Raw genomic sequence first — 115343 nt, forward strand, 5'->3', positions numbered from 1 at the left:
TACTCAACGAGTCAGCTGAAATTCGCCACTGTGCCTTCCAGGCCAGGGTGCAGATTGGCGGCCTGCAAATCGCCTTGCGTCCTGAAGACCAATCCTGGGCACCTGAGCTTCTTGGGCAGCCACACAGTGTTTCATCCGACGAAGTCGCCGTTGTGTGGTGGCGTGCTCCTGTGACTAGATGGATCGCAGGCGGTCTGGCGCTGGCTGCGCTGGTCGTCGCGGTTGGCTTCTGGTCGGTGCCGGGAGTGGCGCCTGAAACCGATATTCGCAGACTGATCGCCGGTGCCAGCGCCGAGGCCAAGGTGTTGAGCGGTCGTGACAAGGCGATTTATGTGTTCGTCGCTTCCGAACGCGATGCCGGATGGAGCCGACAAGTGCTGATGCGCCACAACTCGCTGAGCGGCAAAGTCCTGGTCGTGGATCAGGAACGCAGCCGGCTGGAGCGTTTGCTGGTCGACCATGATCCGCAACTGGCCTGGCATTCCCTGGATCTCAAGGATCCTTCAGTACCGCGCCTTTTGCTCAGCACTCAACGCAATCTGCTGACACCCGACAGACAAGCAAAATTGCTCGAAGCGCTGCTCGCGGCTGCGCCCTATGCCCATGACATTGCGGTGCAAATGCAGGACGACAAGCTGCTGGCGGATCTGGCGCAGGAAGGTTTGCAGCGCCTTTCCCTGACCTTCAGCCGCGTTGAACACGAGGACAGTGTCACGTTTGCCGTTGCAGGCAATCTGCAGGATTCCGAACTGGCCGCTGCTCGCCGCTACATCGACAGCTTTTACCGGCAGTGGGGTGATCGCTACGTCAGCTTCACCGTCGAGCTCAAGGACGATGTGCTTAACGACAAGTCGTTTCAAACCGGCCCGCAGGGCTACATCAAGATGACCTCTTCGTCTTGGCACTTTCCCCCAAATAATAGGTAGGTGACTGATGTCTGGTATTGGTATTCCCATCGACTTCGCTGATGACTTTCTCGGGCGTCAAGCAGCTGGGTTCGAAACCGGGGCGCAAAATCTCAAGATAGCCTTGGACAAGGCCCTTGAGGAACTCAAATTGGATGCATCTGACCCGACAAAGCTGGCTGCTTATCAGACGGCCTTTTCGTCCTACACCGTATTCCGTAACGCCCAGACCAACACGATCAAGGGCTTCAAGGACATCGACATGGCGATCATCCAGGCTGCTCGCTGAGCCTTTCTTTTTGGCCGGCCATCGATACGTTCGATGGCCTTTTTTGAGTGCGTCGAATGCCTGTACAAAATATTCTCCAGTCCTTCATTGAACAGACTTCTTTCATTGAGCTGCGTGGCTCGCAAGACGGTCCGGTTGTTTCACTTGAGTCGCGCTTGATCGAAGCGTTTGCCAATTCCGCGGTCAACAGTGAGCAGGACGTTTCAGCGATCAATCAGCTGATGCAACGTCCGGATATCACCAGTCCTGAAGTCTTGACCCGTTTGCAGGAGCAAGTGGGGCAATACAACGTGGACATCAACTTGCTCAACGTGCTGGTGCGCAAAGCGGTGGGCACGGCCGAAACCCTGCTGCGTGCGTCATGAAGGCAGGCGCGTTGCTGATATTTTTGTGCGTGGCGTTGATGGGTTGCCGACAACCGAATCTGCTCGAAGGGCTGGACCAGCAACAGGCCAATGAAGTGCTTTCGGTTCTGCAACGCAACAACATCGCGGCGGTGAAAGTCGACGCCGGCAAAACCGGCTATTCGGTAAAAATCGCTCAAGTCGATTTTTCTGCGGCGGTCGATTTGCTCAACCTCTATTCGTTGCCCTCCAGGCCACGTCTGCAAGTGGCCGAGATGTTTCCCGCCGACTCGCTGGTGGCCTCGCCCCGCGCTGAAAAAGCCCGGCTCTATTCGGCACTGGAGCAGCGGATCGAACAGTCGCTGGGTGTGCTCGAAGGTGTGGTTTCAGCGCGGGTTCATGTCAGCTACGACCTGGATGCCGGCGAAGGCGGGCGCAAGTCACCGCCCATTCACCTCTCGGCGGTGGCGATCCATGAGCGCGACATCGAACCGCAATTGCTGATCACCGACATCAAGCGCTTTCTCAAGAACAGTTTTGCAGCGGTCGAGTACGAGAACATTTCGGTGGTGCTGTCGAAGCGTTCGCCGACACAGCATGTCGCGCCATCCGTGGTCGCAACACAGGGGGCTTCGCAGTGGATGTGGTTGTTGGTCGCGGTGAGCGGAGTGCTGTTGGCCGGTGGCGCAGCCTGGGCCTATCGCCAGTCGAGTGCAGGGCAACGCGATGTCGCCCGCTGAATGTTTACAGGGGATTCTGGAAAACCCTCTGAGTTATCTGCACCCGCAGCGCTTGTCCGTACCGGCGGAATTCGATGGGCACGAGGCACGAAGGCTGCTTGAGCAAATGCTGCTTGAGGGACTTGAGCTGCAAGGTCCGTGGCCTGCGATACCGTTGACAGGCGTGGCGAGTCAATGGGTTCGCCATTGGCGACAACTGCCCTATATCGCAAGACTGATGGGCGCTTATCGCTTGATGCCTGATCTGGCACAGGGCGCAACGCTGTTACGCCTGCCACTACCGTTACGGCAATTCGCCGGTTATCGCGTGGGTGGGAGAAGCGGCCCGCCGATCGAGTGTTCACCTGTTTTCGTGGAGCAGGTCGAAGCCGCCGGCCTCAATGCGCTCTGGAGTTGGCACCAGCAAGTGCCGTCTGTGTTGCTCGAGCGCCTGACCTTGCAATTCTCCGAACCGGTTGTTCGCCAGCACAGGCAGTGGCCGGTCACAGAGCCCGATACAGCTCTTTTCTTTTTGGCGGTGCAGCATGCTCGACTCTATCCGAACCCTGACTGAACTCCCCGAGTCGAGCGATGCACATCTGCCTCGCGAGGACATTGCCGCCGCGCGTCGACGTCACACGTTGCAGCGACAGGCTCAGCGTTGGGCTCGTGATTGCATCGACCAGGCCCGGTGTGACGCCGAAGCGGTTCGTGCCCAGGCCTTTCAGCAAGGCTACGCCGAAGGCATCTTGCGCGCGACCGAACATCTGGCGAACGGCATGTTGGAGTCGCAGGCGCTGGGGCTGCAGTTGCGCAGGGACCTTGTGCAGGCCGCTCACGGTTTGCTGGCCGAGGCCTTGAGTCGTCCCGAATGGCTGGACGAAATGCTTGAGCGTTGGTTGGCGGCGCAATCGGGTGATTCGGGTGCGGTGCTGCAAGTGCTGCTCCCGCTGCATTGTCGGTCGCGGGGCAATGACCTGCGCGAGCGATTGCGCAACCTGTGGTCCGGCGAGCTGGTCCTCGACTATCACGCGCAAGAGCGCTATGTGGTCCGGCTCGCGGATCAACTGCTCGAATTCGACATTGAAACCAATCGGCAACGACTGGAGCCACGACTGCTTGCGTGCGTCGCGAATATGCCGAAGTCGGTTCGCACTCTGAACCAGTCTGCAGTGCAGGCGCTGACGGATCTGTGTTCGACCTTCGGCGTACGCGTTGCCGGTCCCATTCAAACTACCCCGATCAAGGACCGTGATGAAGATTGAACCGGTGACAGGTACTCACCCTTTTGAATCGGGAGAGAGCGCGGTGGTCGAGACGCTGGAGTCGCGCCTGCTGGCCGCCAGCGAGCAAGCGCCTGACATCAAGCGTCCGGACCCGGAGTTCGAGCACTTGTATCAATTACTGTTGGCCATGGAGGGGCAAGGAGAAAAGGCAATTTATGATTTTCTCCGGTCGCTGCGCGCTGCGGATGGAACCTCTCCCGCTTATCCAACGGCCCAGGCGCTGATGGCCGTGTCCCTTAAGGTGCTAGTTCGCCTGAAAGAAGAGAAGCTGGAAGACTCGCAGCTCTTCAAGGAAATGCGCGGTGTCAACGGCCTGGCCTTCAGCGTGGATATCTTCGTCAAGAGCTTCATGCGTGATGTGTTTCAGCCGATGGAGGATGAGGCGTGGGAGAAGAGTGAGTGGTGAGCGGAATCAGTGCACTTTCCGTTAGCCACTCAACAGCAGGTGCATCGATGCCGCGTGACGCCTCGGTATCGCTTGATCCTTCAGTGCTGGACTTATCGTCGAAGTTTCAAGTAGCCAAGCTTGGAACGCCACAGCGTATCGCTGCGGGTATGAAGCAAATGGATCGTGAAGTGACGATTCGTATCGAGGAAAGTTATCGGGAACTTGGTGAGATAGACCAAGACGTGGTGGGGCGGGTCAACGCATTCATTGATCAAGGGCGATTACCTCAGGAACCTGTCGATTTAAAGTTGTTTGATCGAGTCCGGGAGTTAGATGCCGCAGATCCCGCCAAAACCCGTGAAAGCCGCATGCAAACCATGCTCCAGGCAGGCAAGGAGTGGCTTGAAGCCGCCAAAGGGCCTGGGCTCAATCTGCTCAATGTCGCCGGGCGTACGGGGTTGATTGTCGCCATGACTACCGTGTTGCGGCAGGTGGTCAGCTACCACGTCGAACAAGCATTGCGCGAAGGCGATTCAACTGAAACATCCCGAGCATGGGCGGTGGTCGCGACGACCATGATCGGGCCGGCATTGACCTTGATGGGGGCGATTCGAAGTGAGCGCGACGGGGCTGCCAGTCCAGCGTCGCGCCTGGGGCGAGTGTGCATGGCCAGCATTACGATGGGAGCAATCATTGCAGCGCATCTCACTGGCGCCGCCAGTACCTTGCTCCCGACGGCGATGGGCGGCTCTATCTATACGCTGGCCAGAGGACTGGCCAATGCTGTCATTCCTTTGCAAGACAATGCGGAGCCCACGAACGTCAAGGCTGCCGGCGCTACGACTGCGGCCTATGGTGCGGCCCAGTTTTTACTGGCGGAGCTGGGTCAACTCGCACCGCTGAGCGGCCCGGCCAGGGCTGCGACGGGACTCGGTTACAGCCTGGGCGCAGATGCGATCCAGGGTGCGGTGAATGGATTTGCCATGGCCCTGGACGACGTCATCTCGATTCTTTGCAAAAGTTGGCACGTGTTGTCGCCGTCACCGGGGCTGGATTCCGTTTTTTCCGACCCTGAATCTTTGCAACAAAGGGTGTTGCAGGTACGTGCCGGTGTACTGCGACCGACCCGAACCCAATTGGCGGATGCACTTTTCAATATTGGGGCACTACGTCTCTCGGCGGGTCACGCCATCGCATTGGTGGTGGGGGCGGTAGCGGCTTTGCTGAATGATTCCGAGGTCGACGCCGGGTATGAGGGGCACATCCTGAACGGCTGTCTCGCGCTGATGGCAATGATTATTTACTTGCCGCTGGTGTTCGGCATTACCAAACGCACTGACAACCTCTACGTGCTACAGGAGACTGCCGGGCCTTGAGCCACGGCAAAGAGATCGCCTGCCAACATCAACCCCGGCTATAATCGCCGCCTCATTTCGCCGCCAATCGAGTCAAATCCGCCCATGTACACCCTGGCCCGTCAGCTGTTGTTCAAACTTTCCCCGGAAACCTCCCACGATCTGTCCCTGGACCTGATCGGCGCGGGCGGACGTCTGGGGCTCAACGGCTTGCTGTGCAAGGCGCCGGCAAAAGTGCCGGTGAATGTCATGGGCCTGGACTTTCCGAACCCGGTAGGCCTGGCGGCTGGTCTGGACAAGAATGGCGCGGCCATCGACGGCTTTGCGCAGCTGGGTTTCGGTTTTGTCGAAATCGGCACCATCACTCCGCGTCCGCAGCCGGGCAATCCGAAGCCGCGCCTGTTCCGTCTGCCGGAAGCCGAGGCGATCATCAATCGCATGGGCTTCAACAACCTTGGCGTTGATCACTTGCTCGCTCGCGTCGCAGCGGCCAAGTACAAGGGCGTGCTGGGCATCAACATCGGCAAGAATTTCGATACGCCAGTCGAGCGTGCGGTCGACGATTACCTGATCTGCCTGGACAAGGTCTACGCCCATGCCAGCTACATCACGGTCAACGTCAGCTCGCCGAACACGCCGGGCCTGCGCAGCCTGCAATTCGGTGATTCGCTCAAGCAACTGCTGGCCGATCTGGCCACGCGCCGTGCGGAACTGGCGCTGCGTCACGGCAAACACGTGCCGCTGGCGATCAAGATCGCTCCGGACATGACCGACGAAGAAACCGCGCAGGTTGCGCAAGCGTTGATCGAAACCGGCATGGACGCGGTCATCGCCACCAACACCACCCTGAGCCGCGTGGGCGTCGAAGGCATGGAGCATGGTGACGAGGCGGGCGGTCTGTCCGGCGCACCGGTTCGCGACAAGAGCACCAACACCGTCAAAGTGCTGGCGGCGGAGTTGGGCGGTCGCTTGCCGATCATCGCGGCGGGTGGCATCACTGAAGGCAGGCATGCGGCAGAGAAGATCACTGCCGGTGCGAGCCTGGTGCAGATCTATTCCGGCTTCATCTACAAAGGCCCGGCACTGATTCGTGAATCGGTAGACGCCATCGCCGCCCTGCGCTGATCCTTTGTAGGAGCACGGCTTGCCGGCGATGGCGATCTCAGGAACGCCATCGCCGGCAAGCCGTGCTCCTACAGGAGGATTGTGTTTTGCCGAAATGCAGACATAAAAAAGGGCTCCTTTAAAGGAGCCCCTGGGCCGGAGCCCGCCGTCCGGATGGGACGTGCGTGGTTAATTCAGTACAAAATCAGATTGTCGTGTCGGAGTGTTGTGCCCTGTGTTTAGCCGACGGCGTGAAGTTCGTTGAGTCTGTGGATTCCCGCAGTGCCGGTCATACCGTCCCAGTTGTCGCCGCGTCCTTCTCGCCAGCCGTTAATCCAGGCTTGACGTACCGACGGTAGAGTAAATGGGCAAAGCTCACGGGATTTGCCACCAACGCCATATTGATATCCGCGCAAAAATGCTCTTTCCAACGGATCACGCTTAAGTCTTCTCATAGGGTGTTGCCCTCACTTGTTGACTGTATTTATCGCGTCGACCTCAATCGAGGTCAGGCAGAAAAACTCTGCCGTTGGGGGCTCGTTGCCGGCGTGACGAGCCAAGGTGTTGGCGTCATTGCGGCGCCAACCTGTATTGAGTTCTAACCAATGCGTCACATCGAGGGAATGATCGTTTTGTCATAAAGAAGTAACTGTTCATATGCTAAGGCCATAAGTAACTGGATGTTCGCTGCGTATTTTTTAGACAAACCCCGGTATGATCGGCCCCGCGTTGGATGATCGGGTTAATCCTTTGCTGAGAATGGCTCCCGTTGCCGGGAAGCACTATTCGACGAAGGGTCGACTTATGTCATTTTGTTGCATCAACTTTTTTATCTGTCCTTGCATCTAAGCTCATTTAACCCGGGCAGCAAGGGTGGAACGGCACACCTTCGTGCCACGCGGGCGCTCTTCGAGAAAAGCGCCTGATTGAAAACCGGGCCGGCAATGCGTTGCCGGTCCACTCAGCCAAAGGCTCTGAAATCCTCATGTCCGATCGTTTCGAACTCTTCCTCACTTGCCCAAAAGGCCTTGAAGGCCTGCTCATCGAGGAAGCCGTCGGGCTTGGCCTTGAGGAAGCACGTGAGCACACTTCTGCCGTGCGCGGCATGGCCACCATGGAAACTGCTTATCGCCTGTGCCTGTGGTCGCGTCTGGCCAACCGGGTGCTGCTGGTGCTCAAGCGTTTCCCGATGAAAGACGCCGAAGACCTCTATCACGGCGTACTCGACATCGAGTGGCAAGACCACATGCTCAACGACGGCACCCTGGCCGTCGAATTCAGCGGTCACGGCTCCGGCATCGACAACACTCACTTCGGTGCCTTGAAGGTCAAGGACGCCATCGTCGACAAACTGCGCACCCCGCAGGGCGACCGTCCGTCGATCGACAAGCTCAACCCGGACCTGCGCATTCACCTGCGACTTGACCGTGGCGAAGCGATCCTCTCCCTCGACCTGTCCGGCCACAGCCTGCACCAGCGCGGTTATCGCCTGCAGCAAGGTGCGGCGCCGCTGAAGGAAAACCTCGCGGCCGCCATCCTGATCCGCTCCGGCTGGCCGCGCATTGCAGCCGAAGGCGGCGCGCTGGCTGACCCGATGTGCGGTGTCGGTACGTTCCTCGTCGAAGCAGCAATGATCGCCGCCGATATGGCGCCAAACCTGCGTCGCGAGCAGTGGGGCTTCACCGCCTGGCTTGGTCACGTACCGGCGCTGTGGAAAAAGCTTCACGAAGAAGCCTCCGAGCGCGCCGCTGCCGGTCTGGCCAAGCCGCCGCTGTGGATTCGCGGTTACGAAGCCGACCCACGCCTGATTCAACCGGGCCGCAACAACGTCGAGCGTGCCGGCCTGAGCGAGTGGATCAAGATCTACCAGGGCGAAGTCGCGACGTTCGAGCCACGTCCGGACCAGAACCAGAAGGGCCTGGTGATCTGCAACCCTCCGTACGGCGAGCGTCTGGGTGACGAGGCGAGCCTGCTCTATCTCTACCAGAACCTCGGCGAGCGTCTGCGTCAGGCCTGCCTGAACTGGGAAGCGGCGGTGTTCACCGGCGCGCCGGACCTGGGCAAGCGCATGGGCATCCGCAGCCACAAGCAGTATTCGTTCTGGAACGGTGCGTTGCCGTGCAAGCTGTTGCTGATCAAGGTGCTGCCGGATCAATTCGTCACTGGCGAACGTCGCACCCCGGAACAGCGTCAGGCCGAGCGCGAGCAAGCAGCTTACGATGAGGCGCCGAGCGAACCGCAAGAACGCCAGTACAACAAGAACGGCAACCCGATCAAACCGGCTCCAGCACCGGCCCCGGTGATCGAGCAGCCGCGCCTGAGCGAGGGCGGGCAGATGTTTGCCAACCGCCTGCAAAAGAACCTCAAGGCCATGGGCAAGTGGGTCAAGCGTGAAGGCATCGATTGCTACCGCGTCTACGATGCCGACATGCCGGAATACTCCATGGCCATCGACCTGTATCACGATTGGGTCCACGTCCAGGAATACGCCGCGCCGAAATCCATCGATCCGGAAAAAGCCTCGGCGCGCATGTTCGATGCCCTGGCGGCAATCCCGCAGGCGTTGAACATCGACAAGAGCCGCGTGGTGGTCAAGCGCCGCGAGCGTCAGAGCGGCACCAAGCAGTACGAGCGTCAGGCTGCGCAGGGCAAGTTCGTTGAGGTCAATGAAGGCGGGATCAAGCTGTTGGTGAACCTCACCGACTACCTCGACACCGGTCTGTTCCTCGACCACCGCCCAATGCGCATGCGGATTCAGAAAGAGGCGGCCGGCAAGCGCTTCCTCAACCTGTTCTGCTACACCGCCACCGCCAGTGTTCATGCAGCCAAGGGCGGCGCGCGCAGCACCACCAGTGTCGACTTGTCGAAAACCTATCTGGACTGGGCGCGGCGCAACCTGTCGCTTAACGGTTTCTCCGACAAGAACCGTCTGGAGCAGGGCGACGTGATGGCCTGGCTCGAGGCCAGCCGCGACGAGTACGAACTGATCTTCATCGACCCGCCGACCTTCTCCAACTCCAAGCGCATGGAAGGGGTTTTCGACGTGCAGCGTGATCAGGTGCAATTGATCGACCTGGCCATGGCACGCCTGGCACCGGGTGGCGTTTTGTACTTCTCCAACAACTTCCGCAAGTTCGATCTGGAGCCAAATCTCAGCGAGCGTTATGCGGTCGAAGAGATCAGCGCACAGACCATCGATCCGGATTTTGCCCGTAATCCCAAGATCCACCGCGCCTGGAAAATCACGGCTCGTTGACACCTGATGTGATTGGATCCACAGAGCCTTGATTTTTAAGGCGCTGTGGATCTGCTCAGCGCTGGTCAAATTAGTGGCTAATAGCTATAACTCAACTCAGGGCCAAAGGGCTTTCCCGCACCTGGCGTTTTGAGTTGGGTTTTATGTCGTTGCACGCCGTGCGCCCAAAGATCCTGGGTTTTATCAGTGAAGATGTCTCGGCCTGGCTGGTCGCGCTCCTGGTTTTGCTCGTCGGCGGCATTCTCACGGGATTGTTGGCGTGGTCGACGCTCAATCTGTTTCACCATCAATTGCGGCAACGTTTTCAACTGCTGGCCAGTGAGCGTTACAGCCGTATCGAAGAACGTTTCGAAGATCAGGAGCAGCGCCTCGATGGCCTGCGCAGGTTCTTTGCCAATTCCGATTCGGTCTCCCGAGAGGAATTCAATGGTTATACCCAACCTCTGTTGCACCGCACCCAGGCGTATTCGTTTGCCGAACGGGTAAGTCGAGACGAACGCGCAGCTTTCGAGCGCGGTGTCCGGGATGAGGGCCTGAGTGACTTTACCCTGCGCGAACTCAACGCTGACGGCCAGCTGCAATTGGCCGCAGAACGGGATGAGTACGTGGTGGTGCTGTACAGCCAGACGCAAAGCAAACTCGGCTCTCCGCTGGGCTACGATTTGCTGGCGCAACCGTTGCGGCGCGCGACCCTGGAGCGGGCCGATCAGCATGGGCGCATGGCGGTCTCGCAACCGATGCACCTGGTCAGTATTGAACCGGCGTATGCGCGGGGCGTGCTGCTAGTCGCGCCGGTCATGCTGCGCAATCAACCGGACACGTCGGCGAGCAAGCCGTTCGGCTACGTCATGGCGGTCATCAGCATGCGACAGTTGTTGGCCGACGGATTGCCGGAGGCGGGCCGGGATTATCTCTCGGTGCGTATCCTCGACCTGTCCATCGATGATCAGCACGAAGTCCTGTTTGAATCACCGAACCCGCCTGCCGTCAGCGAATTGTCCGCGACCCGGCTGTTGCGCCTGGCGGACCACGAGTATCAAGTCGACATCCAGCCCAGTGAAGCTTTCCTGCAGGCCAACCATTCCTCGGTGACCACATTGGTCGTACTCGGTGGTTTGCTCAGTGTGCTGCTCAGTGCCTTGCTCTACGTGCTGGTCAGTCAGCGGCAGCGCGCGCTGAAAATGGTGGAGCAACGCACCGAAGAACTGCGCGCCCGCGAACTGGAACTACGCGGCACCCACGGCCAATTACGCGGCGTGCTGAATGCCGCGACCCAAGTGGCGATCATCGCCACGGATCTGCGAGGGGTGATCAGTACCTTCAATGCCGGCGCCGAGCAGATGCTCGGATATACCAACGCCGAGGTAGTGGGGCACATGACCCTGGAGAATCTGCACCTGCCCCGGGAGCTCGCGGCACGCTCGACGGAGTTGAGCGCACGTTTCGGCAAACCGGTCCCGACCTGTCACGCGATGTTGGTCGAAGGTAGCGTGGGTGGCGGTCATGAGGCGCGGGAGTGGACGCTGGTGCGAGGCGATGGCAGCCATTTGAGCGTGAACATGCTGGCCACACCGGTACTCGACGAGCAAGGCCTGTGGGTCGGGCACCTGGCGGTGTGCATCGACATCACCGAGCGCAAACGCGTGCATGAAGCTCTGGCCGCGCGGGACCTGTTGCTGAAGAAGCTCAGCGCCCATGTCCCCGGTGGCATCTATCAATTCAAGATGGAATTCGACGGTCGCTTCAGCGTCATCTATGCCAGCGACGGCATTCGCGAAATCTACGAACTCGAACCCGACGTGTTGTTGCTTAATGCCGAAGCGATCTTCACGCGGATTCATCCCCAGGACACCACGCGCGTACGCGCTTCGATCCGTGATTCGGCGGATACCCTCGGCCATTGGCGCGAAGAGTACCGCGTGCAATTGCCGCAACGTGGCCTGCGCTGGGTCCGTGGCGAGGCGACGCCGGAAGAACTGCCAGGCGGTGGTGTGCTGTGGCATGGCTACATTTCGGACATCACCGACATGAAGCGGGTGGAAGAAGAACTGCGTGCGCTGTCGATCACCGATTCGCTGACCGGCATCCATAACCGCCGCTATTTCCAGGAGCGCCTGACCACCGAGATGGCTCGGGTAGAACGCGGTGGCGGCGAGCTATCGGTGATCATGCTCGACATCGACCACTTCAAGCGCATCAATGATCAGCACGGCCATGCTGTCGGCGATCGGGTGTTGCAGGTGGTGTGCGAGCGCATCGGCCATCGGTTGCGACGCACGGATGTTTTTTGCCGTTTGGGCGGTGAGGAATTCATGGTGCTGTGCCCGGACATCGACGGCGAACAGGCTTATGTGCTGGCGCTGGAGTTGTGGCAAGGCTTGCGTAGCTCACCGATCGATGAGGTCGGTGTCGTCACTGCGAGTTTCGGGATTGCCAGTTGGCGGGTCGGCGAGGGCGCGGATGCGCTGCTGCTGAGGGCGGACTCGGGGGTGTATGCGGCGAAGCAGGAGGGCAGGGATCGAGTGCAGGGCGAGACGAATTAATCAGATTGTTCGCAAACCCTGTAGGAGCCGAGCTTGCTCGCGATAGCGGAAGGTCAGTCACATCCATGTTGAATGTGCTGCCGCCATCGTCGGATCGCCGCCCGGAGCAAGCTCAGCTCCTACAAGGGATCTCTGCAGTCCTCTGGGGCCGGGTTACAGGACCGAAGCGGTCTGCGGCAATTTCGGCTGGCGATACAGGTCCAGCAGCACCTGATCCAGAACCGACGAGGCGCCGAACGGGGCCTTGTCGTTGAGGATCGCAACCACCGCCCAGGTGTTGCCGTTGACGTCGCGGCTGAAACCGGCGATGGCGCGCACGGTGTTCAGGGTGCCGGTCTTGACGTGGGCTTCACCGCGCATCGCGGTGGTCTTCAGGCGTTTGCGCATGGTGCCGTCGGTGCCGGCAATCGGCATCGAGCTGATGTACTCGGCCGCGTAAGGGCTGTGCCACGCGGCTTGCAGCATAGAGGCCATTTCCCGGGCGCTGACGCGTTCGGCGCGGGACAGGCCGGAGCCGTTCTCCATCACCAGGTGTGGCGCGGTGATGCCTTTCTTCGCCAGCCACTGGCGCACTACGCGCTGGGCAGCCTTGGCGTCATCGCCATCGGCGTCGGTGCGGAATTTTTGCCCTAGGCTCAGGAACAGCTGCTGGGCCATGGTGTTGTTACTGTACTTGTTGATGTCGCGGATGATTTCCGCGAGGTCCGGCGAGAACGCCCGTGCCAGCACCTTGGCGTCTTTCGGCGTTGGCGCCAGCACATCCTTGCCCTGAATGCTGCCACCCAGCTCTTTCCAGATTGCGCGCACGGCGCCAGCGGTGTAGGTCGCGTGGTCGAGCAGCGAAAGGTAAGTCTGCGAGCTGCAGCCTTCACCCAGCTGACCGCCGACCGTGACAGTCACGCTGCCATCAGCCTGGGGCACCGGGTTGTAGCGCACGCCACCGGTGCATTGCTTGGAGTTGAGGGCCTTGACCTGATTGTCGATGCGGATGCTGGCGATCGGCGGCTCAACCGAGACCAGCACCTTGCCCGAATCGTTACGTGCAACGAATCGCAGGGCCTTGAGGTTGACCAGCAGCGCATCGGGCTTGACCAGGAACGGCTTGTTCTCGTCGTTGCCGTCGTCGTTGAACTCGGGCAGTTGCGGTTGCACGAAGAAGTTCTTGTCCAGCACCAGGTCGCCGGTGACCTGGGTTACGCCGTTGGCGCGCAGATCGCGCATCAGCAGCCAGAGTTTTTCCATGTTCAGCTTCGGATCACCGCCACCCTTGAGGTAGAGGTTGCCGTTGAGGATGCCGCCGCTGAGGGTGCCATCGGTGTAGAACTCGGTTTTCCACTGGTGATTCGGGCCGAGCATTTCCAGCGCCGCATAAGTGGTGACCAGCTTCATGGTCGACGCCGGGTTGACCGACACGTCGGCGTTGAAAATGGTCGGGGTGCCGGGGCCGGTGAGCGGAATCATCACCAGCGACAGGGCGTTGTCCTGAAGCTTGCTGGCCTTGAGGGCTTTTTCAACGTTGGGCGACAGAGCGGTGTTGATCGGTTCAGCGGAAACGGGGAGGGCCAGCGGCAAAAGAAGGCTGGCGAGCAGCAATGGACGCAACGATTTGATCATGTGAAATAAAACCCTACAGCCGAGGGGGAAAAGACGAGGGCATGAACATGAAAGCCCTCCGCGGTCATGAAAGTGTCGGCATTATGCCCCAAGGTGTCGTGGCTTGTGCCGTGCCTTGGCCTTCTAATCCGCTATTTTTTTACCGGCGGTAGGCTGCGGCCGTTCAGAGACGGGCAATTGGCGGCTTAAACTGCTAAAGTGCCGGCCGTTATTACTTAAGAGGATTGTTCCAATGGCGACTAACCGTTCCCAGCGTCTGCGCAAAAAACTGTGCGTCGATGAATTTCAAGAGCTGGGTTTCGAGCTGAACCTGGATTTCAAAGAAGATTTGGCTGATGAAGCCATTGATGCTTTCCTCGATGCGTTCCTCAAAGAAGCCATGGAAGCCAATGGTCTCGGTTATGTTGGCGGTGACGACTTCGGTCTGGTATGCCTGCAGAAGCGTGGCTCGGTTTCCGAAGAGCAGCGTGCAGCTGTAGAAGCTTGGCTCAAAGGCCGCAGCGAGCTGACCGAAGCCACTGTCAGCCCATTGATCGACGTCTGGTACCCGGAAAAGCCGATCAATCCGGTAGCTTGATGTTCTGAAAAACGGCGACCCTTGAGTCGCCGTTTTTTTTGATTAAAGGATCGCAGCCTCGTTGCACTCGACAGCTCCTACAAGGGAATGCGATTTCCTGTAGGAGCTGTCGAGTGCAACGAGGCTGCGATCTTTCAGCTTTTACGCCAGTTCAAAATCAACAGCGTCACCACCCCCGCCACAATCCCCCAGAACGCCGATCCGATGGAAAACAGCGTCAGCCCTGATGCCGTGACCATGAAGGTGATCAGCGCCGCTTCACGTTCCTTCACTTCACTCATGGCGATGCTCAGACCATTGATGATCGAGCCGAACAGCGCCAGTGCGGCAATCGACAGCACCAGTTCCTTGGGCAATGCGGCAAACAGCGCCGCCAACGTAGCGCCGAACACCCCGGCGATCCCGTAGAAAATCCCGCACCACACCGCCGCCGTGTAGCGTTTGCTGCGATCTTCATGGGCATGCGGCCCGGTGCAGATCGCCGCGCTGATGGCGGCCAGGTTGATCCCGTGGGAGCCAAACGGTGCCAGCAGCAACGAGGCGATGCCGGTGGTGGTGATCAGCGGCGAGGCCGGCACGCTGTAGCCATCGGCGCGCAATACGGCGATGCCTGGCATGTTTTGCGAAGTCATCGCCACCACGAACAGCGGGATGCCGATGCTGATCGTCGCTGCCAGGGAAAAATGCGGCGTGGTCCAGACCGGCGTCGCGACTTCCAGATGGAAACCGCTGAAGTCCAGCAACCCCATGAGCCCCGACAGCGCCGTGCCGATCAACAACGCGCCCAATACCGCATAGCGCGGAGACAGGCGCTTGATTACCAGGTAAGTGAAGAACATGCCCAGCACCAGCGCGGTGCGGTGCTGGGCGGCGACGAAGATTTCGCTGCCGATCTTGAACAGAATCCCCGCCAGCAATGCCGCCGCCAAGGACGCCGGGATCTTTTTCACCAGTCGCTCGAAACTGCCGGTCAGCCCGCAAATAGTCACCAGCACCGCGCAGGTAATATAGGCGCCGATGGCTTCGCCGTAACTGACGCCGCCCAGGCTGGTGATCAGCAGCGCCGCGCCCGGAGTCGACCAGGCAATGGTGATCGGCGTGCGATAGCGCAGCGACAGGCCGATCGAGCACACCGCCATGCCGATGGAAATCGCCCAGATCCACGAGGAAATCTGCCCGCTGGTCAGGCCCGCCGCTTGTCCGGCCTGAAACATCAGGACCAGGGAACTGGTGTAGCCGGTCATCATGGCTATGAAGCCGGCGACAATGGCCGAAGGTGAAGTGTCGGCCCATGGGCGCAGGCGGGTTTGCGTGGCGTCGTTCATGACAGCGCTGTTCCTTGATACGTATGAAAATGTCCGCCGCAACACTGAAACTGTAGGAGCCGGCTTGCTCGCGATGGCGGAGAATCAGTCGACATGAATGTTGAATGTCAAACCGCTATCGCGAGCAAGCTCGGCTCCTACAAGAGGTCGTGCCAATCCCACGGATACTGCGTTAAAGCCTAAACTCAAAAGTAACCGAACGTTGCTATACAGCAGAAGCGACAAACAGCCATACAGTCGTGTTGCCACTAACCATTGTGTACAATCGCAGTGTTTTTTACGCGATACTTGCCAGCGACCCACTGTGCCGTATTACAGTCACGGTCAATTCGCCGCAGTTCTCCCGACTCGAGTGCCCATGAACGAACAGTTGCAGCCCCTAAAGAAACAACCGCGAGCAGGCAAAGCCGGCCGTAGCGGTACCCAGGACGATATTGTCTACGCGCATATCTTCGAGGCCATCCTCGAACAGCGTCTGGCGCCCGGCACCAAGTTGAGCGAAGAAGCGCTGGGGGAAATTTTTGGGGTCAGCCGCACCATCATTCGCCGCGCGTTGTCGCGCCTGGCCCATGAAGGCGTGGTGTTGCTGCGTCCGAATCGCGGCGCCGTGGTCGCCAGCCCGAGCGTGGAAGAAGCCCGTCAGGTGTTCATGGCCCGCCGTCTGGTGGAGCGCGCGATCACCGAACTGGCCGTGCTACACGCGACCGCCGAGCAGATCGCCGAATTGCGCCAGATGGTCAACGACGAACGCGACAGCTTCTCCCGTGGCGATCGCGGCGCCGGCATCCGTCTGTCGGGCGAATTCCACCTGAAACTGGCCGAAGCGGCGAAAAACGCGCCGCTGATCAGCTTCCAGCGCAGCCTCGTATCCCAGACGTCGCTGATCATCGCCCAGTACGAAAGCGGCAACCGTTCCCACTGCTCCTACGACGAGCACACCCAGTTGATCGACGCCATCGAAAAGCGTGACGGTGAACTGGCGGTGAACCTGATGATGCATCACATGGATCACATCGACAGCAAACTCAACCTCGACGAAGAAAGTGCGTCGGATGATCTGCATGCGGTGTTCTCGCATCTGTTGCAGACCAAGAAGCCAGGGCGCTCGCCGGCCAAGCTCTGACCTGACACCGAGTCGCTCCAATCGCTGGCAGGCCAGCTCCCACAGTGATTTGTGGCAAACGCAAAACCCTGTGGGAGCTGGCTTGCCAGCGATGGCGGACTGGCAGGCAATAAAAATCCCCCGGACTGAAAAGTGCGGGGGATTTTTTATGCCCGGAAAAACCTCAGCGCTGATGCACCAGATTCCCCGCCGCATACGTCTGCTGCACAGTCCGGTCATCCCCCAGCGTCATCAACACAAACAACGACTCGGCGATGTTATTGGCCTGCTTCAAGCGATAGCTCAGCAGCGGTGTGGCGTTGTAGTCCAGCACCAGGAAGTCGGCGTCGGTGCCCGGTTGCAGGTTTCCGATCTTGTCTTCAAGACGCAGCGCCCGCGCGCCGCCGAGGGTGGCCAGGTACAGCGACTTGAACGGGCTCAAGCGCGCACCTTGCAGTTGCATCACCTTGTAGGCTTCGTTGAGCGTTTGCAGCAGCGAGAAACTGGTGCCGCCACCGACGTCGGTGCCGATGCCGACGTTGAGTTTGTGCTTCTCGGCCATCGGCAGGTTGAACAGGCCGCTGCCGAGGAAGAAGTTCGAAGTCGGGCAGAACGAGATGGCCGAACCGGTTTCCGCCAGGCGCGCGCACTCGTCATCGCACAAATGCACGCCGTGGGCGAACACCGAGCGCTCGCCGAGCAACTGGTAGTGATCGTAGACGTCCAGGTAGCCCTTGCGCTCCGGGAACAGCTCCTTGACCCACTCGATTTCCTTGAGGTTTTCGCTGATGTGGGTCTGCATGTACAGATCCGGGTATTCGGTCAGCAACTGGCCGGCCAAGGTCAGCTGTTCCGGGGTGCTGGTCGGGGCGAAACGCGGGGTCACGGCGTAGTGCAGGCGACCCTTGCCGTGCCAACGTTCGATCAGCGCCTTGCTTTCGACGTAGCTGGATTCGGCGGTGTCGGTCAGGTAGTCAGGAGCGTTGCGGTCCATCATCACCTTGCCGGCGATCATCCGCAGGTCGAGCTGCTCGGCGGCTTCGAAGAACGAGTTCACCGATTGCGGGTGCACGCTGCCGAACACCAGCGCGGTGGTGGTGCCGTTGCGCAGCAATTCCTTGATGAAAATGTCCGCCACTTCGTCGGCATGGGCATTGTCGGCGAACTGACTTTCGCACGGGAAGGTGTAGGTGTTGAGCCAGTCCAGCAGTTGCTCGCCGTAGGCACCAACCATGCCGGTTTGTGGCAAGTGTATGTGCGTGTCGATGAAACCTGGGGTGATCAGCGCGTCCTGATAATGGGTGATTTCAATGTCTGCGGGCAGGGTCGGCAGCAATTCGCTGGCGTGGCCAAGGGCGCTGATTTTACCGTTATCGACCACCAGCAAACCGTCTTCGAAATACTCGTACGAGGCTTCGATGCCCACTTCGGCAGGGTCGGCGATGCTGTGCAGGATGGCGGCGCGGTAGGCTTTGCGAGTCAGAGGCATGAGAATTCTCAGTTAGAGGCTTGGCTGCGGCGTGAGGCAGGCAGCAGTTTGGCAATCGATCCGGCGCTGGAAGTTTGCTGGCCGAAATTCGCGTTATAGGTGGCGATGATTTCGCCGGCGATGGAGATGGCGATTTCCACAGGCAACTTGCCTTTGACTTCGCCGATGCCCATCGGGCAGCGCATGCGTTGCACGACGCTGCTGTCGAAACCACGATCGCGCAGGCGATGTTCGAACTTCACCCGTTTGGTCTTCGAGCCGATCAGGCCGAAGTAGGCGAAGTCGTTGCGCTTTAGGATCGCGGCGGTGAGTTCGAGGTCGAGTTGGTGGTTGTGGGTCATGACGATGCAATAGCTGCCGACCGGCAGATCGTCGATTTCATCCACCGGTTCTTCGCTGACGATCTTGCGTACGCCGTGGGGGATCTGCTCGGGGAACTCTTCTTCCCGCGAGTCGATCCAGCGCACCCGGCAGGGCAGGCCAGCGAGCAATGGCACCAGCGCGCGGCCGACGTGACCGGCGCCGAACACGGCGATCTGCGCCTGCACCTGGCCCATCGGTTCGAACAGCAAAACGGTCGCACCGCCACAGCATTGGCCGAGGCTGGCGCCGAGGCTGAAGCGCTCCAGATGCGTGTCCTGCTTGCCGCTGGCGAGCATGTCGCGGGCAATCTGCATGGCCTTGTATTCCAGGTGTCCGCCACCGATGGTGTCGAAAGTCTGGTTCGCGCTGATGACCATCTTCGAACCGGCATTGCGCGGCGTCGAGCCGAGCTCTTCGATGATAGTCACCAACACGCAGGGCTCACCCTGGTTCTGCAGGTCGGCGAGGGCGTCGATCCAGTTGTACATAAACACCTCAACATCTCTGTTGTCTGTTCCGGCCCCATCGCTAGCAGGCTAGCTCCCACATTTGGAATGCATTCCCCTGTGGGAGCTAGCCTGCTAGCGATTGGCCGCGCCTCGGTATCAGAGCGAAGCCAACTCAACTTCGGTTTCGACAGCCTTCGCCACCTTCAACTGGCGCATCTGCTCACAACCCCACAACACCCGCTCCGGCGTCGCCGGTGCGTCGATTTTCGGTTGATGCTTGTAGTCACCGAGACTGGCCACGGCGTCCTTGATCGCACACCACGCGGCGATGCCGAGCATGAACGGCGGTTCGCCCACGGCCTTGGAATGGAACACTGTGTCTTCCGGGTTCTTGCGGTTTTCCACCAGCTTCACCCGCAGGTCCAGCGGCATGTCGGCCACGGCCGGGATCTTGTAGCTGGCCGGGCCGTTGGTCATCAGCTTGCCTTTGTTGTTCCACACCAGTTCTTCCATGGTCAGCCAGCCCATGCCCTGGATGAAACCGCCCTCGACCTGGCCAATGTCGATGGCCGGGTTCAGCGAGGCGCCGACGTCGTGGAGGATGTCGGTGCGCAGCATCTTGTATTCGCCGGTCAGGGTGTCGACCAGCACTTCGCAGCACGCCGCGCCAAAGGCGAAGTAGTAGAACGGACGGCCACGGGCCTGGCTGCGGTCGTAGTAGATTTTCGGGGTCTTGTAGAAGCCGGTGCTCGACAGCGACACCTGAGCGAAATACGCCTGCTGGATCAGCGCTTCGAAGGTCAGGATGTGATCGCGAACCCGTACGTGGCCGTTGTGGAATTCGACGTCTTCTTCGGTGACTTTGTACTGGCGCGCAGCAAATTCGATCAGGCGTTTCTTGATGATTTCCGCCGCGTTCTGCGCCGCCTTGCCGTTCAAGTCGGCGCCACTGGAGGCAGCGGTTGGCGAAGTGTTCGGCACCTTGTCGGTGTTGGTCGCGGTGATCTGCACGCGGTCCATTTCCACCTGGAACACTTCGGCCACGACCTGCGCGACTTTGGTGTTCAGGCCCTGGCCCATTTCGGTGCCACCGTGGTTGAGGTGGATGCTGCCGTCGGTGTAGACGTGCACCAGTGCGCCGGCCTGATTGAGGAAGCTTGCGGTGAAGGAAATGCCGAATTTCACCGGGGTCAGCGCCAGGCCTTTTTTCAGGATCGGGCTGTTGGCGTTGTAGCGACGAATCGCTTCGCGGCGCTCGGCGTACTGGCTGCTTTCCTCCAGTTCGGCGGTCATCTCTTCGAGCATGTTGTGCTCGACGGTCTGGTAGTAGTGGGTGACGTTGCGCTCGGTCTTGCCGTAGTAGTTGGCCTTGCGCACCGCGAGCGGGTCGAGGGCCAGATGGCGCGAGATGGCGTCCATCACTTCTTCGATGGCGACCATGCCTTGCGGGCCACCGAAACCACGGTAGGCGGTGTTCGACGCGGTGTTGGTCTTGCAGCGGTGACCGTTGATAGTCGCGTCGCCCAGGTAATACGAGTTGTCCGAGTGGAACATCGCGCGGTCGACAATCGAGGCCGACAGGTCCGGCGAGCAACCGCAGTTGCCGGCCAGTTCCAGCGCGATGCCGTGCAGGCGCCCGGTGCTGTCAAAGCCCACGTCGTACTCGACGTAGAACGGGTGACGCTTGCCGGTCATCAGCATGTCTTCGACGCGCGGCAGGCGCATCTTGGTCGGCTGGCCGGTGAGGTGCGCGATCACCGCGCACAAACAGGCCGGGCTCGCTGCCTGGGTTTCCTTGCCACCGAAACCACCGCCCATGCGGCGCATGTCGACGACGATCTTGTTCATCGACACGTCCAGCACTTCGGCCACAAGCTTCTGTACTTCGGTGGGGTTCTGCGTGGAGCAGTAAACGATCATGCCGCCGTCTTCGGTCGGCATCACCGAAGAGATCTGGGTTTCGAGGTAGAAGTGCTCCTGGCCGCCGATGTGCAGCGTGCCCTGGATGCGATGTTCGGCAGTCGCCAGCGCCGTGGCCGAATCGCCACGTTGATGGGTGTGACTGTCGAGCACGAAGTGGCGCTTGCGCAGGGCTTCGACCACGTCCAGCACCGGCTCCAGATCTTCGTATTCGATGATCGCGGCCATGGCTGCCTTGCGTGCGGTTTCCAGGTCTTTCGCCGCGACGGCGATCACTGGTTGACCGACGAATTCTACGGTGTCGATGGCCAGCAGCGGATCGCCCGGCAGCAACGGACCGATGTCTTTCAGGCCCGGCACGTCTTCGTGAGTAATGGCGATACGCACGCCTTCAAAGGCGTAGCAGGGCGAGGTGTCGATGCTGATGATTTTCGCGTGGGCGCGGTCCGACAGGCGCGCATAAACGTGCAGCTGGTTCGGAAACTCCAGGCGGTCGTCGATGTACTGCGCTTCGCCGGACACATGCTTGGCGGCGCTGTCGTGCTTGACGCTGCGGCCGACACCGGTGGTCAGGTCCTTGGCGAACAGTTCAGCCAGTTCGGCCTGGGTCTTCTCTACGGCGTGATGATTAGACATAAGCGGTCACCCGAGTCTCGATGTGCGGTGTTTGCAGTTCGATGAAGTATTTGCGCAGCAGGTTTTGCGCGCTGAGCAGGCGATATTCCTTGCTGGCTCGGAAGTCCGAGAGCGGCGTGAAATCTTCAGCCAAAGCGGCGCAGGCGCGTTCAATCGTGGCGTGGTTGAACGGCGCACCGATCAGCGCGGTTTCGCAGCTGTTGGCGCGTTTCGGAATGGCGGCCATGCCACCGAAGGCCACGCGGGCATCGGCGATCACACCGTTTTCCAAGCGAATGTTGAAGGCTGCGCAGACGGCGGAGATGTCATCGTCCAGGCGCTTGGAAACCTTGTAGGCGCGGAACAGTTGTTCGGCACTGGCGCGGGGCACAATGATCTTCTCGATGAACTCGCTTTCCTGGCGCGCGGTTACACGGTAATCGATGAAGTAGTCTTCCAGCGCCATGGTGCGGCGGGTTTCGCCCTTGCACAGGACGATTTGCGCGCCGAGGGCGATCAGCAGCGGAGGCGAGTCACCGATTGGCGAGGCGTTGCCGATGTTGCCGCCCAGGGTGCCCTGGTTGCGGATCTGCAAGGAGGCGAAGCGGTGCAGCAATTCACCGAAGTCCGGGTACTCGGCGTTCAAGGCCTCGTAGCAATCGGAAAGGGACGTGGCGGCGCCGATTTCCAAGCGATCGTCAAAGCGCTCGATGCGCTTCATCTCGGCGACGTTGCCGACATAGATCATCACCGGCAGGGTGCGGTGGAATTGAGTGACTTCCAGCGCCAGGTCGGTACCGCCGGCCAGCAGGCGGGCTTGTGGATAAGCGTCGTAGAGATCGGCCAGATCGGCCACGGTCAGCGGCACCAGGCAGCGCTTGTCGCCGCTGTTCAATTCCCCGATGTCGGTAGGCGCGATGGCTTTCAGGCGCGCAATGGTTTCGGCTTCACGGGCGTCGAACTGATCCGGTTTTTTACCGCAGCATGACTGCTCGGCGGCTTCCAGAATCGGGCGGTAGCCGGTGCAGCGGCAGAGGTTGCCGGCCAGCGCTTCGTGAGCCTTGGCATGATCCGGTGCATCGCTGTTCTTTTGCAGGGCAAACAGCGACATCACGAAACCGGGAGTGCAGAAGCCGCACTGCGAACCGTGGCATTCGACCATGGCTTTCTGCACGCTGTGCAGTTCGCCTTTGTGCTTGAGGTCTTCAACGCTGATGAGCTGTTTGCCGTGCAGCGACGAAACGAACGTCAGGCACGAGTTGAGGCTGCGATAGCGAATGTGTTCGCGACCGTCATCATCGGTCTGCAATTCGCCAACCACCACGGTGCACGCGCCGCAGTCACCGCTGGCGCAGCCTTCTTTGGTGCCGGGTTTGCCCACATGGTCGCGCAGATAATTGAGCACGGTCAGGTTCGGGTCCAGGGCGTGCTCGCTACGGAGTTCCTGGTTTAGTAAAAACTGGATCACGGAAGGCCTCGCAGACTCATTATTGTTGTTAACCGATGTGACCGAATTTAGCAGGTCTGACTTTTCGGTCAATGATTTTCTGACTTAAAGGTCAGGAAAATGCATTTTGTCGACTAACAACCTGTTTCTTCATTATTGACCCTCGCGGGCTTGCCTGCTTTTTGCTTGAATCGTGCCAAAACCCCCGGTAGGGCTCTGCGCCATGACGTATCAATTGCGCTACACTGCGCCGCTTGTGCAGATCGAAGAGTTTGAAGGACAACCATGACGTTCAAGGCGCCGGACAGCCTCGCCGAGCAAATCGCTCACCACCTCGCCGAACGCATCATTCGCGGCGAAATGAAGCCCGGGGAGCGCATCCAGGAACAGAAGGTCACGCAGGCGCTCGACGTCAGCCGCGGTTCGGTCCGCGAGGCTTTGCTGATCCTTGAGCGTCGCCACCTGATCGCGATCCTGCCGCGACGTGGCGCCCATGTGACGGAACTCACCCCGCACAAGGTGCAGAGCCTGTGCACGCTGATGAGCGAGATGTACATCCTGCTCGCCAACGCCGTGGCCACTGGTTGGAAAGTCCAGGTCGACCTGGCGCCGTTCGTGCAGATCCAGCAGCGCCTGACCGCCAGCTACGAGCGCCAGGACATCCATACCTTCGTCGACGACAGTTTCAATGTGATGCGCGCCACGTATGGGTTCGCCAACAATCCGTACTTGCAGGAAACCGTCGAGAATCTGCAGCCGGCCATGAGCCGTGCGTATTTCCTTGCCCTGGATCAACGCAAGGCCTCGATGAGCGAGTACCTGGAACTGTTCGAACGCCTGCTCGCCGCCGTAATTGCCCGTGACTTTCCACAGATTCGCGAAGTGCTGACCGCCTATGGCCAGCGCAGCTGCGATCTGGTGATCTCCGCCCTGACGGACGCCTGATCTTGCGGCTCAAGTGCATCAAGCTGGCGGGGTTCAAGTCCTTCGTCGATCCGACCACGGTGAACTTCCCCAGTAACATGGCGGCGGTGGTCGGGCCCAATGGTTGCGGCAAGTCGAACATCATCGACGCCGTGCGCTGGGTGATGGGCGAGAGCTCGGCCAAGAACCTGCGCGGCGAGTCGATGACCGACGTCATCTTCAACGGTTCGACCAGCCGCAAACCGGTGAGCCAGGCGAGCATCGAACTGGTCTTCGATAACTCCGACGGCACCTTGCTAGGTGAATTCGCCGCTTATGCGGAAATCTCCATTCGCCGCAAAGTCACCCGCGACAGCCAGACCACTTATTACCTCAACGGCACCAAATGCCGTCGCCGCGACATCACCGATATCTTCCTCGGCACCGGCCTCGGCCCGCGCAGCTACTCGATCATCGAGCAGGGGATGATCTCCAAGCTGATCGAGTCCAAGCCGGAAGACCTGCGTAACTTCATCGAAGAAGCGGCGGGCATCTCCAAGTACAAGGAGCGTCGGCGCGAGACCGAAAACCGCATCCGCCGCACCCACGAAAACCTGGAACGCCTGACTGACCTGCGCGAAGAGCTTGAGCGTCAACTCGAACGCTTGCACCGCCAGGCCGAGGCCGCCAAGAAGTATCAGGAATACAAGGGCGAAGAGCGTCAGCTCAAGGCCCAGTTGTCGGCGCTACGTTGGCAGGACCTGAACGATCAGGTCGGTCAACGCGAAGCGATCATCGGCACCCAGGAAATCAGTTTCGAAGCCTTGGTGGCCGAGCAGCGCAACGCCGATGCCAGCATCGAACGCCTGCGTGACGGGCACCATGACCTGTCCGAGCGCTTCAATCTGGTGCAGGGGCGCTTCTATTCGGTCGGCGGCGACATCGCCCGGGTCGAGCAGAGCATCCAGCACGGCCAGCAGCGCTTGCGTCAGTTGCAGGACGATTTGAAAGAAGCCGAGCGTGCGCGCCTGGAAACCGAATCGCACCTGGGCCACGACCGCACGTTGCTGCTGACTCTCGGCGAAGAGCTGGACATGCTCACGCCGGAGCAGGAAGTCACCAGCGCTGCCGCCGAAGAAGCCGCCGCCGCGCTGGAAGAATCCGAAACCACCATGCACGGCTGGCAGGAGCAGTGGGACACGTTCAACCTGACCGCCGCCGAACCGCGCCGTCAGGCTGAAGTGCAGCAGTCGCGCATCCAGCAGCTGGAAACCAGCATGGAGCGTCTGGCCGATCGTCAAAAGCGTCTCGGCGAAGAACGGACTTTGCTTTCGGCGGACCCGGAAGACGCGGCGATCATGGAGCTCAGCGAGCAGCTCGCTGAGTCCGAGGCGACCCTCGAAGACTTGCAGACCAGTGAAGAAGCTCAGGTCGAAAAGCTTGAGCAACTGCGCCAGCAATTGCAGCAGACGCTGACGGCGCAGCAGCAGGCCCAAGGCGATTTGCAGCGACTCAATGGGCGTCTGGCCTCGCTGGAAGCCCTGCAGCAAGCCGCGCTCGATCCCGGCACCGGCACCGCCGAATGGTTACGCGAACAAAACCTGGCGAATCGCCCGCGTCTGGCCGAAGGCCTGAAGGTAGAGGCCGGTTGGGAGCTGGCGGTGGAAACCGTGCTCGGCGCCGATCTGCAAGCGGTGCTGGTGGATGACTTCAACGAATACGATCTGGCCGGATTTGCCCAAGGCGATTTGCGTTTGCTCAGCCCTGCTGGCGATGGCGTGCGAGTGCCCGGCAGCCTGCTCGACAAGGTCGAGGCGCAGATCGATTTGTCGCCTTGGCTGGGTCAGGTCAAGCCGGTGGAAAGCCTCGAACAGGCGCTGGCCCTGCGCGGTCAACTGGCTGTCGGTCAGAGCCTGATCAGCCGCGACGGTTACTGGGTCGGCCGGCATTTCCTGCGAGTGCGACGGGCCAGTGAAGCGGAAAGCGGCGTGCTGGCCCGGGGGCAGGAAATCCAGCAGTTGAGCCTTGAACGCGAAGAGCGTGAAGCCGCCGTCGAAACCCTGGAAAGCCAATTGCAAAACCTGCGCGCGCAACAGCGTCAGCAGGAAAACGGTCGCGAGCATTTGCGTCGTTTGCTGCAAGACGAAGCCCGTCAGCAAGGTGAATTGAAAGCCCAGTTGTCGGCCGGTAAAGCCAAGGCCGAACAGTTGACCCTGCGCCGCACTCGTCTCGACGAAGAGCTCACCGAGCTGGACGAACAGCGCACTCTGGAACACGAAAACATCGGCGAAGCGCGCCTGCAATTGCAGGAAGCCCTCGACAGCATGGCGCTGGACACCGAGCAGCGTGAGTTGCTGCTGGCCCAGCGCGACAGCCTGCGCGAGCGCCTGGATCGGGTGCGTCAGGAAGCGCGGCAGCACAAGGATCACGCCCATCAACTGGCGGTACGTTTGGGCTCGCTCAAAGCGCAGCACGATTCGACGCGTCAGGCGCTGGAACGTCTGGAAATGCAGTCCGAACGCCTGACCGAAAAACGCGAGCAGCTGAGCCTCAACCTGGAAGAGGGCGAGGCGCCGCTGGAAGAACTGCGCTTGAAGCTTGAAGAGTTGCTCGACAAACGCATGACTGTCGACGAAGAACTCAAGACCGCGCAGATCGCCCTGGAAGACGCCGACCGTGAACTGCGCGATGCCGAGAAACGCCGCAACCAGGCTGAGCAGCAATCGCAACTGATCCGCGGTCAGCTCGAACAGCAGCGCATGGAATGGCAAGCGTTGACCGTGCGCCGCAAGGCCTTGCAGGATCAACTGCTGGAAGACGGCTACGATCTGCACGGCGTGCTCGCCACGCTGACCGCCGAGGCCAGCGAAAAAGCCGCCGAGGAAGAACTTGAACGCATTGCCGCACGGATTGCGCGCCTCGGCGCGATCAACCTCGCGGCCATCGACGAATACCAGCAACAATCCGAGCGTAAACGTTATCTGGATGCGCAAAACGACGATCTGGTGGAAGCGCTGGATACGCTGGAAAACGTGATTCGCAAGATCGACAAGGAAACCCGTAACCGTTTCAAAGATACCTTTGATCAGATCAATGGCGGTTTACAGGCGCTTTTCCCAAAAGTTTTCGGTGGAGGCCGCGCCTATTTGGAACTGACGGGCGAAGATCTACTCGATACAGGGGTGACGATCATGGCGCAGCCGCCAGGAAAGAAGAACAGCACCATCCATTTGCTCTCCGGTGGCGAAAAAGCCCTGACCGCATTGGCACTGGTTTTTGCGATCTTCAAGTTGAACCCGGCGCCGTTCTGCATGCTCGATGAAGTTGACGCGCCATTGGATGACGCTAACGTTGGACGCTACGCACGACTGGTCAAAGAGATGTCGCAGACGGTGCAGTTCATCTACATCACCCACAACAAGATCGCCATGGAAATGGCCGATCAACTGATGGGGGTGACGATGCACGAACCCGGCTGTTCGCGTCTGGTGGCGGTGGATGTCGAAGAGGCGATGGCGATGGTGGATGCCTGATTCGGCACTTGTAGGGGAGGTATTTGTAGTCCGTAGGACTTTTTTACTTGCTTCGACTTGCTGGCCAATCGACATATTCGCGTAAGCCGGGGCGGTAGACGGTGTAAAGTTGCCTTTGGTCGTGCTAGTTTAATGTCAATTTTTCGTATACGTGGGCAAAACGCCTGTCAGAACATAGAGTTGGCGCCACGTTTTAAAGCGGTTTACAGGTTGTAAACCCCTTATTTTTCAGCATTTTTTATAGAGGCACGGGATTACATGGAAATCGGTCTGCGCGAGTGGCTGATCGTCATCGGCATTATTGTCATTGCCGGTATTCTTTTTGATGGCTGGCGCCGGATGCGCGGCGGCAAGGGAAAACTGAAATTCCGTCTTGATCGAAGTCTGTCCAACCTGCCGGATGAGGACACCAGCGCCGAGCTGTTGGGCCCGCCTCGCGTGCTGGATACGCATAAAGAGCCGCAACTGGACGAGCATGATCTGCCGTCGGTGAGCATGCCGGCACGCGAGCCTCGTGAGTCGGGCAAGCGTGGCAAGCGTGGCCATGGCGAACCTTCCCAGGGTGACATGAACCTCAGTCTGGATCTGGACGGCGGCCCGAGCTTCAGCAGCCGCGACGGCGATTTCGACGACGATGCCAAGCCTTCGCCAGCGGTCAACGACAAGGATCAGCCACAGGCCGAAGAAGTGCTGGTGATCAGTGTGATCTGCCGCGACGCGGCCGGCTTCAAAGGCCCGGCGTTGTTGCAGAACATTCTGGAGAGCGGTCTGCGCTTTGGTGAGATGGACATTTTCCACCGTCACGAAAGCATGGCGGGCAATGGTGAAGTCCTGTTCTCCATGGCCAACGCGGTCAAGCCTGGCGTATTCGACCTGGACGACATCGACCACTTCAGCACCCCTGCGGTGAGCTTCTTCCTCGGTCTGCCAGGCCCGCGTCATCCGAAGCAAGCCTTCGACGTGATGGTTGCCGCAGCGCGCAAGCTGTCGCAAGAGCTGAACGGCGAACTGAAGGACGACCAGCGCAGCGTGCTGACCGCCCAGACGATCGAGCATTACCGTCAGCGCATCGTCGAGTTCGAGCGTCGTGCACTGACCCAGAAGCGCTAAGATCGCTTTTGTGGCGAGGGAGCTTGCTCCCGCTGGGCCGCGAAGCGGCCCCAAGGCCATTCACCTCGTTGTGCCAAGTACAACGAGGTTGCAGGATTTACGACGGCTACGCCGCCGAGCGGGAGCAAGCTCCCTCGCCACAATGTCCATAGCCTTGATCTACTGTGAATTAGAAAATTGAGCAGCCTCGGCTGCTCTTTTGCTTTATGAGAGAACACCCATGACTGCCGCCAAAAACCGCATTCTAGAGCTGCGCGCCGAGCTGGATCAGCACAACTATCGCTATCACGTGCTGGACGAGCCGAGCATTCCGGACGCCGAGTACGATCGGTTGTTCCACGAGCTCAAAGCGCTTGAAGCCGCCAATCCGGAACTGATCACCAGCGATTCCCCGACCCAGCGAGTGGGCAGCGCGGCGTTGTCGGCGTTCACCCAGGTACGTCACGAAGTGCCGATGCTCAGCCTCGGCAATGCCTTCGAAGAAACCGACATGCGCGAGTTCGATCGTCGGGTGACCGAGGGCCTGGATCTGCCGGTCGGCGATCTGTTCGGTGGTGGCGCGGCGGTGGAGTACAGCTGCGAACCCAAACTCGATGGCCTGGCGGTCAGCTTGCTGTATCAGGATGGCGTGCTGGTGCGCGGTGCCACGCGCGGCGATGGCACCACCGGCGAAGACATCAGCGTCAACGTGCGCACCGTGCGCAACATCCCGCTCAAGTTGCAGGGCACGGGTTGGCCGGCGACGCTGGAAGTGCGCGGTGAAGTGTTCATGTCCAAGGCCGGTTTCGAACGGCTCAACGCCACGCAGCTGGAAGTCGGCGGCAAGACTTTCGCCAATCCGCGCAACGCAGCGGCGGGCAGCTTGCGGCAACTGGACTCGAAGATCACCGCCAACCGGCCGCTGGAGTTTTGCTGCTACGGCATCGGCCAGATTTCGGCGGACATTGCCGATACGCACATCGGCAACTTGCAACAGCTCAAGGCCTGGGGCATGCCGATCAGTCATGAGTTGAAACTGGCCAAGGGTATCGATGAGTGCCTGGATTACTACCGCGACATCGGCGAACGCCGCAATGCGCTCCCGTACGAAATCGACGGCGTGGTGTTCAAGGTCAACAGCATCGCGTCTCAGCGCGAGCTGGGTTTCCGTGCCCGCGAGCCGCGCTGGGCGATCGCCCATAAATTTCCGGCCATGGAAGAGCTCACCGAGTTGCTCGACGTGGAATTCCAGGTCGGACGCACCGGAGCGGTCACGCCTGTCGCGCGGCTGAAGCCGGTGAAGGTTGCCGGTGTCACCGTGGCCAATGCGACGCTGCACAACATGGATGAAGTCGCACGTTTGGGCCTGATGATCGGCGACACGGTGATCATTCGTCGTGCCGGCGACGTGATTCCGCAGGTGGTGCAAGTGGTTCTGGAGCGCCGTCCGGAAGATGCGCGTCCCGTGCAGATCCCGGAAAAGTGCCCGGTTTGCGGCTCCCACGTCGAGCGCACGCAACTGGTCAAGCGCAGCAAGGGCCGCGAGACGGTCAGCGAAGGCGCGGTTTACCGCTGCGTCGGACGTCTTGCCTGCGGTGCGCAACTTAAGCAGGCGATCATTCACTTCGTGTCGCGCCGTGCGATGGACATCGAAGGTTTGGGCGACAAGAGTGTCGAGCAGTTGGTGGATGAAGGTTTGGTAAGTTCGCCGGCCGATCTCTACGCACTCAAGTTCGACGACATCGTCGATCTGGAAGGTTTTGCCGAGGTGTCGAGCAATAAGCTGCTCAGTGCCATTGAAGACAGCAAGAAGCCTGGGCTGGCGCGATTCATCTACGCCCTGGGGATTCCCGATGTCGGCGAAGAGACGGCCAAGGTGCTGGCGCGGTCGCTGGGTTCGCTGGAGCGGGTGCAGCAGGCATTGCCGCAAGTGCTGACGTACTTGCCGGATGTCGGCCTGGAAGTGGCTCACGAGATTCACAGCTTCTTTGAAGATGCGCATAACCAGCAAGTGATCGCCGATCTGCTCAAGCATGGTTTGCAGATTCAGGATCAGGGCGACTTGGGCGCCGAGTTTGCCGCCAGCACGACGTTGGGCGGTTTCCTCGACAAGCTGCACATCCCTTCGGTCGGGCCGGGCGGGGCGCAGAAACTGGCTGAGAAGTTCGGTTCGCTGCAAGGGGTCATCAGCGCTGACTGGCTGGACATGCGTCAGGCGCTGCCAGAGAAACAGGCCAATTCGGTTCGTGAGTTTTTTGCGGTCGAGGAAAATCGCGTGCTCGCCGAAGCTGCGGAAAAGCAGCTCGCCGATTTCGGCATGCACTGGCAAAGCGAGAAGAAAGTCGTTGAAGGTTTGCCGCTGGCTGGACAGACCTGGGTACTCACCGGTTCGCTGGAGCTGATGAGTCGCGATGTGGCCAAGGAAAAACTGGAAAGCCTCGGTGCCAAGGTGGCAGGTTCCGTGTCGGCCAAGACCCATTGTGTGGTGGCAGGGCCGGGGGCGGGGTCGAAGTTGGCCAAGGCCAATGAGTTGGGGTTGAAGGTGTTGGATGAAGAGGCGTTTGTCGGGTTTCTGCGTAAACACGACATTTCGGTGTGAAGCCTTTCGCGAGCAAGCCCGCTCCCACATTCGATCGATTTTTTACAGGAAGAGCTCGGTTAAATGTGTGCGGGCTTGCTCGCGAAGACGATTTCAACAGTTCCGCAGAAAACGGGAACGATCACCACCCGTGAATGATCTAGTCTTGGCAAGCCCCAGGGAGAGATCGCCATGTACCGTTTCTTCGAACAGCTCAGCTCGCGCATTGCCGCGCCCTTCATGGGCGAAAGTTCGCGCAACAGCAAGGTCTGGCCCTGTCGTTGCGGGCAGTCGCTGTTCTTTCGCAACAGCCAGTGCCTGGCCTGTTCGGCGGCGTTGGGCTATCAGCCGGAGCAGAGCCGTCTGACCTCGCTGCAACCGGGAGAGCAGGCAGGCACCTGGTGGCTTGATGTCGACCCAGAGGCTGGCCTGTTTCGCCGCTGCGCCAACCTCGATTCCCCGGCGGCCTGTAACTGGTTGCTGCCCGCCAATGAACACGACGTCTTGTGCATCGCCTGTAGCCTCAATCGCACCATCCCCGATTTATCGATAGCGGAAAATCATGAGCGCTGGCGCAAGGTGGAAACCGCCAAGCGGCGCCTGGTTGCACAACTGGTCAGCCTGGGTTTACAGGTGATCCCCAAAACCGTCGATGAAGACGCTGGCCTGGCCTTCGATTTCATCGGTGTCGACCTCGAAGGCAAGCCACCCACCACCGGCCACGCCAACGGCTTGATCACCCTCGATATCAAGGAAGCCGACGACGCCCACCGCGAACAGGTGCGCGTGCAGATGCACGAACCCTATCGCACTCTGCTCGGGCATTTTCGTCACGAAGTCGGGCACTATTACTGGGATCGCTTGATCGCCAACAGTGATTGGCTGGACGCGTTTCGCGGTCTGTTCGGCGACGAGCGCGCCAGTTACGCCGAGGCACTTGATCGGCATTATCAACAAGGCGCACCGCTTGATTGGCAGCAACAGTACGTCAGCGCCTACGCCACCATGCATCCGTGGGAAGACTGGGCCGAAACCTGGGCGCACTACCTGCACATGATGGACGCGGTGGACACCGCGCTCGGGTTTGGCATGAGTGCCCGGGAAATGGATTTCGACTACCAGCCGTTTCCACTGGAAACCCTCTACGATTCACAGCATCCCGGTGGTGCGGCGTTTCTGTCGTTCGTCAACGCCTGGATCGAATTGGCCGGCATGCTCAATGAGTTGTCACGCAGCATGGGGCAGCCGGATTTTTATCCCTTCGTATTGCCGCCGGCGGTGATCGCCAAGCTGCACTTTATTCATCTGGTCATCCAGCGCGAGGGCGGCAGGGCGGATGAGGTGCTTCAGGCGCAATAGCAAGTGCTTGAACGCCTTCATATTTTTAATCGGTCTGAACGGTTGTAACTTCGTCTCAGACAGGTACAATGGCGCGGCTCACCGTCAGGTGAGCGTCGTTTTGGTGACCCCATCGGTCCCCCCGCAACGATTACCCGTGAACCTGGTCAGAGCCGGAAGGCAGCAGCCACAGCGGGAACATTGTGTGCCGGGGTGTGGCTGGTGGGGTTGCCTCCATAACGCACCGCGAGTCTTCTCTCGCGTTATCTGAATCCAATGTTTTTTCTTGTGCTGCCATGGATCTTGTCCATAGCGGTTTTTTGTCGTGTCCGATTTGTGTGGCGGATAAAAAGCAGCCTGCCGCTAACCATTTGAATCAATTGTTTATTGATGCATTTTTGCATCAGCTCGCGACATGATCGGTCACCTTGCCTTGCAAATTGTCAGGCATCTCGTAGAATCGCCGCCGGAAACGGGCATTTGATCACCTGTTTCCAGACGTTCGATCAATACAATAGAGCCAGCATGGCGTCCGCTCACAGGGTTACGTGAGTCGTTGGGCAGCCGTGATATCCCGCGAATTGTCAGCGGTATATTGCTGCTTCACCGCCGCCAATGTTAGCGACAGCGAGTCTGACTCATGGATGAGAAGTACCGCAGGGCCGTGGATGCCGCCGCCATTTTTTCCGAGACCGATCTGACCGGCCGGATTACCCACGTCAACGACCAATTCTGTGCAGTTTCCGGCTACAGCCGTGAGGAGCTGCTCGGGCAAAATCATCGATTGCTCAATTCCGGCATGCACTCCGCCGAGTTTTTCGCCGGGATGTGGCGCAGCATCGCCCTGGGCAATGTCTGGAAGGGCGAAATCTGCAATCGCGCCAAAGATGGCAGCCTGTATTGGGTCGAAAGCACCATGGTGCCGATCCTCGATGAAGTCACCGGGCGAGTGGAGCGTTACTTGTCCATTCGCTTCGATATCAGCGAAAAGCGTCAACTGCTGCACTCCCTGCAATGGCGAGTGGGGCATGACGTGCTGACCGGGCTGCCCAATCGTGCGTTTCTCTCGGACTTGCTCGATCAGGCGCTGGAGTTCTCGCGTCTTGAGAACATCCCGCTGGCGGTGTGCATGCTCGACCTCGACGGTTTCAAGGCCGTCAACGATGGTTATGGGCATGCCAGCGGTGATCTTTTGCTGGTCGAAGTTGCCAAACGATTGCGCGGCATCGTGCGCGGCGAGGATGTGGTGGCGCGGCTGGCCGGTGACGAGTTCGTGCTGGTGCTGCGATATGTTCGCGACCTGCCGGAATTGCGCGCGGCGCTGAATCGGGTGTTGGGGGCAATCTCGGCGCCGTACTCGCTCAATGGCAAGGACATCCATGTGTTCGCCAGTATCGGCGTCACGTTGTTTCCCCATGACAACGAAGATGCCGAAACCCTGTTGCGCCACGCCGATCAGGCGATGTACGTGGCCAAGCAGAGCGGCCGCAAGCGCTTTCATCTGTTCGATGTCTCCCGGGATCGAGAGGTCAAAGCCACGCACCAGACCGTCGAGCAGGTGCGTCGGGCCTTGGCATGTGGCGAATTGCGTCTGCATTTCCAGCCCAAGGTCGACATGCGTCGTGGTGAAGTTGTCGGTTTCGAGGCGTTGCTGCGGTGGGAACATCCGCAAAACGGCATCGTCCCGGCGCGGGAGTTTTTGCCGCTGGTCGAAGAAACCGACCTGATCATCGATATCGGTGAATGGGTGATGGATCAGGTGCTTGCGCAGCTCGACCAGTGGCGGCAAGCCGGGCATGACTGGCCGGTGAGCGTCAACATCGCGGCCCGGCATTTTCAGCGGGCAGACTTTGTCGACCGGCTCAAAAACGTGTTGGCGCGGCATGCCCAAGTCGCACCGCAGCGGCTGGACCTGGAAATCGTCGAGTCGGTCGCCATCGAGAATATCCAGCACGTCAGTGACTGCTTGCAGGCCTGCCAAGCGCTGGGCGTACAGTTTTCCTTGGGGGATTTCGGCACGGGTTACTCGTCCCTGAGCTACCTCAAGCGTCTGCGCACGCAAACCATCAAGATCGATAAAACCTTTGTACGCGACATTCTGCATGACAGCGACGACCTGGCCCTGACCACCGCGATCATTGGCCTGGCCCGGGCGTTTGGTCGTCAGGTGATTGCCGAGGGACTGGAAAGCGTGGAACACGGAGAGTTGTTGCTGCGTCTGGGCTGCGACGTGGCCCAAGGGTATTTCATCGCTCGACCGATGCCGTCCACGGATGTACCGGGTTGGGTGGCAGCGTTTGTCACTCCGCCGCAATGGCAGGCGCCGGATTTGCTGAAGACCGCGGGTTAAGGTTTGCCGCCGATGTACAACCGAATGATGTCATCGATTTCCCCGGACATTTTCATGCGCACCAACGTCCGCAATATCCGTTGCACCGGCACTTTTGGGTCGTTGCGCACATAGCAACCGACGCTTTGCTCCTGCAGCACCGCAACGCTCAGCAATTGGTGTTCCGGCATCAGGCGCTGGTTGAACCAGTCCAGTGACCATTGGTTGCTGACCGCATAGCGATTGCGCCCGGCGTGAAGTTTTTCCAGCACCTGTTCCTGATTGCGAGCGTCGTCGCGCAGCAGTTGATTGGCGTCGAACAACGGTTCCAGGGTCGGGTAGCTGTAGCCGAGTACAGTGCCGATGGACTGTCGGGGCAGGCTTGCCGGAACCACTGAGGTTTGGGGCGCGGGGCGGCTGACAAGCAAGTCGGGCTGGGTCCAGAGCGGGATACTCCAGATGTAATCGCCGGACTGATTCGGTAGCCATGATTGCGCGGCATAACAGCGAACATCGACCTCGCCGTGTTCCATGGCGCTTTGCACCCGGCCCCGTGGCAACACGTGAAACTGCGCAGGTACGCCGACCTGCGTCGCGAGGCTGAGCATCACGTCATACAGAATGCCCTGGGTTGGCCGGCCGCGTTCAAACTGCACCATCGGCATCGCCCAACTGTCGGGCACCACGAAGCGCAACGGCGCTTCAGCAGCGGCGCCGTTCAGGCTGATCAACAGCAGTGCCCCCAAGGCCAGCCGCATAAACGCTCCGCTTCTTTGAAACAAAAAGCCCCCGAAATGCAGCTTAGCCAGATTAGACGAGCGCACCGGATGCAATTTTGGCCTTGCTCCGCTAGCATTAGCCGCTTCTGCTTCTACCGTTGCGATGGTTTTCGATGAGTTATCAGGTTCTTGCACGTAAATGGCGTCCGCGCTCGTTCCGCGAAATGGTCGGCCAGACCCATGTGCTCAAGGCTCTGATCAATGCCTTGGACAGCCAGCGGCTGCACCACGCCTACCTGTTCACCGGTACGCGCGGGGTCGGCAAGACCACCATCGCGCGAATTATCGCCAAATGCCTGAACTGTGAAACGGGTATCACTTCTTCGCCCTGTGGCGAGTGCTCGGTGTGCCGTGAGATCGATGAGGGCCGTTTCGTCGACCTGATCGAGATCGACGCCGCGAGCCGCACTAAAGTCGAAGACACCCGCGAGCTGCTCGACAACGTGCAATACGCCCCGAGCCGTGGGCGCTTCAAGGTCTACCTGATCGACGAAGTGCACATGCTCTCCAGCCATTCCTTCAATGCGCTGCTGAAAACCCTTGAAGAGCCGCCACCCTACGTCAAGTTCATCCTTGCCACCACTGATCCGCAGAAACTTCCTGCAACGATTCTCTCGCGGTGCTTGCAGTTCTCCCTGAAGAACATGACGCCGGAGCGTGTGGTCGAGCATTTGACCCACGTGCTGGGCGTCGAGAACGTGCCGTTCGAAGACGATGCGCTGTGGTTGCTGGGCCGCGCCGCCGATGGCTCGATGCGTGATGCCATGAGCCTGACCGATCAGGCGATTGCCTTCGGTGAAGGCAAGGTCATGGCTGCCGATGTGCGGGCGATGCTCGGCACCCTCGATCACGGGCAGGTCTATGACGTTCTGCATGCATTGATCGAAGGCGACGCCAAGGCGTTGCTCGAAGCTGTCCGTCATCTGGCCGAGCAAGGCCCGGACTGGAGCGGCGTGCTCTCGGAAATTCTCAACGTGCTGCACCGTGTCGCCATCGCCCAGGCTTTGCCGGAAGGTGTCGACAACGGTCACGGCGACCGTGACCGGGTGCTGGCATTGGCCCAGGCGTTGCCGGCCGAAGACGTGCAGTTCTACTACCAGATGGGCCTGATCGGCCGCCGCGACTTGCCGCTGGCGCCGGACCCCCGTGGCGGGTTCGAAATGGTGCTGCTGCGGATGCTCGCGTTCCGGCCCGCCGATACGGCGGATGCCCCGAGGCAACCGCTAAAGCCAGTGGGGATCAGCCAGGCCACGGTTGATTCCGCCAAATCAGTGGCTGCCACGCCGGTCGTTGCGCCGGTGGTCGCTGCGGCGGTTGCACCGATGCCTGTTGCGCCTGTTGTGGCTCCCGAGCCTGTGTCCGCGCCTGAACCGGTAGCACCGGTGGTTGTGCCCGAGCCGGTGGTCGAAGCGGCCGTGGTCGAAGAAGTGGTCGACCTGCCGTGGAACGATCCGGTCGAGCCTGCGCCTGTTCAGCAGCCTGCGGTGGAGCCGGTGCTGGAAACCACCAGCGAACAACCCGAGTTGCCGCCGATGCCGTTGCCTACGCCGGACAGCGTGGTGCCGGACGCACCGGAGTGGGCCGCCGCGCCGATCCCGGAACCGTCCGTGGCCGAAGTCGATGCCGCCACACCGGGTATGGACCTGGACGACGAGCCGCCGCTGGACGAAGACTACATCGAGCCGGACATGGATTCGGCCTACAGCTACCTCGATGAACTGGCCAGCGAACACACAGCCGAGCCGGCGCCTGAGCCGGAACCCGAGCCTGCCGCTGCGCCGGCCACCGGTCTGGCCCTGCAATGGCTGGAGCTGTTCCCGAAGCTGCCGATCTCCGGCATGACCGGTAGCATCGCCGCCAACTGCACATTGATTGCCGTGGATGGCGACAATTGGCTGTTGCACCTGGACCCGGCCCACAGCGCCTTGTTCAACGCGACTCAGCAGCGTCGTCTCAACGATGCGTTGAACCAGTATCACGGACGGACCCTGACCCTGACCATGGAGCTGATCAAGCCCGAGCAGGAAACCCCGGCCCAGGCGGCGTCCCGCCGGCGTGCCGACCGTCAGCGCGAGGCCGAGGAGTCGATCCACGGTGATCCGTTCATCCAGCAAATGATGCAGCAGTTCGGTGCGGTGATCCGTAACGATACTATTGAACCTGTCGAAGCCCTGGTCAGTCAGGGCTAATAACTGAAGGCGTTCGGCCGGAAGGGCCGGGCGCCGTTTAATCCAAGTACTTTTGAGGTGATTCCCATGATGAAAGGTGGCATGGCCGGCCTGATGAAGCAGGCACAGCAGATGCAGGAAAAAATGGCCAAGATGCAGGAAGAGCTGGCCAATGCCGAAGTCACCGGTCGCGCGGGTGGCGATATGGTCACCGTGGTGATGACCGGTCGTCATGACGTCAAGAGCGTGACCATCGACCCTAGCCTGGTCGAAGGCCTGAGCGAAGACGACAAGGAAATGCTCGAAGCCGTCGTTGCCGCCGCCGTCAACGACGCCGTGCGCAAGATCGAAGCCAACAGCCAAGACAAGATGGGCAACATGACTGCCGGCATGCAACTGCCGCCGGGCATGAAACTGCCGTTCTGATTCGCCTTTGGGCGACAGATGAGCTACAAAAAATGCCAGGCATTGCGCTTGGCATTTTTGTTTCTGGCCGACAGATATGTGGTGTCTGCCAGGGCGCCATCGCCAGCAGGCTGGCTCCCACAGGATCGAGGTGATCCCTGTGGGAGCCAGCCTGCTGGCGATGATGTCACCTCGGTCCAACTGACGAATCATCGAACGCACCATTGCCACAAAGGTCTGCTCCCTATATCACCAACCCCATTGATCAAAGGAGACGCTGCCATGTCCGACCCCATGACCCTCAACCAACGTATCGTCCTGGTCTCACGCCCGGTGGGCGCGCCGACGCCGGAGAATTTCCGCCTGGAGCGGGTCGCATTGCCCGACCTGACTGATGGCCAAGTGTTGCTCAAGACGCTTTACCTGTCGCTGGACCCCTACATGCGCGGACGCATGAGCGACGCACCGTCCTACGCCGCTCCGGTAGAAATCGGCGATGTTATGACCGGTGGCGCTGTCAGTCGCGTCGAGCGTTCGCTCAATCCCAAGTTTCAGGAAGGCGATCTGGTGGTGGGCGCCACCGGGTGGCAAAGCCACAGCATCAACGACGGTCGCAGCATCATGCCGGTCCCGTCCGGGTTGCCGAGCCCGTCGATGGCCTTGGGTGTACTCGGTATGCCGGGCATGACCGCCTACATGGGTTTGATGGACATCGGTCAGCCGAAGTCCGGTGAAACCCTGGTGGTCGCGGCGGCATCCGGAGCGGTGGGTTCGGTGGTCGGGCAAGTGGCGAAGATCAAGGGCTTGCGCGTGGTTGGCGTGGCGGGCGGCGCGGACAAGTGCCGCTATGTCGTTGAAGAGCTCGGCTTCGATGCCTGCATCGATCACAAGAGTTCGAGTTTCGCCGATGAACTGGCGCAGGCATGCCCAAACGGCATCGACATCTATTACGAAAACGTCGGCGGCAAGGTGTTCGACGCGGTGGTGCCGCTGCTCAATCCCAAGGCGCGGATTCCGTTGTGTGGCCTGATTGCTTCCTACAACGCCAGCGAAGCGCCGAGCGGCCCCGATCGCCTGCCGCAATTGCAGCGCACGCTGCTGACCAAGCGTGTGCGGATTCAAGGCTTCATCGTGTTCGACGACTACGGCGACCGTCAGCCGGAATTCGCCAGCGCCATGGCCCCGTGGGTGCGCGATGGCAAGGTGAAATTCCGCGAAGACGTGGTCGATGGCCTGGAGAACGCGCCGCAAGCGTTCATCGGTCTGCTGGAAGGACGCAACTTCGGCAAACTGGTGGTGCGGGTCGCGTCAGCTGAATAATTGACGGTAAACAGAGGCGCGGGTATAAACCGCGTCTCGTTGTTTTGTCGGACTTTTTCCCATGAGCTTCAGCCCTTTGATTCGCCAACTGATCGATGCCCTGCGAGTTTTGCCAGGCGTGGGTCAGAAAACCGCCCAGCGCATGGCGTTGCAGTTGCTCGAACGTGATCGCAGCGGCGGCTCGCGACTGGCGCTGGCCCTGAGCCAGGCCATGGAAGGGGTCGGTCACTGCCGTTTGTGCCGCACGCTGACCGAAGATGACCTCTGCCCGCAATGCGCCGATAACCGCCGTGACGACACCTTGCTGTGTGTGGTGGAAGGGCCGATGGATGTCTATGCCGTGGAGCAGACAGGTTTCCGTGGCCGCTACTTCGTACTCAAGGGGCACTTGTCGCCGCTCGATGGACTGGGGCCAGAGGCCATCGGTATTCCTCAGTTGATGGCGCGGATCGAAGAGGCCGGCACGTTCGCGGAAGTCATCCTCGCCACCAACCCGACCGTGGAAGGTGAAGCGACGGCGCATTACATCGCTCAGTTGCTCAGCAGCAAAGGCTTGATCGCTTCGCGCATTGCCCATGGTGTGCCGTTGGGCGGTGAGTTGGAGCTGGTCGATGGCGGGACGCTGGCGCATTCGTTTGCCGGGCGTAAGCCGATCGCACTGTAATTTGTGTCGTTCGGGCTTACGCCATCGTCGGTCGTGCGGCGTTCCTGTAGGAGCAAAGCTTGCTCGCGATGCAGGCGACACGGTCTATCTGATTCACACAATCCTGTTGAATACCAAGCAAGCGCTCGGTTAACTTCGCTGAACCGTTCAGTGGAGTTCGCCGATGCCTGCCTTTCAGGAATACTTCGATCCCAGCCACCAATTGGTCCGTGACAGCGTCAGACGTTTCGTCGAGCGCGAGATACTTCCGGACATCGACCAGTGGGAAGAAGCCGAAAGCTTTCCCCGTGAGCTCTATCTGAAGGCCGGTGCGGCAGGAATTCTTGGCATCGGGTATCCGGAAGCGCTCGGTGGCAGCCATGAAGGTGACGTGTTCGCCAAGGTCGCCGCCAGTGAAGAGTTGATGCGTTGTGGCTCCGGTGGTCTCGTGGCGGGGCTTGGGTCGCTGGACATCGGCTTGCCGCCCATTCTCAAGTGGGCCAGGCCTGAAGTTCGTGATCGTGTGGTGCCGCAGGTACTGTCCGGCGAGAAAATCAGCGCCCTGGCCATCACCGAACCTGGCGGCGGTTCCGACGTCGCCAACCTGCAAACCCGCGCTGTGCGTGACGGCGATTTTTACCGGGTCAGCGGCAGTAAAACCTTTATCACCAGCGGCGTCCGTGCGGATTACTACACCGTCGCGGTGCGCACCGGCGAGCCGGGTTTCGCCGGCGTCAGCTTGTTGTTGATCGAGAAAGGCACGCCCGGATTCACCGTGGGGCGGCAGTTGAAGAAAATGGGCTGGTGGGCGTCGGACACCGCCGAACTGTTCTTCGACGATTGCCGGGTGCCCGCAGGCAATTTGATTGGCGCCGAGAACATGGGCTTCGCCTGCATCATGGGTAACTTCCAGAGCGAGCGTTTGGCATTGGCCCTGATGGCCAACATGACCGCGCAACTGGCGCTGGAAGAAAGCCTGAAATGGGCGCGAGCGCGTGAAGCCTTCGGCAAGCCGATCGGCAAGTTCCAGGTGATCAAGCATCGCCTCGCCGAGATGGCCACGGCACTGGAAGTCTCAAGGGAGTTCACCTACCGGCAAGCCGCGAAAATGGCGGGGGGGCAGAGTGTGATCAAGGAGATTTCCATGGCCAAGAATTTCGCCACGGACACGGCGGATCGGATCGTTAACGACGCAGTGCAGATACTGGGCGGTTTGGGTTATATGCGCGAAAGCCTGGTGGAGCGGCTGTACCGGGATAACCGGATTCTGTCGATCGGCGGTGGGACGCGGGAAGTGATGAATGAAATCATCAGCAAGCAGATGGGGCTTTGACGCCATCGCGAGCAAGCTTTGCTCCTACGGGATTCGGTGATCATCTGTAGGAGCAAAGCTTGCTCGCGATTGGCGTCCGCTCAGACGGCGCCGCTTACTTATCGGTCAACGCAAACTGCGTCAGGCAGAACGTCGGAATGCCCATGTCTTGCAGGCGCTGCGAACCATCCAGCTCCGGCAGGTCGATGATCGCCGCCGCTTCATGAACCTTCGCACCCATGCGACGAATCAGGTTCGCCGCCGCGATCAGCGTGCCGCCAGTGGCTATCAGGTCATCGAACATCACCACCGAATCGCCCTCGCACAGGCTGTCGGCGTGCACTTCGAGGAAGGCTTCGCCGTACTCGGTCGCATAACCTTCAGCGAGGACATCGGCCGGCAGTTTGCCTTGCTTGCGGAACAGCACCAGCGGTTTGTTCAGCTGATAAGCCAGTACTGAACCGATCAGGAAGCCACGGGCATCCATCGCGCCGATGTGGGTGAAATCGGCCTCGACGTAACGGTGGGCAAAGCTGTCCATCACCAGGCGCAGGGCGGTGGGCGACTGGAACAGCGGGGTGATGTCGCGAAAGATCACGCCCGGCTTGGGAAAGTCGATCACGGGGCGGATGAGGGATTTGATGTCGAAGGAGTCGAAGACCATCGTCGTGGTGTCCTGGCAGGGCTGCAAACGACGCATTATAACGGCGGCTGAACCGTTTCGCTCAGCCGCAACAGCTTGTTTCAGCTTTCCAGGGAGCCACCTGCCAGCGCGCAGAGCTGGATCGGGTCGAGGATGTGGATTTCCTTGCCTTCGGCGGCGATCAGTTCGTTTTGCTGGAAGCGCGTGAACACCCGCGACACGGTTTCCACCGCGAGGCCCAGGTAGTTGCCAATTTCGTTGCGCGACATGCTCAGGCGGAACTGATTGGCCGAGAAACCCCGGGCGCGGAAACGCGCGGACAGGTTGACCAGGAAGGTGGCGATGCGCTCGTCGGCGGTTTTCTTCGACAGCAGCAACATCATCTGTTGATCGTCGCGGATCTCGCGGCTCATGACGCGCATCAATTGACGGCGCAACTGCGGCAATTGCAGCGCCAGTTCGTCGAGGCGCTCGAACGGAATTTCACACACCGAGGTGGTTTCCAGCGCTTGCGCCGACACGGGATGCTTTTCGGTGTCCATGCCCGACAGGCCGACCAGTTCGCTCGGCAGGTGGAAACCGGTGAGCTGCTCTTCGCCGGCATCGCTCAGGTTGAAGGTCTTGAGTGCGCCGGAGCGTACCGCGTAAACCGAGTCGAACGTGTCGCCCTGGCGGAACAGAAACTCGCCCTTTTTCAATGGGCGGCCACGTTTGACGATCTCGTCCAGCGCGTCCATGTCTTCCAGATTCAGCGAAAGTGGCAAACACAGCGGGGCCAGGCTGCAATCCTTGCAATGGGCCTGGTTATGAGAGCGCAATTTTACTGGCTCGGACATTTCTTCAATCCTTGTGGGAAAACACACATAAGACGTAAGGGTAACCCAGCGGAGGACATTGAGGCCAGTACGCGGCGCTTTTGTCGCAGGCCGCTAGATCACCCGGGAAAAGCGTTGGCGGCTGTGTTGTTCCAGGTACGCATCAAACACCATGCACACCGAGCGCACCAGCAAACGGCCGGCAGGCAACACGATGATTTTGTCGCGATCCAGCTCAATCAGGCCGTCCTTGGCCATGCGCTGCAACTGCGGCCAAAGTTCGCCGAAATAGCCTTGAAAATCGATGTTGAAGGCCTGTTCGATCTCAGCGAACTCCAAGCTGAAGTTACAGATCAATTGCTGAATCACCGAACGGCGCAAGCGGTCATCGGCGTTGCACAGCAGGCCGCGGCTGGTGGCCAGTTGCGAAGAGGCCAGCGCGTTCTGGTATTGATTCAGGTCGCTGCTGTTCTGGCAGTACAAGTCACCGATCTGGCTGATCGCTGAAACGCCGAGCCCGATCAAATCGCAATGGCCGTGGGTGGTGTAGCCCTGGAAATTGCGTTGCAGGGTCGACTCTTCCTGGGCAATCGCCAGTTCATCGTCGGGCAGGGCAAAGTGGTCCATGCCGATGTAGCGGTAACCGGCGGCGGTCAGTTGCTCGATGGTGCGCTGGAGCATTTCCAGTTTCTGCGCCGGCGTCGGCAGCTCGTTGCTGTTGATCCGCCGTTGCGGCATGAAGCGTTCCGGCAGGTGCGCGTAGTTGAACACCGAGAGCCGGTCCGGTTGCAGGCTGATGACTTCCTCGACGGTGCGGGCGAAGTTTTCAGGGGTCTGCTTCGGCAAGCCGTAGATCAGGTCGATATTGATCGAGCGAAATTGCAGGGTCCGCGCGGCATCGATTACCGCGCGGGTTTCCTCCAGGCTTTGCAGGCGATTGACCGCACGCTGCACGGCCGGGTCGAGGTCTTGCAGGCCGATACTGACCCGATTGAAACCCAGCTCGCGCAGCAGACCCATGGTCGACCAGTCAGCCTCGCGCGGATCGATCTCGATGCCATAGTCACCGGAGTCATCGTCGAGCAGGTTGAAATGTTTGCGCAGGTGCGCCATCAACTGACGCAGTTCGTCATGGCTGAGAAAGGTCGGCGTGCCGCCGCCGAAGTGCAGTTGCTCGACTTTTTGCGCAGGGTCGAGGTGGCAGGCGATCAACTGGATTTCCTGCTCCAGGCGCTGCAAGTAGGGCAACGCCCGGCCACGATCCTTGGTGATGACCTTGTTGCAGGCGCAGTAGTAGCAAATGTTCGCGCAGAACGGTACGTGCACGTACAGCGACAACGGGCGTTGCGCCTTGCGGCTGTCGCGCAGGGCGTGGAACAGGTCGAAGGTGCCGATTTGACCGTGGAATTGCACGGCGGTCGGGTAGGAGGTGTAGCGCGGTCCCGCCAGGTCATAACGGCGGATCAGGTCGGTGTCCCAACGAATGGCGTCGAGCATCATGCGGGCATTCCCCCGGATAGGCTGGCAGTGTCGGCCAGTCTAGGGGTGGCGGCGTTGATGCATCTTGATTTGCATCAACGGTCGGGATTTGTGTTGTCGGTGCGGGCCTCATCGCGAGCAGGCTCGCTCCTACAGGGGAAGATCAATGCCCCATAAGCCAATGCTGATGCGGTCCCGGCAGCGTCCAGATGCCAAACAGCATCACCAGCAACCCACCGGTCATGCGCACGCTGCGTTTGCGCAGCAGCGCCGTCACCCGTTCAGCCGCCAGTCCGGTGGCAAGCAACACCGGCCAGGTGCCGAGACCGAACGCCAGCATCAGCAATGCGCTGTCCAGCGCATTGCCCTGACTGGCCGACCACAGCAGAGTGCTGTAAACCAGACCGCACGGCAGCCAGCCCCAGAGCGCGCCCAGCAACAGTGCGCGAGGCAGGCTCGAGACCGGCAGCAGTTTGTTGGCGACCGGCTGAATATACCGCCACAGGCCGCGGCCGAGGCTTTCGATGCGCGTCAGGCCGCTCCACCAGCCGGCCAGGTACAGGCCCATCGCGATCAGCAACAGCCCGGCGAGTACGCGCATGAACATTGCCGCCGGGCTGTTGGCCACCGCCCAACCGGCCAGGCCGATCAGCAGGCCGGCGGTGGCATAGCTGAGGATTCGCCCGAGGTTGTAGGCCAGCAAAAGACGAAAACGTCGGCTGCGCTGTTCCTTGGGAATCGCCAGGGTCAGCGCGCCCATCAGGCCGCCGCACATGCCCAGGCAATGGCCGCCACCGAGCAGACCGAGAATCAACGCAGACACCAACAGAGGCGCCAATTCAAGCATGGGGCGGGGCCTTGTCGTCGGGTTTGGCCGGATGGCCGCTGGCCTCGTCGACCGCTGCGGTGTGGTTCGGGTCCTGGTCGTCGAACAGGATGCTGTGGGCCGGGCCGTCGAGGTCGTCGTACTGACCGCTGTCGACCGCCCAGAAGAAGATGTAGATGGCGATGGCCACGATCAGCAGCGCGGCCGGGATCATCACGTAGAGAGCTGGCATCTGGACTCCATGCCCGTGCGGCTCAGGCCGGCAGCGGGCGGGTTTCTGGCGTGGCGTTGGCAACGGGCGCGCTCGGCAGGCGAGTCAGGCGCAGGGCGTTCAACACCACGGTCAACGAACTGATGGACATGCCGACCGCGGCCCACACCGGCGTGATCCAGCCGAGGGCGGCGAACGGCAACATGAGGCCATTGTACAGCGCGGCCCATAGCAGATTCTCAATGATCACCCGACGGGTGCGTCGCGCCAGGCTGAAGGCTTGAACCAACGCGTCGAGTCGATTGGACAGCAGCACGGCGTCGGCGCTGGTTTTCGCCAGATCGGTGGCCGAACCCATGGCGACGCTGATGTCGGCAGCGGCGAGCACCGGCACATCGTTGACCCCGTCGCCGAGCATCAACACTTTGCGGCCTTCCTTATGCAGCTGTTGCAGGACTTGCAGTTTGTCGTCCGGACGCAAGCCGCCCCGGGCTTCATCGATGCCGAGTTCGGCAGCCACACTGGCAACCATCGGCGAGCTGTCGCCGGACAGCAGCAGCGTGCGCCAGCCGCGAGCCTTGCACGCTGCCAGCAGGGCAGGCGCGTCGGCACGCAAGCGATCATCAAGGACGAACCACGACAACGGCCCCTGGCGATCGCCGAGCAGCAGCCATTGACCGGCTTCATCCGGCATCGTTGGCACCGCCGCGCCGCTGAGTTCGCAGACAAATACCGGGTTACCGATGCGCAAGCGCTGTTCGCCGACCACGCCTTCCAGGCCAAGGCCCGGTGTGCTGTGCACTTCTTCAGCGGCCAGCGGCGCACGGCCAAAGGTGCGGGCGATCGGGTGTTCGGAACGGTTTTCCAGTGCGGCGGCGAGGCCCAGGCACTCATCGCTACCCAATGCGCCGAGCGGGCGGATCGAACGTAGGGCCAGACGCCCTTCGGTGAGGGTGCCGGTCTTGTCGAAAATCACCGTATCGATCTGGTTCAGACCTTCCAGCACATGGCCGCGGGTCAGTAGCAAACCGAGTTTGTGCAAGGTGCCGGTAGCTGCGGTGAGAGCGGTCGGCGTCGCCAGGGACAAGGCGCACGGGCAGGTCGCGACGAGCATTGCCAGCACAATCCAGAACGCCCGCGAAGAATCCAGTTCCCACCACAGCAGGCCGATGGCGGCGGCCGCGATCAGCGACAGCAGCAGGAACCATTGCGCGGCGCGGTCGGCGATTTCCGCCAGCCGTGGTTTTTCCGCCTGGGCGCGGTCCAGCAGGCGGACGATGGCGGAGAGGCGGGTGTCCTGGCCGAGCGCCTGCACTTCGACGGTCAAGGCGCCTTCGACATTCAGCGTGCCCGCCGTGACGGCATCGCCTGGAGTGCGTGCTTGTGGCAGGTATTCGCCGGTGAGCAGTGATTCGTCGATGCTCGATTGGCCGTCGAGGATCCTGCCGTCAGCCGGAAGGATCGCGCCCGGATGCACCAGCACTTGATCGCCGACACGCAGTTCGCTCAGCAGGATCCGCTCGCTCTGGCCGTCGGCACTCAAGCGCAAACACGAGGCGGGCAGCAAGTTGACCAGTTGCGCGGTGGCGGCGGCCGTGCGTTCGCGGGCGCGACGCTCCAGATAACGTCCGGCCAACAGGAATAGCGCGAACATGCCGACCGCATCGAAATACAGTTCGCCGACGCCGGTGATCGAAGTCCAGATCCCGGCGATGTAGGCACTGCCGATGGCCAGCGACACCGAAACGTCCATGGTCAGGTGACGGGTGCGCAGGTCGCGCATCGCGCCTTTGAAGAACGGTGCGCAGCTGTAGAACACGATCGGGGTGGTGAGGAACAGCGCGACCCAACGCAGGATGGTGTGCAGCTCGGGGCTGAGGTCGATGTTGAATTCCGGCCAGGTGGCCATGGTCGCCATCATCGCCTGGAACCACAGCAGCCCGGCCACGCCGAGCTGGCGCAGGGCCAGACGGTTTTCGCTGGCCAGTTGTTCGCTGGCGCGATCGGCCTGATACGGATGCGCGGCGTAACCGATGTGGCGCAGTTCGCTGAGCACTTTGCTCAACGGCAATTGCGCGTCGGCCCAGCGCACGTGCAGGCGATGGTTGGACAGGTTCAGGCGGGCTTCGGCCACGGCCGGCAAGGTGCGCAGGTGTTTCTCGATCAGCCAGCCGCAGGCGGCACAACTGATGCCTTCCATCAACAGCGTGGTTTCGGCCAGATCGCCTTCGTGGCGGACGAAGGGCTGTTGCACATCGGCGCGATCGTATAGCGCCAGTTCATCGACCAGTTGCACCGGCAGTGCTTCGGGGTTGGCCGAGGCTTCACTGCGGTGTTGGTAATAGCTTTCCAGTCCTCCGGCGACGATGGCTTCGGCCACGGCCTGGCAGCCCGGACAGCAGAACTCGCGGGACTCCCCGAACACGACGGCGGTGAAGCGACTGCCGGGCGGGACCGGCAGGGCGCAGTGGTAGCAGGGGAGTGGGGTTGTCATGAAGTGGAGTCTATATCGTCTGGAAGGACCTCATCACTGTAGGAGCTGACGAGTGAAACGAGGCTGCGATCTTTTTGGGATCGCTGCAAAAGCAAGATCAAAAGATCGCAGCCTTCGGCAGCTCCTACTGGTGTTCAGCGCCTTGCAGCGGTTCATCACCGAGCAGCAGATCCTTGTCATGGTTGACCAGTTCTTCTTCGAACATGCGCCAGATATGGTCGTCCTGGGTACCCAGCAATTCGACAAAACGGCGGCCTTCGATCTTGTCGCTCAACTGACCGATGTAACGACCCTGTTCGGTTTCGCTGCGGGTCAGGACGATCTTGCGGTCCTTCTCCGGTTGGGTTGGCGAGATCAGGTTCAGCTCCAGGCTTTTCGGCTGGCTGTTGCCGCTCAGGCGCAAATCGACTTCGCCGGTCACGTCATCCAGATGAATGCTGGCGCGCATCAGCAGGGTTTGCGCCAGCAGTTCACGGTCGAGGGAGCGGTTGATGCCTTTGCCGGCCTCGTAGTAGTTGTCGTTGACCAGGTTGTCCGGGTTGTTCACCGCGATGGTCACCATGGACAAGGTCAGGGTCACCGAGCAGGCCAGGATCCCGATGATGATCCACGGCCAAAGGTGCTTGTACCAGGGACTTGCGGCAGTTGCTGCGGGCATGATCACTTCTCTCAACGATTTTGTGGGCCGATGAACCGGCTCTTGGCTTCAACGTGGATGCTGGCGTCATCGGCATCCTTGAGGATGAATTTCACCTCGTTGGTGCTCGATGGCAGGTGTTCCGGCGCCACGGACAATTCGGCGGGCTGGCTGATGATATCGCCGGCCGCGACCTTGATTTCGCGTCGGCCTTGCAGCTTGAGGTCCGGCAGGCCGGTGGCTTCGAGCACGTAGGTGTGGTCGCGCTGGTCCTTGTTCATGATCTTCAGGCTGTAGACGTTTTCGATTCGGCCCTCGGCGTTCTCGCGGTACAGCACGCGGTCCTTGCTGACGTCGAAACCCACCAGTGAGCGCATGAAGAAAGCGGTCACCAGCAAACTGATCATCGCGAGCAGCACCACGGCATAGCCGATCAGGCGCGGACGCAGTTTATTGGTTTTCTGCCCGGACAGGTTGTGTTCGGTGGTGTAGCTGATCAGGCCGCGCGGATACTCCATCTTGTCCATGATGGCGTCACAGGCATCGATGCACGCGGCGCAGCCGATGCATTCGATTTGCAGGCCATCCCGGATGTCGATGCCGGTCGGGCAGACCTGGACGCACATGGTGCAGTCGATGCAGTCACCCAGGCCCTGGGCCTTGTAGTCGATGCCTTTCTTGCGCGGGCCACGGCCTTCGCCACGACGCGGGTCGTAGGAGACGATCAGGGTGTCTTTGTCGAACATCACGCTTTGAAAACGTGCATACGGGCACATGTAGATACACACCTGCTCGCGCAACCAGCCGGCGTTGCCGTAGGTGGCGAGGGTGAAGAAACCGACCCAGAAGTAAGACCAGCCATCCGACTCGCCGGTGAAGAATTCGATCACCAGTTCGCGGATCGGCGAGAAGTAACCGACGAAGGTCATGCCGGTGACGAAGCCGATCAACAGCCACAGGGTGTGCTTGCTGAATTTGCGCAGGAACTTGTTGGCGCTCATCGGCGTCTTGTCGAGCTTGATGCGCTGGTTGCGGTCGCCCTCGGTGACTTTTTCGCACCACATGTAGATCCACGTCCACACGCTTTGCGGGCAGGTATAACCACACCAGACCCGGCCGGCGTACACGGTGATGAAGAACAGGCCGAAGGCGGCGATGATCAACATGCCGGACAGCAGGATGAAGTCCTGGGGCCAGAAGGTGGCACCGAAGATGAAGAACTTGCGTTCCGGCAGGTTCCACCAGACAGCCTGATGGTCACCCCAATTCAGCCAGACCGTACCGAAATACAACAGGAACAATACGGCACCGCCCGCCATGCGCAGGTTGCGAAACAGACCGGTGAAGGCGCGGGTGTAGATCTTTTCTCGAGAGGCGTAGAGGTCGACGCTGTTGTTCGCGTTCTTGGCGGGCGGAGTGACGTCGTGTACCGGAATCTGGTTGCTCATCATTGCATCCCACGGCAGTGGAAAAATGCCTCGGTCAGTACGTGCCGACCGCGGTCAAAAAGAGGTGTTGCAGTGGCGCAATGATACGCCTGTCGCTCTAGGTCGCGGGTGCGACCTTTGGTCACGTTTGGCAAAATCAATTGATGGTGTAATGACTTGAATCAATTGACTTGTGAATTATGGACGGTTTTGCGAGGGCCGAAGCTCAATCGGCCCATGGGTTAATCAACTGCACGCCACTGGATTGAAAATCGCCGACGTTGCGGGTGACGACAGTCAGGCCATGAACCAGCGCGGTGGCTGCAATCAACGCATCTGCTTCGTTGGCGCGGTCCGGCACATGCAGGCTGGCACACCGAAGGGCCACGGCAGCATCGATCGGCAGGATACGCGCATCGAAAGCCGGGATGACGTGACGCTTGAGCCAGGTGCGCAATACCTTTCCCTGCGCGGGATCGCGTCGCTCCATGCGTAGTACGCCGGTCTCCAGTTCTTTCAAGGTAATGGCTGAAATGAACATGCGCGGGGCGATGATGCTTTTGGCCCAGGCGACGACGTTCGAGTCAGCCTGGGGTTTGCGTAACTCCGAAATCACGTTGGTATCAAGTAGAAACATCAAGACAAATCCACAGGGCGGTGAGTGATCACGGCACGCTCGGTTTCGAACTCGATGTCTGCCGCTTCTGGCATTACCAACAGCTCGACGATATCGGCGTTGATGCCGGTCAGTTTTTGGTAATCCTCAATGCTTAGCAGCACATGGGCCGGTTTGCCTCGGTCGGTGATGAAAACCGGCCCCTGACGCGTGGCTTTTTTGGCACCACTTGTGTCCTGGTTGAATTCGCGGCTGGAAATGGTGGTGATGGCCATCATGTGTGACCCTCCAGAATGTTCGGATGTAGAAACGTTACTACCTGCTGGTTCGGCTCGCAACCTCGTCGCCCCAACGCTCGACCGCCGGTCATTGTCAGGCTGATCGGGATCCTTGCGAAACATTCGTTATTGAAGCGTGAGCATCCAACCCTTTGTTCTAAATCAGTTCATGTCGTAAGTTGATGAGGCGAACTTTTATAACTCGCTTGAATTGTTCAACTTAATGGATATGGATATCTATGTTTACTGAAAAAATGATCAAGGCGCTTTTGTGCGCTTTGTTATGCGTTAGTGCCTTCAGCGTTCATTCGGCACAGGATGGTTATCTTCCGAAGCATTTGATTTTTACTTCGGATCCACAGTACCCGTGGACTGAAAGTTCCGACTTTGGTTGGGAGGAGTCATCAGCGGAAAAAGAACGGCGTTCGCAATGGCTGATTGAGACCCAGTATTCAGATGTGGCCAACTTCAGGAGTAATTTTGTGTCCAGCCCTGATCGGGTTCCGGTCATGATCAATGGTGACCTGACGGCGTTTGGTCACGGCGCACAGCGTTCGACGGTCAAGTCGATTCTCGACAAGCAACTAAAAGGTATTTATGACTATGGATTAGGCAATCACGACTACGAAAACAATGTGGATGATTGCAGCTTTCCTGAAAATAATTGCGCTGCGGGTAGCATCGAGCAGTTGAAGGATAGGTATTGGGGTAGCGTTTACAATATGGACCTGGCTGCACGCGCCGAATCTGGCGCCAAGGTTTATTACGGCAGTCTTGCGTACTCTAAAACAGTGGGCGATGTTCATTTGGTGCAGCTGAATAATGAGCCGACTTACTCGGTTGAGTTTAACTCAGGCTTCCCGTTCAACAGGGTCAGGTTTGAAATTACCGATGCGCTGGACTGGTTGGAACGTGATCTGCAGCGAGCACACACCGAAGGCAAGATGATCATTCTGAACATGCACAAGCCTGACGGTTGGCAGGGGAGTGATGAACAGATAAAGCGCTTTAAAACACTCATTACCCGCTACCCGGTGACGGCGGTGTTCGCCGGCCATTTGCACAATGATCCAGGGGAATACCTCGGCTGGAACCGTCGGGACTACTTCGGTGACGTTCCGGTGTTCCTCAGCGGTGGCGCTTCCAATCAGACGTATCTGATCGTCGATATCGCGCCGGATCGCAAGACGCTGAAAGTACATCAGGTCAATGGCAACAACTGGCCAAGACGTCAGCCTATTGCGGTCATCCCTGTCCGATAATCAATATTCAAAAAAAAGCCCCGTCAGATGACAGGGCTTTTTTCATTGCATCAAGCGTTAGCCTTACTGGGCGTCCGCCGCCGGAGCCTTCTCGCCGTGAGACAGGCTGTAGACGTAAGCGGCCAGCAGGTGAACCTTGTCGTTGCCCTGCATTTGCTCTTGCGCAGGCATCTGGCCCTGACGGCCGTAACGGATGGTCTGCTGCAGTTGAGCGAAGCTCGAACCGTAGATGAACGCGGCCGGGTGGGTCAGGTTGGGTGCGCCCATCGCTGGGGTGCCTTTACCTTCCGGACCGTGGCAAGCCACGCAGTTGGCAGCGAACAGCTTCTGCCCGGCAACCGGATCAGCCTTGGCGCCTTCCGGCAGTTTGCGGCCATCGAGGTTGGTCAGGACGAATGCAGCCACATCGCTGACGCCTTGCTCGCCGATCACTTCAGCCCACGCCGGCATGACCGCGTGACGGCCGCCCATGATGGTGGTCTTGATGGTTTCCGGCTCGCCGCCCCAACGCCAGTCGGCGTCAGTCAGGTTAGGGAAGCCGTACGCGCCTTTGGCGTCGGAGCCGTGGCAGACCGAGCAGTTGGAGGCGAACAGACGGCCCCCCATCTTCAGGGCTTGCGGATCCTTGGCCACTTCTTCGATTGGCATGGAAGCGAACTTGGCGAAGATCGGACCGAACTTGGCGTCCGAACGAGCCATTTCCTTTTCCCATTCGTGAACGCCGGTCCAGCCGGTCTGGCCGTTGGCGAACGCGGTCTGCTTCTCGTTATCCAGATAGTTGTAACCCGGCAACAGGCCTTTCCAGTTACCCAGGCCCGGGTACAGCACCAGGTAGCCGAGAGCGAAGATGATGGTGCCCACAAACAGCATGAACCACCATTTCGGCAGCGGGTTGTCGTACTCCTCGATACCGTCGAAGGAGTGCCCAACCGTCTCTTCGGTGGCCTCGCTGCGCTGGCCCTTGCGGGTCGACAGCAGCAGCCAGGTCAGGGAAAAGATCGTACCGAGACTGAGGACTGTGACGTACAGACTCCAGAATGTAGTCATTCTTTGTTACTCCTAGAAGCTTGCTCGACGTGCTTGATGGCTTCGGGATCATCCGCAAAAGGCAGCAAGGTCGCGTCTTCAAACTCCGACTTGCGCTTGGGGCTGAATACCCACAACGCCAGACCGATGAAGGCCACCATCACAACGACGGTGCCCAGGCCACGAATCATCCCGATATCCATTTAGATCACCGTTTGCTTTTGATGATGGTGCCCAGGCCCTGCAGATAGGCCACCAGCGCGTCCATTTCGGTTTTGCCCTTCACAGCATCCTTGGCACCGGCGATGTCTTCGTCGGTGTAAGGGACGCCGAGCGTGCGCAAGACTTCCATTTTCTTGGCGGTATCTTTGCCGTCGAGCTTGTTTTCCACGAGGAACGGGTAGGCCGGCATTTTCGACTCGGGCACTACGTTGCGCGGGTTGTACAAGTGCGCACGCTGCCAGTCATCGGAGTAACGGCCGCCGACACGGGCCAGGTCCGGACCGGTACGCTTGGAACCCCACAGGAACGGGTGGTCCCAGACGCTTTCACCGGCGACCGAGTAGTGGCCGTAACGTTCGGTTTCAGCACGGAACGGGCGAATCATCTGCGAGTGGCAGCCGACACAACCGTTGGCGATGTAGATGTCGCGTCCTTCCAGTTCAAGGGCGGTGCGCGGCTTCATGCCTTCGACCGGCTTGTTGGTGACGTCCTGGAAAAACAGCGGAACGATCTGGGTCAGGCCGCCGACGCTGACGGCGATAACCATGAAGAAGGCCAGCAGGCCAATGTTCTTCTCGACTGCTTCATGCTTCATCAGTGAGCTCCAACTACAGCAATCTGTTCGGCGGCTTCAGCTTCTGCCGGGTTCGAGGCGCGTACGGTACGGAACACGTTGTAGGCCATGAACAGCATGCCGGTGGCGAAGAACGCACCGCCCAGGGCGCGAACGATGAAACCAGGATGGCTGGCTTGCAGCGCTTCGACGAACGAGTAGGTGAGGGTGCCGTCATCGTTGATTGCACGCCACATCAGGCCCTGGGTGATGCCGTTGACCCACATCGAAGCGATGTACAGAACGGTACCGATGGTCGCGAGCCAGAAGTGCGTGTTGATCAGGCTGGTGCTGTGCATCTGCGCACGACCGAACAGTTTCGGGATCATGTGGTAGATCGCGCCGATCGAGATCATCGCTACCCAGCCCAGAGCGCCGGCGTGTACGTGGCCGATGGTCCAGTCGGTGTAGTGCGAGAGCGAGTTGACGGTCTTGATCGCCATCATCGGACCTTCGAAGGTCGACATGCCGTAGAACGCCAGGGACACGACCAGGAAGCGCAGGATCGGGTCGGTGCGCAGCTTATGCCAGGCGCCCGACAGGGTCATCATGCCGTTGATCATGCCGCCCCAGCTCGGAGCCAGCAGGATGATCGACATCGCCATGCCCAGGGACTGAGCCCAGTCCGGCAGCGCGGTGTAGTGCAGGTGGTGCGGACCGGCCCAGATGTACAGGGTGATCAGCGCCCAGAAGTGCACGATCGACAGGCGATAGGAGTAGATCGGACGCTCGGCCTGTTTCGGCACGAAGTAGTACATCATCCCCAGGAAGCCGGTGGTCAGGAAGAAGCCCACGGCGTTGTGGCCGTACCACCACTGGATCATCGCGTCCGTCGCGCCCGAGTAGGCGGAATAGGACTTGAAGAAGCTGACCGGCAGCGAGGCGTGGTTGACGATGTGCAGCATCGCGGTCACGACGATGAAGGCACCGTAGAACCAGTTACCCACATAGATGTGCTTGGTCTTGCGCTTGACGATGGTGCCGAAGAACACCAGACCGTAGGTGACCCAGACAATGGCCAGCAGAATAGCCAGCGGCCATTCCAGCTCAGCGTATTCCTTGGTGGTGGTGTAACCCAGCGGCAAGGTAACGATGGCGCCGACGATCACCGCTTGCCAACCCCAGAAGGTGAAGGCGGCGAGGCTGTCGGAAATCAGTCGCGTTTGGCAAGTTCGCTGCACGACGTAATAGGAAGTGGCAAACAGTGCACATCCACCGAAGGCGAAAATCACCAGGTTTGTGTGCAACGGGCGCAGGCGTCCAAAGCTCGTCCATGGCAGACCGAAGTTCAATTCCGGCCAGACCAGTTGCGAGGCGATGAAGACACCGAGCCCCATGCCAAGGATCCCCCAGACCACCGTCATGATGGCGAACTGGCGGACTACCTTATAGTTATAAGCAGTCGGACTGATTGCTGTGCTCATTCTAAGGTTCCACGGTTTGGGTGTTTTATTAGGATTAAAAATCGGCCGCAAGTATGGAGAAAGCAGGGGGTCATTGCAACGCGCCATGACCTGGGTCAGTGCTTTCAAATGCTGATTCTGCGGCCTTTCCATGCGCCGCGTAAGGACAAAATTGCCCACAGGCAAAATGTCTCGGCGGACTCGATGGGCGAGGGGGTCAGGTCGGATGTAACGGGGTATGTTCAAACGCAACGATCAGGTGACCGAAGGCAAGTGGCGCGACAGCCGGTATCTACCAGCCTTTGCGGCCTTTCAGTCAGCCGATTCGTCGAACACATCGTTCAGGGTCGACCTGGAACCGGTGCTCGCCGGTCCGCATCGGGGGAAGCTTAGACCCGAATCAGGGGAACCGAAAGGAAGACTCAAGGAGGGTGCGACAATGGGTCGCAAAGGGGAAGGGAACTGCCGCATTGCGAAGAATGCGGCAGTAGAGCGGTCGAGATTTATTCGTTTTTGCCTTCAGCCTGTAAACGTTCGGTATTCAAACCGTGGGACAGGCTGTACACATACGCGGCCAGCAGTTGCACTTTATCGTTGCCGAGCAGTTCGTTCTGCGCCGGCATATGGCCCTGGCGACCATGACGAATCGTTTGTTCCAGTTGCGTCAGGCTGGTGCCATAGATGAAACCGGCCGGGTGCGTCAGGTTCGGCGCACCCATGGCTTCAGTGCCTTGGCCGTTTGCCCCATGACAGGCTACGCAGGTGGTGCTGAACGCTTGCTGTCCGGCTTGCAGGTCGGCACCGCTGTCGGCAGGCAATGGCAGGCTGGCCAGTTCATGACGTACATAAGCCGCCACGTTTTTCACGCCGGCCTCACCAAGAATTTCACCCCAGGCCGGCATTGCCGCCATGCGACCGCCCATGATCGTGGTCTTGATGGTGTCGGCGCGGCCGCCCCAGCGCCAGTCGCTGTCCGCCAGGTTAGGGAAACCGAACGCACCCTTGGCGTCCGAGCCGTGGCACACCGAGCAGTTGGAGGCAAACAGTCGACCGCCCATCTTCAGCGCTTGCGGGTCTTGAGCGACTTCTTCCACCGGCATCGCGGCGAATTTGGCGAAGATCGGTCCGAACTTGGCGTCAGCCTTGTCCATCTCCTTTTCCCATTCATGCACGCCGGTCCAGCCGTTTTCGTAGCCGGGCAGGATGCCTTTCCAGTTGCCCAGGCCGGGATAAAGGATCAGGTAGCCGACGGCAAACACCAAGGTGCCGGCGAATAGCATGAACCACCATTGCGGCAACGGATTGTCGTACTCCTCGATGCCGTCGAAGCTGTGGCCCATGGTCTGGTCGACGCTGCCCTTGGTTTCGCCCTTGCGGGTGCCGATCAGCAGCCAGGTCAGGCCGATCAGGCTGCCGATGGTCAGTACGCAGATCCAAGTGCTCCAGAAGGTGGTCATGGCCGGGTACTCCTTGTTTCAGATGCTTGGGTAATGTCGGGTTGCGGCTCATCGGCGAACGGCAACAGGCGCGCTTCGGCGAATTCCGTTTTGCGTTTTCCGCTGAACACCCACAACGTCAGGCCGACGAAGGCCACGAACACCACGACCGTGCCGAGGCCGCGGATCATTCCAGTACTTAACTCAAAGACCATGGCTCACCTCTTGCTCTTGATCGCAGTGCCGAGCACTTGCAGATAGGCGACCAGTGCGTCCATTTCGCTCTTGCCCTTGAGCGAAGCGACGGCGCCGGCGATGTCGTCATCGGTGTACGGCACGCCCAGGGTGCGCATGGTCTTGAGCTTGGTTTCGGTGTGGCTGCTGTCGAGTGGGTTGGCCACCAGCCACGGGTAGGCGGGCATCTTCGATTCCGGCACCACGTTGCGCGGGTTGTACAAGTGCGCGCGGTGCCAGTCATCCGAGTAGCGTGCACCGACCCGCGCCAGGTCCGGCCCGGTACGTTTCGAACCCCAGAGAAAGGGGTGATCCCAGACGCTTTCACCGGCGACCGAGTAGTGGCCGTAGCGTTCGGTCTCGGCGCGAAACGGGCGGATCATCTGCGAGTGGCAACCGACGCAGCCTTCGCGGATATAGATGTCGCGACCTTCCAGTTGCAGCGCGGTGTAGGGCTTCATGCCTTCCACCGGTTTATTGGTCACGTCCTGGAAGAACAGCGGGACGATCTGGGTCAGGCCGCCGATGCTCACGGCGAGCACCATCAGCAGCATCAGCAGGCCGACGTTTTTCTCGATTGTTTCGTGTTTCATGGCGGTCTCCTCAGGCCATCTGCGCGGCAGCGACGACATCGGCAGGCTGCGAGGCCCGCACGGTGCGCCAGGTGTTGTAGGCCATCAGGAACATGCCGCTGAGGAAGATCGCGCCGCCCACCAACCGCACGACGAAGCCCGGGTGGCTGGCCACCAGGGTTTCGACGAAGGAGTAAGTCAGCGTGCCGTCCTCGTTCACCGCACGCCACATCAGGCCTTGGGCTATGCCGTTGACCCACATCGAGGCGATGTACAAAACCGTGCCGATGGTGGCGAGCCAGAAGTGCGCGTTGATCAGGCCGATGCTGTGCATCTGCTCGCGCCCGAAGACTTTCGGGATCATGTGATACAGCGCGCCGATGGAAATCATCGCTACCCAGCCGAGCGCGCCGGCGTGTACGTGGCCGATGGTCCAGTCGGTGTAGTGGGAGAGGGCGTTGACGGTCTTGATCGCCATCATCGGGCCTTCGAAGGTCGACATGCCGTAGAACGCCAGCGATACCACGAGGAAGCGCAGGATCGGGTCGCTGCGCAACTTATGCCAGGCGCCCGACAACGTCATCATGCCGTTGATCATCCCGCCCCAGCTCGGCGCCAACAGCACCAGCGACATCACCATGCCCAGCGACTGTGCCCAGTCCGGCAGTGCGGTGTAGTGCAAGTGGTGCGGACCGGCCCAGATGTACAGAGTGATCAGCGCCCAGAAGTGCACGATCGACAGGCGATAGGAATACACCGGGCGTTCGGCCTGCTTCGGCACGAAGTAATACATCATGCCGAGGAACCCGGCGGTGAGGAAAAAGCCCACGGCGTTGTGCCCGTACCACCACTGCACCATGGCGTCGGTGGCGCCGGCGTACACGGAGTAGGACTTGGTGAAGCTCACCGGCAACTCAAGGTTGTTGACGATGTGCAGGATGGCGACGGTGATGATGAACCCGCCGAAGAACCAGTTGCCGACGTAGATGTGCTTGGTCTTGCGCTTCATCACCGTGCCGAAGAACACGATGGCGTAGGCGACCCAGACGATGGTGATCAGGATGTCGATCGGCCATTCCAGCTCGGCGTATTCCTTGGAACTGGTGTAGCCCAGCGGCAGGCTGATGGCCGCCAGCAGAATCACCAGTTGCCAGCCCCAGAAGCAGAACGCGGCGATTTTCGGCGCAAACAATTGCGTCTGGCAGGTGCGTTGTACCGAATAGAACGAACTGGCGAAAAGCGCGCAGCCGCCGAAGGCGAAGATCACCGCATTGGTGTGCAGCGGGCGCAAGCGGCCGAAACTGGTCCACGGCAAATTGAAGTTGAGTTCGGGCCAGACCAACTGGGCCGCGAGAAAAACCCCGAGCCCCATGCCGACGATGCCCCACACCACCGTCATAATGGCGAATTGGCGGACCACCTTGTAGTTGTAGGCGGTACTGATAGAAGTGTTCATGGTTCCCCATCCACGGTTCAGCCGAAGTGAGCGCGCTCGCGCAAGGCAGCGCACCCTTCGGCCGGAGTTATAGGCAGACTAAAAGCGAGGCAAGCATGGACAAAGGGCACAAGGCCGGTATTGACGGGGATCAATGGGCGCAGTGTGTGCGCGATCATGGATGGCTGTGGGATGCGGCTTCAGGCAGTGCTTCGGCGACGCTGATCCTTGCTCACGGCGCCGGCGCGCCAATGGACAGCGGCTGGATGAACGACATGGCCGCACGCCTCGCGGCACAAGGCGTCAACGTGTTGCGCTTCGAGTTTCCGTACATGGCGCAACGCCGTGTCGATGGTGGCAAGCGTCCACCGAATCCGGCGCCGAAACTGTTGGAATGCTGGCGTGAGGTGTATGCCGAGGTGCGACGCCATGTCGCCGGGCGTCTGGCCATTGGCGGCAAGTCCATGGGCGGGCGGATGGCCAGTTTGCTGGCCGATGAATTGGGCGCGGATGCGTTGGTGTGCCTGGGGTATCCGTTTTATGCCGTGGGCAAACCGGAGAAGCCGCGGATGGAGCATTTGGCTTCGTTGAAAACCCGCACGTTGATCGTGCAGGGTGAGCGGGATGCGTTGGGCAATCGGGAGGCGGTCGAGGCTTACACATTGTCGCCGAGCATCGAGGTGTTCTGGCTGGTGGCGGGGGATCATGATTTGAAGCCGTTAAAGGCTTCGGGGTTTAGCCATGAGCAGCATTTGGAGGCTGCAGCAAGAAAAGTGTTTAGCCATGTAAGAACTTAGTTTGAAGGAAATCCGACGTTTATATGGCTCTGTACGGGTGAGCGGTATTTGATATCTCTTATATTAAACAGGTTGTAAGCTTGGATTTTTTGTAGAGAGGTTTATATGCTTGGCACTGTTTCAGTTGGTGGCTGTTCGACCGCTCAGCTTGATGTTGCCGATAATCGAGGAGCTAAAAGTGGCAGGGGGTTCGAAGTTCAGCGACAGCTAGGAGCAACGGCTAACTCTGAGAGTGTTCTTGGGCAAGTGAAAGTGGAGGCGTCAAGGGCTGTATCTAATAGCGACAAATTATTTTTGGCTTCGGCTGTCAAATTAGTTGTAGTTCCAAGTGAGTTATCTTCTAAAGAAAGTGCAGCTACTCCTTATGAGCGGAAAGACCTTATAGCCCGGCGCACAAACGATCCAGGATTATTTTCCGAAGTCAGGGTGCGAAATGAAGAGTTGACAAAGCTTTATGAGTGTTTGGATTCCTTAGAAGGAGTGGAGCGGGCGGGTGTTGAAGACAGAATAAGTAAGTTATTTGGTCAGGCTTTGCAGTTATTTGCGAAGGATGACGGAATTTCAATTGCTAGAAAAAAATTCTGCGAGGCATTGGCTGCTCAAGATGGAAGTTCAGAAGGTGAAGATAAAAAAAAGCAAACAAGTGACGAGTTGTGGAAGCAATCTGTCAGTTTGATTAGGTATGTTCGAGGTGGGGGTTCTGAAAGTACAGCTTCTTTGTATCGTCCTTCTGAACGTTTGGAAAGTAACACGGGGGTGCTGGAGTTGCGACCGCCCGGCGTTGCGCCGAGTCATTTAAAGGGTTTTTTTGCTCAGGATGTGCATTCCAGTATTAGTGTATGGTTGGAGAATTACAATCGCTCTGCTGAGGATTCGGCTTACAATCATATGAGTGAAGAGCAGCGTCGGAATCTTGAGCGAAATATCATCGGCGCCCGAGAAATACAGTTTTTGGTAGATTCGGATTTGGCAGCGTGCTGCATTAGTGTCAAAGATGGTGTCTTCTATGATTCGAAGAATAATTTGGCCAGTACTGAAAGACATTATACGAATGAAGCGGGGCCAGGATGGGCAACTATAGTGCAGTCTACAGAAGGCCGGGTATATATTTTTGAGCATCGGAGAAGTGAGCTTCATCATACAACTATTTCGGGTGGAAAGCCGGTGCGTTATGCTGGTGAAATCAAATTGGTAGAAGGGCGGGTTGTAGGGCTGACCAGTAAAACGGGGCACTATAAAACCGGGCTTGACTTGATTGATAAATTTTCCGCGTATCTTCATGCTGAACATGTGTGGCATCCGATAATCAGAAATTACGAACACTCGAGTATGATTGAGTCAAACTCAATTAATGATTCCATCAGGGCTGGTATTGTTCGATCTGCGATGCCTCGTCTGGAGAGGGCATTCGAAAAGGACGTACTCAGTCAGTTAAGTGGAGTCGTAGAATCTGATAGCGTTCTGCCATTTCATGTGCCTGAAAGACTTTATAAGGAATGGCGGGCATCTGGCGAGTCAGGACTAACCTGGTTAAATGAGTACGCCATGGAAGCTGCGACTGATGCGGATCATGCATTTATACGAAAAGGAGTTATTACGAACTCTGTAAGGTATTTTTTGACTCCCAGTGAGATGCAGCAAGCGGAGGTTTATATAGATGGCAAGGGCAAGCTTCTGTATCGAGAAAATAATCTTCCGGTTGATAGTTCTTTCAAAAATGAAAGAACCTTTAATGATTTCGCTGTGTTGGTCAAGATGGCCGGCAAGTTGTATGTTGTTCCTCGTGCTCCTTTTGTAATCGATAGTCTCTCGGTTACCAAAGGACACTCCGCAGATTTTGCAGGCTCCATTAAAGTAAAAAGTGGCCATGTTGATAATGTTTTAGCCGGTGATCCTTACTATTCTGTAGCCGATGGCGGTGCGGCATTTATCAGGACGCTGTGTTTACAAGCTCCCGAGTCCATCATGATTCCACAGGACCCGAGATCAACTGAGCTGATTATGCCACGGAATGTAGATGTCGAGCCTAAAATGGTCGTTCATGCAAAAAAAGAGACCAGTTTGCCAAAATACTTTCGTAGTCCTACAGACTTAACTGCACTAAAAAATGTGTCTATAAACACTGAAGGTTTGGCGGAATTGCGCGCTTCTGCCAGCGGCCAGTTTTCTCAGCAAGGGCTGGTCGCTATTCAAGTAGATATTGGCAAACCAGAAAATCTTACTATCATTGATTTACGCCAAGAATCCCACTGTTTTGTAGATGGACATGCCGTTACTTGGTATGTGAAAAATGGCTGGAGCAATATAGGTTTGACGGCCGAAGAAGTGATCATTAAAGAGCGCGAGTTTATAGCGGAGTTGGGGGGGCATAGGGGGATTGTATTATACGAGCCAAAGTCGGCCAAAAATGGTTTGCCTCCATCTCTGCAGATAGACGAGTCATCGGTACCACCTCAGTCGGAAGAGGAGTGGTTGCGGACGCAAAATGTATCTTATATACGGCTCCCTGTAGTCGATCATCTTCCTCCTGATCTGCAAACCATGGTTCAGTTTGATGAGCTTATAAAGGCGCAATCTACAGATAGCTGGATGCATATTCATTGTGCTGGGGGGGGAGGGCGTTCAGGCTTTATGATGGCCATGTACGATATGTCTAAAAATGCCGATCGCGTTCCGTTTTTCGATATTGTTAAACGTCAGTGTTTGTTGGGTGGGCATAACCTTAGGTTGGCACCAGTCGCGGACGAGACTCACAAAGAATTCAAGGCGCAGAGAATGGGGTGTTTAGCCACCTATTATGAGTACTGCAAAGAACAACTCATTAAGGGTGGAGAGAGGGAGATGTTTTCGAACTATGTGAAGAAGAGGTGGGGTGAGTAAGTTGGTAATATTGAATTTTATTAGTAACTAGCCCTATTTATACATGACAGAGCTCAAGGCTCTGTCATGTATGGGGCTGTTTTCAGCGGTTAAACCGCTCCACCAACGAATACTGCGTGTTGGCAGTCTTGGTCAGCTCTTCACTCAACAACGCCGAGTTCTGCGCCTGTTCCGAGGTCTGGTCCGCCAGGTGCGAGATGTTGCTGATGTTGCGGCTGATTTCCTCGGCCACGGCACTTTGCTCTTCGGTCGCGGCAGCGATCTGGGTGGTCATGTCGGTGATGTTGGCCACCGCTTCGCTGATGCCCACCAATGCCTGATCCGCTTCCAGTACCCGTGCCACACCTTCTTCAGCCTGACGATGCCCGGCTTCCATGGTCTGCACGGCAGTGCTGGCGGTTTGCTGCAGCTTGGCGATCAGGGCGTGGATCTGCCCGGTGGATTCGCTGGTGCGTTGCGCCAGTTGACGGACTTCGTCGGCGACCACCGCAAAACCACGCCCCATCTCACCGGCGCGGGCCGCTTCGATGGCGGCGTTGAGCGCCAGCAGGTTGGTCTGGTCGGCGATACCTTTGATCACGTCGACCACACCGCCGATTTCGTCACTGTCCTTGGCCAGTTGGGTCACGGTCAGGCCGGTTTCACCCACGACCACCGACAGGCGTTGAATCGCTTCGCGGGTTTCCCCGGCGATGTCACGACCGCGACCGGTCAGGCGATTGGCTTCCTGAGTGGCGTCGGCGGTGCGCTGCACGTGGCTGGCGACTTCCTGAGTGGTGGCGGCCATCTGATTGACGGCGGTCGCCACTTGCTCGGTCTCGACGCGCTGACGTTCCAGGCCAGTGGAGCTGTTGTGCGCCAGGGCATCGGATTGCTTCGCCTGATCGGTCAGGTGTTCGGCCGTGTCTTGCAGACGAGTCAGGCAGGTTTTCAGACGCGCTTCCTGGCTAAGGATCGACATTTCCAGACGCGCCTGGGCGCCACGGCTGTCGGTGTACATCTGCGCGATCAACGGGTCGGACGTGGTCTGCTCGGCCAGGCGCAGCAAGCGCTTGATGCCGCGTTGCTGCCAGCTCAGCCCCATCAGGCCCAGCGGCACCGAAAGACCGGCGGCGAGGGCGAAACCCCACTGCGAGGTCAGGGTGGCACCGATCATGAAACTCAACTGGCTGACCAGAATGAACGGCAGCCAGTCCTGCAGGACCGGCAACCATTTATCGGATGAGGGAATGGCCGACTTGCCCTGGTTGATGCGTTGGTAGAGCGCTTCGGCGCGGTGAATCTGTTCGGCGGTGGGTTTGACCCGCACCGACTCGTAACCGATCACCTGATTGCCTTCGAAGATCGGCGTCACATAGGCGTTCACCCAATAGTGATCACCGCTCTTGCAGCGATTCTTGACGATGCCCATCCATGGCAAGCCTTGTTTCAGTGTGGCCCACATGTGCGCGAACACCGCGGCCGGGACATCGGGGTGACGCACCAGGTTATGCGGCGCACGGATCAGTTCCTCACGAGAAAACCCGCTGATCTCGACGAAGTCGTCGTTGCAGTAGGTAATCATGCCCTTGGCATCGGTGGTGGAAATCAACCGTTGCTGGGCGGGGAAGGTCCGCTCGCGTTGTGTAATTGGCTGGTTGTTACGCATGGCTTTTTAATCCGCAAGGCTTTCAAGTGCTGTATCGGCCACCATCGGGATTTGTTGAGAATATTTTTCGATAATCAGTGGCACGTCGCAAAACGACCCTTGCGTCAGCGCGCCAGCATCGGATAGGTGAACAGGCCAAAGTGCAGCACGTTCAAGCCGAAATGCGTGGCAACGGCTGCGGCCAGTCCACCAAAACGGTAGGCCAGTCCGTATCCGATCCCGGCCAGGCTCGCCAGTAAAACCCATTGCCAGCCAGCCCCTGCGTGCACCAGGCCGAACAATAGCGAGGCGAGCAGCAGGGCAAGGTTTTCACCGTACGCCAGGTGCTTGAAGCATCGGCTCAGACCGCCCTGGATATAGCCGCGAAACAGCGCTTCTTCGACCAGCGTCACCAGCAGCAGATTGTTCAGCAGCCACAGCCAGGCGTGATCCGGCCATTTCGGCGCCCAGCCGATGACACCCAACAATAGCGCACCACCCAAGGCCAACACAGCGCTCAGGGCCAGCGCCATAGGCACGGCATATAGGAACAGTCGCAGCGAACGCCGACCGACAATCCACGGACAGGCCAGCAACAGCCAGAAGCCGATCAAGGGTTTGTCCAGATTCAGGTGCATGGCGAACCGCACGGCATCGTCGGTGAAGCGCTGAGGTGGAATGACTCGACCGTTGTAGAACCCCGGCAGCCAGTGCATCGCCAAGGCCAGGGCAAGGAAAATGAACAGCGCGTGGCCGAGGTAGCGACCGAACTGAAGTTGTTGTTGGCGGACGGCGTAACCGGCGATCAGCAACAAGCCGACGGATATCCCGGCGAGCCAGCCGAGTCGGCCATAGGTCAGGGCCACGCCGTAGCCGAGGGAGAGCAGGGCCAGAAGCGTCCATGGCAGGGCGAGCATTGAAAATCCTTGTGTCTGAAATTATGTGGGCCTGCAGCAGCCCCCTGTGGGAGCGAGCCTGCTCGCGATAGCGGAGTGTCATTCACCATCATTTGTGAATGTTACACCGCCATCGCGAGCAGGCTCGCTCCCACAGGGTTTTTCGTGAGCACAAAAAAACACCGCCCGAAGGCGGTGTCTTTGTCATTGCACAACTACGACGCAATCAACTGCCGCAACACGTAATGCAAAATCCCTCCCGACTTGAAATATTCCACCTCATTGAGCGTATCGATCCGGCACAGCACCTCGATCCTTTCACTGGTGCCGTTTTCACGATTGATGACCAGCGTCAGATTCATCCGCGGCGTCAGCTCAACGCCGGTCAGGCCGAGAATGTCCAGGGTTTCGGTGCCTCTGAGGTTCAGGCTCTTGCGATTCTGATCGAGCTTGAACTGCAGCGGCAGCACACCCATTCCCACCAGGTTGGAACGGTGAATCCGTTCGAAACTTTCGGCGATGACCGCTTTGACCCCCAGCAGATTGGTGCCCTTGGCCGCCCAGTCGCGGCTCGATCCGGTGCCGTATTCTTGCCCGGCGATCACCACCAGCGGCGTCCCTGCGGCTTGATACCGCATGGCCGCGTCGTAGATCGCCAGCTTCTCTCCGGTCGGGATGTAGAGGGTGTTGCCGCCTTCTTCGCCGCCGAGCATTTCATTGCGAATGCGGATGTTGGCGAAGGTGCCGCGCATCATCACTTCGTGGTTACCACGGCGCGAGCCGTAGGAGTTGAAATCGCGCGGCTCCACGCCTTTCTCGCGCAGGTAGCGGCCCGCCGGGCTGTCAGCCTTGATGTTGCCGGCCGGGGAGATGTGGTCGGTAGTTACCGAATCGCCCAGCAGCGCAAGCACGCGCGCGCCACTGACGTCCTTGACCACCGGCGGTGGTCCGCCAATGTCATCGAAGAACGGCGGATGCTGGATATAGGTTGAATCGTCCTGCCAGACGTAGGTCGCCGCTTGCGGCACTTCGATGGCTTGCCATTGTTCGTCACCGGCAAACACTTCGGCGTACTCCTTGTGGAACATGGCGGTGTTGACCTGCTCCACGGCCTCGGCGATTTCCTGGGTGCTCGGCCAGATGTCCCGCAGATAAACCAGATTGCCGTTCTGGTCCTCGCCCAAGGGCTCACGGCTGAGGTCGATGCGCACCGTGCCGGCCAATGCGTAAGCAACCACCAGCGGCGGCGACGCCAGCCAGTTGGTTTTCACCAGCGGATGAACCCGACCTTCGAAGTTGCGATTACCCGACAACACCGAGGCCACGGTCAGGTCGGCTTTCTGGATGGCTTTTTCGATCGGTTCCGGCAACGGACCGGAGTTGCCGATGCAGGTGGTGCAGCCATAACCGACCAAGGCAAACCCGAGCGCATCGAGGTATTGCGTCAGGCCGGCAGCCTTGTAGTAATCGGTGACCACTTTCGAGCCGGGGGCCAGCGAGCTTTTCACCCAGGGTTTGCGGCGCAGGCCTTTTTCCACGGCTTTCTTCGCCACCAGGCCGGCAGCCATCATCACACTCGGGTTGGAGGTGTTGGTGCAGGAGGTAATCGCCGCGATCACCACCGCGCCGTTTTTCAGGCGAACCGTTTGCCCTTCAAAGTCGTAGTCCACTTCACCGGCCAGATCGGCGTTGCCCACCGCCACACCGCCGCCGCCCTCGCTTTCCAGGCGACCTTCTTCCTTGCTGGTGGGCTTCATTTGCAGGCCGAGGAAGTCGCTGAAGGCTTGTGCGACATTCGGCAGTGAAACCCTGTCTTGCGGGCGTTTCGGTCCGGCGAGGCTGGCTTCGACGCTGGCCATGTCCAGCGCCAGGCTGTCGGTGAATGCCGGTTCCTTGCCCGGCAAGCGCCACAGGCCTTGCGCCTTGCTGTAGGCCTCGACCAGTTTCACGGTTTCAATCGGGCGGCCGGACAGACGCAAGTATTCCAGCGTCACGTCGTCCACCGGGAAAAAGCCGCAGGTGGCGCCGTACTCCGGAGCCATGTTGGCAATGGTCGCGCGGTCGGCCAGCGGCAAGTCGGCGAGGCCATCGCCGTAGAACTCGACGAATTTGCCGACCACGCCTTTCTTGCGCAGCATTTGGGTCACGGTCAGCACCAGGTCGGTGGCGGTGATGCCTTCCTTGAGCTTGCCGGTAAGTTTGAAGCCGATCACTTCCGGAATCAGCATCGACACCGGTTGCCCGAGCATCGCCGCTTCCGCTTCGATCCCGCCGACGCCCCAGCCAAGCACGCCGAGGCCGTTGATCATGGTGGTGTGGGAATCAGTGCCGACCAACGTGTCCGGGAAGGCGTAAGTGCGGCCATCCTCGTCTTTGGTCCACACCGTGCGGCCCAGGTATTCCAGATTCACCTGGTGGCAGATCCCGGTGCCCGGCGGCACTACGCTGAAGTTGTCGAATGCACTTTGGCCCCAGCGCAGGAACGCATAACGTTCGCCGTTGCGTTGCATTTCGATGTCGACGTTCTGTTTGAAGGCGCTGCTGGTGGCGAACTTGTCGACCATCACTGAGTGGTCGATCACCAGATCGACGGGGGAGAGCGGGTTGATCCGCTGCGGATTGCCACCGGCCTTGGCCATCGCCGCACGCATGGCGGCCAGATCGACCACGGCGGGCACGCCGGTGAAGTCTTGCATCAATACCCGTGCCGGGCGGTACTGGATTTCGCGGTCGGAGCGGCGCTCCTTGAGCCAGGCGGCAATCGCCTTGAGGTCGGCGCCGGTCACGGTTTTTTCGTCTTCCCAGCGCAGCAGGTTTTCCAGCAGCACTTTCAACGACATCGGCAACTTGTCCAGATCGCCCAGGCTCTTGGCGGCATCGGGCAGGCTGAAATAGTGGTAGGTCTTGTCGTCGACTTGCAGGGTTTTCAGAGTCTTCAGGCTATCGAGGGACGGCATTGCGATCACTCCTTGAAGTCCGCACGGCTACGGACTGAGGGGACGGGCAGAGCATTAAACCTAGCCCTGTTTTAAGTAGCTGGCTAATAACTGGACTCTATCGACAAGTCCGAGGTTCCGAAGTCGGCTATCATGCGCCGGTTTTCGTGACAGGCTTTGCTTCAGGGCAAGTCTGGGCATCGCGCAGTGGTTGAATGTCTCGCCATCTGCCCAGGAGTAAGAATGAACACCCTATTCATGCATTGCCGGCCAGGTTTCGAAGGTGAAGTCTGTTCCGAGATTTCCGACCTCGCCGCACAACTGAACGTGGCCGGTTATGCCAAGGCCAAGGCCGCCAGTGCCTGCGCCGAATTTGTCTGCACCGAAGAAGACGGCGCCGAACGCCTGATGCGTGGTCAGCGTTTCGAACGACTGATCTTCCCGCGCCAATGGGCCCGGGGCATTTTCATCGACCTGCCGGAAACCGACCGCATCAGCGTGATCCTCGCGCACATGGCGGATTTTCCGGTGTGCGGCAGCCTGTGGCTGGAAATGGTCGATACCAACGATGGCAAGGAACTGTCGAACTTCTGCAAGAAATTCGAAGTTCACTTGCGCAAGGCGCTGATGGCTGCCGGCAAGCTTGTCGAAGATGCTCATAAACCGCGACTTCTTCTGACCTTCAAAAGCGGTCGTGAGGTGTTTGTCGGTCTGGCGGAGTCGAACAACTCGGCGATGTGGCCGATGGGCATTCCGCGTTTGAAGTTCCCCCGCGAGGCGCCGAGCCGTTCGACCTTGAAGCTGGAAGAAGCCTGGCACCATTTCATCCCGCGCGATCAGTGGGACGAGCGCCTGCACAGCGACATGACCGGCGTCGACCTCGGCGCTGCGCCGGGTGGCTGGACCTGGCAACTGGTCAATCGCGGCATGCTGGTAACCGCCATCGACAACGGCCCGATGGCCGAGAGCCTGATGGACACTGGTCTAGTGCAGCACTTGATGGCCGATGGTTTCACCTTCAAGCCCAAGCAGCCGGTGGACTGGATGGTCTGCGACATCGTCGAGAAACCGGCGCGCAACGCCGCGATGCTGGAAGAGTGGATCGGCGACGGGCATTGCCGCGAAGCGGTGGTCAACCTGAAGTTGCCGATGAAACAGCGCTATGCCGAAGTGAAGCGATTGCTGGAGCGCATTGCCGATGGCTTCAAGGCTCGTGGAATCAAGGTCGAGATCGGCTGTAAACAGCTGTACCACGACCGCGAAGAAGTGACCTGCCATCTGCGCCGGCTGGACGTGAAGAAACCCAAGTCCCGCTGACACGCACGACCCTTGTGGGAGCGGGCTTGCTCGCGAAGGCGTCGTGTCAGTCGACATCAACGTTGCTGACGCACCGCCTTCGCGAGCAAGCCCGCTCCCACAGGTACGGTGCTAGCCAAAAGATGACGTTACACCCGGCAATGCGCGACAATGCCGGCAAGTTTCAGGAGTTGATCATGAGTGAAATGCTTGATACGCCGGTTGACGGCACCCTCGACGCCACCGGTCTCAATTGCCCTGAGCCAGTGATGATGCTGCACCAGCATATCCGTGACCTGGCACCCGGTGGCCTGCTCAAGGTGATCGCGACCGACCCGTCGACCCGTCGCGATATCCCCAAGTTCTGCGTGTTTCTTGACCACGAACTGGTGGCGCAACACGAAGACGCCGGTACCTATCTGTACTGGATTCGCAAGAAGTCCGATTAACGCGCCGCAAAAAAAAGACCTGCAAAAGCAGGTCTTTTTTTTGTTCGGTTATCCCGCCGAGCGGCTCATGCGAATCCGTTTGCGCGCACTGCGCGTCAGGCGGATTGACAGCATCAACGCCGCACAGCTCAAACCGGCAATCAGCCCTTCCCACAGCCCGTTCGGACCGCTGGCCGGACCGAACCAGTTGGTCAGCCCCAGCACGTAACCGACCGGCAGGCCGATGCCCCAATAGGCGAACAGCGTCAGGATCATCGTCACCCGAGTGTCCTGATAGCCACGCAATGCGCCCGCGCAAATTACCTGGATGGCATCGGAAAACTGGTACAGCGCGGCATACACAATCAGCATCGAGGCAATCTGGATCACAGCCTTGTCAGGCGTGTAGATCGAAGCGATAGGTTCGCGCAGGCACAAAATGAGCGTCGCCGAAAACGCCGCAAACACCAGTGCTGCACCAAGCCCGACCTTCGCCGCGAAGCGCGCCTGCCAAGGATTGCCGGCACCGAGTGCCTGACCGACCCGCACAGTCACCGCCATGCCCAGCGAGTAAGGAATCATGAACAGCAGCGAGCTGATGTTCAGGGCGATCTGGTGACCGGCCACTACTGTAGAACCGAGACTGCCGATCAACAGGGCGATGACCGCGAAGATGCTGGACTCGGCGAAGACGGCGATGCCGATCGGCAGGCCAATACTCATCAGGCGCTTTATCACGGCCCATTGCGGACGGTCGAAACGCACCAATACACGGGTGCGCGCATAGAACGGGGCCCAGAAAGTCCAGCCGGCCATGCTCAACGCCATGAACCACATCACGATGCCGCTGGCCCAGCCGCAACCAACGCCGCCCAGGGCCGGTGCGCCGAAATGGCCATAGATCAACGCATAGTTCAACGGGATGTTCAGCAGCAGGCCGCTCAAGCCAATGACCATGCTCGGACGGGTACGACCCATGCCATCGCTGTAGCAGCGCAGCACGTAATAGAAAGCCATGCCGGGAAAGCCGAAGGCGATACCGTGCAGGTAACCCATGCTCGGTTCAATCAACTGCGGATCGACTTTCATCCAGTGCAGGATCGGCTCTGCGCTGAGCAGCAGGCCACTGCCGATCAACCCGACACACAGTGCCAGCCACAACGCCTGGCGAACTAGTGGGCCGATCTCGTCAAACTGCCTGGCGCCAAAGCGTTGGGCGACTTTTGGCGTGGTCGCCAATAAAACGCCAGACATCAACAGGTAGACCGGAATCCAGATCGAGTTGCCCAGCGCTACCGAGGCCAGGTCCCGCGGGCTGACACGGCCGGCCATCACGGCATCGACGAAGCCCATGGCCGTGGTGGCCAGTTGCGCGACCATGATCGGCATGGCCAGGTTGAGCAAGCCTTTGAGCTCCACGCGTACGGGAGTCGTCCGCGCAGGAGCCGCGGCGACGGTGTTTTCAGTTACAGGATTCAATAGCAAAACGTCCAAAAGGGTTTTGATGCACAGGCGCGCATTCTACGCGTTGACGCAGTGGTCAGGAAAAGACCAGTGTTAGGGATTTGTAATCAGTTGCCAGCACCGTGCTAGGCGCGATGTGTCATCTACGCCTACACTGCCGATCCGCCAAAGGAGCCTGCCATGCTGATTGTTGCCGACGAAAATATCCCCCTGCTTGATGCCTTCTTCGAAGGTTTCGGTGAAATCCGCCGGGTGCCGGGACGCTCAATCGACCGCGCCACCGTCGAACAGGCCGATGTATTGCTGGTGCGTTCGGTGACCAACGTCAACCGCGCCTTGCTCGAAGGCAGCAACGTGCGCTTTGTCGGCACCTGCACCATCGGCACCGATCACCTGGACAGGGATTACTTTCAACAGGCCGGCATCACCTGGTCCAGTGCACCGGGTTGCAATGCCCGGGGCGTGGTCGACTATGTGCTCGGCAGTCTGCTGACCCTGGCCGAAATCGAAGGCGTCGACCTGACCCGGCGCACGTACGGCGTGGTCGGTGCGGGTGAGGTGGGCGGGCGACTGGTCAAGGTCCTGCAAGGGCTGGGCTGGAAAGTGCTGGTTTGCGACCCGCCACGGCAAGCCGCTGAAGGTGGCGATTACGTCAGCCTGGAAGAGATCATCGAGCAGTGCGACGTGATCAGCCTGCACACGCCGCTGACCAAACAAGGCTCGCAGTCGACCTGGCACTTGTTCGATAAAAAGCGTTTGAACCAACTCAAAACGGGCGCCTGGCTGATCAACGCCAGTCGTGGTCCAGTGGTCAATAACGCCGCTTTACGCGATGTGCTGTTGGAGCGCGAAGACCTGCAAGCGGTGCTCGATGTCTGGGAAGGCGAGCCGGAAGTCGATGTGGCGCTGGCTGAACTCTGCGTGCTGGCGACGCCGCACATTGCCGGCTACAGCCTCGATGGCAAGCAGCGCGGCACGGCGCAGATCTACCAGGCGTATTGCGATTTTCTCGGGCAACCAGCCCAAGTCAGCCTGAATGATTTGTTGCCGGCACCGTGGTTGTCGCAAGTGACCCTGAGCGCTGAAAGCGATCCGACCTGGGCGCTGGCGATGTTGTGCCGTGGCGTGTACGACCCGCGCCGCGACGATGCGGATTTCCGCCGCAGCCTTGTAGGCAGTGTGAGCGAGCAGCGTGCGGCGTTCGATGTGTTGCGCAAGAACTATCCATCGCGGCGGGAGATTGATGGGTTGCAGGTGCGGATTGATGGGGATGCGCCTGAGTTGCAGAGGATTGTGGCGGCGTTGGGTGCGACAACGCTCTAACGATACAAGCCTTGCAGACATAAAAAACCCGGCCATCATGGGCCGGGTCAATGAAGACGGTGGCTATATCACTCTTGTTCGGCAGGCTTGACCAATCGCTTTTCCAGCTCGCTGCAAGCTTGCTGGATCATGTCTTCAGTGATCGGTACTTCGCGGCCCTGTTCATCGATAATCGAGCATCCCAGAGACTGGTCTGGCTGCGTGCGGATCACTTGAATCTTGTCATCGCTGCTGTTTTGCAAGGACATGGCCTGTCTCCTCATCAGGTTGTGTGCTTACTGTAGAACCACCAGGTGACCAGGCTGTGACAACTCCCTGCGATCTCTCCGTGGCGGCAATACCAGTCCACCAGAAATACCGCGCCGTTGCCACCCGGACCTTAGACCAATAGCGTCTATGGCCTAGTCTTGGTGGTCATAATTAACCTGACTCATTGTGATTTACCAAGTTCCACTCCATTGATCGGTGTGGGTTGCCCCTTCAATAGCTCCACCCTGGATGATGTCCATGCTCACAGTTCGTCACCGCCGCGCCATTCGCCTGGCCAGCCGTTTCATCGCGCCTTATCGCTGGCACGCTTTCGGGGCCTTGCTTGCGTTGATTGTCACGGCGGGCATCACTCTGTCCATGGGGCAGGGCATTCGTCTGCTGGTGGATCAGGGTTTCATGACCCAGTCCCCGCATTTGCTCAACCAGACCATCGGTTTGTTCATGCTGCTGGTGATTGGCCTTGCGGTCGGCACGTTTGCCCGGTTTTATCTGGTGTCATGGATCGGCGAGCGCTGCGTTGCCGACATCCGCCGTCAGGTGTTCAATCATCTGATCTACCTGCATCCGGGTTTCTACGAAAACAACCGCAGTTCCGAAATCCAGTCGCGGCTGACCGCCGATACCACGCTGCTGCAATCAGTGATCGGCTCTTCGCTGTCGCTGTTTTTGCGCAATTTGCTGATGGTGATCGGCGGGATCGTCCTGCTGTTTATCACCAACCCCAAACTCACCAGCATCGTGGTGGTCGCTTTGCCGTTGGTGATCGCGCCGATCCTGATCTTCGGCCGGCGGGTGCGCAACCTGTCGCGCCTGAGTCAGGACCGGATCGCCGATATCGGCAGCTATGTCTCCGAAACCCTCGGCCAGATCAAGACCGTGCAGGCCTACAACCACCAGGTCCAGGACGAGCAGCGTTTTGCCGTGACCGTGGAGGAAGCGTTCAACACCGCGCGCAAACGCATTTTCCAGCGGGCCTGGTTGATCACTCTGGTGATCGTGCTGGTGCTGGGCGCCGTGGGCGTGATGCTTTGGGTCGGCGGCATGGATGTGATGGCCGGGCGAATTTCCGCCGGGGAGCTGGCAGCGTTTGTCTTCTACAGCCTGATTGTGGGCAGTGCGTTCGGCACCTTGAGTGAGGTGATCGGCGAATTGCAGCGCGCGGCTGGCGCGGCGGAACGCATCGCCGAATTGCTGCGTTCGGAAAACATCATCCTGCCACCGACGACTAATCTGGTGACCTTGCCCGCGCGGGTGAAGGGCGATCTGCTGTTGCAAGACGTGCGTTTTTCCTACCCGTCACGTCCCGAAAGCTTTGCCGTCGATGGCTTGAATCTGACGGTCAGGGCCGGCGAAACCCTGGCCTTGGTCGGACCGTCCGGCGCGGGCAAGTCGACGGTGTATGACTTGTTGCTGCGCTTCTACGACCCTGTTGAAGGCCGCATCCTGCTCGATGGCACGCCGCTGACCCAACTCGATCCGCTGGACCTGCGGCGCTGCTTCGCATTGGTCTCGCAAACCCCGGCGCTGTTTTTCGGCAGCATTGAAGAAAACATCCGCTACGGCAACCCCGGCGCGACGTTGGCCGAGGTCCAGGAAGCGGCAAAAATCGCCTACGCCCACGACTTCATCGAAGCGATGCCCAACGGTTATCAGACCCATCTGGGCGATGGTGGCCTCGGCTTGTCCGGCGGCCAACGCCAACGCCTGGCCATCGCCCGAGCGCTGCTGGTGGATGCGCCCATCCTGCTGCTCGACGAAGCCACCAGCGCCCTCGATGCCCAAAGCGAACACCTGATCCAGCAAGCCCTGCCGAGCCTGATGAAAAACCGCACGACCCTGGTCATCGCCCATCGGCTGGCCACGGTGAAAAACGCCGACCGCATCGCCGTGATGGATCAAGGCAAACTGGTGGCGGTGGGCACGCATCAAGAGCTGATCGCGAGCAATGCGCTGTATGCGCGGTTGGCGGCGTTGCAGTTCAATGATGGACATGAGGCTGCGTGAATGGGTGCTGCTGAATGCTGCCCGGTTCGGGCATTATGTCGTCTTCAGTCGTGAGCCCGGATGAGGATATGAGCCGTTACCAACCACCGTTGACCCTGACTTCAAAAATGTTGTCGCTGATCGCTGAAATCAGTGAGCAGATCGGTCAGCTAACGGCTATGGACGAACGCCTGCAGACTCCTCAGTTGCGTCGTGGCAATCGGATACGAACGATTCAGGCGTCCTTGGCCATCGAGAACAACACCCTTAGCGTTGAGCAAGTGACAGCTGTTCTCGCAGGGCAGCGCGTTCTGGGATTGCCTCGCGAAATCCAGGAAGTGCGTAATGCCTTCGCTGCTTACGAAGCCATGCCAGACTGGCAGCCCAGCAGTCGAATCGACTTGCTTCAAGCCCATGAGTTGCTGATGGGTGGATTGATTGACGATTTTGGCCAGTTTCGTCGAGCCGGTGTGGGCATCTACCGTGGCGACAAACTGGTCCACATGGCACCGCCGCCAAGTCGCGTTGCGCATTTGATTGATGACTTGTTGGCGTGGCTTGCCGCCTCTGATTGGCATCCATTGATCACAAGCTGTGTATTCCATTACGAGTTCGAGTTCATCCATCCCTTCGCCGATGGCAACGGCCGCATGGGGCGTCTTTGGCAGACACTGATACTCAGTCAGTGGCGTCCGGTATTGTCTTACTTGCCAGTCGAAGCGGTCATTCGGGACCAGCAGGACGCTTACTACACAGCGTTGTCAGCTGCGGATCAGTTGGCTGAATCGACTCCGTTCGTAGAGTTCATGCTGCAAGCACTGAGCACTGCGCTTGAGGAGGCAGTTCTTGGTGAGCCAACAAGCGACCCAGTAACTGATCCAGTAAGCGACCCAGTAAGGAAATTGCTTTCTACATTGCACCGTAACGGCCCGCGTAAAATCAGTGATTTGATGGCTGACGTCGGATTGGCCCACAAGGCGAACTTTCGGGCGAACTATCTCAGGCCTGCATTGGCGAACGAATTGATAGAAATGACCCATCCAGAATCGCCAAACAGTCCGGTTCAGAAGTATCGCCTGACTCAGCTTGGCGAACAGGCTGTCGCACAACTCAAGTCGGCGTAGACGCTTTGAATGCAACGAAAAATGCCCGCATCAGTCGATGCGGGCATTTTTGTCAGTGCGCCAGGCCAACGATCACTGATCGTCGAAATACCGCTCATGCCAATCCACGATCGGCTGTGGTGCGTTGAGCTTCTGGCCGTAGATCACCGAGTACGACAAGACGTTTTGCACGTACTGGCGGGTTTCGTCGAACGGGATGCTTTCAACCCACACATCGAAACTCAGGTGATCCGCGCCGCGCAGCCATTGGCGCACGCGGCCTGGGCCGGCGTTGTAGGCGGCGGAGGCGAGAACGCGGTTGCCGTTGAACTGGCTGTGGACCTGGCTCAGGTACGCGGCGCCGAGCTGGATGTTTTTGTCCGGATCGAACAACTGCTGCGGCGAGGCATACGGAATGCTGAACTTGCGCGCGGTTTCCTTGGCGGTGGCGGGCATCAACTGCATCAGGCCGCTGGCGCCGACACTGGAGCGGGCGTCGTCCATGAAGGCGCTTTCCTGGCGGGTGATGGCGAACGCCCAGCTTGGATGCAAGCCACGATTCTTCGCTTCACGCACCAACGTGTTGCGGTGGGCCATCGGGAAGCGGATATCCAGATCGTCCCAATATTGCGCCTGACTGATTGTGCGAATGGCCGGGAAATACCATTTCAGGTCGTAGGCCAGTTTTGCCTGGGCGACCATTTCGTCACGGCTGAAGTGGCGGCTGACGTGATACCACTCGCGTCGGCCATCGACGATCTGCCCTCGGGCGTGGAACTCCAGAGCGCGGCGTATACCGGGGGTGTTGCGCACTTTATTGATCAGCGCCTGGCTCATCACCAGCGGTTTGTTGTTCAACGAATAGGGCGATTGCGAGCGATCCGCCGCGAGAAATCCATAGAAGTCACGTTCGCGGGCGAGGCTTTTGTAAAGGGATTGCGGTTCCGGGCTTTGCGGTTGCGCCAGCTCCAGGGTGCGGGCCTGCCAGTAGCGCCAGCGGTTGGTGGTGGCCAGATCCTGTGGCAGACGGCGGGTCAACTGATAGGCGTCGTCCCAACGGGCCAGGCGCAATAACAGGCGCAAACGCCATTCGGACACGGTGTTGTCGCGCAATTCCGGGTCGTACTTGGTCATCATCTCCAGCGCACGGCTGTCGAAACGCTTGGCGAGCGTCAGCCCGATTTCTCTGGCGATGGCGACCTTTTCATCACGGGAGAAATGCATGCTGCTGGCGTACCCGTCCAGCAGGTTCATGGCCTTGTCGGGGTCTTGGCGAGCGAGGCGGCGCAGGCCAAGGCTGACCACGTCGGACATCGGTTCGTCGGCCGGAGTGAAGCGCGATGGCTGATTCAACAGTTCCGGGTTCTGCGCTACATCCACCAGCAAGCGGCCGCGAGGGGCGAGGGTGGTCAGGCCGTTGGTCAGGCTGTTGGCCAGTGGGTAATTGCGCGCCTGGGCCGCGAGTTTGGTGCGTTCCCAGCGTTTTTGTTCGGTCAGTTGGCCATCGGCGGCCCACATGCCGAACAGCGTGTCACAGGCTTCCGGTTGCGATTTTCCGGTCAGCCAGAGCTTGTTGGCGTTGGCATAACCTTCGGTTTTGAGGTTGTGGCTGATCTGGTATTGCGCATTCAGGCAATCCAGTTCGGTGAAATTCATTTTCGGATCGTAGTACTTGACGAACGTTGCCCAGTCGCCGCGCTCGGCCAGCCAGCGCAACCAGCGCAGTTTCATCCAGTTGGCTTGTGGCAGGTCGCCATGTTCAGCGAGGAATTTTTCGATTTCGGCATTGCTTGCGGTTTTCAGGCGCGCGGTCAGCTCGTCATACGCCAGGTACGGTTCCAGCGGATAATCGGCCAAGGCCTGGCTGTAACGGAAGTAAGGACCGCTATCGCCTTTGGCCAAGGCGCGCTTGGCTTCATCGTAATACTGGCGTTGGGTGGACAGGTCCACCGCTTGGGCGGTCTGAACGGCAGCGGCAGAGAGTAAAAAACAGGACAAAAGCTTGAAGAGGCGACTGCGCATGAGACGTCCGGGCATAAAAAACATGACAAGTGCGGGCGATGGCCACACTGAATTATCCGTAGCTTAGCCTTTTGCCAGCAGCAGGCGAAAGCTTTGCGGACCTGTCTGCATCAGTTCGCAACATTTGTTGTGCAGAGTGCTTCGACAGTGAAATTGCCGGCCTTCTGAAGCCTTGATTCAGGTAGAATGCGCGCCCGGTTTTTGGAGAAGCTCATGACCCTGCTCAAATTCAGCGATGTGTCCCTTGCTTTCGGCGCTATGCCGTTGTTGGACAAGGTGTCCTGGCAGATCGCCCGTGGTGAGCGGGTGTGCATCATCGGCCGCAACGGCACTGGCAAGTCCAGCATGATGAAGCTCGTCAAGGGCGACCAGAAGCCCGATGACGGCTCGGTTTGGCGCGCACCCGGCCTCAAGATTGGCGAATTGCCGCAAGAATTGCCGGTAGCCGACGAGCGGACAGTGTTCGACGTGGTGGCCGAAGGTCTGGACGGTGTCGGCGCCTTGCTCGCCGAGTATCACCACCTGAGCCAGAACTGCGTCACCGACGCCGACCTGGACAAGCTGATGCACGTCCAGCACGACCTCGAAGCCCGCGATGGCTGGCGTTTGCAGACCCTCGTCGACAGCACCCTCAGCCGTTTGCAGTTGCCGGCCGACAAGACCCTCGCCGAATTGTCCGGCGGCTGGCGTCGTCGCGTCCTGCTGGCCCAGGCTCTGGTTTCCGAACCGGACCTGCTGCTGCTCGACGAACCGACCAACCACCTGGACATCGGTGCGATCGCCTGGCTGGAAGAGGCGCTGAAGGATTTCCAGGGCGCCGTGCTGTTCATCACGCACGACCGTTCCTTCTTGCAAAACCTCGCCACCCGCATCCTCGAACTGGACCGCGGCGGCCTGATCGACTGGAACGGCGACTACGCCAGTTTCCTCGTGCACAAAGAAGCCGAACTGGCTGCTGAAGCCACCGCTAACGCGCTGTTCGACAAGCGTCTGGCTCAGGAAGAAGTGTGGATTCGTCAGGGCATCAAGGCTCGTCGTACCCGTAACGAAGGTCGCGTGCGTGCTCTGAAAGCCCTGCGCGTCGAACGCAGCGAGCGTCGTGAGCGTACCGGCAAGGCCAACATCCAGCTGGAAACCGCCGACAAGTCCGGCAAACAGGTGATGGTGCTCGATAACGTGAGCTTCGCTCACCCGGGCGGGCCGTTCCTGATCAAGGATTTCTCGATGGTGTTGCAGCGCGGCGACCGCATCGGTCTGCTCGGCGCCAACGGCACCGGCAAGACCACGCTGCTCAAACTGATGCTCAGCGGCCTGCAACCTACCAGCGGCAAGGTGGAAGAGGGCACGAAGATCGACGTCGCTTACTTCGACCAGTTGCGCCATCAGCTGGATCTGGAAAAGACCGTAATCGACAACGTCGCCGAAGGTCGCGACTTCATCGATATCGACGGCCAGAGCCGCCACGTGCTGAGCTACCTCGGCGACTTCCTGTTCAGCCCGCAGCGTGCCCGCACGCCGGTCAAGGCGCTGTCTGGTGGTGAGCGTGCCCGTCTGTTGCTGGCCAAACTGTTCAGCAAGCCGGCGAACCTGCTGGTACTCGACGAACCGACCAACGACCTCGACGTCGAAACCCTCGAACTGCTGGAAGAGGTCTTGCTGACCTTCAACGGCACCGTGCTGATGGTCAGCCACGACCGGGCATTCCTCGACAACGTGGTCACCAGCACTCTGGTCTTCGAAGGTGAAGGCAAGGTTCGCGAATACGTCGGTGGTTATCAGGACTGGCTGCGTCAGGGCGGTTCGCCGCGTCTGTTGGGCGTGACCGAGAGCAAATCCGGCAAGGCCGACTTGAACTCCGCTGTGGTCAAGGCCGAGCCTGCGCCAGTTGCGGCGGCGGTCGAAGCGCCTGCGAAGAAAAAGCTCAGCTACAAGTTGCAGCGCGAGCTGGAAGCGTTGCCAGGGCAGATCGAAGCCATGGAGCAGCAGATCGCTGCCGTTGAAGCGCAGATGGCGGATGCCGGTTTCTACCTGCGTCCGGCTGCCGAAACCGCTGCGGTGATCGCCCAGCTGTCACAGTTGCAGGCTGAACTTGACGTGATGGTCGAGCGTTGGGCTGAACTGGATGCCTGATTGATCCTGCAATAAAAAAGCCCGGCGCTCAGTGATGAGCGCCGGGCTTTTCATATGGAATGCAATCTGCGGGTTGCCGCAGATCCAGTGTGGGAGCGGGCTTGCTCGCGAAGGCGGTTTAACATTCAACGAATGGGTCGTCTGTCACACCGCTTTCGCGAGCAAGCCCGCTCCCACAATGGTTTGTGTTATCAGCTTTTGTTTTGCAGGCGCACCGCCAGCACATCGCAAGGCGCACCGTGCAGGACGTCGTTGGCGGTGGAGCCCAGCAGCAGTGCCAGGCCATGCCGGCCATGGCTGCCCACCACGATCAGGTCGCAGGTCTGTTCCTTGGCCAGATGGTGAATCTCCTGGCGTGGCTGGCCGTAGGTCAGGTGACTGTATTCCTTGGAGAGCTCCGGATATTTCAGGATCAAGCGGTCGAGTCGCTCCTTGGCCTGGTCGAACTGCTGTTGTTGCAGTTGTGACAGGTCCATTGGCACATCGCCGCCAAAGGCCATGGCCATCGGTTCGACGATGTGCACCAGGGAAAGCTTCGCACCGTTGCTCACCGACAGCTCGCGAGCCCGGTGGATTACAGGGTCGCACTCTTCGGTTAGATCTACAGCGACCAGAATATGGTTGTAGGGCATGAGGTGCTCCTCCTGAGAAATGCAATATTGGTAAGTATGGCTGGTTTCAAGCGCATTGGTTCCAAAGTGACTCAATGCGCTCATTCAAAATCGGGAGTACAGATATGACGGTCTGGATAGTGGTGTCAATCCTGCTGGTGGTTCTCAGTCCGCTGGCATGGTTGCGGCCGTCTCGCCATCAGAGTGGCCGGATGGCCCTGCGCATGGAGGCGCGACGCATCGGGCTGGCCATGCAGCTTGCGCCTCAGGAATGGCCGCACTGGCTCGGTCAGGAGCCGCCGAACCCCTGCGCGCAGTACCATCGGCCACGACGCGGCACGCAGCCTGCCTGCTGGAGTTACTGGCAGAAATCACCGGGTCTGTGGGTCAATCAGTGGCAGGAAACCTGCGAAGATCTGGCACTGCTCAATCATTTCGAAAAATTGCCGGACAACGTCTACAAGGTCGAGGCCGATAGGCAGATGATCGCCTTGTATTGGGGCGAGAAGGGCGAAGCGGCGGTTTTGCAGGACATCGATGTGCTGTTGAAAGCATTGGCATGACATCAATCGCGTTTCGCACTGCAAGGGTGCGAAACGCCAGGCAATAAAAAGCCCGACAACAACATCGGGCGGGTTGGCCAGGCAGGCCGGTAAATTCGCTGTGGGCTGATCTTACGCCGGGCATTCGCCAAAAGCGTTCAAATTTTTCCTTCAGGTTCCGCCAGCGTAGCTCGTTAAACGCGGGCTGCCGTGAATTAGGGCGACTTTTCTAATGATTGATCCTATGAATGGCAGCACATGCACCTGCGTGTTAGAGATCTTCGCGTTACGGAAGTGACCGCAAAGTCGCGTTGCAACCCGCATTTTGGGCGATTGACAATTGCCGGAAATTCCGTGAAGGTGGCGTACCCAAATCAAACGGGCGTATGAATTGAGCGTTTGTATTTCAGACCGCTCCTACAGAATCCCGACTATCGCGTTGGCGGGTGTGCCGGGTGGATTGGCGTAGCATTGACGATTGACGTCCTGCCAGCCATTCGCCTGCGTCCGACGTGTACTGTTCAGCTTCCATATCGTGGAGATCAGTTGATGATTTACGAAGGTAAAGCCATCACGGTTAAGGCTCTTGAAAGTGGCATCGTCGAACTGAAGTTCGACCTCAAGGGTGAGTCCGTCAACAAGTTCAACCGTCTAACCCTGAACGAACTGCGTCAGGCCGTAGACACCATCAAGGCAGATGCTTCGATCAAGGGTGTGATCGTCAGCAGTGGCAAGGACGTTTTCATCGTCGGCGCCGACATCACCGAATTTGTCGACAACTTCAAGCTGCCGGATGCAGAGCTTGTTGCTGGCAACCTCGAAGCCAACAAGATTTTCAGCGATTTCGAAGACCTCAACGTCCCGACTGTGGTTGCCATCAACGGCATCGCTTTGGGTGGCGGTCTGGAAATGTGCCTGGCGGCGGACTACCGCGTCATGTCTACCAAGGCCAAGATCGGTCTGCCGGAAGTCAAGCTGGGCATCTACCCGGGCTTCGGCGGTACCGTGCGTCTGCCGCGCCTGATCGGTGCCGACAACGCGATCGAGTGGATTGCCTCCGGCAAGGAAAACCGTCCTGAAGACGCGCTGAAAGTAGGCGCCGTCGATGCCGTGGTTGCGCCTGAGAAGTTGCAGGAAGCGGCCCTTGAGCTGATCAAGCGCGCCGTCTCCGGCGAGTTCGACTACAAGGCCAAGCGTCAACCGAAGCTGGAAAAGCTGAAGCTGAACGCCATCGAACAAATGATGGCTTTCGAAACCGCCAAAGGTTTCGTGGCCGGTCAGGCTGGCCCGAACTACCCGGCGCCGGTTGAAGCGATCAAGACCATCCAGAAAGCCGCGAACTTCGGTCGCGACAAGGCTCTGGAAGTCGAAGCTGCAGGTTTCGTCAAACTGGCCAAGACCTCTGCCGCGCAGAGCTTGATCGGTCTGTTCCTGAACGATCAGGAACTGAAGAAAAAGGCCAAGGCCTACGACGAAATCGCCAAGGACGTGAAGCAGGCTGCCGTACTTGGCGCCGGCATCATGGGTGGCGGTATCGCCTATCAGTCGGCGTCCAAAGGCACGCCGATCCTGATGAAGGACATCAACGAAGCCGGTATCGAGCAGGGTCTGGCCGAAGCCGCCAAACTGCTGGTTGGCCGCGTTGATAAAGGCCGCATGACCGCCGCGAAAATGGCTGAAGTGCTCAACGGCATCCGTCCAACCCTGTCCTACGGTGATTTCGGTCACGTGGACCTGGTGGTTGAAGCCGTCGTCGAGAACCCGAAGGTCAAGCAAGCGGTACTGGCTGAAGTTGAAGACAAGGTCAAAGAGGACACCATCCTCGCGTCCAACACCTCGACCATTTCCATCACCTTGCTGGCCAAAGCCCTCAAGCGTCCGGAAAACTTCGTCGGTATGCACTTCTTCAACCCGGTGCACATGATGCCGCTGGTGGAAGTGATTCGTGGCGAGAAGTCCAGCGAGCTGGCTGTTGCAACTACCGTTGCCTACGCCAAGAAAATGGGCAAGAACCCGATCGTCGTCAACGACTGCCCGGGCTTCCTGGTCAACCGCGTATTGTTCCCGTACTTCGGCGGTTTCGCCAAGCTGGTCAGCGCCGGTGTGGACTTCGTCCGTATCGACAAGATCATGGAAAAATTCGGCTGGCCGATGGGCCCGGCGTACCTGATGGACGTGGTCGGCATCGACACCGGCCACCACGGTCGTGACGTGATGGCGGAAGGTTTCCCGGACCGCATGAAGGACGACCGTCGCTCGGCCGTTGACGTGCTCTACGAAGCCAAGCGCCTGGGTCAGAAGAATGGCAAGGGCTTCTACGCCTACGAGACCGACAAGAAGGGCAAGCAGAAGAAAGTGGCCGATCCTTCGGTACTGGAAGTGCTCAAGCCAATCGTCTTTGAACAGCGCGAAGTCACTGACGAAGACATCATCAACTGGATGATGATCCCGCTGTGCCTGGAAACCGTCCGTTGCCTGGAAGACGGCATCGTCGAAACCGCTGCCGAAGCCGACATGGGTCTGGTCTACGGTATTGGTTTCCCTCCATTCCGTGGCGGTGCGCTGCGCTACATCGACTCGATCGGTGTTGCAGAGTTCGTTGCCCTGGCTGACCAGTACGCTGATTTGGGCGCGCTGTACCACCCGACCGCGAAGCTGCGCGAAATGGCCAAAAACGGCCAGAGCTTCTTCGGTTAAGCGCCCCCAACTAGAGTGAGAGTGAACTTATGAGCTTGAATCCTAGAGACGTCGTGATTGTCGACTTCGGTCGTACTCCGATGGGCCGCTCCAAGGGCGGCATGCACCGCAACACCCGCGCCGAAGACATGTCGGCGCACCTGATCAGCAAACTGCTGGAACGCAACGTCAAGGTTGACCCGAGCGAAGTCGAAGACGTGATCTGGGGCTGCGTCAACCAGACCCTGGAGCAGGGCTGGAACATCGCGCGCATGGCGTCGCTGATGACCCAGATCCCGCACACCTCGGCCGGCCAGACCGTCAGCCGTCTGTGTGGCTCGTCCATGAGCGCGCTGCACACTGCTGCGCAAGCGATCATGACCGGCAACGGTGACGTGTTCGTCGTCGGCGGCGTAGAGCACATGGGCCACGTGAGCATGATGCACGGTGTCGATCCGAACCCGCACATGTCTCTGTACGCGGCGAAAGCCTCGGGCATGATGGGCCTGACCGCTGAAATGCTGGGCAAAATGCACGGCATCACTCGCGAACAGCAGGACGCTTTCGGCGTGCGCTCCCACCAACTCGCCCATAAAGCGACCGTGGAAGGCAAGTTCAAAGACGAAATCATCCCGATGCAGGGTTACGACGAGAACGGTTTCCTGAAAACCTTCGACTACGACGAAACCATTCGTCCGGAAACCACCCTGGAAAGCCTGGCGGCATTGAAGCCAGCGTTTAACCCGAAGGGCGGCACCGTGACAGCCGGTACTTCGTCGCAGATCACCGATGGTGCTTCGTGCATGATCGTGATGTCGGCGCAGCGTGCACAGGACCTGGGCATTCAGCCTCTGGCGGTGATTCGCTCGATGGCAGTGGCAGGTGTGGACCCGGCGATCATGGGCTATGGTCCAGTACCGGCCACACAAAAAGCATTGAAGCGCGCAGGTCTGAGCATTTCCGACATCGACTTCTTCGAGCTCAACGAAGCTTTCGCCGCACAGGCCCTGCCAGTGCTGAAAGATCTGAAAGTGCTCGACAAGATGAACGAGAAGGTTAACCTGCACGGCGGCGCTATCGCCCTGGGCCACCCGTTCGGTTGCTCCGGTGCGCGTATCTCGGGCACTTTGCTCAACGTGATGAAGCAAAATGGCGGCAACCTCGGGGTAGCCACCATGTGCATTGGTCTCGGCCAAGGTATCTCCACCGTCTTCGAACGCGTTTAAGCGTTTCGTCGATGGAAGCCGGGGCCAAGTGCCCCGGTTTTTGTTTTTCCGGATTTATTTTTGTTTTTATTTTGAAAAAATTTGAGTGAGGGCCAAAGCATGCCGATACAACCTGGGCTCTACCAACATTACAAAGGTCCGCAGTACCGCGTATTCAGTGTTGCGCGGCATTCGGAAACCGAGGAAGAAGTGGTCTTCTACCAAGCCCTGTATGGCGATTACGGCTTTTGGGTACGTCCCTTGAGCATGTTCCTGGAGTCGGTCGAAGTTGACGGCGAACAGGTGCCACGCTTTGCTTTGGTGCAGGTCGAAGAAAGCCTTTTTACCAAGCCATAAGCTGAGTTCGCGCTAACCCCTGCGCTTGACCTCATCTTGTTGCCACTATATATAGCGGTGCCGCGTCAGGCGCCAACCGCCTTTCACTTCTCGAATTCAGGAATTTTCTGATCCATGGGCAAATCGCTGGTCATTGTGGAATCCCCGGCTAAGGCCAAGACCATCAACAAGTATTTGGGCAACGAATACGTGGTGAAGTCGAGTATCGGCCATATCCGAGACCTGCCCACCAGCGGTTCGGCTAGCGCCAGCAAAGAGCCAGCCGCCAAGCGCGGCAAGGCTGCTGCGGGCGAAGCGCCGGCCTTGTCGCCTAAAGAAAAGGCGCGCAAGCAGCTGGTCGCGCGCATGGGGGTCGATCCGGATCATGGCTGGAAAGCCAAGTACGAGATCCTCCCGGGCAAGGAAAAGGTCATCGAAGAGCTGCGCAGGCTCGCCAAAGATGCTGACACCATCTATCTCGCAACCGACTTGGACCGCGAGGGGGAAGCCATTGCCTGGCACCTGCGCGAAGCCATCGGTGGTGACGACACCCGCTACAAGCGCGTGGTGTTCAACGAAATCACCAAGAAGGCGATTCAGGAAGCCTTCTCCAAACCAGGCGAGCTGGATATCGATCGCGTCAACGCCCAGCAGGCGCGTCGTTTCCTCGACCGCGTCGTGGGTTACATGGTTTCGCCGTTGCTGTGGGCCAAGATCGCCCGTGGCTTGTCCGCCGGCCGTGTGCAATCGGTTGCCGTGAAGCTGGTGGTTGAGCGTGAGCGTGAAATTCGCGCGTTCATCCCGGAAGAGTACTGGGAAGTGCACGCTGATCTGGGCACCGCCAAAGGCGCGACCGTGCGTTTCGACGTGGCTCGCGAGAAGGGCGAAGCGTTCAAACCGCTCAACGAAGCCCAGGCGATGGCCGCGCTAGAGAAGCTCAAGGCTTCCAGTTACAGCATCGTCAAGCGTGAAGACAAACCGACCAGCAGCAAGCCGTCGGCACCGTTCATCACTTCCACTCTGCAACAGGCCGCAAGTAACCGCCTGGGCTTCGGTGTGAAGAAAACCATGATGATGGCCCAGCGTCTGTACGAAGCCGGCTACATCACTTACATGCGTACCGACTCGACCAACCTCTCGGTTGATGCCGTGGCGATGGCTCGTACTTATATTGAAGGCGAGTTCGGCAAGAAGTACCTGCCGGAAAACCCGAACGTCTACAGCAGCAAGGAAGGCGCACAAGAGGCTCACGAAGCGATTCGTCCTTCCGACGCCAATACCGAGCCAAGCAAGCTGTCGGGCATGGAGCGTGACGCAGAGCGCCTCTACGAGCTGATCTGGCGCCAGTTCCTCGCTTGCCAGATGCTACCGGCGCAATACCTGTCGACCACGGTCACTGTCGGTGCCGGCGACTTCGAGCTGCGTGCCAAGGGCCGTATTCTCAAATTCGACGGTTACACCCGTGTGATGCCGCAAATCGCCAAGCCAGGCGATGACGATGTACTGCCGGACATGGCCCAGGGCGACGCGATGAAGCTGATCAAGCTTGATCCGACCCAGCACTTCACCAAGCCGCCGGCGCGTTACTCGGAAGCCAGCCTGGTAAAAGAAATGGAAAAACGCGGCATCGGTCGTCCTTCGACCTACGCGGCAATCATTTCGACCATCCAGGACCGTGGCTACGTGGCGCTGCACAACCGCCGTTTTTACTCGGAAAAGATGGGCGACATCGTCACCGAGCGTCTGTCCGAAAGCTTCTCCAACCTGATGGACTACGGCTTCACCGCCGGCATGGAAGAACATCTCGATGACGTGGCCCAGGGCGAACGCGACTGGAAAAACGTGCTCGACGAATTCTACGGCGACTTCAAGAAGAAGCTCGAAGTAGCCGAAAGTCCGGAAAGTGGCATGCGTGCCAACCAGCCGGTAATGACCGACATTCCGTGCACGACTTGCGGCCGTCCGATGCAGATTCGTACCGCATCGACTGGCGTGTTCCTCGGTTGCTCAGGCTACAGCCTGCCACCGAAAGAGCGCTGCAAGGCGACCGTCAACCTCGTACCAGGCGATGAAATCGCTGCGGATGACGAAGGCGAGTCGGAATCGCTGGTATTGCGTGGCAAGCATCGCTGCCCGATCTGCAGCACGGCGATGGATGCCTACCTGCTCGATGAGAAGCGCAAGTTGCACATCTGCGGTAACAACCCGGATTGCGATGGCTACGAAATCGAAGAGGGCACCTATCGCATCAAAGGCTACGAAGGTCCGAGCCTGGAGTGCGACAAGTGCGGCAGCGAGATGCAACTCAAGACCGGCCGTTTCGGCAAGTTCTTCGGTTGCACCAATCCCACCTGCAAGAACACCCGCAAACTGCTGAAGAGCGGTGATGCGGCGCCGCCGAAGATGGACCCGGTGAAGATGCCTGAGCTGAAATGCGAAAAGGTCAACGACACCTACATCCTGCGCGACGGTGCGTCCGGCCTGTTCCTGGCGGCCAGCCAGTTCCCGAAAAACCGCGAGACCCGTGCGCCGCTGGTCATGGAAATCATCCCGCACAAGGATGAGATCGATCCGAAGTACCACTTCCTCTGTGAAGCACCGAAGAAAGATCCGGACGGCCTCCCGGCTGTGATCCGTTACAGCCGCAAGACCAAAGAGCAATACGTGCAGACCGAAGTCGACGGCAAGCCGACTGGCTGGAAAGCGTATTACGACGGCGGCAAGTGGACCGTTGAAGACAAGCGTCCAGCTGCGAAGGCTTAAAGCATCGCGGTAACTGAAAAGGCCGCATGACAACCCTTGGGGTTTTCATGCGGCCTTTTTGGTGCTCCTGTAAAAAGGAGGGCTTGCGATCAGATCGGGTGATCCACGACACTGTCCGACCTGTGTGAAGCAATTATTTCGCTGTGGAGGCTGCCGTCATGGCCCACGAACTCTATACCCGTACCAACCAGAAGATTTATTTCGCCGGCCTGTCGCTGGAAGCGCTCGCCAAGGCTGAAGAGGGGCGGGCGATGAATTCCCTGGCGCTGATTCAGGCTAACCGCGAATCGGCGTTGTTTCACCTGTACGGCGCGCTGCTGGGGCTGTGTCACGAAATCGCCGGATTCTATCGTTTGCCTCAGGCCAATGCGGCCCGGGCAGAATCTCTGCTGACTCGCGAAGTGCTGGACAGCATCGCCATTCCTGAAATGGCCGAGATGGTCGAGCTCGCCAACAATGCGGAAACCTGGCTGGCCAAGCTGCTGGCGGCTAATGCTGTGCTGTTTCAGCCACCAAGGGCGCCGCGCAAGCCTAAAGGTGACGTGACACAGCCGCTGATCGTGGCAGTCAACCTGGATGAAGAAGAGGCGCCCCAAGAGCTGAGTCGTGAGGAGCTGGAGAGCTGGCGTCAGAACCTCAAAAGCCTGGCGATCCGCTTTCGCGAAGGCTTGAACGAGTGCTGAAATAGGGAATGTTTTAACGGATGGCCTACAAGGCTATCCGTTCAGGGAAGAGTGTTGTCAGAAATTTCTCTTCGTGATGGCATCTGGTCAAGATCCCGAGCGAAGCCTGGCTGATGCCTATATAATCCCCGCCTTTCGTGGAGAACCAACCTTTATGCCAACGTCCTTTCTAGAAATTGTCGAGTTGCCAGACGGCCGTATCGAGCTGCGTAGGGCCGAGGACGAGGGTTCTCTGGTTACTTTGGATTTCTCCGAGGACGCCAAAGCATTCCTGCAAGGTCAGCATGTCGAAGTCGCCAAAGCGATGTTGAGTGTTGGCGTTCAGATGGCCGGACGCTTGGTTGAAGGTGAATTTGAGAAGGAAGAGGGTTCACGGGTTCTTCATTGATACCCGTCCGTCGAATTTATCCACTACCGCTCCAGATCGGCTTCTCTATCCTTTGAGAAGCCCTGCGTTGTTCACCGCGCCCCCTAACCCAATCGAATGTTCAGGCTTTGTGCGTCCCCGGTCCGGGCGGCGCTGACTAGCTGTTGCCGCGAAGTAGTGCTCAGCGGATTGAGCCAGCTGACGACCGTGTGACTGCGACCGAGACGAAGGGCTTCGCAGGTCAATTGCTGGGCACTCTGGGTTCCGCGTGGTTGCAGTATCAGAATGCGTTCGCGATTGAGGCCGGCATCCCGTAACCAGGTCTGGGTCAGGCTGGCAGGTGGGGCGATTAGTGTCAGCCAGCGCGCGTCTTGATCGTCGCTCAATTCCCGGAGGATTGGAGCCAGAAGGTTCAGGCAGTTCCCGGCTGCACCACGCAGAGACAATTCACTGAAAACCTCGGGTTCGGCGCTCCAGGGCGACTCGACCACTTCCTTCAGAATCGGCGCCATTGGCGCCAGGAATGCCTCGAACAGCAGTGGCAGTTGGGCTTGCTGTGATGTGTGTGGGAACTGCATAAAGCCTCCTTTAGCGGCGAATCACGCCAACGCTCAAGCCTTCGATCACCAGTTCCTGATCTTTAAGGTTTACTTCGATAGGGGCGAAATCCGGGTTTTCGGCAATCAGCCAGACCTTGCTGCCGTCACGCTTGAAACGCTTGACGGTCACTTCGTCACCGATCCGCGCAACCACGATCTGGCCATTGCGGGCCTCGCGGGTGGTATGGACGGCCAGCAGATCGCCGTCGAAAATACCCACGTCCTTCATGCTCATGCCGTGCACCCGCAGCAGATAGTCAGCGCGTGGATGGAAGAAAGCAGGATTGATGTTGCAGGACTCTTCAACGTGTTGCTGGGCGAGGATCGGCGCGCCGGCCGCCACTCGACCAATGATCGGCAAGGTGGAGTCATCGGCCTTGGCTTCGAAGCCCGGGATGCGAATTCCGCGGGATGCGCCCGGGGTCATTTCGATCGCGCCCTTGCGGGCCAGTGCCTTGAGATGTTCTTCCGCCGCGTTGGGCGATTTGAAACCCAGTTCCTGAGCGATTTCCGCACGGGTCGGAGGGTAGCCGTTGTCTTCCAGGCAGCGTTTGATGAAGGCCAGAATCTCGGCTTGGCGTGGCGTCAGCTTTAGCATATTGATCGCTCTGTTTTTTTATACAGTGACTGGGATTATATACAGTGAAGCGGTCTTGGCAATGCCCGTTTTTTTGCCCGCCGCCAGACGGTCGATCAGCCTGCTGATTGAAGCTTTGCGGTTGTATGGTTAAATGTCTGACTGACCATTCCCAAAACGAACTGCCAGGCTTGACAAGGCACAGGCTGAAACGTATGTTTCAAACAAGTGTTTGTCAGGCGGAGTAGCCATGGCCCAGTCGGAAACCGTTGAACGCATTCTTGATGCTGCCGAGCAGTTGTTCGCGGAAAAAGGTTTCGCTGAAACCTCATTGCGTTTGATCACCAGCAAGGCCGGTGTCAATCTGGCGGCGGTGAACTATCACTTCGGTTCGAAGAAGGCGCTGATCCAGGCGGTTTTCTCACGATTCCTCGGGCCATTCTGCATCAGCCTCGATAAAGAGCTGGAGCGGCGCCAGGCCAAGCCTGAAATCAAGCCCTCGCTCGAAGAACTGCTGGAGATCCTCGTCGAGCAGGCCCTGGTGGTTCAGCCGCGTAGTGGCAACGATTTGTCTATCTTCATGCGGTTGCTGGGGCTGGCCTTCAGTCAGAGCCAGGGGCATTTGCGTCGTTATCTGGAAGACATGTACGGCAAGGTATTTCGCCGCTACATGATGCTGGTTAACGAAGCCGCACCGCGTATTCCTCCAATCGAATTGTTCTGGCGCGTGCACTTCATGCTCGGTGCGGCGGCGTTCAGCATGTCCGGCATCAAGGCGCTGCGTGCAATTGCCGAGACCGACTTCGGGGTTAACACCTCCATCGAGCAGGTCATGCGTCTGATGGTGCCGTTCCTCGCGGCCGGCATGCGTGCAGAGTCCGGTGTTACCGACACGGCCATGGCTACTGCGCAGTTGCGTCCACGTAGCAAATCGACACCGGTTGCCGCCAAGGTTTGACCGCGCACGGGTGGGCGCGGCAGCTTACATCCGCTAAGCTAGCCGCCCATGCCGACTCTCGTTTTTAATCCGCTCCCAATTTTTATCGCCGACCTGCCGGGCACAGCCCTTGGCGGCGTATCGGCGCGAGCCGGATTTATCGTTATCAAGGAATCTCTATGACTGCTGGCCTGCAAGGCTCGTTGATGGTGGACGTCGCCGGTACCTGGCTGACGGCCGAAGATCGCCAATTGTTGCGCCAGCCCGAAGTGGGCGGCCTGATCATTTTTGCCCGCAACATCGAACACCCGCGTCAGGTCCGCGAGTTGAGCGCATCGATTCGCGCCATTCGCCCCGATCTGCTGTTGGCGGTGGACCAGGAAGGCGGGCGGGTTCAGCGTCTGCGTCAGGGTTTTGTCCGGCTGCCGGCCATGCGTGCGATTGCCGATAACCCAAATGCCGAATATCTGGCCGAGCAGTGTGGCTGGATCATGGCCACCGAAGTGCTCGCTGTTGGCCTGGACCTGAGCTTCGCCCCGGTCCTTGATCTCGATTATCAGCGCAGCGCTGTGGTCGGCACCCGTTCGTTCGAAGGCGATCCTGAGCGTGCAGCGCTACTGGCGGGTGCGTTCATTCGCGGCATGAACAGCGCTGGCATGGCCGCTACCGGCAAGCATTTCCCTGGTCACGGCTGGGCCGAGGCGGACTCCCACGTGGCGATCCCGAACGACGAGCGCAGCCTCGACGAGATCCGTGCCAACGACCTGGTGCCGTTCGCCAAACTCAGCAGGCAACTGGCCGCCGTCATGCCGGCTCACGTTATCTACCCGCAAGTCGATTCCCAACCCGCCGGTTTCTCCCGTCGCTGGTTGCAGGACATCCTGCGTGGCGAGTTGCAATTCGACGGGGTGATTTTCAGCGACGACCTGTCCATGGCCGGCGCCCTTGTGGTCGGCGATGCCGCCAGCCGAATTGAAGCGGCCTTGACCGCCGGTTGTGACATGGGGCTGGTGTGCAATGATCGTGCGGCTGCCGAGCTCGCCCTGAGTGCCGCCCAGCGCCTGAAGGTCAAGCCATCCGAGCGAATCGCGCGGATGCGCGGTCAGTCGTTCGCATCCACTGAATACCGTCAGGACCCGCGCTGGCTGGCAGCCGTCGGCGCGCTCAAAGAAGCTCAATTGATTGATTAAGGACTGTTCGTTATGACGGTTTACGCGATTATCGGTGGTACCGGCCTGACTCAGCTCGAAGGCCTGAACATTCGTCAGTCATTGGCGGTCGACACCCCTTACGGTGCGCCTTCGGCCGATGTACAGATCGGCGAGTACGCCGGCAAGGAAGTACTGTTCCTCGCGCGCCACGGTCATCCGCACCGCTTCCCGCCGCATCAGGTGAATTACCGCGCCAACCTCTGGGCGCTGAAACAGGCAGGCGCCGAAGCGATTCTCGCGGTCAACGCCGTGGGTGGTATTCATGCGGCGATGGGCACCGGGCATTTCTGCGTGCCGCATCAGTTGATCGACTACACCAGCGGTCGTCAGCACACCTATTTCGCCGATGACCTGGAGCAGGTCACGCACATCGATTTCAGCTATCCGTACAGCGAGCCGCTGCGTCAGCAATTGATTGTGGCACTGGCGGCTGAAAGCGTTGGTTACAGCAGTCATGGCGTGTATGCCTGCACCCAGGGCCCGCGCCTGGAAACCGTGGCCGAGATCGCGCGTCTGGAGCGTGACGGTTGCGACATCGTCGGCATGACCGGAATGCCGGAAGCGGCATTGGCCCGTGAGCTGGAACTGGATTACGCCTGTCTGGCGCTGGTGGTGAACCCGGCGGCGGGCAAGTCGACGGCAGTGATTACCATGGCCGAGATCGAGCAGGCGTTGCATGACGGGATGGGTAAGGTGAAATCGACGTTGGCGCGAGTGCTTAAAGGCTGAGCCCGGCTACAGACTGAGTTGGATTCATCGCGAGCAGGCTCGCTCCCACAGGATCAGTGAATACCCTGTAGGAGCGAGCCTGCTCGCGATGGCGATCTATCAGACACTACAAGTCTCAGCGCTTTTCGAGCTTATCCGGTAACGGCGCAAACAACGCCTCAATGTCATCATTCTGCAATTTCCAGTCCCCAGCCTGACGCCCATCCAGTACGCCCGCCGCAAGGTCGGATTTCTCTTTCTGCAAGTGCTGAATCTTCTCTTCCACCGTGCCACGCGCGATCAACTTGTAGACGAACACCGGCTTCTCTTGGCCAATGCGATAAGCGCGGTCGGTCGCCTGATTTTCAGTTGCCGGGTTCCACCAAGGGTCGTAATGAATCACGGTGTCTGCTTCCGTCAGGTTCAGGCCGACGCCACCGGCCTTCAGGCTGATGAGAAAAATCTGACGCTTGCCGCTCTGGAAATCCTTCACGGGTGTTCGGCGATCGCGGGTCTGTCCGGTCAGCAGTGCATAGGCCACACCGCGTTTTTTCAGTTCGTCCTCGATCAATGACAGCATCGAAGTGAATTGCGAGAACAGCAGGATCCGTCGGCCTTCTTCGAACAACTCTTCGAGCATTTCCATCAGGCTGTCGAGCTTGCCCGAGGTGCTGCCGCGAGCCGGCAGGGCGGCATCGTTGACCAGGCGCAAATCGCAGCACACCTGACGCAGTTTCAGCAGTGCTTCAAGAATGATGATCTGGCTGCGGGCCACGCCTTTGCGGGTGATCTCGTCGCGGACTTTCTTGTCCATGGCCAGGCGCATGGTTTCGTATACGTCACGTTGGGCTTCGTTGAGCTCGACCCAGTGGATGATTTCGGTTTTCGGCGGCAGTTCGGTGGCCACCTGTTCCTTGGTCCGGCGTAGCAGGAAAGGTTTGATCCGACCGTTTAGGTGCTGAAGTCTTACTTCGCTGGTGCGCTTTTCAATCGGTACGCGGTAATCGCGGTTGAAGCTTTTCACGTCGCCGAGCCAGCCCGGCAGCAGAAAGTGAAACAGCGACCACAACTCGCCCAAGTGGTTTTCCAAAGGTGTGCCGCTCAGGCACAAACGCTGACGGGCGTTCAACTCACGGGCGGCCTGCGCGGCCTTGCTGTTCGGATTCTTGATGTACTGCGCTTCGTCCAGCACCAGAACGTGCAACGGCTGCGCCGCCAGGCGTTCGACATCCTTGGGCAGCAACGCATAAGTGGTCAGGATCAGGTCGTAATCCGCCAGGTTATCGAAATGCTTTTTGCGGCTCGCGCCGTACAACGCCAATACTTTGAGCTGCGGCGTGAAGTGCGCCGCCTCATCGAGCCAGTTGGGGATCAGACTGGTCGGCATTACCACCATGCACGGGCGGTCGAGGCGACCGGCGATTTTCTCGGTGAGCACATGCGCCAGGGTTTGCAAGGTTTTGCCCAGGCCCATGTCATCCGCGAGAATCCCGCCAACCTCCAGTTGCCGAAGCGACTGCATCCAGCTCAAACCTTCAAGCTGATACGGGCGCAACGTTGCGTTCAGGCCTTCCGGTGCGACGGCGGTGTAGTCCTTGATGTCGCGCAGACGTTGGGCAAAGGTGCGGATCTGTTCTCCACCCTCCCAAAGCAGCGGCAAGTCTTCCAGCGGGTTCAGGCGCGTGGCGTCGGCCTTGCTCAAGCGCAGTGCGGTTTCGCCGGGCCCCTGCAGATAGAAATCGCCGAGTGTTGCCAGTACCGGCTTCAAACGGCCGAAGGGCAGGGCGACTTGCAAGGGGCCGTACTCGGAGTTCGGGCGGTTGGGAATGTTGACCAGAATCAGCTCGTCGTCGCGACGTCGGGCCAGTCGCTCCGGGTTGAGAATTTCGGTGTGCGAGCGCATCAGGTTCAGCAGGATGGGCAACAGGCTGAGCCGCTCACCGTTGACGATGATCCCCAATTCCAGGTCGAACCAGTCACGTTCCGGCGCCTGTTCAACCGTGGCGTACCAGTCGTCCACCGCCGTCAGGTCGAAACCGAAATCCTCGTTGATCTGCAATTCCCAGCCCTGGGTGCGCAGCTTCGGCAGTTCGTTGAGGGTGAAGGTCAGCCAGGCGCTGTCATTGAGCATCTCAAATAGCTCGCCGGCGCTTTCCGGCAGAGCCTTGCTTTGTCGAGTGGCGATTTTGAAACCGAGGATTCGTAGCTGTTCCCGGTAGGATTGTTCCACTTCCGGATGCCGCTTTATCCGTAACGTCTGTGTTTCCTGTCGGATCAGGATGTCGGTGTTTTTCTGTCCGGAAACGTACTCGTCCAGATAACTGAAGGACAGCGCCGCGCGATGCTGGATGTAACGCTGCATCCGCCCGTTGCGCGGTTCGAAAGCACTGAATTCAATGCTCGCCAGCCACAGGCGCGGTACCGGTTGCACATTGTCTACCAGCACTTGTGGCGGAGCCTTTGGGCTACGGTTTTCCAATACGGCCTGGAGTTTTTCCAGCAGCTCGGCGTCTTTGGCGGCGGCGGGGTAGTTGAGTGTTTCCTGCACTTGCAGCAATACCGCCGCGCAATGTTTGCAGTTGCTGTGGACGGGGCAGGAGCATGTGGCATCGACCATCAGCAAAGTGCCTTTGGCTGACTCGCGCAAGCGAATGGTCTGACGGTAAACGTTACCGCCAGAGCCCTCGCAAGCGGCGATGATCGTGGCGTCGCCGGCCTCGACGATCCTGACGCGGTTTTCCAGTGCGTAGCGACGGCCACGCTCCAGGCTCTGTTCCTTGAATCGGCTGACCCAGGAAGGTGCCAGGGGTTTGCTCAGGGTCGCGGACATGGAGGCTTCGATCAGTCTGGGACCACTTCAGGGGCTTCCCGGGGAGCAGGCGCCGTCAATGAAGTGATCTTGATCAGCAGGCCGAGATGGCCGGCGTCGAGGAAGTTCAGCTGACCGTTTTTGGTGTGGCTTTCCTGTTTCAGGCGTTCGCTGGCGGTCACGAGGCCATCGGAGTTGAACTGGTTGACCCAGAAGTCGGCGTCAACATCGGTGAAACGCCCCAGTTTGACACTGAGGGTGCCTTCAATCGGAAACTGGCCGAACTGTTCCTTGCCGTCGCTGATCGCAACTTTGGTGGCTTCCTCGCCAAGGTTTTGTTGCCAGGCCTTGTGCAGCAACACGGTGTAGTCGTTGCTGGCGGTGAGCTTTTCCACTTCAGGGTTCAGGCTTGGCGTGCGAAAGCTGTCAGGGTTGATGCGTTGGGCACCGGCATCCCAGTCTTCCGGCGCTGCGCGGCTGTCAATCGCCGGCACGGCATTCTGCCGCACCAGAATCATTTCAATCTGATACAGATCATCGGCAAACGCCGTGGGTGCGACCAGCGCTGTGATTAACGTTGTCAGCAAGGTCAGTGAGCGAAACAGGCGCATGCGGCGTCCTTCAAGCAGTTTTCGGGATGAGGCGCTCGAACAGCGCCTCTACAGTATTAAAGCGCTCTTCCGGGCGTTCCATCGGGACCTGGAATTTAAACATCGTCGCGCCTTCGAATTTGTAGCGTTTTGGCTGGCTCTGGATCAGTTTGATCAGGGTCAGCGGGTCGACCGGGGTCTGCGTCGCGAACTCGATTCGCCCGCCCTGCGGGCCGCCATCGACTTTCTTGATACCCAACAACTCGGCCTGCAATTTCAGGGCGGTGATGCGCATCAGGTTCTTGGTCGGCTCCGGCAACAGGCCGAAACGATCGATCATCTCCACCTGCAAATCCTTGAGACCTTCTTCATCGGTGGCCGAGGCGATGCGCTTGTAGAGAATCAGGCGGGCGTGAACGTCCGGCAGATAGTCTTCGGGAATCAACGCCGGTACCCGCAGGTTGACTTCCGGACCACCGCCCAACGGTTGATCGAGGTTTGGCTGTTCACCCTTGCGGATCGACTTCACCGCGCGTTCGAGCATTTCCATGTACAGCGTGAAGCCGACCGCCTGGATCTGCCCGCTCTGGCCGTCGCCGAGCAGTTCGCCGGCGCCACGGATTTCCAGGTCGTTGGTGGCGAGCACGAAGCCCGCGCCAAGGTCCTGGGTATTGGCGATCGCCTCCAGACGCTTTTCCGCGTCCGGGGTGATTTGCTGGCGCGGTGGGGTCAGCAGGTACGCATACGCCTGGTGGTGACTGCGTCCAACACGGCCGCGCAACTGGTGCAGTTGCGCCAGGCCGAACTTGTCGGCACGCTCGATGATGATGGTATTGGCGCTCGGTACGTCGATGCCGGTCTCGATGATGGTCGAGGCAATCAGCACGTTGAAGCGCTTGTGGTAGAAGTCGCTCATCACCTGTTCGAGATCGCGTTCGCGCATCTGCCCGTGGCCGATGCCGATCCGTGCTTCCGGCACCAGCTCGGCGAGGTCAGCGGCGCATTTCTCGATGGTCTTCACGTCGTTATGCAGGTAGTAGACCTGACCGCCACGTAGCAACTCGCGCAGCAAGGCCTCTTTGACCGTGCTCTTGTTCTGCTCCATGACGAAGGTGCGAACCGACAGGCGACGGGCTGGCGGCGTGGCGATGATCGACAGGTCGCGCATGCCCGACACTGCCATGTTCAGCGTGCGCGGGATCGGCGTGGCGGTCAGCGTGAGAATGTCGACTTCACTGCGCAGCGCCTTGAGCTGTTCCTTCTGGCGCACACCGAAACGGTGTTCTTCGTCGATGATGACGAGGCCGAGGTTTTTGATTTTTACGTCGTCCTGCAGCAGCTTGTGCGTGCCGATGACGATGTCGATCTTGCCTTCGGCCAGATCCGCGACCGCCGCGTTGACTTCCTTGGTCGACTTGAAGCGGCTCATCACTTCCACGGTGACCGGCCAATCGGCAAAGCGGTCGCGGAAACTGTTGTAGTGCTGCTGGGCAAGCAGGGTGGTCGGCACCAGAATCGCCACTTGGCGACCGCCGTGAACCGCGATGAACGCGGCGCGCATCGCCACTTCGGTCTTACCGAAGCCCACGTCACCGCACACCAGTCGATCCATCGGTTTGGGCGCTAGCATGTCTTCGCGCACGGCTTCGATGGTGGTTTGCTGGTCGGGGGTTTCTTCGAACGGGAAACCGGCACTGAACGTGGCGTAGTCGGCTTTTGGGTCGGCGAAGGCATAACCTTCGCGGGCGGCGCGGCGGGCATAGATGTCGAGCAGTTCGGCGGCCACATCGCGCACCTGCTCGGCAGCTTTGCGCTTGGCTTTCTGCCAGGTCTCGGAGCCGAGACGGTGCAGTGGGGCCAGTGCATCGTCGCTGCCGGTGTAGCGGGCGATCAAATGCAGGTTGGCCACCGGCACGTAAAGTTTGGCGCCTTCGGCATATTCCAGCGCAAGGAACTCGGCGGCCTGGTTGTCGATTTCCAGCGTAGCGAGACCGAGGTAGCGGCCGACACCGTGGTCGATATGCACCACCGGCGCGCCTTCGCGCAGTTCGGTGAGGTTCTTGATCACTGCATCGTTGTTGGCGTCGGCGCGTTTTTCGCGGCGACGGCGTTGCATCACCCGTTGACCGAACAGCGGGCTTTCGGCAACCAGCGCCAGGGCTGGATCGTCAAGCAACAAACCTTCATCCAGCGGCGCGATGGTGATCGCCAGGCGTTCTTTGCCAGCGACGAAATCCGGCCAACTGTCGACGGTCTTCGGTCGCAGCTTCAGGCGTTCCAACAACTCCAGCAGCACTTCGCGACGGCCCGCGGACTCGGCGGTAAACAGCACGCGGCCGGGGAACTGATCGAGGAAATCCGCCAGCGCCGCCAACGGCTGCGAGGCCTTGGCTTCAATCGCCAGGTTCGGCAACTCACGCGCGGGGAAGCGCTCGCGACCGCCACCGCTGTCCACATCCTGCTGGCTGGCTACCACGCGCGGCCAGTTCTTCAGGCGTGCGAAGCAGTCTTCCACCGGCAGGAACAGCTCGGCGGGTGGTAATAAAGGACGGGACGGATCGACGCGGCGCTCTTCATAGCGGTTGCGCACGTCGTTCCAGAAGTTTTCCGCCGCCTGTTCGATGCCGGGCAACGAGAACACTTGAGTGTCCTGGGGCAGGTAATCGAACAGCGTGGAGGTTTCCTCGAAGAACAGCGGCAAGTAGTACTCGATACCGGCCGGGGTAATCCCGCTGCTCAAATCCTGGAAAATCGGGCAGCGGCGGAAATCCACGTCGAAGCGCTCGCGGAACCGCGCCTTGAAGCGAGTGACCGCTTCTTTTTGCAGCGGAAACTCCTTCGCCGGTAGCAGCTTGACCGAGTCGACCTTGTCGATGGAACGCTGGTTTTCCGGATCGAAGGTGCGCAGGGTTTCGATTTCGTCGTCGAACAGGTCGATGCGATACGGCAGTTTGCTGCCCATCGGGAAGAGGTCGATCAGCGACCCGCGCACGGTGAATTCGCCGTGTTCGTAAACGGTATCGACATAGCGGTAACCGGTGGCTTCAAGCCGCGTGCGCATTTGCTCGACGTCGAGCTTCTGGCCGACATCCAGCACCAGGCTGCTGCCGAGCAGGAATTTGGTCGGTGCGAGGCGATGCAGGGCGGTGGTGATCGGTACCACCAACACGCCATGGCTCAGTTCCGGCAGCCGATACAGGCTGGCGATGCGCTGGGAAATGATGTCCTGGTGCGGCGAGAACAGATCGTAGGGCAGGGTTTCCCAGTCGGGGAAATGCAGCACCGGCAAATCCGGGGCGAAGAAACTCAGCTCCTGTTCCAGCCGTTCGGCACTTTGGCTGTCGGCTGTAAGCAGCAGGGTAAAGCGCTTGGCAGCGCTGGCGGCCTCGGCGATGGCGAGGCTCAGGGCGGCACCGGGCAGGTTGCCCCAATGCTGTTTACCTGCCGCGGCAGGGAGATGCGGTAGACGCAGAACAGGCACGGAAGGTTGAGCTCCAAGCGTTGCGACAAAGTCGGTAATTGTAGCGGCCCCGGGTGCCGCCTGTCAGTTGCTGACTGCGTCTATTACGCAGGTTTGGCGAAATGTAGTGGTAAAGACAAAAAACCGCGGTTTTTTACTGATAAATACCGAATATGTAGTGGTAAAACCAGCGAGTGTTACGGAGGGTTACGGACAAGGTAGCGTTGTCTCCAAAAAATTGACTGTGCTGAAAGCCCCGGTTTTACTGGGCTTTAGCGCAGCGTAAATTTTTTGAACAGGAATTTGTTACGGATCGCACGACAGGCGCGCATTGCTACAAGAGGAACAGAGCGGCATAATGTAGCCCCTTTTTTCTGCCCCTACATGTGGAAGGTTCCCGTGACTCAGAAGCCCGACCAGTGTCTTGGTGAATGGATCGACCGTGAAGCACTCGCAGAAGCGATGATTCCGCTTATCGGTCAGCTCTACCGCAATAACAACGTGGTGAGCTCGATCTATGGCCGCAGCCTGATCAATCGTTCAGTCATTGCGATTCTCAAAGCTCACCGCTTTGCTCGTCATCGTCAGTCCGACGAAAGCGAGCTGTCCGTCCACGAAACATTCCCGCTGATCAAGGCGATGAGCGAACTCAAGCTCGGCGCCGCTTCGGTGGACCTGGGCAAGCTGGCGGCCAAATTCAAGGCCGAAGGCAATGGCCGTACTGCCGAGCAGTTCGTCCGTGAAGAACTGGCCGACGTGGTTGGCCAGCAGAACGCTTCCGCCCGCAAAGGCACCGACGTTGTCCTCTACGGCTTCGGTCGTATCGGCCGTCTGCTGGCGCGCATCCTGATCGAGAAAACCGGTGGTGGCGACGGCCTGCGTCTGCGCGCCATCGTCGTCCGCAAGGGCGCCGAGAACGACCTGGTCAAGCGTGCCAGCCTGCTGCGCCGTGACTCGGTTCATGGTCCGTTCGATGGCACCATCACCATTGATGAAGCCAACAACACCATCAGCGCCAACGGCAACCTGATCCAGGTTATCTACGCCAAGAGCCCGGCCGAAGTCGACTACACCCAGTACGGCATCGAAAACGCTCTGATCGTCGACAACACCGGTGTGTGGCGTGACGCCGACGGCCTGGGCCAGCACCTGGCCTGCCCGGGCGCTGCCCGCGTGATCCTCACCGCACCTGGCAAGGGCGCGCTGAAGAACATCGTGCATGGCATCAACCATGGCGACATCACCCCTGACGACAAGATCATCTCGGCGGCTTCCTGCACCACCAACGCCATCGTGCCGGTGCTCAAGGCAGTCAACGACAAGTACGGCATCGTCAACGGCCACGTCGAAACCGTTCACTCGTTCACCAACGACCAGAACCTGATCGACAACTTCCACAAGGGCAGCCGTCGTGGCCGCGCCGCGCCACTGAACATGGTAATCACCGAGACCGGTGCCGCCACCGCAGCCGCCAAGGCGCTGCCAGTGCTCAAGGGCAAGCTGACCGGTAACGCGATTCGTGTTCCTACACCGAACGTGTCGATGGCCATCCTGAACCTGAACCTGGAAAAGGCCACCACTCGCGAAGAGATCAACGAGTACCTGCGCCAGATGGCCATGCACTCGGATCTGCACAAGCAGATCGACTACGTGAGCTCCCAGGAAGTGGTTTCCACCGACTTCGTTGGCTCGCGCCACGCAGGCGTCGTGGACGCTGAAGCGACCATCACCCAGGATAACCGCGTTGTTCTGTACGTCTGGTACGACAACGAGTTCGGTTACAGCTGCCAGGTGGTTCGCGTGATGGAAGACATGGCCGGTGTAAACCCGCCAGCATTCCCGCGCTAAGCCTTAGCTGCACATGAAAGCGCCCCGACTTTGGTCGGGGCGTTTTTGTTTGTGCTGGCCTCTTCGCGCGCAAGCCTGTTCCCACAGGGATTGTGGCAGTCACTGAAGATCAAAATTGTGGGAGCGGGCTTGCTCGCGAAAGCGTTGGATCAGTCGACATCTCTGTTGAATGTGCCGGCCTCTTCGCGAGCAAGCCCGCTCCCACAGTTTCTATCGCATAATGGCGAACCTTCATGGTGTGTCAGGGTGTTCTTCAGGGGATGCAGGATTTGTTGATCTGGCGGATAGGGTGCTTTGTGTTGTTCGGCCTGGTGTCCGGTTGCGGCAACGAAGACGCCCTCGAAAGCTTCGGCGGCCCGACCATGGGCAGCACTTATTCGATCAAGTATGTGCGCCATGCCGGCCTTCCGATGCCGGACGATGTTCGTGTCAAGGTCGAGCAGATCCTCGCCGACATTGACCGGCGAATGTCGACCTACCGCAGCGACTCGGACATCGAGCGCTTCAACCAGTTACCCGCCAACCACTGTCAGAAAATGCCCGCGTCGGTCCTCGAACTGGTCCGCGTGGGCGAGCAACTGTCAGTGCAAAGCGACGGTTCCTACGATTTGACGGTGGAGCCGCTGCTCAATCTTTGGGGCTTCGGCCCTCAGGCTCGAGAAGAAAAAGTCCCGACAGCCGAGGCGATCGCCAAGGTGCGCCAACGAGTCGGTCATGATCACTTGCACATCAACGGTGACCAGTTGTGCAAGGACGCTGCGGTCGAAGTTGATTTCAACAGCATTGCTGCCGGCTACGCGGTGGACACGATTGCCGCGAAGCTCGAAGCGCTCGGGATTCATGACTTTCTTGTCGAAGTGACCGGCGAACTCAAGGCCTACGGCAAGAAACTCGACGGTTCACCGTGGCGCATTGCCCTGGAAGAACCCCGCGATGATCAACAATTGGCCGAACGCATCGTCGCCATCGACGGCTACGGGCTCTCCACGTCTGGCGACTACCGCAATTATTTCTCACAGGGCGGCCAGCGTTATTCCCACACCTTCGATGCCCGCACGGGTGCGCCGGTCTCACACACACTGGCGTCCGTCACGGTAATTCATCCTTCTGCGTTGATGGCCGATGGCTTATCGACGCTGTTGTTGATTCTCGGCCCGGAGCGCGGTTGGGACTACGCAGAAAAACACGATATCGGCGCATTTTTTGTGATTCGTGCCGATACAGGTTTCGTCACACGCAGCAGTCACGCTTTTGAGCGCCTCAATGGCAAAAAAACCGAATGATTTCGGCGATTTGAGCATTGAAAACTGGCGTTGTAGCGCAGGCAAAAGTAGCCTACGACGCGACCAAGGGTTAATGTGCGCGGCGTTGACGCTTCTATAGACTGTGTCCGGGTTCTGCACTGGCCCCAAATTGTTCCTTCACGCCACAGATTGGCGTGATTTAGCCGCAGGCGCCGATGGCGTCACGGCCTGTTCTGAGGAGTACGCATGGCTGTCTACAACTACGACGTGGTGGTGTTGGGTTCCGGCCCGGCAGGGGAAGGTGCGGCAATGAACGCCGCCAAGGCAGGGCGCAAGGTGGCGATGGTCGATAGCCGTCGCCAGGTCGGCGGCAACTGCACTCACTTGGGCACCATCCCGTCCAAGGCACTGCGTCACTCGGTCCGGCAGATCATGCAGTTCAACACCAACCCGATGTTCCGGGCCATTGGTGAGCCGCGCTGGTTCTCGTTCCCGGACGTGTTGAAAAGCGCTGAAAAAGTCATCTCCAAACAAGTCGCCTCGCGTACCGGCTACTACGCCCGTAACCGCGTCGACGTGTTCTTCGGCACCGGCAGCTTCGCCGACGAGCAAACCGTCGAAGTGGTCTGCGCCAACGGCGTGGTCGAAAAACTGGTGGCCAAACACATCATCATCGCCACCGGTTCGCGCCCGTATCGCCCGGCCGATATCGATTTCCATCACCCGCGTATCTACGATAGCGACACCATCCTCAGCCTCGGCCACACCCCGCGCAAACTCATCGTTTACGGCGCCGGCGTGATCGGTTGCGAATACGCCTCGATCTTCAGCGGTCTGGGTGTATTGGTTGAACTGGTGGATAACCGTGGTCAGTTGCTGAGCTTCCTCGACTCGGAAATTTCCCAGGCGCTGAGTTATCACTTCAGCAACAACAACATCACGGTTCGCCACAACGAAGACTACGACCGCGTCGAAGGCGTGGACAACGGCGTGATCCTGCACCTCAAGTCCGGTAAGAAGATCAAGGCCGACGCCTTGCTCTGGTGTAACGGCCGTACCGGCAACACCGATCAGTTGGGTCTGGAAAACATCGGCGTGAAGGTCAACGGCCGTGGCCAGATCGAAGTCGACGAAAACTATCGCACCGGCATCCAGAACATTTATGGCGCCGGCGACGTGATCGGCTGGCCAAGCCTGGCCAGTGCCGCGCACGACCAGGGTCGTTCGGCTGCGGGCAGCATCGTCGACAATGGCAGCTGGCGTTTCGTGAATGACGTGCCGACCGGCATCTACACCATTCCGGAGATCAGTTCGATCGGCAAGAACGAGCAGGAACTGACCCAGGCCAAAGTGCCGTACGAAGTGGGCAAGGCGTTCTTCAAGAGCATGGCGCGTGCGCAGATCGCCGGTGAGCCGCAAGGCATGCTGAAGATCCTGTTCCACCGTGAAACCCTGGAAGTGCTGGGCGTTCACTGCTTCGGTTATCAGGCGTCGGAGATCGTGCACATCGGTCAGGCGATCATGAACCAGCCGGGTGAACTCAACACCCTGAAGTACTTCGTCAACACCACGTTCAACTACCCGACCATGGCCGAAGCCTATCGGGTAGCGGCTTACGACGGCCTCAACCGGCTTTTTTGAGCGGCTCCGGCCGGTGGCCTGAGCCGGCCGGGGAGACCGATTTCAGCAATTCTCGAGCGTGGCAGTGGCCAAACCGGGAAAGTCTGTAATCAGGCTGTCAACGCCGAAGTCGGCGAGTCTGCGCATCAGCGCGGGCTCGTTGACTGTCCATACCGACACATGCAGCCCCTGACGCTGCGCCTTCTGCAGGCGTTCCGGCGTACACAGGGTCCAGTTCAGCGCCAGAATCTCACAGCCATAGCTTGCCGCGACCTTCAGCGGGTCGAGCCAGGCGTACTCGGCCACCAGTCCACGAGAGACGTCCGGCACCAGATCCAGCGCGGCTTTCAGCACTTCCCGGGAACTGGAGGTGATCGTCACTTTGTCCAGCAGGCCATGCCGTTGCGCCATTTCGCGGATCGCCAGCACGGTGGTCGCAGCGCGGGTGCGTGAGGCGCTCTTGACTTCCAGTTGCCAGTGGTCGAAGTCGCATTTCTCGAACAGCTCTTCCAGAGTCGGAATCGGGCAGGGTTTGATCCAGCCCGGTCCGCCTTTGCGCGCGTCGTAGGTCACCAGCTCTGCCGCCGTATGTTCGACCACTTTGCCGCGCCGGTCGGTGGTGCGCTTGAGTGTCGGGTCGTGGATGACCATCAACTCGCCATCCATGGACAGGTGCAGGTCCAGTTCGCAACGGCGTACGCCGTGCTTGAGACATTCCTGAAAACTGGTCAGGGTATTTTCCGGTGCTTCGCCCTTGGCGCCGCGATGGCCGTAGATGAGGGTCACGGTTCTTCCTTAAATTAATTGCCGGATTCGAGTTGTTCGCGGGCCAGACGTCGTTCCTGGGCCTGCTTCTGCAAGATGTGGCGGGCCAGCAGCTGTCGCTGGGCGTCGGTCAGGTGTTCGAACTCGGTGCCGACGTCGTAGCCGTCGCCCTTGCGGTCGCAATGGGTGACGCGAGCGCGCAGCAACAGGCCCAGGGCTTGCGGCATCAGCACCAGTTTGACCGACAGGCGTGCGTCGGTGGCGATAGGCGTTGGATGCTGAAAGTCGATGCCGCCTTCGGAAATGATCACCGGCTGCGGCTCGCCGATCTGCCCCAGCACCGTCAGCGCGACGACCTGGCTCAGCAAATCGATGCGCTTGTTCTGCGACTTGAGGAAGGCAGCGGTCGTGCGGTCGCGTTCGCTGATCTGGCGCAACAGGTGCTGCGACTCGAATTCGCTCAGGTGCAATTCGCTGAGCAGGTTGAAGAGTGGGGAAGCATCCTGCAACACTTCCTGGCCTGCGGCTTCGGGAGCGGACAGGGGCCGAATTTCCAGTGCGATCGTGTCCTCGATACGGTAGTATTCGCGGCGATCTTCTTCATCTAATGTCGACATGGCGAACCCATGGTAGCGGCGGTGGTCTGAGTGTAAAGCTGGTTATCGACCCCCGCCACAAGGACGTTCCTTTTCCCTCCGAACAAGCCCCGACATGTTCAGACCTCTCTTCGTATTTATCGGCACGCGTTATACCCGTGCAAAGCGTCGCAATCATTTTGTGTCATTCATTTCCCTGACTTCGATGATCGGGCTCGCCCTTGGCGTGGTCGTGATGATTGTAGTGCTGTCGGTCATGAACGGCTTCGATCATGAGATGCGCACCCGCGTGCTGGGCATGGTGCCCCACGCGACCATCGAATCCGGCGAGCCGATCAGCGATTGGCAAAGCCTGGCCGCCAAGGTCAAGCAGAACCCGCAGGTGACGGCCGTGGCGCCGTTCACGCAAATGCAGGGTTTGCTGACCAACAACGGCAAAGTCTCGAAAGTCCTGCTCAATGCCATCGACCCGGCGCTGGAGCGCCAGGTGTCGATCATTGATCACTTCATGCAGCAGGGCAAACTCGACGACCTGAAGCCCGGCGAGTTCGGCATCGTCATCGGCGACAAGGCAGCGGCCAAGCTCGGTGCGGCGGTCGGCGACAAGCTGACCTTCGTGGCGCCGGAAGTCACCGTGACCCCGGCCGGGATGTTCCCGCGCATGAAGCGCTTCACCGTGGTCGGCATCTTCCACGTCGGCGCCGGCGAGATCGACGGCTACCTGGGCATCACCAATCTTCAGGACCTGGCGCGGTTGCATCGCTGGAAACCGGATCAGGTCCAGGGTATCCGCCTGAAGTTCGACGATCTGTTCCAGGCACCGCGTACCGCGTGGAACATCGCTCGCGAGCTCGGCGAAGATCATTTCTACGCCCGCGACTGGACCCGCACCCACGGCAACCTGTATCAGGCGATCCGTATGGAAAAAGCCATGATCGGCCTGCTGTTGCTGCTGATCGTTGCGGTCGCCGCGTTCAACATCATTTCCACGCTGGTGATGGTGGTGAATGACAAGAAGGGCGATATCGCGATCCTGCGCACCCTCGGCGCCACGCCGGGCACGATCATGCGCACGTTCATGGTGCAAGGCACGGTCATTGGCGTGGTCGGTACGGCGATCGGCGCTGTGGTCGGGATCTTCGCCGCGTTGAATGTCAGTGCCGCGATCTCGGCACTCGAAGGCCTGATCGGGCACAAGTTCCTCAACGCCGACGTGTACTTCATCGATTACCTGCCGTCGCAAGTGCAGAGCCAGGACGTGGTGATGGTCTGTTCTGCGGCGTTGGTCCTGAGTTTCCTCGCCACCCTGTATCCAGCCTGGCGTGCCGCGCGCACCCAGCCTGCGGAGGCGCTACGTTATGAGTGAGTCGGGCATGACTGATAAAGCAATCTTGAGCTGCCGCAACCTGGGCAAATCCTACGAGGAAGGTCCTGAGTCGGTAGAGGTTCTGGCCGGTCTGCAACTGGAGCTGCATCCAGGTGAGCGTGTGGCGATTGTCGGCACCTCGGGTTCGGGCAAAAGTACTTTGCTCAACCTGCTGGGCGGTCTTGATACGCCAACCAAGGGCAGTGTCTGGCTCGACGGTGAAGAACTGTCGGCGCTGAGTGAGAAGAAGCGCGGCCTGCTGCGTAACCGCTCGTTGGGTTTCGTGTACCAGTTCCACCACCTGCTGCCGGAATTCACCGCGCTGGAAAACGTCTGCATGCCACTGTTGATTGGCAAGACGCCGATCCCGGAAGCCCGTCATCGCGCAACGGCGTTGCTGGAGCGAGTAGGGCTGGGCCATCGCCTGGAACACAAGCCGTCGGAACTGTCCGGCGGCGAGCGTCAGCGTGTGGCCATTGCCCGAGCCTTGGTGAACAAACCGGGTCTGGTGATGCTCGATGAGCCTACCGGCAACCTCGACTCCCACACCGCCCAGGGCATTCAGGACTTGATGCTGGAGCTCAGCACCTCGATGCGCACGGCGTTCCTGGTGGTGACCCACGACATGAACCTGGCCCGCCAGATGGACCGTGTCCTGCACTTGCAGGAAGGTTGCCTGACTCCCATCTAACGGATTGAAACCCGACGCGGCTGAAAGGTGCGTCGGGTCTTTTATTTTTACACGGTGCCCCAGCGAATGTTCAGACCGTTATCGATCTTTATCGGCACGCGCTATACCCGCGCCAAGCGCCGCAATCGCTTTGTTTCCTTCATCTCGATGACCTCGATGATCGGCCTCGCCCTGGGCGTGCTGGCGATGATCGTGGTGCTGTCGGTGATGAACGGCTTCCAGCGTGAAATGAGCTCGCGCATCCTTGGCATGGTGCCGCACGCGACCATCGTCGGCGTTAACCCGATTGATGATTGGCAACCCGTTGCAGCGGCCGCCATGAAGAACCCGGAGGTCACCGCCGCCGTGCCGTTCACCGAGATGGAAGGCATGCTGTCCTACAAGGGCACGATGCAACCGATCCAGGTCAGCGGCGTCGATCCGGCGCTGGAAGGCCAGGTATCGATCGTCGCCAAACACATCGTCCAGGGGCGCCTGGATGCCTTGAAACCCGGCGAGTTTGGCGTGGTGATCGGCGAGATCACGGCGCGGCGCTTCCGCTTGAACGTCGGCGACAAGATCACCCTGATCGTGCCGGAAGTCAGCAATGCACCGGGCGGCATTACCCCGCGCATGCAGCGCTTGAACGTGGTGGGTGTGTTCAAGGTCGGCGCCGAACTTGACGGGTCGATGGCCCTGATCCACGTTGCCGACGCCGCGCAGATGCAGCATTGGGAGCCGAATCAGGTACAGAGCGTGCGCTTGGCGGTGAAGGATCTGTACGCCGCGCCGCAAGTGTCGAGCACCATCGCCACAGGGCTGGGCGCCGCTTACAAGGCTGACGACTGGACCCACACCCAGGGCAGCCTGTTCAGCGCGATGAAGATGGAAAAAACCATGATCGGCCTGCTGTTGTTGATGATCGTCGCGGTGGCGGCGTTCAACATCATCGCGACCCTGATCATGGTGGTGAACGACAAGGGCGCGGACATCGCGATCCTGCGCACCATCGGCGCGACACCGCGACAGATCATGGCGATCTTCATGGTCCAGGGCACCGTGATCGGCATCGTCGGCACCTTGATTGGCGGCGTGCTCGGCGTGATCGCGGCGTTGAATGTCAGCGAGATGGTGGGCTGGGTGGAGCGGGTCACCGGGCAGCACATCTTCAGTTCAGACGTGTATTTCGTCAGCAATTTGCCGTCTGAGTTGCAGGGCGGGGATGTCGCGTTGATCTGCACGGCTGGGTTTGTGTTGAGCTTCCTGGCGACTATTTACCCGGCTTGGCGTGCGGCGAAGATCGAACCGGCTCACGCGTTGCGGTACTCCTGAGGATTACCTGTGCGAGCTCCGTTCCGGCAGGAGCGGAGCTCGCCGCAAAGATGTTGCTCAATCAGATTGCTGTTGGCCACTCGCTAAAATGAACATCCATGTTGGCAACACCCTCAATTGATTCGTTGTTGTTTTTAACAGTGAACGAACATGTCGCTTTAAAACGTTTACGCGTTTGATCCAGTTCCAGCGTCAATGAACCATTTATGGCACCGAACGCCGTCCACTGACTTTCCTTTCTTTCTTGATAGACCAGGCTTTTTATCATCGGGCCAGGAATCGTGTGGGTGCCACTACGAATGTTTGGATTCAAACCGAAATAAAACAATTGGGCATGCGGGGACGAGGTGTTGTTTTGCGCGGCGGTCAGTATCAGCGCGCCACCAGCAATGGTCGTGATGCGAGGGCTGTCGTCTGCGAAAGCACCCCGGTTGCCAAGTTGTGCGTTAAAGGTACTGGCGAGCATTGTCGGCGCTGCCGGTGTTGCGATTGTTTTTTCTTCCATGATTTTATTCTCGCAATAGGTATTAGTGAACTCTTGGTGAAGAGTGAAACAACTATATAGCGAGGATGATTTAATGAGGAACTATCATGTGGAGTTGTTTGTAATGAACTATGTGGTTGGCTATGCGCAGGATCTATGCACGCTTGTTGAACTGAATTATGAATGAAGTCGATTGTTGGCTGGATGTGCAGGAAATTTCACCACCGTGCGCATGGACAATTGACCGGGTAATTGCCAGACCCAGTCCTGCGTGCTCACTGTCGCCTTTTCGCCGCGCTGGATCCGCACGATAGAAACGATCGAACAAGCGTGGAAGCAGGGTATCGGGAATACGATCACCGGTGTTTTCAAAACGTAGAATCGAACTGTCAGCCGAGTCGATGATAACCACTCGGATCAGGCCGTCTGGCGGTGTAAAACGTAGCGCATTGTCCAGTAGGTTGGAGAATGCCCTGCGCAGCATATTGCGATCCCCCTTTATGAGGCCGCTGCCTTCGCGACTTAATCCGATCTGCGCGTCTTCGGCCAACGGTGCAAAAAATTCCAGCAAGAAATCGACTTCGTCGGCCAACTCCAACGGTTTGCACTGGGGCATCAGCAGCCCATGATCTGCCTTGGCCAGGTACAACATGTCGTTGACCAGTTGTGCCATCCACTGGAGTTCTTCGAGATTACTGTGCAGCGCTTCGCGATAGTCCTCTAGGGCGCGCGGGCGGGTGAGGGTGACCTGGGTGTGGGTCAGCAGGTTCGACAGCGGCGTGCGCAGTTCATGGGCAATGTCGGCGGAGAACGCCGACAGCCGTTGAAATGAGTCGTCGAGACGTTCGAGCATGGCGTTGAAGTGGTGGGCCATTTCCGCCAGTTCCGGCGGCATGTTTTCTTCTGGAAGGCGCGCATTGAGCGATTGTGCCGACACGCCGCTGGCGACGGCACTGATGCGCCGCAATGGCCGCAACCCGCTGCGCGCCGCCCAGGCACCGAGCAGGGCAGTGGCCAGGGCAGACAGGCCAACGGTTAGCCAGATCAAGTGCTGCATGCGTTGCAGGAAATGTTGGTGATGGGTGATGTCCAGCAAAAGCGTCAGTTGCGGGGAGTCGGGTTTGTCTACGAACAGCGGCGCATTGAGCACACGGTAGTCGGTGCCGTCGTCGTTGAGGGTCGACAGGCCCGGTGTTTGTGGGAGTTTGTCCGGCAGTAGCGTCGAGCTGTCGTACCAGCGTCGACCGTCGCTGCCGGTGATCCGCAACGAGAGATCTGCTTGCCGGCTCAACTCATCGGCCAGTTTGATTCCGCTGTCATTCGATTGAATGTCGTGCAGCGCGCGGCGCAAGCCAATCAGCTTGCCATCCAGTAGTTGCTGGTCGAGTTCAATGAAGTGCGTCTCGCTGGCGCGGCTGAACAACACTCCGGCAAACAGCGACACAACGGCGGTGCATGCCGCAAACAGTAGCGCCAGGCGGTTGCTCAAGGACAATCGGCGCATCAGGCAGGACGCTCTTCAAGCACGTAACCCATGCCGCGCACGGTGTGGATCAGTTTGTTGGGGAACTCATCGTCGATCTTAAGGCGCAATCGACGGATCGCGACTTCGATGACATTGGTATCGCTGTCGAAATTCATGTCCCAGACCTGGGAGGCGATCAATGATTTGGGCAGGACTTCGCCCTGGCGACGCAGAAGCATTTCCAGCAGGGCAAATTCCTTGGCTGTCAGGTCGATGCGCTGGCCGCCGCGTTCCACTCGGCGACGGATCAGGTCCAGGCGCAGATCGGCCAGTTGCAGGCTGGTGTCCTGGGTAGCGCTGCTGCCACGGCGCAACAGGCTGCGCACCCGGGCCAGCAATTCGGAGAAAGCGAAAGGCTTGACCAGATAGTCGTCGGCGCCGAGTTCGAGGCCGTGAACCCGATCCTCCACAGCGTCGCGTGCGGTGAGAAACAGCACCGGCGTGTCCAGACCCGCGCTGCGCACCGCTTGCAGAATCTGCCAGCCATCGCGACCGGGTAGCATCACATCGAGAATCAGCAGCGCGTACTCACCGCTCAACGCCATTTGCTGGCCGGTGATGCCATCGGCCACCAGTTCGGTGTTGAAACCTGCCTCGGCCAGGCCCTGGCGCAGGTAGTGGCCGGTTTTCGGTTGGTCTTCGACGATCAGCAGTTTCATGGGCAACTCAGGCTAAATGGAACCAACGCTTTATACCGCGGGCGACGGTGGTGCAGGCCAACCTGACAAAGTTGTAATCTGGCTGTCAGGTTGCGGGCAGCGGTGGAAGTTTAGAGTTTTCCACAGGCTGAACCTTATTTTGTTGGAGTACGACGATGTTTCTGCGCAAATCTGTGCTGCTGGTCACCTGTGTGTTGGCATTGAATTCGCCGGTGTGGGCGTCGCCGGCGCATACCTATGACTTCGGTCAGCCGGCCCCGGCGTCCAAGGCGAGCCGCAGTGTCGAGGTGGTGATGGGCGACATGACCTTCACGCCCAAGGCCATCGACATCAAGGCTGGGGAAACCGTGCGCTTCGTGCTGGTGAATAAAGGTCAGTTGCTGCACGAATTCAACCTCGGTGATGCGGCGATGCACGCTAAACATCAACAGGAAATGTTGCAGATGCAGCAAAGCGGCATGCTGACGCCTACAGGCGTGAAGGAAATGGATCACGGCAGCATGGCCGGTATGGATCACGGTGCCATGGGACATGACACGAAGAGCGGCATGAAACACGACGACCCCAACAGCGTGCTGGTGGAACCGGGCAAAACCGCCGAACTGACCTGGACTTTCAGCAAGGCCACCAACCTGGAATTTGCTTGTAACATTCCCGGCCACTATCAGGCCGGCATGGTCGGCAAATTGACTGTCAGTCAGTAAGCACTCAAAGGTGGGAGCAAAGGCTGATAGAATCCGCTGATTCTTCAGTCAGGTTTCCGCCATGCATCCCGCAGCCGAACACTCGCCGCTGGGCAAATCCAGCGAATACATCGCCACTTACACACCGTCCCTGCTGTTCCCGATCCCGCGCACCGCGAAGTGGGCCGAACTGGGCCTGACGGCGCAAACCCTGCCGTACAAGGGTGTGGATTTCTGGAACTGCTTCGAACTGTCGTGGTTGTTGCCGTCGGGCAAACCGGTGGTGGCGATCGGCGGGTTCAGCATCCCGGCGGACTCGCCGAACATCATCGAGTCGAAGTCGTTCAAGCTGTACCTCAACTCCCTGAACCAGACGCCGTTTGCCGATACCGCCACCCTGGAAGCGACGCTGGTCAAAGACCTGTCGGCCGCTGCCGGTAAAACGGTCGGCGTGCGCGTCCGTAGCCTGAAAGAGGTCGAGGCAGAAGGCGTCGTTGCGTTGCCGGGTGTGTGCATCGATGAACTGGATATCAGCGTCAGCAACTACGAACATCCGCGTCCGGAGCTGTTGCGTTGCGATGATTCGCGCATTGTCGAAGAGAGCGTGCACAGCCACTTGCTCAAGTCCAATTGCCCGGTCACCAGTCAACCGGACTGGGGCAGCGTGGTGGTGGAGTACCGTGGTTCGGCGCTGGATCACGCCAGTCTGCTGGAGTACATCGTCAGCTTCCGCCAGCACTCGGACTTCCATGAGCAGTGCGTGGAGCGGATTTTCCTCGATCTGCAACGGTTGCTGAAGCCGGAGAAATTGACGGTGTATGCGCGCTATGTGCGACGTGGCGGGTTGGATATCAATCCGTATCGCAGCACTGAAACCGTACAGCTGCCGAACCATCGTCTGGTCCGCCAGTAACGAAACCCTGTAGGAGTGAGCCTGCTCGCGATAGCGGTCTGTCAGACACCATTGATGTCGACTGCCATACCGTCATCGCGAGCAGGCTCGCTCCTACAGTGGATTGCATTTCAGACAGCAGACATAAAAAAGCCCCGCTATCGCTAGCGGGGCTTTTTGCGTTTGGCGGGTTCAGATTCCCATGTTGACCAGGGCTTGCCCGATGTTGCGCAGGGTGCCGGCAAGGGTAGGGTGTTCGAGTTCGAAGCGTTCAACGGCCAGGTTTACGTTGTCGGCAATGCTGGAGTCTTGGGTTTTGGTTTCGAGCTCAAGCTCCAGTTCGATCTGTTGCATCAGAGTACGCAGGTCTTCGCGCTCGACTTCAGTCAGCGGAGGATTCTGTTCCAATTGCTCGCGCAGGGCATTGAGCTGTTCTTGCAGTTCGCGGGCAGGCATGGCGTTCTTCCTTCTCTCGATTGGCACTGGCATAGACCGCAGCGTCAGGCCAAAGGTCTATGGCTGACCTTTAGATTAATCCACTCCCGCGTAACCTGCATGCTTCATAGGTGTTAGGCCGCGATCAGGGCTTTTCGCCCTTGAGCCGACGCAGGCTGATATCCGCCAGGCAGGTGTCGAGTTCACCAAGATGATCGATCACCGAATGCACACCGAGACCAAACAATTGCATCGTTGCCTTCCCTCGCTTGATGTCCCGTTCCTGCGGCGACAATGCCTGCCATTGCATGGGCGAAAGTCCGCAAAGCGAGCCGCAGGATGCCAGGCCGATGGTCCACAGACCTGCATTGAGCCCTGATTGCAGCAGGCGTGGCTCGCCGCTGACCAGCACGCAACCATCGAGTCGTTCGACATTCAGCTCCATCAGTGCCTGCCAGCACGCATTGGGCGCCGGCCAAGGTTTGATTGTTGCAAGGTGTTGCGAAGGTTTGACCCATTCCGGCAGGGCGATTGCCAGAGAATGGCTGAGGGCAGGGGGCAGTTCATCGAGCCAGGCGCAAGGTATTTGCTGGCGCTGCAAGCTGCGCAGGCTGTCGAGCGCGCCGGGGGTCGCCTCGGCGTGTTCGGCCAAATGGCCGCTGTTCAGACGCGTGTGAGCGCCGAAATCCACCAGGCAACCACTGAGGCCGAACAGCACGGCAGTCAGGTTCGGCGCGGTTTGAGGCTTGGTTTCGGCGTGCGGCATGTCAACGTCCCTGAAATAGCCTCAAGGCTAAGGTCCGTCGGTGACAGTTGAGTGACATGGATGTGAATCGCTCACAATCGACAGGAACTACCCGCAGGCGTCCGGCTGCGATG

96 protein-coding genes and 1 other RNA gene (1 of these 97 only partly in view) are annotated in these 115343 nt (G+C 59.3%); 52 read left to right on the top strand and 45 right to left on the bottom strand.

The genetic code is table 11. The features are described from left to right. The 9 genes from V6Z53_RS11255 to V6Z53_RS11295 all read left to right on the top strand — a co-directional run. Positions 1–926, top strand: the 3' portion of a protein-coding gene (locus V6Z53_RS11255) for a PrgH/EprH family type III secretion apparatus protein (protein WP_338585570.1). It extends 250 nt beyond the left edge of the window; the window shows 926 of its 1176 coding nt (coding positions 251–1176); its start codon lies off the left edge, out of view; its stop codon occupies positions 924–926. A 7-nt stretch (positions 927–933) separates the two neighbouring features. Further along, a complete protein-coding gene (gene sctF / locus V6Z53_RS11260; RefSeq protein ID WP_338585571.1) occupies positions 934–1194 on the top strand; it encodes a type III secretion system needle filament subunit SctF in 261 nt (86 codons plus the stop codon). A gap of 56 nt (positions 1195–1250) precedes the next feature. Beyond that, on the top strand, positions 1251–1559 hold the full coding sequence (sctI, locus tag V6Z53_RS11265) for a type III secretion system inner rod subunit SctI (RefSeq protein WP_338585573.1): 309 nt from the start codon (positions 1251–1253) through the stop codon (positions 1557–1559). Then, positions 1556–2278 carry an EscJ/YscJ/HrcJ family type III secretion inner membrane ring protein gene (locus V6Z53_RS11270; protein ID WP_338585574.1) on the top strand — a complete coding sequence of 241 codons (723 nt, stop codon included), beginning with the start codon at positions 1556–1558 and terminating at the stop codon, positions 2276–2278. Before sctI ends, V6Z53_RS11270 begins: the two co-directional genes overlap by 4 nt. Beyond that, on the top strand, positions 2265–2831 hold the full coding sequence (locus V6Z53_RS11275) for a secretion system protein (protein ID WP_338585575.1): 567 nt from the start codon (positions 2265–2267) through the stop codon (positions 2829–2831). Before V6Z53_RS11270 ends, V6Z53_RS11275 begins: the two co-directional genes overlap by 14 nt. Then, positions 2803–3522 (top strand): oxygen-regulated invasion protein OrgB, encoded by a 720-nt coding sequence (locus V6Z53_RS11280; protein ID WP_338585576.1) that lies wholly within the window; start codon positions 2803–2805, stop codon positions 3520–3522. Before V6Z53_RS11275 ends, V6Z53_RS11280 begins: the two co-directional genes overlap by 29 nt. Further along, positions 3512–3949, top strand: coding sequence for a hypothetical protein (locus V6Z53_RS11285; RefSeq protein ID WP_338585577.1), 438 nt, complete (start codon positions 3512–3514; stop codon positions 3947–3949). Before V6Z53_RS11280 ends, V6Z53_RS11285 begins: the two co-directional genes overlap by 11 nt. A gap of 47 nt (positions 3950–3996) precedes the next feature. After that, on the top strand, positions 3997–5307 hold the full coding sequence (locus tag V6Z53_RS11290; RefSeq protein WP_338585578.1) for a hypothetical protein: 1311 nt from the start codon (positions 3997–3999) through the stop codon (positions 5305–5307). Between the two features lie 84 nt (positions 5308–5391). Continuing rightward, positions 5392–6411 carry a quinone-dependent dihydroorotate dehydrogenase gene (locus tag V6Z53_RS11295; RefSeq protein ID WP_338585579.1) on the top strand — a complete coding sequence of 340 codons (1020 nt, stop codon included), beginning with the start codon at positions 5392–5394 and terminating at the stop codon, positions 6409–6411. Positions 6412–6629: 218 nt separating this feature from the next. Here V6Z53_RS11295 and V6Z53_RS11300 read toward each other — a convergent pair whose 3' ends face one another. Continuing rightward, on the bottom strand, positions 6630–6845 hold the full coding sequence (locus tag V6Z53_RS11300; protein WP_003223300.1) for a ribosome modulation factor: 216 nt from the start codon (positions 6843–6845) through the stop codon (positions 6630–6632). 530 nt (positions 6846–7375) lie between these two features. Between V6Z53_RS11300 and rlmKL the strand changes: the two genes are divergently transcribed. Both rlmKL and V6Z53_RS11310 read left to right on the top strand, forming a co-directional pair. Then, positions 7376–9646 (top strand): bifunctional 23S rRNA (guanine(2069)-N(7))-methyltransferase RlmK/23S rRNA (guanine(2445)-N(2))-methyltransferase RlmL, encoded by a 2271-nt coding sequence (gene rlmKL / locus V6Z53_RS11305; protein WP_338585580.1) that lies wholly within the window; start codon positions 7376–7378, stop codon positions 9644–9646. Between the two features lie 143 nt (positions 9647–9789). After that, positions 9790–12189, top strand: coding sequence for a diguanylate cyclase (locus tag V6Z53_RS11310; RefSeq protein WP_338585581.1), 2400 nt, complete (start codon positions 9790–9792; stop codon positions 12187–12189). A 153-nt stretch (positions 12190–12342) separates the two neighbouring features. Here V6Z53_RS11310 and dacB read toward each other — a convergent pair whose 3' ends face one another. Then, on the bottom strand, positions 12343–13803 hold the full coding sequence (gene dacB / locus V6Z53_RS11315) for a D-alanyl-D-alanine carboxypeptidase/D-alanyl-D-alanine-endopeptidase (protein ID WP_338585582.1): 1461 nt from the start codon (positions 13801–13803) through the stop codon (positions 12343–12345). A gap of 232 nt (positions 13804–14035) precedes the next feature. Here dacB and V6Z53_RS11320 point away from each other — a divergent pair, with 232 nt between their 5' ends. Next, positions 14036–14380 (top strand): YggL family protein, encoded by a 345-nt coding sequence (locus V6Z53_RS11320; protein WP_007896965.1) that lies wholly within the window; start codon positions 14036–14038, stop codon positions 14378–14380. Between the two features lie 134 nt (positions 14381–14514). Here V6Z53_RS11320 and V6Z53_RS11325 read toward each other — a convergent pair whose 3' ends face one another. Further along, positions 14515–15705, bottom strand: coding sequence for a benzoate/H(+) symporter BenE family transporter (locus V6Z53_RS11325; protein WP_338585583.1), 1191 nt, complete (start codon positions 15703–15705; stop codon positions 14515–14517). Positions 15706–16063: 358 nt separating this feature from the next. Here V6Z53_RS11325 and V6Z53_RS11330 point away from each other — a divergent pair, with 358 nt between their 5' ends. Next, positions 16064–16828: a GntR family transcriptional regulator gene (locus V6Z53_RS11330; RefSeq protein WP_338585584.1), complete on the top strand. Its 765-nt coding sequence runs from the start codon at positions 16064–16066 to the stop codon at positions 16826–16828. 163 nt (positions 16829–16991) lie between these two features. On the opposite strand, the gene guaD is transcribed toward V6Z53_RS11330, so the two are convergent. The 4 genes from guaD to xdhA all read right to left on the bottom strand — a co-directional run bounded on the left by guaD (position 16992) and on the right by xdhA (position 23111). Continuing rightward, the gene (guaD, locus tag V6Z53_RS11335) at positions 16992–18296 is read right to left on the bottom strand and encodes a guanine deaminase (protein WP_338585585.1); all 1305 of its coding nucleotides are present in this window, start codon (positions 18294–18296) and stop codon (positions 16992–16994) included. Between the two features lie 8 nt (positions 18297–18304). Then, positions 18305–19147: a xanthine dehydrogenase accessory protein XdhC gene (gene xdhC / locus V6Z53_RS11340; protein WP_338585586.1), complete on the bottom strand. Its 843-nt coding sequence runs from the start codon at positions 19145–19147 to the stop codon at positions 18305–18307. Positions 19148–19264: 117 nt separating this feature from the next. Beyond that, positions 19265–21664, bottom strand: coding sequence for a xanthine dehydrogenase molybdopterin binding subunit (xdhB, locus tag V6Z53_RS11345; protein ID WP_338585587.1), 2400 nt, complete (start codon positions 21662–21664; stop codon positions 19265–19267). After that, positions 21657–23111: a xanthine dehydrogenase small subunit gene (gene xdhA, locus V6Z53_RS11350; RefSeq protein WP_338585588.1), complete on the bottom strand. Its 1455-nt coding sequence runs from the start codon at positions 23109–23111 to the stop codon at positions 21657–21659. The genes xdhB and xdhA overlap by 8 nt, the downstream gene beginning before the upstream one ends. 264 nt (positions 23112–23375) lie before the next feature. Here xdhA and V6Z53_RS11355 point away from each other — a divergent pair, with 264 nt between their 5' ends. The 7 genes from V6Z53_RS11355 to V6Z53_RS11385 all read left to right on the top strand — a co-directional run bounded on the left by V6Z53_RS11355 (position 23376) and on the right by V6Z53_RS11385 (position 34881). Beyond that, the gene (locus tag V6Z53_RS11355) at positions 23376–24035 is read left to right on the top strand and encodes a GntR family transcriptional regulator (RefSeq protein WP_338585589.1); all 660 of its coding nucleotides are present in this window, start codon (positions 23376–23378) and stop codon (positions 24033–24035) included. Positions 24036–24037: 2 nt separating this feature from the next. Further along, entirely contained in the window at positions 24038–27526 is a 3489-nt protein-coding gene (gene smc / locus V6Z53_RS11360; RefSeq protein WP_338585590.1) for a chromosome segregation protein SMC, read from the top strand. 258 nt (positions 27527–27784) lie between these two features. Further along, positions 27785–28636 carry a cell division protein ZipA gene (gene zipA / locus V6Z53_RS11365; protein WP_338585591.1) on the top strand — a complete coding sequence of 284 codons (852 nt, stop codon included), beginning with the start codon at positions 27785–27787 and terminating at the stop codon, positions 28634–28636. A 220-nt stretch (positions 28637–28856) separates the two neighbouring features. Beyond that, positions 28857–31214 carry an NAD-dependent DNA ligase LigA gene (gene ligA / locus V6Z53_RS11370; RefSeq protein ID WP_338585592.1) on the top strand — a complete coding sequence of 786 codons (2358 nt, stop codon included), beginning with the start codon at positions 28857–28859 and terminating at the stop codon, positions 31212–31214. Positions 31215–31385: 171 nt separating this feature from the next. Beyond that, a complete protein-coding gene (locus V6Z53_RS11375) occupies positions 31386–32552 on the top strand; it encodes a putative zinc-binding metallopeptidase (RefSeq protein WP_338585593.1) in 1167 nt (388 codons plus the stop codon). A 110-nt stretch (positions 32553–32662) separates the two neighbouring features. Next, positions 32663–32759: signal recognition particle sRNA small type (ffs, locus tag V6Z53_RS11380), an RNA gene on the top strand. 412 nt (positions 32760–33171) lie between these two features. Beyond that, on the top strand, positions 33172–34881 hold the full coding sequence (locus V6Z53_RS11385; protein ID WP_338585594.1) for an EAL domain-containing protein: 1710 nt from the start codon (positions 33172–33174) through the stop codon (positions 34879–34881). On the opposite strand, the gene V6Z53_RS11390 is transcribed toward V6Z53_RS11385, so the two are convergent. Then, entirely contained in the window at positions 34878–35618 is a 741-nt protein-coding gene (locus V6Z53_RS11390; protein WP_338585595.1) for a transporter substrate-binding domain-containing protein, read from the bottom strand. The genes V6Z53_RS11385 and V6Z53_RS11390 overlap by 4 nt on opposite strands. A gap of 134 nt (positions 35619–35752) precedes the next feature. Between V6Z53_RS11390 and dnaX the strand changes: the two genes are divergently transcribed. The 5 genes from dnaX (at position 35753) to V6Z53_RS11415 (ending at position 41508) form a co-directional block, all read left to right on the top strand. Further along, a complete protein-coding gene (dnaX, locus tag V6Z53_RS11395; protein ID WP_338585596.1) occupies positions 35753–37828 on the top strand; it encodes a DNA polymerase III subunit gamma/tau in 2076 nt (691 codons plus the stop codon). A 66-nt stretch (positions 37829–37894) separates the two neighbouring features. Next, positions 37895–38233: a YbaB/EbfC family nucleoid-associated protein gene (locus tag V6Z53_RS11400; RefSeq protein ID WP_338585597.1), complete on the top strand. Its 339-nt coding sequence runs from the start codon at positions 37895–37897 to the stop codon at positions 38231–38233. Between the two features lie 261 nt (positions 38234–38494). After that, on the top strand, positions 38495–39532 hold the full coding sequence (locus tag V6Z53_RS11405) for an NADP-dependent oxidoreductase (protein ID WP_338585598.1): 1038 nt from the start codon (positions 38495–38497) through the stop codon (positions 39530–39532). Positions 39533–39593: 61 nt separating this feature from the next. Continuing rightward, positions 39594–40196, top strand: coding sequence for a recombination mediator RecR (gene recR, locus V6Z53_RS11410; protein WP_338585599.1), 603 nt, complete (start codon positions 39594–39596; stop codon positions 40194–40196). Positions 40197–40359: 163 nt separating this feature from the next. Then, positions 40360–41508 carry an acyl-CoA dehydrogenase family protein gene (locus V6Z53_RS11415; RefSeq protein WP_338585601.1) on the top strand — a complete coding sequence of 383 codons (1149 nt, stop codon included), beginning with the start codon at positions 40360–40362 and terminating at the stop codon, positions 41506–41508. 94 nt (positions 41509–41602) lie between these two features. Here V6Z53_RS11415 and V6Z53_RS11420 read toward each other — a convergent pair whose 3' ends face one another. From V6Z53_RS11420 to V6Z53_RS11465, 10 genes are all read right to left on the bottom strand, one after another. Beyond that, a complete protein-coding gene (locus V6Z53_RS11420) occupies positions 41603–42151 on the bottom strand; it encodes an adenine phosphoribosyltransferase (protein ID WP_338585602.1) in 549 nt (182 codons plus the stop codon). Positions 42152–42231: 80 nt separating this feature from the next. Continuing rightward, a complete protein-coding gene (fnr, locus tag V6Z53_RS11425) occupies positions 42232–42966 on the bottom strand; it encodes a fumarate/nitrate reduction transcriptional regulator Fnr (protein ID WP_338585603.1) in 735 nt (244 codons plus the stop codon). 93 nt (positions 42967–43059) lie between these two features. Beyond that, positions 43060–44442: an oxygen-independent coproporphyrinogen III oxidase gene (gene hemN / locus V6Z53_RS11430; protein WP_338586484.1), complete on the bottom strand. Its 1383-nt coding sequence runs from the start codon at positions 44440–44442 to the stop codon at positions 43060–43062. Between the two features lie 145 nt (positions 44443–44587). Continuing rightward, positions 44588–45271, bottom strand: coding sequence for a sulfite exporter TauE/SafE family protein (locus tag V6Z53_RS11435; protein ID WP_338585604.1), 684 nt, complete (start codon positions 45269–45271; stop codon positions 44588–44590). Continuing rightward, complete coding sequence (gene ccoS, locus V6Z53_RS11440) at positions 45264–45482, bottom strand: cbb3-type cytochrome oxidase assembly protein CcoS (RefSeq protein WP_059404569.1); 219 nt, start codon at positions 45480–45482, stop codon at positions 45264–45266. The genes V6Z53_RS11435 and ccoS overlap by 8 nt, the downstream gene beginning before the upstream one ends. Before the next feature lie 22 nt (positions 45483–45504). Then, positions 45505–47955 carry a heavy metal translocating P-type ATPase gene (locus tag V6Z53_RS11445; protein WP_338585607.1) on the bottom strand — a complete coding sequence of 817 codons (2451 nt, stop codon included), beginning with the start codon at positions 47953–47955 and terminating at the stop codon, positions 45505–45507. Positions 47956–48079: 124 nt separating this feature from the next. Continuing rightward, positions 48080–48613 (bottom strand): FixH family protein, encoded by a 534-nt coding sequence (locus tag V6Z53_RS11450; protein WP_338585608.1) that lies wholly within the window; start codon positions 48611–48613, stop codon positions 48080–48082. A gap of 11 nt (positions 48614–48624) precedes the next feature. After that, positions 48625–50040, bottom strand: coding sequence for a cytochrome c oxidase accessory protein CcoG (gene ccoG / locus V6Z53_RS11455; RefSeq protein WP_338585609.1), 1416 nt, complete (start codon positions 50038–50040; stop codon positions 48625–48627). Positions 50041–50245: 205 nt separating this feature from the next. Continuing rightward, entirely contained in the window at positions 50246–50656 is a 411-nt protein-coding gene (locus V6Z53_RS11460) for a type II toxin-antitoxin system VapC family toxin (protein WP_338585610.1), read from the bottom strand. Then, the gene (locus V6Z53_RS11465) at positions 50656–50910 is read right to left on the bottom strand and encodes a type II toxin-antitoxin system Phd/YefM family antitoxin (protein ID WP_056857098.1); all 255 of its coding nucleotides are present in this window, start codon (positions 50908–50910) and stop codon (positions 50656–50658) included. The genes V6Z53_RS11460 and V6Z53_RS11465 overlap by 1 nt, the downstream gene beginning before the upstream one ends. A 242-nt stretch (positions 50911–51152) precedes the next feature. Between V6Z53_RS11465 and V6Z53_RS11470 the strand changes: the two genes are divergently transcribed. After that, positions 51153–52175: a metallophosphoesterase gene (locus tag V6Z53_RS11470; RefSeq protein ID WP_338585611.1), complete on the top strand. Its 1023-nt coding sequence runs from the start codon at positions 51153–51155 to the stop codon at positions 52173–52175. Positions 52176–52238: 63 nt separating this feature from the next. Here V6Z53_RS11470 and ccoP (V6Z53_RS11475) read toward each other — a convergent pair whose 3' ends face one another. The 8 genes from ccoP (V6Z53_RS11475) to ccoN (V6Z53_RS11510) form a co-directional block, all read right to left on the bottom strand. Next, positions 52239–53222, bottom strand: coding sequence for a cytochrome-c oxidase, cbb3-type subunit III (ccoP, locus tag V6Z53_RS11475; protein WP_338585612.1), 984 nt, complete (start codon positions 53220–53222; stop codon positions 52239–52241). Beyond that, positions 53219–53404, bottom strand: coding sequence for a CcoQ/FixQ family Cbb3-type cytochrome c oxidase assembly chaperone (locus V6Z53_RS11480; RefSeq protein ID WP_003175465.1), 186 nt, complete (start codon positions 53402–53404; stop codon positions 53219–53221). The genes ccoP (V6Z53_RS11475) and V6Z53_RS11480 overlap by 4 nt, the downstream gene beginning before the upstream one ends. Positions 53405–53409: 5 nt before the next feature. Next, the gene (gene ccoO, locus V6Z53_RS11485; RefSeq protein WP_010456412.1) at positions 53410–54018 is read right to left on the bottom strand and encodes a cytochrome-c oxidase, cbb3-type subunit II; all 609 of its coding nucleotides are present in this window, start codon (positions 54016–54018) and stop codon (positions 53410–53412) included. After that, positions 54018–55460, bottom strand: a complete 1443-nt coding sequence (ccoN, locus tag V6Z53_RS11490) for a cytochrome-c oxidase, cbb3-type subunit I (protein ID WP_338585613.1) — start codon at positions 55458–55460, stop codon at positions 54018–54020. Before ccoN (V6Z53_RS11490) ends, ccoO (V6Z53_RS11485) begins: the two co-directional genes overlap by 1 nt. Positions 55461–55942: 482 nt before the next feature. Continuing rightward, positions 55943–56896, bottom strand: coding sequence for a cytochrome-c oxidase, cbb3-type subunit III (gene ccoP, locus V6Z53_RS11495; RefSeq protein WP_338585614.1), 954 nt, complete (start codon positions 56894–56896; stop codon positions 55943–55945). Then, complete coding sequence (locus V6Z53_RS11500) at positions 56893–57090, bottom strand: CcoQ/FixQ family Cbb3-type cytochrome c oxidase assembly chaperone (protein ID WP_338585615.1); 198 nt, start codon at positions 57088–57090, stop codon at positions 56893–56895. Before V6Z53_RS11500 ends, ccoP (V6Z53_RS11495) begins: the two co-directional genes overlap by 4 nt. Positions 57091–57093: 3 nt before the next feature. After that, on the bottom strand, positions 57094–57702 hold the full coding sequence (ccoO, locus tag V6Z53_RS11505) for a cytochrome-c oxidase, cbb3-type subunit II (RefSeq protein WP_338585616.1): 609 nt from the start codon (positions 57700–57702) through the stop codon (positions 57094–57096). Between the two features lie 10 nt (positions 57703–57712). After that, positions 57713–59137 carry a cytochrome-c oxidase, cbb3-type subunit I gene (ccoN, locus tag V6Z53_RS11510; protein ID WP_338585618.1) on the bottom strand — a complete coding sequence of 475 codons (1425 nt, stop codon included), beginning with the start codon at positions 59135–59137 and terminating at the stop codon, positions 57713–57715. 95 nt (positions 59138–59232) lie between these two features. Here ccoN (V6Z53_RS11510) and V6Z53_RS11515 point away from each other — a divergent pair, with 95 nt between their 5' ends. Then, positions 59233–59913, top strand: coding sequence for an alpha/beta family hydrolase (locus V6Z53_RS11515; protein WP_338585619.1), 681 nt, complete (start codon positions 59233–59235; stop codon positions 59911–59913). A gap of 105 nt (positions 59914–60018) precedes the next feature. Beyond that, positions 60019–62793, top strand: a complete 2775-nt coding sequence (locus V6Z53_RS11520) for a hypothetical protein (protein WP_338585620.1) — start codon at positions 60019–60021, stop codon at positions 62791–62793. 82 nt (positions 62794–62875) lie between these two features. Here V6Z53_RS11520 and V6Z53_RS11525 read toward each other — a convergent pair whose 3' ends face one another. The 3 genes from V6Z53_RS11525 to acnA form a co-directional block, all read right to left on the bottom strand. Then, positions 62876–64441, bottom strand: coding sequence for a PAS domain-containing methyl-accepting chemotaxis protein (locus V6Z53_RS11525; RefSeq protein WP_338585621.1), 1566 nt, complete (start codon positions 64439–64441; stop codon positions 62876–62878). 104 nt (positions 64442–64545) lie between these two features. Next, on the bottom strand, positions 64546–65337 hold the full coding sequence (locus V6Z53_RS11530; RefSeq protein ID WP_338585622.1) for a CPBP family intramembrane glutamic endopeptidase: 792 nt from the start codon (positions 65335–65337) through the stop codon (positions 64546–64548). 194 nt (positions 65338–65531) lie between these two features. After that, positions 65532–68273 carry an aconitate hydratase AcnA gene (gene acnA, locus V6Z53_RS11535; RefSeq protein WP_338585623.1) on the bottom strand — a complete coding sequence of 914 codons (2742 nt, stop codon included), beginning with the start codon at positions 68271–68273 and terminating at the stop codon, positions 65532–65534. A gap of 222 nt (positions 68274–68495) precedes the next feature. Here acnA and rlmM point away from each other — a divergent pair, with 222 nt between their 5' ends. Together rlmM and tusA are read left to right on the top strand one after the other, a co-directional pair. Continuing rightward, positions 68496–69569, top strand: a complete 1074-nt coding sequence (gene rlmM, locus V6Z53_RS11540) for a 23S rRNA (cytidine(2498)-2'-O)-methyltransferase RlmM (protein WP_338585624.1) — start codon at positions 68496–68498, stop codon at positions 69567–69569. Positions 69570–69745: 176 nt separating this feature from the next. Beyond that, positions 69746–69997: a sulfurtransferase TusA gene (tusA, locus tag V6Z53_RS11545; protein ID WP_338585625.1), complete on the top strand. Its 252-nt coding sequence runs from the start codon at positions 69746–69748 to the stop codon at positions 69995–69997. A gap of 48 nt (positions 69998–70045) precedes the next feature. On the opposite strand, the gene V6Z53_RS11550 is transcribed toward tusA, so the two are convergent. Next, complete coding sequence (locus tag V6Z53_RS11550) at positions 70046–71455, bottom strand: MATE family efflux transporter (protein WP_338585626.1); 1410 nt, start codon at positions 71453–71455, stop codon at positions 70046–70048. Positions 71456–71620: 165 nt separating this feature from the next. Between V6Z53_RS11550 and pdxB the strand changes: the two genes are divergently transcribed. Continuing rightward, entirely contained in the window at positions 71621–72763 is a 1143-nt protein-coding gene (pdxB, locus tag V6Z53_RS11555; protein WP_338585627.1) for a 4-phosphoerythronate dehydrogenase PdxB, read from the top strand. A 68-nt stretch (positions 72764–72831) separates the two neighbouring features. Here pdxB and V6Z53_RS11560 read toward each other — a convergent pair whose 3' ends face one another. Beyond that, positions 72832–73011, bottom strand: a complete 180-nt coding sequence (locus V6Z53_RS11560) for a PA1571 family protein (RefSeq protein WP_150701097.1) — start codon at positions 73009–73011, stop codon at positions 72832–72834. Positions 73012–73261: 250 nt separating this feature from the next. On the opposite strand from V6Z53_RS11560, the gene V6Z53_RS11565 reads away from it, so the two are divergent. Further along, on the top strand, positions 73262–75037 hold the full coding sequence (locus V6Z53_RS11565) for an ABC transporter transmembrane domain-containing protein (protein WP_338585628.1): 1776 nt from the start codon (positions 73262–73264) through the stop codon (positions 75035–75037). Between the two features lie 68 nt (positions 75038–75105). After that, on the top strand, positions 75106–76140 hold the full coding sequence (locus V6Z53_RS11570) for a Fic family protein (protein ID WP_338585629.1): 1035 nt from the start codon (positions 75106–75108) through the stop codon (positions 76138–76140). Positions 76141–76212: 72 nt separating this feature from the next. On the opposite strand, the gene V6Z53_RS11575 is transcribed toward V6Z53_RS11570, so the two are convergent. After that, complete coding sequence (locus tag V6Z53_RS11575; RefSeq protein WP_338585630.1) at positions 76213–78141, bottom strand: transglycosylase SLT domain-containing protein; 1929 nt, start codon at positions 78139–78141, stop codon at positions 76213–76215. A 213-nt stretch (positions 78142–78354) separates the two neighbouring features. Here V6Z53_RS11575 and V6Z53_RS11580 point away from each other — a divergent pair, with 213 nt between their 5' ends. Beyond that, a complete protein-coding gene (locus tag V6Z53_RS11580) occupies positions 78355–80271 on the top strand; it encodes an ATP-binding cassette domain-containing protein (protein WP_338585631.1) in 1917 nt (638 codons plus the stop codon). A gap of 191 nt (positions 80272–80462) precedes the next feature. On the opposite strand, the gene V6Z53_RS11585 is transcribed toward V6Z53_RS11580, so the two are convergent. Beyond that, on the bottom strand, positions 80463–80903 hold the full coding sequence (locus tag V6Z53_RS11585; RefSeq protein WP_338585632.1) for a universal stress protein: 441 nt from the start codon (positions 80901–80903) through the stop codon (positions 80463–80465). Between the two features lie 104 nt (positions 80904–81007). Between V6Z53_RS11585 and V6Z53_RS11590 the strand changes: the two genes are divergently transcribed. From V6Z53_RS11590 to V6Z53_RS11620, 7 genes are all read left to right on the top strand, one after another. Further along, entirely contained in the window at positions 81008–81445 is a 438-nt protein-coding gene (locus V6Z53_RS11590) for a hypothetical protein (RefSeq protein WP_338585633.1), read from the top strand. 528 nt (positions 81446–81973) lie between these two features. After that, entirely contained in the window at positions 81974–84121 is a 2148-nt protein-coding gene (gene fadB, locus V6Z53_RS11595; protein ID WP_338585634.1) for a fatty acid oxidation complex subunit alpha FadB, read from the top strand. A 29-nt stretch (positions 84122–84150) separates the two neighbouring features. Then, positions 84151–85326 carry an acetyl-CoA C-acyltransferase FadA gene (fadA, locus tag V6Z53_RS11600; RefSeq protein WP_150701104.1) on the top strand — a complete coding sequence of 392 codons (1176 nt, stop codon included), beginning with the start codon at positions 84151–84153 and terminating at the stop codon, positions 85324–85326. Positions 85327–85425: 99 nt separating this feature from the next. Continuing rightward, positions 85426–85662 (top strand): DUF1653 domain-containing protein, encoded by a 237-nt coding sequence (locus V6Z53_RS11605; protein ID WP_075946000.1) that lies wholly within the window; start codon positions 85426–85428, stop codon positions 85660–85662. 114 nt (positions 85663–85776) lie between these two features. Continuing rightward, on the top strand, positions 85777–88404 hold the full coding sequence (topA, locus tag V6Z53_RS11610; protein ID WP_338585635.1) for a type I DNA topoisomerase: 2628 nt from the start codon (positions 85777–85779) through the stop codon (positions 88402–88404). A 158-nt stretch (positions 88405–88562) separates the two neighbouring features. Continuing rightward, a complete protein-coding gene (locus V6Z53_RS11615; protein WP_338585636.1) occupies positions 88563–89087 on the top strand; it encodes a DUF6586 family protein in 525 nt (174 codons plus the stop codon). A gap of 154 nt (positions 89088–89241) precedes the next feature. Beyond that, positions 89242–89475 (top strand): hypothetical protein, encoded by a 234-nt coding sequence (locus V6Z53_RS11620; RefSeq protein WP_223442005.1) that lies wholly within the window; start codon positions 89242–89244, stop codon positions 89473–89475. An 83-nt stretch (positions 89476–89558) separates the two neighbouring features. On the opposite strand, the gene sulA is transcribed toward V6Z53_RS11620, so the two are convergent. Beyond that, positions 89559–90032: an SOS-induced cell division inhibitor SulA gene (gene sulA / locus V6Z53_RS11625; protein WP_338585637.1), complete on the bottom strand. Its 474-nt coding sequence runs from the start codon at positions 90030–90032 to the stop codon at positions 89559–89561. Between the two features lie 10 nt (positions 90033–90042). After that, positions 90043–90651, bottom strand: a complete 609-nt coding sequence (gene lexA / locus V6Z53_RS11630; RefSeq protein ID WP_338585638.1) for a transcriptional repressor LexA — start codon at positions 90649–90651, stop codon at positions 90043–90045. Positions 90652–90880: 229 nt separating this feature from the next. Here lexA and V6Z53_RS11635 point away from each other — a divergent pair, with 229 nt between their 5' ends. From V6Z53_RS11635 to V6Z53_RS11645, 3 genes are all read left to right on the top strand, one after another. Then, positions 90881–91588: a TetR family transcriptional regulator gene (locus V6Z53_RS11635; protein WP_338585639.1), complete on the top strand. Its 708-nt coding sequence runs from the start codon at positions 90881–90883 to the stop codon at positions 91586–91588. Between the two features lie 158 nt (positions 91589–91746). Then, positions 91747–92757: a beta-N-acetylhexosaminidase gene (gene nagZ / locus V6Z53_RS11640; RefSeq protein WP_338585640.1), complete on the top strand. Its 1011-nt coding sequence runs from the start codon at positions 91747–91749 to the stop codon at positions 92755–92757. A gap of 12 nt (positions 92758–92769) precedes the next feature. Further along, the gene (locus V6Z53_RS11645; RefSeq protein ID WP_338585641.1) at positions 92770–93507 is read left to right on the top strand and encodes an S-methyl-5'-thioinosine phosphorylase; all 738 of its coding nucleotides are present in this window, start codon (positions 92770–92772) and stop codon (positions 93505–93507) included. A 115-nt stretch (positions 93508–93622) separates the two neighbouring features. Here the strand turns inward: V6Z53_RS11645 and V6Z53_RS11650 are convergent, their stop codons facing one another. From V6Z53_RS11650 to mfd, 3 genes are read right to left on the bottom strand one after another with little or no spacing between them, the layout of a single operon-like run. After that, a complete protein-coding gene (locus V6Z53_RS11650) occupies positions 93623–96316 on the bottom strand; it encodes a DEAD/DEAH box helicase (protein WP_338585642.1) in 2694 nt (897 codons plus the stop codon). 11 nt (positions 96317–96327) lie between these two features. Then, positions 96328–96906 (bottom strand): CsiV family protein, encoded by a 579-nt coding sequence (locus V6Z53_RS11655; protein WP_338585643.1) that lies wholly within the window; start codon positions 96904–96906, stop codon positions 96328–96330. Positions 96907–96916: 10 nt separating this feature from the next. After that, complete coding sequence (mfd, locus tag V6Z53_RS11660; protein ID WP_338585644.1) at positions 96917–100366, bottom strand: transcription-repair coupling factor; 3450 nt, start codon at positions 100364–100366, stop codon at positions 96917–96919. A 363-nt stretch (positions 100367–100729) separates the two neighbouring features. Between mfd and V6Z53_RS11665 the strand changes: the two genes are divergently transcribed. The 3 genes from V6Z53_RS11665 (at position 100730) to sthA (ending at position 105078) form a co-directional block, all read left to right on the top strand. Continuing rightward, positions 100730–102193 carry a glyceraldehyde-3-phosphate dehydrogenase gene (locus tag V6Z53_RS11665; RefSeq protein ID WP_338585645.1) on the top strand — a complete coding sequence of 488 codons (1464 nt, stop codon included), beginning with the start codon at positions 100730–100732 and terminating at the stop codon, positions 102191–102193. Between the two features lie 260 nt (positions 102194–102453). Further along, positions 102454–103476, top strand: coding sequence for an FAD:protein FMN transferase (locus V6Z53_RS11670; protein ID WP_338585646.1), 1023 nt, complete (start codon positions 102454–102456; stop codon positions 103474–103476). A gap of 207 nt (positions 103477–103683) precedes the next feature. Then, on the top strand, positions 103684–105078 hold the full coding sequence (sthA, locus tag V6Z53_RS11675; RefSeq protein ID WP_338585647.1) for a Si-specific NAD(P)(+) transhydrogenase: 1395 nt from the start codon (positions 103684–103686) through the stop codon (positions 105076–105078). Positions 105079–105120: 42 nt separating this feature from the next. Here the strand turns inward: sthA and V6Z53_RS11680 are convergent, their stop codons facing one another. Together V6Z53_RS11680 and V6Z53_RS11685 are read right to left on the bottom strand one after the other, a co-directional pair. Continuing rightward, positions 105121–105843 (bottom strand): glycerophosphodiester phosphodiesterase family protein, encoded by a 723-nt coding sequence (locus V6Z53_RS11680; protein WP_338585648.1) that lies wholly within the window; start codon positions 105841–105843, stop codon positions 105121–105123. Between the two features lie 14 nt (positions 105844–105857). After that, positions 105858–106439: a PilZ domain-containing protein gene (locus V6Z53_RS11685; protein WP_338585649.1), complete on the bottom strand. Its 582-nt coding sequence runs from the start codon at positions 106437–106439 to the stop codon at positions 105858–105860. A 94-nt stretch (positions 106440–106533) separates the two neighbouring features. Between V6Z53_RS11685 and V6Z53_RS11690 the strand changes: the two genes are divergently transcribed. From V6Z53_RS11690 to V6Z53_RS11700, 3 genes are all read left to right on the top strand, one after another. Continuing rightward, positions 106534–107784 carry a lipoprotein-releasing ABC transporter permease subunit gene (locus V6Z53_RS11690; RefSeq protein ID WP_338585650.1) on the top strand — a complete coding sequence of 417 codons (1251 nt, stop codon included), beginning with the start codon at positions 106534–106536 and terminating at the stop codon, positions 107782–107784. 7 nt (positions 107785–107791) lie between these two features. Further along, positions 107792–108475 carry a lipoprotein-releasing ABC transporter ATP-binding protein LolD gene (gene lolD / locus V6Z53_RS11695; protein WP_338585651.1) on the top strand — a complete coding sequence of 228 codons (684 nt, stop codon included), beginning with the start codon at positions 107792–107794 and terminating at the stop codon, positions 108473–108475. Positions 108476–108541: 66 nt separating this feature from the next. Further along, a complete protein-coding gene (locus V6Z53_RS11700; protein ID WP_338585652.1) occupies positions 108542–109786 on the top strand; it encodes a lipoprotein-releasing ABC transporter permease subunit in 1245 nt (414 codons plus the stop codon). Positions 109787–109847: 61 nt separating this feature from the next. Here the strand turns inward: V6Z53_RS11700 and V6Z53_RS11705 are convergent, their stop codons facing one another. From V6Z53_RS11705 to V6Z53_RS11715, 3 genes are all read right to left on the bottom strand, one after another. Continuing rightward, positions 109848–110291, bottom strand: a complete 444-nt coding sequence (locus tag V6Z53_RS11705) for a hypothetical protein (protein WP_338585653.1) — start codon at positions 110289–110291, stop codon at positions 109848–109850. Positions 110292–110424: 133 nt separating this feature from the next. Then, complete coding sequence (locus tag V6Z53_RS11710) at positions 110425–111774, bottom strand: heavy metal sensor histidine kinase (RefSeq protein WP_338585654.1); 1350 nt, start codon at positions 111772–111774, stop codon at positions 110425–110427. Continuing rightward, the gene (locus tag V6Z53_RS11715) at positions 111774–112454 is read right to left on the bottom strand and encodes a heavy metal response regulator transcription factor (RefSeq protein WP_338585655.1); all 681 of its coding nucleotides are present in this window, start codon (positions 112452–112454) and stop codon (positions 111774–111776) included. The genes V6Z53_RS11710 and V6Z53_RS11715 overlap by 1 nt, the downstream gene beginning before the upstream one ends. Positions 112455–112609: 155 nt before the next feature. Here V6Z53_RS11715 and V6Z53_RS11720 point away from each other — a divergent pair, with 155 nt between their 5' ends. Continuing rightward, positions 112610–113158, top strand: coding sequence for a cupredoxin family protein (locus tag V6Z53_RS11720; protein WP_338585656.1), 549 nt, complete (start codon positions 112610–112612; stop codon positions 113156–113158). A gap of 61 nt (positions 113159–113219) precedes the next feature. Beyond that, positions 113220–114050 carry an NADPH-dependent 7-cyano-7-deazaguanine reductase QueF gene (gene queF, locus V6Z53_RS11725; RefSeq protein ID WP_338585657.1) on the top strand — a complete coding sequence of 277 codons (831 nt, stop codon included), beginning with the start codon at positions 113220–113222 and terminating at the stop codon, positions 114048–114050. A gap of 171 nt (positions 114051–114221) precedes the next feature. Here queF and V6Z53_RS11730 read toward each other — a convergent pair whose 3' ends face one another. Then, positions 114222–114485, bottom strand: coding sequence for a DUF4404 family protein (locus V6Z53_RS11730; RefSeq protein ID WP_338585659.1), 264 nt, complete (start codon positions 114483–114485; stop codon positions 114222–114224). Between the two features lie 124 nt (positions 114486–114609). Continuing rightward, positions 114610–115230 carry an HAD family phosphatase gene (locus V6Z53_RS11735; RefSeq protein WP_338585661.1) on the bottom strand — a complete coding sequence of 207 codons (621 nt, stop codon included), beginning with the start codon at positions 115228–115230 and terminating at the stop codon, positions 114610–114612. Positions 115231–115343 lie beyond the last annotated feature (113 nt).

The organism is Pseudomonas sp. MAG733B (genome assembly GCF_036884845.1).
Classification (GTDB): domain Bacteria; phylum Pseudomonadota; class Gammaproteobacteria; order Pseudomonadales; family Pseudomonadaceae; genus Aquipseudomonas.

Excerpts from the sequence above, each read along its gene's own strand:
- V6Z53_RS11300 (WP_003223300.1), bottom strand. The coding sequence starts at position 6,845 with ATGAGAAGACTTAAGCGTGATCCGTTGGAAAGAGCATTTTTGCGCGGA.
- V6Z53_RS11735 (WP_338585661.1), bottom strand. The coding sequence starts at position 115,230 with ATGCCGCACGCCGAAACCAAGCCTCAAACCGCGCCGAACCTGACTGCC.
- rlmKL (WP_338585580.1), top strand. The coding sequence starts at position 7,376 with ATGTCCGATCGTTTCGAACTCTTCCTCACTTGCCCAAAAGGCCTTGAA.
- V6Z53_RS11520 (WP_338585620.1), top strand. The coding sequence starts at position 60,019 with ATGCTTGGCACTGTTTCAGTTGGTGGCTGTTCGACCGCTCAGCTTGAT.
- ccoP (WP_338585614.1), bottom strand. The coding sequence starts at position 56,896 with ATGACCACCTTCTGGAGCACTTGGATCTGCGTACTGACCATCGGCAGC.
- acnA (WP_338585623.1), bottom strand. The coding sequence starts at position 68,273 with ATGCCGTCCCTCGATAGCCTGAAGACTCTGAAAACCCTGCAAGTCGAC.
- V6Z53_RS11270 (WP_338585574.1), top strand. The coding sequence starts at position 1,556 with ATGAAGGCAGGCGCGTTGCTGATATTTTTGTGCGTGGCGTTGATGGGT.
- V6Z53_RS11330 (WP_338585584.1), top strand. The coding sequence starts at position 16,064 with ATGAACGAACAGTTGCAGCCCCTAAAGAAACAACCGCGAGCAGGCAAA.
- V6Z53_RS11620 (WP_223442005.1), top strand. The coding sequence starts at position 89,242 with ATGCCAACGTCCTTTCTAGAAATTGTCGAGTTGCCAGACGGCCGTATC.
- V6Z53_RS11615 (WP_338585636.1), top strand. The coding sequence starts at position 88,563 with ATGGCCCACGAACTCTATACCCGTACCAACCAGAAGATTTATTTCGCC.
- V6Z53_RS11525 (WP_338585621.1), bottom strand. The coding sequence starts at position 64,441 with ATGCGTAACAACCAGCCAATTACACAACGCGAGCGGACCTTCCCCGCC.
- V6Z53_RS11325 (WP_338585583.1), bottom strand. The coding sequence starts at position 15,705 with ATGAACGACGCCACGCAAACCCGCCTGCGCCCATGGGCCGACACTTCA.
- V6Z53_RS11570 (WP_338585629.1), top strand. The coding sequence starts at position 75,106 with ATGAGCCGTTACCAACCACCGTTGACCCTGACTTCAAAAATGTTGTCG.
- nagZ (WP_338585640.1), top strand. The coding sequence starts at position 91,747 with ATGACTGCTGGCCTGCAAGGCTCGTTGATGGTGGACGTCGCCGGTACC.
- rlmM (WP_338585624.1), top strand. The coding sequence starts at position 68,496 with ATGAACACCCTATTCATGCATTGCCGGCCAGGTTTCGAAGGTGAAGTC.
- V6Z53_RS11500 (WP_338585615.1), bottom strand. The coding sequence starts at position 57,090 with ATGGTCTTTGAGTTAAGTACTGGAATGATCCGCGGCCTCGGCACGGTC.
- V6Z53_RS11405 (WP_338585598.1), top strand. The coding sequence starts at position 38,495 with ATGTCCGACCCCATGACCCTCAACCAACGTATCGTCCTGGTCTCACGC.
- V6Z53_RS11295 (WP_338585579.1), top strand. The coding sequence starts at position 5,392 with ATGTACACCCTGGCCCGTCAGCTGTTGTTCAAACTTTCCCCGGAAACC.
- lolD (WP_338585651.1), top strand. The coding sequence starts at position 107,792 with ATGACTGATAAAGCAATCTTGAGCTGCCGCAACCTGGGCAAATCCTAC.
- ccoG (WP_338585609.1), bottom strand. The coding sequence starts at position 50,040 with ATGAGCAACCAGATTCCGGTACACGACGTCACTCCGCCCGCCAAGAAC.
- V6Z53_RS11720 (WP_338585656.1), top strand. The coding sequence starts at position 112,610 with ATGTTTCTGCGCAAATCTGTGCTGCTGGTCACCTGTGTGTTGGCATTG.
- V6Z53_RS11375 (WP_338585593.1), top strand. The coding sequence starts at position 31,386 with ATGTACCGTTTCTTCGAACAGCTCAGCTCGCGCATTGCCGCGCCCTTC.
- V6Z53_RS11635 (WP_338585639.1), top strand. The coding sequence starts at position 90,881 with ATGGCCCAGTCGGAAACCGTTGAACGCATTCTTGATGCTGCCGAGCAG.
- fnr (WP_338585603.1), bottom strand. The coding sequence starts at position 42,966 with ATGTCCGAGCCAGTAAAATTGCGCTCTCATAACCAGGCCCATTGCAAG.
- V6Z53_RS11465 (WP_056857098.1), bottom strand. The coding sequence starts at position 50,910 with ATGGCCATCACCACCATTTCCAGCCGCGAATTCAACCAGGACACAAGT.
- V6Z53_RS11310 (WP_338585581.1), top strand. The coding sequence starts at position 9,790 with ATGTCGTTGCACGCCGTGCGCCCAAAGATCCTGGGTTTTATCAGTGAA.
- sctI (WP_338585573.1), top strand. The coding sequence starts at position 1,251 with ATGCCTGTACAAAATATTCTCCAGTCCTTCATTGAACAGACTTCTTTC.
- ccoO (WP_338585616.1), bottom strand. The coding sequence starts at position 57,702 with ATGAAACACGAAACAATCGAGAAAAACGTCGGCCTGCTGATGCTGCTG.
- zipA (WP_338585591.1), top strand. The coding sequence starts at position 27,785 with ATGGAAATCGGTCTGCGCGAGTGGCTGATCGTCATCGGCATTATTGTC.
- ccoO (WP_010456412.1), bottom strand. The coding sequence starts at position 54,018 with ATGAAGCATGAAGCAGTCGAGAAGAACATTGGCCTGCTGGCCTTCTTC.
- xdhB (WP_338585587.1), bottom strand. The coding sequence starts at position 21,664 with ATGTCTAATCATCACGCCGTAGAGAAGACCCAGGCCGAACTGGCTGAA.
- xdhC (WP_338585586.1), bottom strand. The coding sequence starts at position 19,147 with ATGTACAACTGGATCGACGCCCTCGCCGACCTGCAGAACCAGGGTGAG.
- V6Z53_RS11530 (WP_338585622.1), bottom strand. The coding sequence starts at position 65,337 with ATGCTCGCCCTGCCATGGACGCTTCTGGCCCTGCTCTCCCTCGGCTAC.
- V6Z53_RS11710 (WP_338585654.1), bottom strand. The coding sequence starts at position 111,774 with ATGCGCCGATTGTCCTTGAGCAACCGCCTGGCGCTACTGTTTGCGGCA.
- V6Z53_RS11565 (WP_338585628.1), top strand. The coding sequence starts at position 73,262 with ATGATGTCCATGCTCACAGTTCGTCACCGCCGCGCCATTCGCCTGGCC.
- V6Z53_RS11645 (WP_338585641.1), top strand. The coding sequence starts at position 92,770 with ATGACGGTTTACGCGATTATCGGTGGTACCGGCCTGACTCAGCTCGAA.
- guaD (WP_338585585.1), bottom strand. The coding sequence starts at position 18,296 with ATGCCTCTGACTCGCAAAGCCTACCGCGCCGCCATCCTGCACAGCATC.
- tusA (WP_338585625.1), top strand. The coding sequence starts at position 69,746 with ATGAGTGAAATGCTTGATACGCCGGTTGACGGCACCCTCGACGCCACC.
- V6Z53_RS11590 (WP_338585633.1), top strand. The coding sequence starts at position 81,008 with ATGACGGTCTGGATAGTGGTGTCAATCCTGCTGGTGGTTCTCAGTCCG.
- pdxB (WP_338585627.1), top strand. The coding sequence starts at position 71,621 with ATGCTGATTGTTGCCGACGAAAATATCCCCCTGCTTGATGCCTTCTTC.
- ccoS (WP_059404569.1), bottom strand. The coding sequence starts at position 45,482 with ATGCCAGCTCTCTACGTGATGATCCCGGCCGCGCTGCTGATCGTGGCC.
- V6Z53_RS11560 (WP_150701097.1), bottom strand. The coding sequence starts at position 73,011 with ATGTCCTTGCAAAACAGCAGCGATGACAAGATTCAAGTGATCCGCACG.
- V6Z53_RS11415 (WP_338585601.1), top strand. The coding sequence starts at position 40,360 with ATGCCTGCCTTTCAGGAATACTTCGATCCCAGCCACCAATTGGTCCGT.
- V6Z53_RS11730 (WP_338585659.1), bottom strand. The coding sequence starts at position 114,485 with ATGCCTGCCCGCGAACTGCAAGAACAGCTCAATGCCCTGCGCGAGCAA.
- V6Z53_RS11655 (WP_338585643.1), bottom strand. The coding sequence starts at position 96,906 with ATGCGCCTGTTTCGCTCACTGACCTTGCTGACAACGTTAATCACAGCG.
- V6Z53_RS11460 (WP_338585610.1), bottom strand. The coding sequence starts at position 50,656 with ATGTTTCTACTTGATACCAACGTGATTTCGGAGTTACGCAAACCCCAG.
- V6Z53_RS11435 (WP_338585604.1), bottom strand. The coding sequence starts at position 45,271 with ATGCTTGAATTGGCGCCTCTGTTGGTGTCTGCGTTGATTCTCGGTCTG.
- V6Z53_RS11605 (WP_075946000.1), top strand. The coding sequence starts at position 85,426 with ATGCCGATACAACCTGGGCTCTACCAACATTACAAAGGTCCGCAGTAC.
- V6Z53_RS11705 (WP_338585653.1), bottom strand. The coding sequence starts at position 110,291 with ATGGAAGAAAAAACAATCGCAACACCGGCAGCGCCGACAATGCTCGCC.
- V6Z53_RS11285 (WP_338585577.1), top strand. The coding sequence starts at position 3,512 with ATGAAGATTGAACCGGTGACAGGTACTCACCCTTTTGAATCGGGAGAG.
- recR (WP_338585599.1), top strand. The coding sequence starts at position 39,594 with ATGAGCTTCAGCCCTTTGATTCGCCAACTGATCGATGCCCTGCGAGTT.
- V6Z53_RS11320 (WP_007896965.1), top strand. The coding sequence starts at position 14,036 with ATGGCGACTAACCGTTCCCAGCGTCTGCGCAAAAAACTGTGCGTCGAT.
- V6Z53_RS11400 (WP_338585597.1), top strand. The coding sequence starts at position 37,895 with ATGATGAAAGGTGGCATGGCCGGCCTGATGAAGCAGGCACAGCAGATG.
- sctF (WP_338585571.1), top strand. The coding sequence starts at position 934 with ATGTCTGGTATTGGTATTCCCATCGACTTCGCTGATGACTTTCTCGGG.
- V6Z53_RS11715 (WP_338585655.1), bottom strand. The coding sequence starts at position 112,454 with ATGAAACTGCTGATCGTCGAAGACCAACCGAAAACCGGCCACTACCTG.
- V6Z53_RS11390 (WP_338585595.1), bottom strand. The coding sequence starts at position 35,618 with ATGCGGCTGGCCTTGGGGGCACTGCTGTTGATCAGCCTGAACGGCGCC.
- hemN (WP_338586484.1), bottom strand. The coding sequence starts at position 44,442 with ATGCTCGACGCCATTCGTTGGGACACCGACCTGATCCGCCGTTATGAC.
- V6Z53_RS11670 (WP_338585646.1), top strand. The coding sequence starts at position 102,454 with ATGCAGGATTTGTTGATCTGGCGGATAGGGTGCTTTGTGTTGTTCGGC.
- V6Z53_RS11585 (WP_338585632.1), bottom strand. The coding sequence starts at position 80,903 with ATGCCCTACAACCATATTCTGGTCGCTGTAGATCTAACCGAAGAGTGC.
- V6Z53_RS11420 (WP_338585602.1), bottom strand. The coding sequence starts at position 42,151 with ATGGTCTTCGACTCCTTCGACATCAAATCCCTCATCCGCCCCGTGATC.
- V6Z53_RS11445 (WP_338585607.1), bottom strand. The coding sequence starts at position 47,955 with ATGACAACCCCACTCCCCTGCTACCACTGCGCCCTGCCGGTCCCGCCC.
- sulA (WP_338585637.1), bottom strand. The coding sequence starts at position 90,032 with ATGCAGTTCCCACACACATCACAGCAAGCCCAACTGCCACTGCTGTTC.
- V6Z53_RS11275 (WP_338585575.1), top strand. The coding sequence starts at position 2,265 with ATGTCGCCCGCTGAATGTTTACAGGGGATTCTGGAAAACCCTCTGAGT.
- V6Z53_RS11515 (WP_338585619.1), top strand. The coding sequence starts at position 59,233 with ATGGACAAAGGGCACAAGGCCGGTATTGACGGGGATCAATGGGCGCAG.
- V6Z53_RS11385 (WP_338585594.1), top strand. The coding sequence starts at position 33,172 with ATGGATGAGAAGTACCGCAGGGCCGTGGATGCCGCCGCCATTTTTTCC.
- V6Z53_RS11690 (WP_338585650.1), top strand. The coding sequence starts at position 106,534 with ATGTTCAGACCTCTCTTCGTATTTATCGGCACGCGTTATACCCGTGCA.
- fadB (WP_338585634.1), top strand. The coding sequence starts at position 81,974 with ATGATTTACGAAGGTAAAGCCATCACGGTTAAGGCTCTTGAAAGTGGC.
- V6Z53_RS11480 (WP_003175465.1), bottom strand. The coding sequence starts at position 53,404 with ATGGATATCGGGATGATTCGTGGCCTGGGCACCGTCGTTGTGATGGTG.
- V6Z53_RS11685 (WP_338585649.1), bottom strand. The coding sequence starts at position 106,439 with ATGTCGACATTAGATGAAGAAGATCGCCGCGAATACTACCGTATCGAG.
- V6Z53_RS11700 (WP_338585652.1), top strand. The coding sequence starts at position 108,542 with ATGTTCAGACCGTTATCGATCTTTATCGGCACGCGCTATACCCGCGCC.
- V6Z53_RS11650 (WP_338585642.1), bottom strand. The coding sequence starts at position 96,316 with ATGTCCGCGACCCTGAGCAAACCCCTGGCACCTTCCTGGGTCAGCCGA.
- V6Z53_RS11355 (WP_338585589.1), top strand. The coding sequence starts at position 23,376 with ATGACGTTCAAGGCGCCGGACAGCCTCGCCGAGCAAATCGCTCACCAC.
- V6Z53_RS11470 (WP_338585611.1), top strand. The coding sequence starts at position 51,153 with ATGTTTACTGAAAAAATGATCAAGGCGCTTTTGTGCGCTTTGTTATGC.
- ccoP (WP_338585612.1), bottom strand. The coding sequence starts at position 53,222 with ATGACTACATTCTGGAGTCTGTACGTCACAGTCCTCAGTCTCGGTACG.
- V6Z53_RS11450 (WP_338585608.1), bottom strand. The coding sequence starts at position 48,613 with ATGCCCGCAGCAACTGCCGCAAGTCCCTGGTACAAGCACCTTTGGCCG.
- V6Z53_RS11280 (WP_338585576.1), top strand. The coding sequence starts at position 2,803 with ATGCTCGACTCTATCCGAACCCTGACTGAACTCCCCGAGTCGAGCGAT.
- V6Z53_RS11575 (WP_338585630.1), bottom strand. The coding sequence starts at position 78,141 with ATGCGCAGTCGCCTCTTCAAGCTTTTGTCCTGTTTTTTACTCTCTGCC.
- V6Z53_RS11580 (WP_338585631.1), top strand. The coding sequence starts at position 78,355 with ATGACCCTGCTCAAATTCAGCGATGTGTCCCTTGCTTTCGGCGCTATG.
- dnaX (WP_338585596.1), top strand. The coding sequence starts at position 35,753 with ATGAGTTATCAGGTTCTTGCACGTAAATGGCGTCCGCGCTCGTTCCGC.
- fadA (WP_150701104.1), top strand. The coding sequence starts at position 84,151 with ATGAGCTTGAATCCTAGAGACGTCGTGATTGTCGACTTCGGTCGTACT.
- queF (WP_338585657.1), top strand. The coding sequence starts at position 113,220 with ATGCATCCCGCAGCCGAACACTCGCCGCTGGGCAAATCCAGCGAATAC.
- V6Z53_RS11290 (WP_338585578.1), top strand. The coding sequence starts at position 3,997 with ATGCCGCGTGACGCCTCGGTATCGCTTGATCCTTCAGTGCTGGACTTA.
- dacB (WP_338585582.1), bottom strand. The coding sequence starts at position 13,803 with ATGATCAAATCGTTGCGTCCATTGCTGCTCGCCAGCCTTCTTTTGCCG.
- lexA (WP_338585638.1), bottom strand. The coding sequence starts at position 90,651 with ATGCTAAAGCTGACGCCACGCCAAGCCGAGATTCTGGCCTTCATCAAA.
- ligA (WP_338585592.1), top strand. The coding sequence starts at position 28,857 with ATGACTGCCGCCAAAAACCGCATTCTAGAGCTGCGCGCCGAGCTGGAT.
- V6Z53_RS11665 (WP_338585645.1), top strand. The coding sequence starts at position 100,730 with ATGTGGAAGGTTCCCGTGACTCAGAAGCCCGACCAGTGTCTTGGTGAA.
- ccoN (WP_338585618.1), bottom strand. The coding sequence starts at position 59,137 with ATGAACACTTCTATCAGTACCGCCTACAACTACAAGGTGGTCCGCCAA.
- ccoN (WP_338585613.1), bottom strand. The coding sequence starts at position 55,460 with ATGAGCACAGCAATCAGTCCGACTGCTTATAACTATAAGGTAGTCCGC.
- topA (WP_338585635.1), top strand. The coding sequence starts at position 85,777 with ATGGGCAAATCGCTGGTCATTGTGGAATCCCCGGCTAAGGCCAAGACC.
- sthA (WP_338585647.1), top strand. The coding sequence starts at position 103,684 with ATGGCTGTCTACAACTACGACGTGGTGGTGTTGGGTTCCGGCCCGGCA.